Origin of the sequence: Kibdelosporangium persicum (assembly GCF_013280595.1) — a bacterium.
In the GTDB taxonomy this organism is placed as follows: Bacteria; Actinomycetota; Actinomycetes; order Mycobacteriales; family Pseudonocardiaceae; genus Kibdelosporangium; species Kibdelosporangium persicum.
The window spans coordinates 1-114,696 of the sequence record NZ_JAAATY010000005.1; the positions used below are offsets into that span (position 1 = coordinate 1).

The 114,696-nt window shown below is 68.8% G+C and carries 107 protein-coding genes and 1 pseudogene (1 of these 108 only partly in view); 37 read left to right on the plus strand and 71 right to left on the minus strand.

The features are described from left to right. Positions 1 to 159 precede the first annotated feature (159 nt). From GC106_RS10880 to GC106_RS10910, 7 genes are all read right to left on the minus strand, one after another. Positions 160 to 987 carry a tRNA (adenine-N1)-methyltransferase gene (locus GC106_RS10880; protein ID WP_173127877.1) on the minus strand — a complete coding sequence of 276 codons (828 nt, stop codon included), beginning with the start codon at positions 985 to 987 and terminating at the stop codon, positions 160 to 162. A 66-nt stretch (positions 988 to 1,053) separates the two neighbouring features. Then, a complete protein-coding gene (locus GC106_RS10885) occupies positions 1,054 to 2,181 on the minus strand; it encodes a site-2 protease family protein (RefSeq protein ID WP_173127880.1) in 1,128 nt (375 codons plus the stop codon). A 53-nt stretch (positions 2,182 to 2,234) separates the two neighbouring features. After that, complete coding sequence (locus GC106_RS10890) at positions 2,235 to 2,801, minus strand: TIGR03086 family metal-binding protein (protein ID WP_173127883.1); 567 nt, start codon at positions 2,799 to 2,801, stop codon at positions 2,235 to 2,237. 111 nt (positions 2,802 to 2,912) lie between these two features. Then, positions 2,913 to 3,770, minus strand: coding sequence for a RecB family exonuclease (locus GC106_RS10895; RefSeq protein ID WP_312872589.1), 858 nt, complete (start codon positions 3,768 to 3,770; stop codon positions 2,913 to 2,915). 237 nt (positions 3,771 to 4,007) lie between these two features. Further along, positions 4,008 to 4,853, minus strand: a complete 846-nt coding sequence (hisG, locus tag GC106_RS10900; protein WP_173127889.1) for an ATP phosphoribosyltransferase — start codon at positions 4,851 to 4,853, stop codon at positions 4,008 to 4,010. A gap of 12 nt (positions 4,854 to 4,865) precedes the next feature. Continuing rightward, positions 4,866 to 5,129, minus strand: a complete 264-nt coding sequence (locus GC106_RS10905; RefSeq protein WP_173127891.1) for a phosphoribosyl-ATP diphosphatase — start codon at positions 5,127 to 5,129, stop codon at positions 4,866 to 4,868. Positions 5,130 to 5,141: 12 nt separating this feature from the next. Then, positions 5,142 to 5,819 (minus strand): HAD family hydrolase, encoded by a 678-nt coding sequence (locus tag GC106_RS10910; RefSeq protein WP_281368442.1) that lies wholly within the window; start codon positions 5,817 to 5,819, stop codon positions 5,142 to 5,144. 44 nt (positions 5,820 to 5,863) lie between these two features. Here GC106_RS10910 and GC106_RS10915 point away from each other — a divergent pair, with 44 nt between their 5' ends. Together GC106_RS10915 and GC106_RS10920 are read left to right on the plus strand one after the other, a co-directional pair. Further along, positions 5,864 to 6,118 (plus strand): hypothetical protein, encoded by a 255-nt coding sequence (locus GC106_RS10915; RefSeq protein ID WP_173127893.1) that lies wholly within the window; start codon positions 5,864 to 5,866, stop codon positions 6,116 to 6,118. 195 nt (positions 6,119 to 6,313) lie between these two features. Next, on the plus strand, positions 6,314 to 7,216 hold the full coding sequence (locus GC106_RS10920; RefSeq protein ID WP_173127895.1) for a PAC2 family protein: 903 nt from the start codon (positions 6,314 to 6,316) through the stop codon (positions 7,214 to 7,216). A 45-nt stretch (positions 7,217 to 7,261) separates the two neighbouring features. Here the strand turns inward: GC106_RS10920 and GC106_RS10925 are convergent, their stop codons facing one another. Beyond that, positions 7,262 to 8,281, minus strand: coding sequence for an aldo/keto reductase (locus GC106_RS10925; RefSeq protein WP_173127897.1), 1,020 nt, complete (start codon positions 8,279 to 8,281; stop codon positions 7,262 to 7,264). 87 nt (positions 8,282 to 8,368) lie between these two features. Between GC106_RS10925 and GC106_RS10930 the strand changes: the two genes are divergently transcribed. Next, the gene (locus GC106_RS10930; RefSeq protein ID WP_173127899.1) at positions 8,369 to 9,244 is read left to right on the plus strand and encodes a helix-turn-helix transcriptional regulator; all 876 of its coding nucleotides are present in this window, start codon (positions 8,369 to 8,371) and stop codon (positions 9,242 to 9,244) included. On the opposite strand, the gene mshC is transcribed toward GC106_RS10930, so the two are convergent. The 4 genes from mshC to GC106_RS10950 form a co-directional block, all read right to left on the minus strand. Beyond that, entirely contained in the window at positions 9,188 to 10,426 is a 1,239-nt protein-coding gene (gene mshC, locus GC106_RS10935) for a cysteine--1-D-myo-inosityl 2-amino-2-deoxy-alpha-D-glucopyranoside ligase (RefSeq protein WP_173127901.1), read from the minus strand. The two genes, GC106_RS10930 and mshC, sit on opposite strands and share 57 nt — an antisense overlap. A 72-nt stretch (positions 10,427 to 10,498) precedes the next feature. Next, positions 10,499 to 11,731: a glycosyltransferase gene (locus tag GC106_RS10940; RefSeq protein WP_173127903.1), complete on the minus strand. Its 1,233-nt coding sequence runs from the start codon at positions 11,729 to 11,731 to the stop codon at positions 10,499 to 10,501. Continuing rightward, positions 11,728 to 12,918 (minus strand): cytochrome P450, encoded by a 1,191-nt coding sequence (locus GC106_RS10945; RefSeq protein ID WP_173127906.1) that lies wholly within the window; start codon positions 12,916 to 12,918, stop codon positions 11,728 to 11,730. The genes GC106_RS10940 and GC106_RS10945 overlap by 4 nt, the downstream gene beginning before the upstream one ends. A 56-nt stretch (positions 12,919 to 12,974) precedes the next feature. Then, positions 12,975 to 13,664: a TetR/AcrR family transcriptional regulator gene (locus GC106_RS10950; RefSeq protein WP_217280369.1), complete on the minus strand. Its 690-nt coding sequence runs from the start codon at positions 13,662 to 13,664 to the stop codon at positions 12,975 to 12,977. A gap of 108 nt (positions 13,665 to 13,772) precedes the next feature. Between GC106_RS10950 and GC106_RS47015 the strand changes: the two genes are divergently transcribed. Then, a complete protein-coding gene (locus GC106_RS47015; protein ID WP_312872590.1) occupies positions 13,773 to 14,207 on the plus strand; it encodes a nitroreductase family deazaflavin-dependent oxidoreductase in 435 nt (144 codons plus the stop codon). Here GC106_RS47015 and GC106_RS10960 read toward each other — a convergent pair. Beyond that, the gene (locus tag GC106_RS10960) at positions 14,163 to 14,777 is read right to left on the minus strand and encodes a TetR/AcrR family transcriptional regulator (protein ID WP_173127915.1); all 615 of its coding nucleotides are present in this window, start codon (positions 14,775 to 14,777) and stop codon (positions 14,163 to 14,165) included. The two genes, GC106_RS47015 and GC106_RS10960, sit on opposite strands and share 45 nt — an antisense overlap. Before the next feature lie 68 nt (positions 14,778 to 14,845). Between GC106_RS10960 and GC106_RS10965 the strand changes: the two genes are divergently transcribed. Continuing rightward, on the plus strand, positions 14,846 to 15,736 hold the full coding sequence (locus tag GC106_RS10965; RefSeq protein WP_173127918.1) for an SDR family NAD(P)-dependent oxidoreductase: 891 nt from the start codon (positions 14,846 to 14,848) through the stop codon (positions 15,734 to 15,736). 43 nt (positions 15,737 to 15,779) lie between these two features. Here the strand turns inward: GC106_RS10965 and GC106_RS10970 are convergent, their stop codons facing one another. From GC106_RS10970 to GC106_RS11005, 7 genes are all read right to left on the minus strand, one after another. After that, positions 15,780 to 17,588 (minus strand): Xaa-Pro dipeptidyl-peptidase, encoded by a 1,809-nt coding sequence (locus GC106_RS10970; protein WP_173127921.1) that lies wholly within the window; start codon positions 17,586 to 17,588, stop codon positions 15,780 to 15,782. 123 nt (positions 17,589 to 17,711) lie between these two features. Further along, positions 17,712 to 18,662: a DUF4352 domain-containing protein gene (locus tag GC106_RS10975; protein WP_173127924.1), complete on the minus strand. Its 951-nt coding sequence runs from the start codon at positions 18,660 to 18,662 to the stop codon at positions 17,712 to 17,714. A gap of 122 nt (positions 18,663 to 18,784) precedes the next feature. Then, positions 18,785 to 20,314 (minus strand): ABC transporter permease, encoded by a 1,530-nt coding sequence (locus tag GC106_RS47655; protein ID WP_312872591.1) that lies wholly within the window; start codon positions 20,312 to 20,314, stop codon positions 18,785 to 18,787. Then, positions 20,315 to 21,331: an ABC transporter substrate-binding protein gene (locus GC106_RS10990; RefSeq protein WP_173127927.1), complete on the minus strand. Its 1,017-nt coding sequence runs from the start codon at positions 21,329 to 21,331 to the stop codon at positions 20,315 to 20,317. It lies immediately after the preceding gene. 652 nt (positions 21,332 to 21,983) lie between these two features. Next, positions 21,984 to 23,930 carry a vWA domain-containing protein gene (locus GC106_RS10995; RefSeq protein WP_173127930.1) on the minus strand — a complete coding sequence of 649 codons (1,947 nt, stop codon included), beginning with the start codon at positions 23,928 to 23,930 and terminating at the stop codon, positions 21,984 to 21,986. 73 nt (positions 23,931 to 24,003) lie between these two features. Beyond that, positions 24,004 to 25,395, minus strand: coding sequence for an ATP-binding protein (locus GC106_RS11000; protein WP_173127934.1), 1,392 nt, complete (start codon positions 25,393 to 25,395; stop codon positions 24,004 to 24,006). 10 nt (positions 25,396 to 25,405) lie between these two features. Beyond that, positions 25,406 to 26,041: a TetR/AcrR family transcriptional regulator gene (locus GC106_RS11005; RefSeq protein ID WP_173128725.1), complete on the minus strand. Its 636-nt coding sequence runs from the start codon at positions 26,039 to 26,041 to the stop codon at positions 25,406 to 25,408. Between the two features lie 81 nt (positions 26,042 to 26,122). Here GC106_RS11005 and GC106_RS11010 point away from each other — a divergent pair, with 81 nt between their 5' ends. Beyond that, a complete protein-coding gene (locus tag GC106_RS11010) occupies positions 26,123 to 26,917 on the plus strand; it encodes an Rv1486c family protein (protein ID WP_173127937.1) in 795 nt (264 codons plus the stop codon). Here GC106_RS11010 and GC106_RS11015 read toward each other — a convergent pair. The 10 genes from GC106_RS11015 to fabG form a co-directional block, all read right to left on the minus strand. Then, positions 26,807 to 27,910 (minus strand): N-acetylglucosamine kinase, encoded by a 1,104-nt coding sequence (locus GC106_RS11015; protein ID WP_173127940.1) that lies wholly within the window; start codon positions 27,908 to 27,910, stop codon positions 26,807 to 26,809. The two genes, GC106_RS11010 and GC106_RS11015, sit on opposite strands and share 111 nt — an antisense overlap. Continuing rightward, positions 27,907 to 29,184, minus strand: coding sequence for a 6-phospho-beta-glucosidase (locus GC106_RS11020; protein ID WP_173127943.1), 1,278 nt, complete (start codon positions 29,182 to 29,184; stop codon positions 27,907 to 27,909). The genes GC106_RS11015 and GC106_RS11020 overlap by 4 nt, the downstream gene beginning before the upstream one ends. 6 nt (positions 29,185 to 29,190) lie before the next feature. Further along, positions 29,191 to 30,084: a carbohydrate ABC transporter permease gene (locus GC106_RS11025; RefSeq protein ID WP_246365488.1), complete on the minus strand. Its 894-nt coding sequence runs from the start codon at positions 30,082 to 30,084 to the stop codon at positions 29,191 to 29,193. Then, positions 30,081 to 30,968 carry a carbohydrate ABC transporter permease gene (locus tag GC106_RS11030; protein WP_376777728.1) on the minus strand — a complete coding sequence of 296 codons (888 nt, stop codon included), beginning with the start codon at positions 30,966 to 30,968 and terminating at the stop codon, positions 30,081 to 30,083. Before GC106_RS11030 ends, GC106_RS11025 begins: the two co-directional genes overlap by 4 nt. A 106-nt stretch (positions 30,969 to 31,074) precedes the next feature. Next, entirely contained in the window at positions 31,075 to 32,406 is a 1,332-nt protein-coding gene (locus tag GC106_RS11035; protein WP_173127949.1) for an extracellular solute-binding protein, read from the minus strand. Between the two features lie 18 nt (positions 32,407 to 32,424). Then, a complete protein-coding gene (locus tag GC106_RS11040) occupies positions 32,425 to 33,696 on the minus strand; it encodes an ROK family transcriptional regulator (protein WP_246365490.1) in 1,272 nt (423 codons plus the stop codon). A gap of 149 nt (positions 33,697 to 33,845) precedes the next feature. Then, positions 33,846 to 34,889, minus strand: coding sequence for a ferrochelatase (locus GC106_RS11045; protein ID WP_173127952.1), 1,044 nt, complete (start codon positions 34,887 to 34,889; stop codon positions 33,846 to 33,848). Between the two features lie 19 nt (positions 34,890 to 34,908). Further along, on the minus strand, positions 34,909 to 36,480 hold the full coding sequence (locus GC106_RS11050) for a Na+/H+ antiporter (protein WP_173127954.1): 1,572 nt from the start codon (positions 36,478 to 36,480) through the stop codon (positions 34,909 to 34,911). Positions 36,481 to 36,501: 21 nt separating this feature from the next. Further along, positions 36,502 to 37,269, minus strand: coding sequence for an enoyl-ACP reductase FabI (fabI, locus tag GC106_RS11055; protein WP_173127957.1), 768 nt, complete (start codon positions 37,267 to 37,269; stop codon positions 36,502 to 36,504). A gap of 35 nt (positions 37,270 to 37,304) precedes the next feature. After that, positions 37,305 to 38,009 carry a 3-oxoacyl-[acyl-carrier-protein] reductase gene (fabG, locus tag GC106_RS11060; protein ID WP_173127960.1) on the minus strand — a complete coding sequence of 235 codons (705 nt, stop codon included), beginning with the start codon at positions 38,007 to 38,009 and terminating at the stop codon, positions 37,305 to 37,307. 201 nt (positions 38,010 to 38,210) lie between these two features. Between fabG and GC106_RS11065 the strand changes: the two genes are divergently transcribed. The 5 genes from GC106_RS11065 (at position 38,211) to GC106_RS11085 (ending at position 44,132) form a co-directional block, all read left to right on the plus strand. Continuing rightward, complete coding sequence (locus tag GC106_RS11065) at positions 38,211 to 40,670, plus strand: FtsX-like permease family protein (RefSeq protein ID WP_173127963.1); 2,460 nt, start codon at positions 38,211 to 38,213, stop codon at positions 40,668 to 40,670. 134 nt (positions 40,671 to 40,804) lie between these two features. Continuing rightward, entirely contained in the window at positions 40,805 to 41,464 is a 660-nt protein-coding gene (locus GC106_RS11070; RefSeq protein WP_173127966.1) for a response regulator transcription factor, read from the plus strand. 1 nt (position 41,465) lies between these two features. Further along, positions 41,466 to 42,830: a sensor histidine kinase gene (locus tag GC106_RS11075; RefSeq protein WP_173127969.1), complete on the plus strand. Its 1,365-nt coding sequence runs from the start codon at positions 41,466 to 41,468 to the stop codon at positions 42,828 to 42,830. Beyond that, positions 42,821 to 43,768: a TAXI family TRAP transporter solute-binding subunit gene (locus GC106_RS11080; protein WP_173127972.1), complete on the plus strand. Its 948-nt coding sequence runs from the start codon at positions 42,821 to 42,823 to the stop codon at positions 43,766 to 43,768. Before GC106_RS11075 ends, GC106_RS11080 begins: the two co-directional genes overlap by 10 nt. An 88-nt stretch (positions 43,769 to 43,856) precedes the next feature. Beyond that, positions 43,857 to 44,132: a GlsB/YeaQ/YmgE family stress response membrane protein gene (locus GC106_RS11085; RefSeq protein ID WP_173127974.1), complete on the plus strand. Its 276-nt coding sequence runs from the start codon at positions 43,857 to 43,859 to the stop codon at positions 44,130 to 44,132. Between the two features lie 69 nt (positions 44,133 to 44,201). On the opposite strand, the gene GC106_RS11090 is transcribed toward GC106_RS11085, so the two are convergent. The 5 genes from GC106_RS11090 to GC106_RS11110 form a co-directional block, all read right to left on the minus strand. Beyond that, on the minus strand, positions 44,202 to 44,798 hold the full coding sequence (locus GC106_RS11090; RefSeq protein WP_173127977.1) for a DUF5655 domain-containing protein: 597 nt from the start codon (positions 44,796 to 44,798) through the stop codon (positions 44,202 to 44,204). Positions 44,799 to 44,824: 26 nt separating this feature from the next. After that, positions 44,825 to 45,820 carry a VWA domain-containing protein gene (locus GC106_RS11095; protein WP_376777722.1) on the minus strand — a complete coding sequence of 332 codons (996 nt, stop codon included), beginning with the start codon at positions 45,818 to 45,820 and terminating at the stop codon, positions 44,825 to 44,827. Then, positions 45,820 to 46,704 carry a DUF58 domain-containing protein gene (locus GC106_RS11100; protein WP_173128737.1) on the minus strand — a complete coding sequence of 295 codons (885 nt, stop codon included), beginning with the start codon at positions 46,702 to 46,704 and terminating at the stop codon, positions 45,820 to 45,822. Before GC106_RS11100 ends, GC106_RS11095 begins: the two co-directional genes overlap by 1 nt. 59 nt (positions 46,705 to 46,763) lie before the next feature. After that, positions 46,764 to 47,819 carry an AAA family ATPase gene (locus GC106_RS11105; protein ID WP_173127980.1) on the minus strand — a complete coding sequence of 352 codons (1,056 nt, stop codon included), beginning with the start codon at positions 47,817 to 47,819 and terminating at the stop codon, positions 46,764 to 46,766. A gap of 191 nt (positions 47,820 to 48,010) precedes the next feature. Then, positions 48,011 to 49,333, minus strand: coding sequence for an NlpC/P60 family protein (locus tag GC106_RS11110; protein ID WP_312872593.1), 1,323 nt, complete (start codon positions 49,331 to 49,333; stop codon positions 48,011 to 48,013). Positions 49,334 to 49,489: 156 nt separating this feature from the next. On the opposite strand from GC106_RS11110, the gene GC106_RS11115 reads away from it, so the two are divergent. Both GC106_RS11115 and GC106_RS11120 read left to right on the plus strand, forming a co-directional pair. Continuing rightward, positions 49,490 to 49,963 (plus strand): hypothetical protein, encoded by a 474-nt coding sequence (locus GC106_RS11115; protein ID WP_173127983.1) that lies wholly within the window; start codon positions 49,490 to 49,492, stop codon positions 49,961 to 49,963. Next, entirely contained in the window at positions 49,960 to 51,411 is a 1,452-nt protein-coding gene (locus tag GC106_RS11120) for a DUF3824 domain-containing protein (protein WP_173127986.1), read from the plus strand. The genes GC106_RS11115 and GC106_RS11120 overlap by 4 nt, the downstream gene beginning before the upstream one ends. Before the next feature lie 68 nt (positions 51,412 to 51,479). On the opposite strand, the gene GC106_RS11125 is transcribed toward GC106_RS11120, so the two are convergent. Then, positions 51,480 to 52,133: a TetR/AcrR family transcriptional regulator gene (locus tag GC106_RS11125; RefSeq protein WP_217280372.1), complete on the minus strand. Its 654-nt coding sequence runs from the start codon at positions 52,131 to 52,133 to the stop codon at positions 51,480 to 51,482. 84 nt (positions 52,134 to 52,217) lie between these two features. Between GC106_RS11125 and GC106_RS11130 the strand changes: the two genes are divergently transcribed. After that, positions 52,218 to 52,898 carry an NAD(P)-dependent oxidoreductase gene (locus GC106_RS11130; protein WP_173127989.1) on the plus strand — a complete coding sequence of 227 codons (681 nt, stop codon included), beginning with the start codon at positions 52,218 to 52,220 and terminating at the stop codon, positions 52,896 to 52,898. Positions 52,899 to 53,322: 424 nt separating this feature from the next. After that, positions 53,323 to 56,178 (plus strand): aconitate hydratase, encoded by a 2,856-nt coding sequence (locus GC106_RS11135; RefSeq protein ID WP_312872594.1) that lies wholly within the window; start codon positions 53,323 to 53,325, stop codon positions 56,176 to 56,178. Positions 56,179 to 56,235: 57 nt separating this feature from the next. On the opposite strand, the gene GC106_RS11140 is transcribed toward GC106_RS11135, so the two are convergent. Continuing rightward, positions 56,236 to 56,868 carry an O-methyltransferase gene (locus tag GC106_RS11140; protein WP_173127995.1) on the minus strand — a complete coding sequence of 211 codons (633 nt, stop codon included), beginning with the start codon at positions 56,866 to 56,868 and terminating at the stop codon, positions 56,236 to 56,238. Positions 56,869 to 56,950: 82 nt separating this feature from the next. Here GC106_RS11140 and GC106_RS11145 point away from each other — a divergent pair, with 82 nt between their 5' ends. Both GC106_RS11145 and GC106_RS11150 read left to right on the plus strand, forming a co-directional pair. After that, positions 56,951 to 57,532, plus strand: coding sequence for a TetR/AcrR family transcriptional regulator (locus GC106_RS11145; protein ID WP_173127999.1), 582 nt, complete (start codon positions 56,951 to 56,953; stop codon positions 57,530 to 57,532). A gap of 253 nt (positions 57,533 to 57,785) precedes the next feature. Beyond that, on the plus strand, positions 57,786 to 58,223 hold the full coding sequence (locus GC106_RS11150; RefSeq protein ID WP_173128002.1) for a hypothetical protein: 438 nt from the start codon (positions 57,786 to 57,788) through the stop codon (positions 58,221 to 58,223). Positions 58,224 to 58,266: 43 nt separating this feature from the next. Here GC106_RS11150 and GC106_RS11155 read toward each other — a convergent pair whose 3' ends face one another. Further along, positions 58,267 to 59,085, minus strand: a complete 819-nt coding sequence (locus GC106_RS11155; protein WP_173128005.1) for an endonuclease/exonuclease/phosphatase family protein — start codon at positions 59,083 to 59,085, stop codon at positions 58,267 to 58,269. A 61-nt stretch (positions 59,086 to 59,146) separates the two neighbouring features. After that, the gene (locus GC106_RS11160) at positions 59,147 to 60,721 is read right to left on the minus strand and encodes an MFS transporter (protein ID WP_173128008.1); all 1,575 of its coding nucleotides are present in this window, start codon (positions 60,719 to 60,721) and stop codon (positions 59,147 to 59,149) included. 49 nt (positions 60,722 to 60,770) lie between these two features. Between GC106_RS11160 and GC106_RS11165 the strand changes: the two genes are divergently transcribed. The 3 genes from GC106_RS11165 (at position 60,771) to GC106_RS47020 (ending at position 63,026) form a co-directional block, all read left to right on the plus strand. Next, complete coding sequence (locus GC106_RS11165; RefSeq protein WP_173128011.1) at positions 60,771 to 61,352, plus strand: helix-turn-helix domain-containing protein; 582 nt, start codon at positions 60,771 to 60,773, stop codon at positions 61,350 to 61,352. Between the two features lie 95 nt (positions 61,353 to 61,447). Next, positions 61,448 to 62,290: a class I SAM-dependent methyltransferase gene (locus GC106_RS11170; protein WP_173128014.1), complete on the plus strand. Its 843-nt coding sequence runs from the start codon at positions 61,448 to 61,450 to the stop codon at positions 62,288 to 62,290. Next, on the plus strand, positions 62,196 to 63,026 hold the full coding sequence (locus GC106_RS47020; protein WP_217280373.1) for a nuclear transport factor 2 family protein: 831 nt from the start codon (positions 62,196 to 62,198) through the stop codon (positions 63,024 to 63,026). Before GC106_RS11170 ends, GC106_RS47020 begins: the two co-directional genes overlap by 95 nt. Before the next feature lies 1 nt (position 63,027). Here the strand turns inward: GC106_RS47020 and GC106_RS11180 are convergent, their stop codons facing one another. From GC106_RS11180 to GC106_RS11220, 9 genes are all read right to left on the minus strand, one after another. Beyond that, entirely contained in the window at positions 63,028 to 63,939 is a 912-nt protein-coding gene (locus tag GC106_RS11180) for a DNA-3-methyladenine glycosylase family protein (RefSeq protein ID WP_173128017.1), read from the minus strand. A gap of 1,066 nt (positions 63,940 to 65,005) precedes the next feature. Beyond that, complete coding sequence (locus tag GC106_RS11185; protein WP_173128020.1) at positions 65,006 to 66,583, minus strand: alpha/beta hydrolase; 1,578 nt, start codon at positions 66,581 to 66,583, stop codon at positions 65,006 to 65,008. Positions 66,584 to 67,157: 574 nt separating this feature from the next. Next, positions 67,158 to 67,787, minus strand: a complete 630-nt coding sequence (locus GC106_RS11190; protein ID WP_217280374.1) for a hypothetical protein — start codon at positions 67,785 to 67,787, stop codon at positions 67,158 to 67,160. Continuing rightward, the gene (locus tag GC106_RS11195; RefSeq protein WP_173128023.1) at positions 67,784 to 68,110 is read right to left on the minus strand and encodes a hypothetical protein; all 327 of its coding nucleotides are present in this window, start codon (positions 68,108 to 68,110) and stop codon (positions 67,784 to 67,786) included. Before GC106_RS11195 ends, GC106_RS11190 begins: the two co-directional genes overlap by 4 nt. Positions 68,111 to 68,369: 259 nt before the next feature. Continuing rightward, entirely contained in the window at positions 68,370 to 69,341 is a 972-nt protein-coding gene (gene egtD / locus GC106_RS11200; RefSeq protein WP_173128026.1) for an L-histidine N(alpha)-methyltransferase, read from the minus strand. Beyond that, on the minus strand, positions 69,334 to 70,107 hold the full coding sequence (gene egtC / locus GC106_RS11205; RefSeq protein ID WP_173128029.1) for an ergothioneine biosynthesis protein EgtC: 774 nt from the start codon (positions 70,105 to 70,107) through the stop codon (positions 69,334 to 69,336). Before egtC ends, egtD begins: the two co-directional genes overlap by 8 nt. Before the next feature lie 2 nt (positions 70,108 to 70,109). Beyond that, entirely contained in the window at positions 70,110 to 71,441 is a 1,332-nt protein-coding gene (egtB, locus tag GC106_RS11210; RefSeq protein ID WP_173128031.1) for an ergothioneine biosynthesis protein EgtB, read from the minus strand. Further along, positions 71,438 to 72,667 (minus strand): ergothioneine biosynthesis glutamate--cysteine ligase EgtA, encoded by a 1,230-nt coding sequence (egtA, locus tag GC106_RS11215; protein WP_312872595.1) that lies wholly within the window; start codon positions 72,665 to 72,667, stop codon positions 71,438 to 71,440. The genes egtB and egtA overlap by 4 nt, the downstream gene beginning before the upstream one ends. A 100-nt stretch (positions 72,668 to 72,767) precedes the next feature. Then, positions 72,768 to 73,799, minus strand: coding sequence for an FAD-dependent monooxygenase (locus GC106_RS11220; RefSeq protein WP_217280375.1), 1,032 nt, complete (start codon positions 73,797 to 73,799; stop codon positions 72,768 to 72,770). A gap of 48 nt (positions 73,800 to 73,847) precedes the next feature. Here GC106_RS11220 and GC106_RS11225 point away from each other — a divergent pair, with 48 nt between their 5' ends. Further along, positions 73,848 to 74,813, plus strand: a complete 966-nt coding sequence (locus tag GC106_RS11225; protein WP_173128034.1) for a helix-turn-helix transcriptional regulator — start codon at positions 73,848 to 73,850, stop codon at positions 74,811 to 74,813. On the opposite strand, the gene GC106_RS11230 is transcribed toward GC106_RS11225, so the two are convergent. After that, positions 74,804 to 75,718: an SDR family oxidoreductase gene (locus GC106_RS11230; protein WP_173128036.1), complete on the minus strand. Its 915-nt coding sequence runs from the start codon at positions 75,716 to 75,718 to the stop codon at positions 74,804 to 74,806. The genes GC106_RS11225 and GC106_RS11230 overlap by 10 nt on opposite strands. A gap of 76 nt (positions 75,719 to 75,794) precedes the next feature. Between GC106_RS11230 and GC106_RS49255 the strand changes: the two genes are divergently transcribed. The 7 genes from GC106_RS49255 (at position 75,795) to GC106_RS11265 (ending at position 83,803) form a co-directional block, all read left to right on the plus strand. Next, on the plus strand, positions 75,795 to 76,361 hold the full coding sequence (locus GC106_RS49255) for a TetR/AcrR family transcriptional regulator (RefSeq protein WP_173128038.1): 567 nt from the start codon (positions 75,795 to 75,797) through the stop codon (positions 76,359 to 76,361). A 360-nt stretch (positions 76,362 to 76,721) separates the two neighbouring features. Next, positions 76,722 to 78,500, plus strand: a complete 1,779-nt coding sequence (locus tag GC106_RS11240; protein WP_173128041.1) for a serine/threonine-protein kinase — start codon at positions 76,722 to 76,724, stop codon at positions 78,498 to 78,500. Between the two features lie 11 nt (positions 78,501 to 78,511). Next, positions 78,512 to 80,377: a serine/threonine-protein kinase gene (locus GC106_RS11245; RefSeq protein ID WP_173128044.1), complete on the plus strand. Its 1,866-nt coding sequence runs from the start codon at positions 78,512 to 78,514 to the stop codon at positions 80,375 to 80,377. 328 nt (positions 80,378 to 80,705) lie between these two features. Continuing rightward, positions 80,706 to 81,305 (plus strand): TetR/AcrR family transcriptional regulator, encoded by a 600-nt coding sequence (locus GC106_RS11250; protein ID WP_173128047.1) that lies wholly within the window; start codon positions 80,706 to 80,708, stop codon positions 81,303 to 81,305. An 11-nt stretch (positions 81,306 to 81,316) separates the two neighbouring features. Next, positions 81,317 to 82,252 carry an aminoglycoside phosphotransferase/kinase family protein gene (locus tag GC106_RS11255; RefSeq protein ID WP_246365492.1) on the plus strand — a complete coding sequence of 312 codons (936 nt, stop codon included), beginning with the start codon at positions 81,317 to 81,319 and terminating at the stop codon, positions 82,250 to 82,252. Positions 82,253 to 82,355: 103 nt separating this feature from the next. Further along, a complete protein-coding gene (locus GC106_RS11260; RefSeq protein ID WP_173128050.1) occupies positions 82,356 to 82,577 on the plus strand; it encodes a hypothetical protein in 222 nt (73 codons plus the stop codon). A gap of 86 nt (positions 82,578 to 82,663) precedes the next feature. Beyond that, positions 82,664 to 83,803 (plus strand): MFS transporter, encoded by a 1,140-nt coding sequence (locus tag GC106_RS11265; RefSeq protein WP_173128053.1) that lies wholly within the window; start codon positions 82,664 to 82,666, stop codon positions 83,801 to 83,803. On the opposite strand, the gene GC106_RS49260 is transcribed toward GC106_RS11265, so the two are convergent. Next, complete coding sequence (locus GC106_RS49260) at positions 83,784 to 85,007, minus strand: cytochrome P450 (RefSeq protein WP_312872596.1); 1,224 nt, start codon at positions 85,005 to 85,007, stop codon at positions 83,784 to 83,786. The genes GC106_RS11265 and GC106_RS49260 overlap by 20 nt on opposite strands. A 59-nt stretch (positions 85,008 to 85,066) precedes the next feature. Here GC106_RS49260 and GC106_RS11275 point away from each other — a divergent pair, with 59 nt between their 5' ends. Further along, on the plus strand, positions 85,067 to 85,690 hold the full coding sequence (locus tag GC106_RS11275) for a TetR/AcrR family transcriptional regulator (protein WP_173128056.1): 624 nt from the start codon (positions 85,067 to 85,069) through the stop codon (positions 85,688 to 85,690). A 117-nt stretch (positions 85,691 to 85,807) separates the two neighbouring features. Then, positions 85,808 to 86,341 (plus strand): annotated as a pseudogene (locus GC106_RS11280) (response regulator); the annotation flags it as partial. 31 nt (positions 86,342 to 86,372) lie between these two features. Here GC106_RS11280 and GC106_RS47665 read toward each other — a convergent pair. From GC106_RS47665 to GC106_RS11330, 10 genes are all read right to left on the minus strand, one after another. Continuing rightward, positions 86,373 to 86,843, minus strand: a complete 471-nt coding sequence (locus GC106_RS47665; RefSeq protein ID WP_173128059.1) for a DnaJ family domain-containing protein — start codon at positions 86,841 to 86,843, stop codon at positions 86,373 to 86,375. A gap of 91 nt (positions 86,844 to 86,934) precedes the next feature. Beyond that, positions 86,935 to 88,146: a sensor histidine kinase gene (locus tag GC106_RS11290; RefSeq protein WP_173128062.1), complete on the minus strand. Its 1,212-nt coding sequence runs from the start codon at positions 88,144 to 88,146 to the stop codon at positions 86,935 to 86,937. Beyond that, positions 88,146 to 88,829 (minus strand): response regulator transcription factor, encoded by a 684-nt coding sequence (locus GC106_RS11295; RefSeq protein ID WP_173128065.1) that lies wholly within the window; start codon positions 88,827 to 88,829, stop codon positions 88,146 to 88,148. Before GC106_RS11295 ends, GC106_RS11290 begins: the two co-directional genes overlap by 1 nt. Positions 88,830 to 88,833: 4 nt before the next feature. After that, complete coding sequence (locus tag GC106_RS11300) at positions 88,834 to 89,709, minus strand: S1C family serine protease (RefSeq protein ID WP_173128068.1); 876 nt, start codon at positions 89,707 to 89,709, stop codon at positions 88,834 to 88,836. A 10-nt stretch (positions 89,710 to 89,719) separates the two neighbouring features. Continuing rightward, positions 89,720 to 90,679: a VWA domain-containing protein gene (locus tag GC106_RS11305; protein WP_173128071.1), complete on the minus strand. Its 960-nt coding sequence runs from the start codon at positions 90,677 to 90,679 to the stop codon at positions 89,720 to 89,722. After that, positions 90,676 to 91,587 (minus strand): DUF58 domain-containing protein, encoded by a 912-nt coding sequence (locus GC106_RS11310; RefSeq protein ID WP_173128074.1) that lies wholly within the window; start codon positions 91,585 to 91,587, stop codon positions 90,676 to 90,678. Before GC106_RS11310 ends, GC106_RS11305 begins: the two co-directional genes overlap by 4 nt. After that, positions 91,584 to 92,552, minus strand: a complete 969-nt coding sequence (locus GC106_RS11315) for an AAA family ATPase (protein WP_312872597.1) — start codon at positions 92,550 to 92,552, stop codon at positions 91,584 to 91,586. Before GC106_RS11315 ends, GC106_RS11310 begins: the two co-directional genes overlap by 4 nt. Continuing rightward, the gene (locus GC106_RS11320) at positions 92,549 to 92,776 is read right to left on the minus strand and encodes a hypothetical protein (protein ID WP_173128077.1); all 228 of its coding nucleotides are present in this window, start codon (positions 92,774 to 92,776) and stop codon (positions 92,549 to 92,551) included. Before GC106_RS11320 ends, GC106_RS11315 begins: the two co-directional genes overlap by 4 nt. Positions 92,777 to 92,892: 116 nt before the next feature. Then, the gene (gene rpmF, locus GC106_RS11325) at positions 92,893 to 93,057 is read right to left on the minus strand and encodes a 50S ribosomal protein L32 (protein ID WP_173128080.1); all 165 of its coding nucleotides are present in this window, start codon (positions 93,055 to 93,057) and stop codon (positions 92,893 to 92,895) included. Further along, positions 93,057 to 93,308, minus strand: coding sequence for a type B 50S ribosomal protein L31 (locus GC106_RS11330; protein WP_173128083.1), 252 nt, complete (start codon positions 93,306 to 93,308; stop codon positions 93,057 to 93,059). The genes rpmF and GC106_RS11330 overlap by 1 nt, the downstream gene beginning before the upstream one ends. Positions 93,309 to 93,360: 52 nt before the next feature. Here GC106_RS11330 and rpsN point away from each other — a divergent pair, with 52 nt between their 5' ends. Beyond that, complete coding sequence (gene rpsN, locus GC106_RS11335) at positions 93,361 to 93,666, plus strand: 30S ribosomal protein S14 (protein ID WP_173128086.1); 306 nt, start codon at positions 93,361 to 93,363, stop codon at positions 93,664 to 93,666. A 25-nt stretch (positions 93,667 to 93,691) separates the two neighbouring features. On the opposite strand, the gene GC106_RS11340 is transcribed toward rpsN, so the two are convergent. Both GC106_RS11340 and GC106_RS11345 read right to left on the minus strand, forming a co-directional pair. Then, positions 93,692 to 96,049: an InlB B-repeat-containing protein gene (locus GC106_RS11340; protein WP_173128089.1), complete on the minus strand. Its 2,358-nt coding sequence runs from the start codon at positions 96,047 to 96,049 to the stop codon at positions 93,692 to 93,694. Positions 96,050 to 96,328: 279 nt separating this feature from the next. Continuing rightward, positions 96,329 to 97,576, minus strand: coding sequence for a Gfo/Idh/MocA family protein (locus GC106_RS11345; RefSeq protein ID WP_217280378.1), 1,248 nt, complete (start codon positions 97,574 to 97,576; stop codon positions 96,329 to 96,331). A gap of 195 nt (positions 97,577 to 97,771) precedes the next feature. Between GC106_RS11345 and GC106_RS11350 the strand changes: the two genes are divergently transcribed. Then, positions 97,772 to 98,191, plus strand: a complete 420-nt coding sequence (locus GC106_RS11350) for a YciI family protein (RefSeq protein WP_217280420.1) — start codon at positions 97,772 to 97,774, stop codon at positions 98,189 to 98,191. Continuing rightward, complete coding sequence (locus GC106_RS11355; protein ID WP_173128095.1) at positions 98,191 to 99,426, plus strand: RNA polymerase sigma factor; 1,236 nt, start codon at positions 98,191 to 98,193, stop codon at positions 99,424 to 99,426. Before GC106_RS11350 ends, GC106_RS11355 begins: the two co-directional genes overlap by 1 nt. A gap of 9 nt (positions 99,427 to 99,435) precedes the next feature. Here GC106_RS11355 and GC106_RS11360 read toward each other — a convergent pair whose 3' ends face one another. Beyond that, positions 99,436 to 99,876 (minus strand): hypothetical protein, encoded by a 441-nt coding sequence (locus GC106_RS11360; protein WP_173128098.1) that lies wholly within the window; start codon positions 99,874 to 99,876, stop codon positions 99,436 to 99,438. A 75-nt stretch (positions 99,877 to 99,951) separates the two neighbouring features. Continuing rightward, the gene (locus tag GC106_RS11365) at positions 99,952 to 100,533 is read right to left on the minus strand and encodes a TetR/AcrR family transcriptional regulator (protein WP_217280379.1); all 582 of its coding nucleotides are present in this window, start codon (positions 100,531 to 100,533) and stop codon (positions 99,952 to 99,954) included. A gap of 76 nt (positions 100,534 to 100,609) precedes the next feature. Here GC106_RS11365 and GC106_RS11370 point away from each other — a divergent pair, with 76 nt between their 5' ends. The 4 genes from GC106_RS11370 to GC106_RS11385 all read left to right on the plus strand — a co-directional run bounded on the left by GC106_RS11370 (position 100,610) and on the right by GC106_RS11385 (position 105,453). Next, complete coding sequence (locus GC106_RS11370) at positions 100,610 to 101,794, plus strand: cytochrome P450 (RefSeq protein ID WP_173128104.1); 1,185 nt, start codon at positions 100,610 to 100,612, stop codon at positions 101,792 to 101,794. A 298-nt stretch (positions 101,795 to 102,092) separates the two neighbouring features. Then, a complete protein-coding gene (locus GC106_RS11375) occupies positions 102,093 to 103,262 on the plus strand; it encodes an FAD-dependent monooxygenase (protein ID WP_173128107.1) in 1,170 nt (389 codons plus the stop codon). Continuing rightward, positions 103,262 to 104,821 (plus strand): hypothetical protein, encoded by a 1,560-nt coding sequence (locus GC106_RS11380; RefSeq protein ID WP_173128110.1) that lies wholly within the window; start codon positions 103,262 to 103,264, stop codon positions 104,819 to 104,821. Before GC106_RS11375 ends, GC106_RS11380 begins: the two co-directional genes overlap by 1 nt. A gap of 5 nt (positions 104,822 to 104,826) precedes the next feature. Then, entirely contained in the window at positions 104,827 to 105,453 is a 627-nt protein-coding gene (locus GC106_RS11385; protein ID WP_173128113.1) for a TetR/AcrR family transcriptional regulator, read from the plus strand. A 51-nt stretch (positions 105,454 to 105,504) separates the two neighbouring features. Here the strand turns inward: GC106_RS11385 and GC106_RS11390 are convergent, their stop codons facing one another. The 7 genes from GC106_RS11390 to GC106_RS11420 all read right to left on the minus strand — a co-directional run. Continuing rightward, entirely contained in the window at positions 105,505 to 106,341 is an 837-nt protein-coding gene (locus GC106_RS11390) for an amidohydrolase family protein (RefSeq protein ID WP_173128116.1), read from the minus strand. Next, positions 106,331 to 107,944, minus strand: coding sequence for a benzoate-CoA ligase family protein (locus GC106_RS11395; RefSeq protein ID WP_246365494.1), 1,614 nt, complete (start codon positions 107,942 to 107,944; stop codon positions 106,331 to 106,333). The genes GC106_RS11390 and GC106_RS11395 overlap by 11 nt, the downstream gene beginning before the upstream one ends. A 14-nt stretch (positions 107,945 to 107,958) precedes the next feature. Beyond that, on the minus strand, positions 107,959 to 109,380 hold the full coding sequence (gene boxB / locus GC106_RS11400) for a benzoyl-CoA 2,3-epoxidase subunit BoxB (protein ID WP_173128118.1): 1,422 nt from the start codon (positions 109,378 to 109,380) through the stop codon (positions 107,959 to 107,961). Between the two features lie 2 nt (positions 109,381 to 109,382). Then, positions 109,383 to 111,023: a 2,3-epoxybenzoyl-CoA dihydrolase gene (gene boxC / locus GC106_RS11405; protein WP_173128121.1), complete on the minus strand. Its 1,641-nt coding sequence runs from the start codon at positions 111,021 to 111,023 to the stop codon at positions 109,383 to 109,385. 204 nt (positions 111,024 to 111,227) lie between these two features. Next, complete coding sequence (locus GC106_RS11410; RefSeq protein ID WP_173128124.1) at positions 111,228 to 113,051, minus strand: YehQ family protein; 1,824 nt, start codon at positions 113,049 to 113,051, stop codon at positions 111,228 to 111,230. Continuing rightward, entirely contained in the window at positions 113,048 to 114,151 is a 1,104-nt protein-coding gene (locus GC106_RS11415; RefSeq protein ID WP_173128127.1) for a VWA domain-containing protein, read from the minus strand. The genes GC106_RS11410 and GC106_RS11415 overlap by 4 nt, the downstream gene beginning before the upstream one ends. Further along, a protein-coding gene (locus GC106_RS11420) for a DUF5682 family protein (RefSeq protein WP_217280380.1) crosses the window boundary here: on the minus strand, positions 114,148 to 114,696 show its final stretch. The gene runs 1,728 nt beyond the window's last position; 549 of the gene's 2,277 nt are visible here — the last part of the coding sequence; its start codon lies off the right edge, out of view; the stop codon is at positions 114,148 to 114,150. The genes GC106_RS11415 and GC106_RS11420 overlap by 4 nt, the downstream gene beginning before the upstream one ends.

The following is a 114,696-nucleotide window of genomic DNA, read 5'->3' on the forward strand; positions in this document are numbered from 1 at the left end:
TCGTGTTTCGAATGTCCCGGTCGATGAGAGTCGGGATCGGGGCGGTTCCTGGCGTCGCCGCGGGATCGCCGCGAATACTGGTTGTCTTTGGGCGGTCCCGCGGTGGCGTCAGGGGCCGCATCCGGCCCGGCTATCGCGATCGGGCATTTGAAACACGGCCTAGTGCTTGCCTGAGCGGCGCTGGACCCTGGGCGCCACAACACCATCCGCCAACCGCCTCGCGGTGAGCAGGAACGCCGTGTGCGCGATCATCCGGTGGTCCGGGCGGACGGCGAGGCCGACGACGTGCCACGGCCGGTGCAGCGTCTCCCACGACTGCGGCTCGGTCCAGCATTGCTGTTCCCGCAACGCTTCGGTCACCCGGGACAACTGTGTGACGGTCGCGACGTAGACCACCAGGACGCCGCCGGGGATCAGGTTCTCCTTGACGACGTCGAGCATTTCCCACGGTGCCAACATGTCCAGCACGACGCGGTCCACCTCGCCGGTGTGCGTGGCCAGATCCGCGACGTTCAGCGTCCAGTTCCCGGGCTGCTCACCGAAGAACTGGACCACGTTGCGCCTGGCGTGGTCGGCGTGGTCGTCGCGGACCTCGTACGAGGTCACGCTGCCGGTCTCGCCGACCGCACGCAGCAACGAGCACGTGAGCGCACCCGAACCGGCGCCCGCCTCCAGGACACGCGCGCCGGGGAAGATGTCGCCCCACATGATGATCTGCGCGGCGTCCTTGGGGTAGATCACCTGTGCGCCTCGTGGCATGGACAGCACGTAGTCGGGCAGCAACGGCCGCAGCGCCAGGAACGACGTGCCGCCGACGGACGTGACCACGCTGCCTTCCGGGGAGCCGATCAGGTCGTCGTGCGCCAGCGCGCCGCGATGTGTGTGGTACTGGCCGCCTTCTTCGAGCACCAGCGTGTAGTGCCGGCCTTTCGGGTCGGTCAGTTGTACCCGGTCACCCTTACGGAACGGGCCGCTCGCCCTGCTCACCGACACGTACGCTCGACTCTCCCCGCTGTCCTCGTCCTGGCCACATATCGTGGCATCCCGCCTGGATCAGGCGTTACGCAGGGCCGCTTTGAGGTCCTCACGCCGCAGCACGCCGGACGGACGGCCCTCCTCGTCGACGACGAGGAACTGCCACGCGGCGGTCTCGTGGACCCGTTCGATGATCTCCTCGCCCGGCTCGGAGTCGAGCAGCACCGTCTCCGGCCGGATCGGTTCGGCGGCCTGTTCGGCCGGGGACAACGGGGAATGGCCGGCCAGCCGCTCCGCGGTGTCCCGGTCGAGCAGTCCGGCCGCGACACCGTCGGCCCGGACCAGCACGACGCCCCGGCCAGCCGAGGCGCCGAGCGCGTCCGCCACCGGGCTCTCGGCGGGAAGTTGCAGCACGGGCTGGACGAGGTCGGCGAGCCGGAGCCCGTCCGGCCAGGTCCGGCGCTGTTCGGCGGAGAACTCCCCCGCCGCGCCCGCGATGACGAACCACGCGGTCAGCACGCAGACACCCAGCCTGAGCCACTTGTCCGGGCTGTCCTCGGCGATCCCGAACAGTGCCCACACCAGCAGCGCTCCGGCGACCAGCCCACCGCCCGCGGCCGCGGCGAACGTGCCCTTCGAGCGGCGTCCGGTCAGCGCCCAGATCCCCGCCCGCAGCATCCGGCCGCCGTCCAGCGGCAGCCCGGGCAGCAGGTTGAACACGCCGACCACGAGGTTCGCAGCCATGCACTCCAGCAGCAGCACCCAGATCGCGCCCTCGCCAGGACCGACGAGCAACGCCATCCCGAACAACGCCGCCAGCACGATGGACACCGCCGGGCCCGCGGCGGCCACCAGACCCTCGTGCGCGGGCTTTCTCGGGGTTCTCGCGACTTCCGAGATCCCGCCGAGCAGGAAGAGCCGCACCCGCCGCACCGGCAGGCCGAACCGCAGGGCGACCACACAGTGCCCGAGCTCGTGCGCGAGCACAGACGCGCCAAGCAGGACCGCGAACGCCGACGCGAGCAGCAAGGCCGTGCCGTCACTGACGCCCGGCATCAACCGATCGACAAGCGGCGTGTAGAGGAAGACGACCGCCAGCGACCCCAACCACCACGACGGCGCGAGCAGAACAGGGACGCCGGCGATCCGGAACAGCAGCAGCCCGCTGTCGCCCCTGGCGACACGGCCGCTCCGGATCGTCGTCATAGGTTGAGAGTAGGGGTCCGGATGTTGAACTGCCGTGTGCCGGGCCCCTGTTTTCAGGGGATACGGCCCAGGAACGCGACCAGTCGGTCCCCGGGCTGCGCGGACGGGCTCATCGGCACCGGCGCCGCGAACCGCTCCGGCCGGTCGTGGCCGGTCACGAACAGGTCCGCGAGCTGCAGCAACTCCGCGGCAAGGTGGTCGGGGACCGGCCGGTCGACGCCACACGCCCTGGCCACGTCCCACCCGTGCACGGTGATCTCGACGGCGCCCGCGCAGCTGACGATCGCCCCGGTGAGCTGCTGGTCGGCGATGGAGACTGTGGACCGTTCGGTCGTCGTCCACGCCCCGACCAGACGGCAGGCACGGTCCTTGAGTTGCGCGACGAGATCGTTGGCCGGGTCACCCGTGATGGTGGCTTCGAGGGTGACGTGTCCACTGTCGACGGCCTCGTGCAGGGCGACGAGGGAATCGTTCATGTGCCGCAACAGGGCCTCGAGGTCCCAGCCCGCGCACGGCGTCGGGCGATCGAGCACTTCGGGCCTGACGAGTACCAGGCTGCCCAGGGTGTACCCGACGGCCCGCTCCAGCAGCTCAGCCCCGCCGATCAGTGGTGAAGTCACACATGGTGAGACTCACTTCGAGGCGCGAAATCATCGGTTCCCGGGGCGATCGGTCCGCGATTCCGCTCGAATGGACCAGCCCGACGCGCGGCAGGCTTCCGTTGGCCTGGCTCAGTCGGCCCGGTCCAGCACGGTCTCGGTGCCCGCGTCCGGCTCCGGCCAGCCGGGGTACTCCGGCGGGGTGCCGCCGAACTCCGGGCAGAAGGCCTTGTGGTCGCAGTAGTCGCACAGCCTGCTCTTGTTCGGGCGGAAGTCGCCGGTCCTGGCCGAGCGCATGACCGCCTGCCAGATCGCTTCGAGGGTGCGTTCGAAACGCTTCAGTTCCGCCTCGTCCGGGGCGTAGGCCAGGGACTGGCGGTCCGAGAGGTACATCAGCCGCAACTGCCGGGGCACCACGCCCCTCAGCCGCCAGAGCACCAGCGCGTAGAACTTCATCTGGAACAGGGCTTTGGCCTCGCCGACCTCCCTGGGTGCCGCGCCGGTCTTGTAGTCGACCACGCGGATCTCGCCGGTCGGCGCCACGTCCAGCCGGTCGATGTAGCCCCTGAGCAGCACGCCGGACGGCAGTTCGGATTCGACGAGCAGCTCGCACGCCTCCGGTTCGAGCCTGCGCGGGTCCTCCAGCGTGAAGTAGCCGTCGATCAGTGTGCCGGCCGAAGCGAGCCAGTCGTCCAGGCTCGAGCCGTCCCGGAAAAGCTGCTCCACGAGCTCGGGCGCCTCCTCGCTGAGCTTCGCCCAGGTCGGCCGCAGCAGCTTGTGCGCGGTTTCGGGGAGGCGTTCGGCCGCGGGCAGGCTGTAGAGCCGCTCGAGCACCGCGTGCACGACCGTGCCGCGGACCTGGGCCTTGCTGGGGGTTTCGGGCAGGCGGTCGACGGCCCGGAATCTGTAGAGCAACGGGCACTGCTTGAAGTCGCTGGCACGAGAGGGAGACAGAGCGGGGCGCCGCCGTACTTCTTCAGTCACCGTCACGCCCAGAACAGTAAGCCAGGGGTCCGACACTTCCGCGAAGGCTGTGGCAACAACTCGTCACCGCGGGTCGAAGGGATCGAGTGCACGACGGGACCGTGCCGATCTGCCTGGGCTTGCGGTCGGGTCCAAGAATTCCGCAAGACCGGCCCGGCATAGTCCCGTAGGTCAGCAGGCCCCCACCTGTGTCCCGCCGGCAGTGGCGTGCGGTGCCCCCGCGCGCCACTGCCGCGACGGACATCAGAGCCGGCAGGATCGGATGTCGGAGGCCAGGATGGCCTTGGCGCCGATCGCCGCCAGCTCGTCCATGATCGGATTGGCCCGCCTGCGCGGCACCATGGCCCGCACCGCCACCCAGTCCGGGTTGGCCAACGGCGCGACCGTCGGCGACTCCAGTCCGGGCGTCACTTCGAGTGCGTTGTCCAGCAACGACTTCGGGCAGTCGTAGTCCAGCATCATGTACTGCTGGGCGAACACGACGCCTTGCAGCCGCGCGGTCAGCTGCTCGGCCTCCGCCGACGGCGTCGCGCCCGCACGCGTCACGAGCACGGCCTCCGACACGCAGATCGGCTCACCGAAGGCGATCAGGTTGTGCTGCCGCAGGGTCCGGCCGGAGCCGACGACATCCGCGATCGCGTCCGCCAGGCCGAGCTGCACGGAGATCTCCACGGCACCGTCCAGCCGGATCACGTCCGCCTTGATGCCGTGCTTGCCCAGGTCGTCGCGCACCAGCCGCGGGTATGCCGTGGCCAGGCGCTTGCCGTCCAGGTCCGCCAGCGTCCACTCCCGGCCGGCCGGGGCGGCGTACCGGAACGTCGACGAGCCGAAGCCCAGGCTGAGCCGCTCCCGCACGGGCGCGCCGGACTCCTGGGCCAGATCCCGGCCGGTGATGCCCAGATCCAGGTCACCGGAGCCCACGTACGCGGCGATGTCCTTGGGCCGCAGGAAGAAGAATTCGACCTCGTTGGCCGAGTCGAGCACCGTGAGGTCCCGCTGCTCGCCCCGCTGCCGGTAGCCGGCCTCGGCCAGCATCTCGGACGCGGACGCGGCCAGCGATCCCTTGTTGGGCACGGCGACACGCAACATGGCAAGGACTCCTCAGAGGTAGCGGTAGACGTCTTCGAGGGTCAGGCCGCGCCCGATCATGAGCACCTGGACCCGGTAGAGCAGCTGGGAGACCTCCTCGGCCAGATGCTCGTCGTCCTCATGCTCGGCGGCCAGCCACACCTCGCCCGCCTCTTCCAACACCTTCTTGCCCTGCGCGTGCACACCCGCATCCAGCGCCGCCACGGTGCCCGACCCGGCGGGCCGGGTCCGCGCGCGCTCACTGAGCTCGGCGAACAGTTCGTCGAACGTCTTCACGCCCCGATCCTTTCATCCCAGGTCGGCCGCCCTCAAAGCACCGAGCGTGAACGCGTCCACACCAACGAGCGAATTCCGCACGGTCCAGCCCGCCCCCGGCTCGATCGGCACCTCCGCGGGCACCACCAGAACCGTGCAGCCCGCGGCCACCGCGGAGCGCATGCCCAGCGGCGAGTCCTCGACCGCGACGCACCGACCTGGGGGAACGCCCAGCATGTCGGCGGCGATCAGGTACGGCGCCGGGTCCGGCTTGTTGCGGCCGCCGACCTCGTCGCCGCAGACCGTGGCGGCGAAAAAAGACCGCCCGATCGAGTCGAGCGCGATCTCGGTGAGGGCCCGTTCGGTCGATGTGACCAACGCCATCGGCACGTCGTGCTCGCGCAGCGACTCCAGCGCCTCCCTGGCGCCGGGCCGCCAGGGCAGGGAGATCCGGAACAGCGCCGCGGTGCGCTCGTTGAGCCACATCGCCGCCTTCTCCAGTGCGGCGGGCTCGAGTTCGAGGCCCAGCGACGTGAAGATCACCCGCATCGTGCTGTCCATGTTGGACCCGACGACCGCGTCCCTGGTCTGCTGGGTCAGCTCACCGCCGAGCTGTTCGGCCAGCTCGCGCAGGCCGATGTCCCAGATCTTCTCCGAGTCGATCAACGTCCCGTCCATGTCCCACAACACGGCCTCGGGCACCGGTGTCAACGAATCCCCCTCTTGGGTCAGGTGGTGAAGTACTCGGCCCGCGGGTGGTGCACACGATCGCGTCGGCCGGCTGCTCCGGATGCGGCTGGAACTCCGCGGAGGGCGGGACGCCGATCCGCTCCGGTTCGGGCAGCCCGGCGATCGGCCAGCGCCTCGGTGAGCTGGACGCCGAGCCCATGGACCTCCCCATAATCGCGGCCCGGGTCGGCCGTGACCAAATCCCCGGCCCCGCCCGCACCCGAAGAACCCGCCCTGACCTGCGAAAACGTCACGACGTCGATCTCGCCACACCCTCGTGAGTGGTTATCAGGGTTAGAACACTGATAACCACTCACGAGGGGGGTGGGCCGACACGCCAGGGCGGCCCGGAACAAGATCACGATCTGGCGTCCGTGACGGCAGAAGCAGCGGAAACAGCGCCTGGACGGCCAGGTGGGCCTGAACCGTTCCAACGCTGTAGTCAAACAGGGCGCCCGGGGTCGTAGGCTTGGCAAGTGACCGATCACGACCCGCAGAGCACCGCCGGCACGCCAGCGCTCGTCGAGCCAGTCATAGTCTGTGCCTTCGAAGGCTGGAATGACGCCGGGGACGCGGCGAGTACGGCGATCGAGCATCTTCAACTGACCTGGGACGCCACCCCGCTGGCGGACGTGGACCCGGACGACTACTACGACTTCCAGGTGACCCGGCCGACCGTGAAACTGGTGGACGGCGTCACCCGGCGCGTGGAGTGGCCGACGACGCGGCTGTCGGCGTGCCGCCCGCCCGGCTCGTCCAGGGACATCGTGCTCGTGCACGGCATCGAGCCGAACATGCGCTGGCGGAAGTTCTGCGCCGAGCTGCTCGAACACATCGAGCGGCTGGGGGTGACCACCGTGGTCACCCTCGGCTCGATGCTGGCCGACACGCCGCACACCCGCCCTGTCCCGGTGACCGGAACGGCCTACGACGCGGCCTCCGCCGCGCGCTTCGGCCTGGAACGCTCCCGCTACCAGGGGCCGACCGGGATCGTCGGCGTGCTGCAGGACGTGTGCGTGCAAGCCGGTATCCCGGCGATCTCGCTGTGGGCCGCGGTGCCGCACTACGTGTCCCAGCCGCCGTCGCCCAAGGCCACGCTGGCGCTGCTGCACCGCGTCGAGGAGGTTCTCGACGTCGAGGTGCCGCTGGGCGCCCTGCCGGAGCAGGCCGACGAGTGGCAGCGGACCGTGAGCGAGATGGCCGAGGAGGACGAGGACGTCAGCAACTACGTCCGGGCCCTGGAGGAACGCGGCGACGCGGCGATCACCCTCAACGAGACCAGCGGTGACGTGATCGCCGCGGAGTTCGAGCGGTACCTGCGGCGCCGGCGCCACGGCGGTCCCGGCCCCGGACCGGGCCGGGGACCTCGTCAGTCCTGACCCAAGGCTTGTCAACGAGGGCCGATGACGCCGAGAAGCCGCGTTTCAGGACAACCTTCGGAGGCGCTTGTCGGCAATGGCGGGCGGGGGGTAGTAGGTGTCGCGCTGCCGGACCGTCACGCCCGGCGGGACGATCTCGTCGATCTTGTCCAGCACGTCGTCGCCGAGCCGGACGTCCACCCCGGCCAGCAGGTCCGCCAGGTGCTGCGGCCTGCTCGCGCCGATGATCACCGAGGACACCGCGGGATGCGCGAGGACGAACGCGACCGCCAGGTGCGGCAGGGACATTCCGGCATCGGCTGCCAGCTTGGTCAGCTTCTCCACCGCCGCCAGCTTCGTCTGGTTCGCCGGGTCGGCCAGGTCGAACACGTCACCGACGATCTCGGCGCGGCCTCCGGTGGCCTGCGCCGGAGCGGCACGGCCGGACAACCACCCCGCAGCCAACGGGCTCCACGTGAGCACGCCCATGCCGTAGCGCTGTGCGGTCGGCAGCACGTCCGCTTCGACCCCTCGCATCAGGATCGAGTACGGCGGCTGCTCGGTGCGGAACCTGTGCAGGCCACGCTTTTCGGCCACCCACTGGGCTTCGACGATCTGCTCGGCCGGGAACGTCGACGTGCCGATCACCCTGACCTTGCCGTCGCGCACCAGGTCGGACAAGGCCGCCAACGTCTCCTCGATGTCCGTGGCCGGGTCCGGCCGGTGCATCTGGTAGACGTCGATGTAGTCGGTGTCCAGGCGCCGCAGGCTTTCCTCGACCGCGCGCTTGATCCACCGCGGTGAACCGCCGCGCCGGTTGACGTCGTCGCCCATCGGGTTCCAGAACTTCGTCGCGAGCACCACGTTGTCGCGACGGCCTTTCAGCGCCTTGCCGACGATCTGCTCGGACTCGCCCTGTGAGTAGGTGTCCGCCGTGTCGATCGTGTTGATGCCCGCGTCCAGCGCGGTGTGGATCATCCGGACCGACTCGTCGTGGTCGGCGTTGGCGAACGACCCGAACGTCATGGCACCGAGCGCGAACTCGCTGACCGAGATCCCGGTGCCGCCAAGGACTCTGTACTTCATGCCGTCAAGGCAACCCCGGCCGGGCAGGCGCGTGACAGGGTCTGTCAGTACCCCGCACGGCCGCCGAGAGGGCCCTAGGCTGGCAGGATGAACACCGAGCTCCGGGAGTTCCTGCGGTCACGGCGGGCCAAGATCACGCCCGAGGAGGCGGGACTGCCGACCCTGCCGGGCACGCGCCGGGTGCCGGGCCTGCGGCGTGAGGAGGTCGCGCAGCTCGCCGGGGTGAGCGTGGACTACTACGTCCGTCTTGAGCGCGGCAAGAGCGTGAACGTCTCCGAGTCAGTGCTCGACGCGCTCGCACGAGCGTTGCGGCTCAACGACGTGGAGCGCGCCCATCTGTTCACTGTGGCCAGACCGACGCGCAGGGCCCGGCCGTTGCCGCCGCAGCGGGTCCGGCCAGGACTGCGGCTGGTGTTGGAGTCGCTGCCGGACGTCCCGGTGATGCTGGTCGGCCGCCGGATGGACGTGCTCGGCGTCAACAAGCTCGCTGCGGCGCTGTACAAGGACTTCGACGCCGCGCCGCCGCACGAGCGCAACGTCGTCAGGTACATGTTCCTCGACCCGGCCGCCCGGGAGCTCTACGTCGACTGGGCGGACGGCGCGCGCAGCGCCGTCGCGAGCCTGCAGTTCTACGCCGGGCAGCACCCGCACGACCCCCAGCTCGCCGCATTGGTCGGCGAGCTGTCGGTCCGGGACAAGGATTTCCGGCGCTGGTGGGCCGACCATGACGTGTTCCGGCACGGGCACGGCTCGAAGAAACTGCACCACCCGGTCGTCGGCGAGCTCACGGTGTTCTACGAGTCGCTGATCCCGCGCGAAGACCCGGACGTGATGCTGTCGATGCACACGGTCGAGCCGGGCTCGCCATCAGCGCAGAAACTGCGTCTGCTGGCGAGCTGGGCGGCGTCAGATGTCGATGCCGAGCAGGGCGTCGACAGCGTCCCGGAACTGCGCGGGAGCTGACGGGTCGCTGCCGCGGCCGGCGAGCGCGTCGTCGGCCCACGCGTCCACGGCGCGCAGCGCGTTCGGCGTGTCCAGGTCGTTCGACAGGTGGTCACGCAGGCGGGCGATCGTGTCCGTGGCGTCCGGCCCGGACTCCAGCAGCGCGGCGTCGCGCCAGCGGCCCAGCCGGCGCTCACTTTCGGTCAGCAGCCCGGCCGTCCACGGCCGGTCCTCGCGGTAGTGCCCGGAGAGCAGGGCGAGCCGCACGGCCATCGGGTCCACCTTGTCGGCCCGAAGCCGCGACACGAACACGAGGTTGCCACGCGACTTGGACATCTTCTCGCCGTCCAGGCCGATCATCCCGGCGTGCACGTAGTGCCGGGCGAAGGGGAACTCGCCGGTCAGCGCCTCGGCGTGGGCGGCGCTGTTCTCGTGGTGCGGGAAGATCAGGTCCGAGCCGCCGCCCTGGACGTCGAAGCCGGACCCGAGCCGGTTCAGCGCGATGACGGAACACTCGACGTGCCAGCCAGGCCGGCCTGCGCCGATCTCGCTCTCCCACGACGGCTCGTCCGGGCGCGCCATCCGCCACAACAGGGCGTCCAACGGGTGCCGCTTGCCAGGCCGATCCGGGTCGCCGCCGCGCTCGGCGAACAACTCCAGCATGGTCTGCTCGGAGTAGCCGGACTCGTAGCCGAACTGGCCGGTCGCCGCGTGGTCGAAGTAGACGTCCGGGTACTCGGAGTCCTCCACCCGGTACGCGTGCCCGGCGGCGAGCAGCTTGCCGATCGCCTCGACGATCTCCGGAATGGCCTCGACCGCCCCGATGTACGACCTCGGCGGCAGGACACGCAACGACACCATGTCCTCACGGAAGAGAGCGGTTTCCCGCATACCGAGCACGACCCAGTCGTCCTGGTCGCGCTCGGCGCGCTCCAACAGCGGGTCGTCGATGTCGGTGACGTTCTGCACGTAGTTGACGTCGTGCCCGTTGTCCAGCCAGACCCGGTGGATCAGGTCGAACGCGAGATACGTCGCCGCATGCCCCAGGTGGGTCGCGTCGTAAGGAGTGATGCCGCAGACATACAGGCCGGCCGTCTTTCCCGGCGCTGTCGGCCGCACCTCACCGGCAGCGGAGTCGTGGAGCCGCAGTGGCCGTGGCGTCCCTGCCACGCGTGGAACCGGTGTCGATGCCCATGTCTGCATGTCAGTCAGGTTAATCGGCGACCATTCGGATGAGACGACCGCTCATGGGTTGGAAGGATCACAGGCACCGCGTCACGCCATCGACCGGACGAACTCCACGATCTTGCCGGCGCCGTCCTCGGCGCGGACCTGTTCGCCGATCACCTGGGCGCGATCGGCATGGCGGGGAGCCTTCGTCAGCAGCCCGGCCAACGGTTCCACCGCGAGCTCGCGCATCAGGACGGACCCGGGGCTGACACCGATCGCGGCGAGCCGGGCCGCCCAGAAGGGCTGGTCGGCCAGCACGGGGACGGGGACGACGGGCACGCCCGCGCGCAGCCCGGCTCCGGTGGTGCCCGCACCGCAGTGGTGGACGACGGCGCTGGTCTGGGGGAACAGCCAGTCGTGCGGCACGCTGTCGATCGTCAGGACGTCGTCGCCGGTCGCCGCCAGGCCTGCCCAGCCTGCCTGCACCACCGCACGGATTCCGGTGCGGCGCACCACTTCCGTCACGATGGCGGACAGCCGGTCGGATTCGCCGGGTGCCATGCTGCCGAAGCCGATGAACACCGGCGGCGGGCCTGCGGCCAGGAAGTCCACCAGGTCCGCGGCCGGTTTCCAGTCCTGCGGCGGCAGCGGCCACCAGTAGCCGTCGGTCTCGATGCCGGGCCGCCAGTCGTGCGGCCGGGGCAGCAGGGCCGGGCTGTAGCCGTGGCGGATCGGGAAGTCCGAGTCGAACATCTCCCTGCGCAGGCCGCCCAGGCTGGTCCGGGGCAGGCCCAGGTCCGCGCAGAAGCTCTTGATGTGTCGTTCCATCGGTGTCGGCAGGTGCGTCAATGCCCGTGGCAGTGCGTGGTTCAGCCAGCCGCCCAACGATTTCCCGCCGAGCGACGGCAGCATGAACTCGCGGCTCGGTGCGCCGGGGAAAAGTTCGAGCGCGACGCTCCTGATCCCCATGGCCTTGGCCACGAGGTAGCCGTGGATGAGCGCACCTCGTTGCAGCATCAGCAGTTCCGCGCCGTCGGCCACCTGGCGCACGCCACGGCCGACCTCGTCCATCAGCCGGATGCCCATCTCGATGCTGGTCCTGATGCCCTTCAGGCCCGTGCCTTGGCGCTGCCACGCCAGGCCTGTCTCGCTTTGCAGGTCCGCGCGCATGTCGCCGGGCATCAGGCGGAACTCGGCGCCGCAGTCCTTGACCACGTCTCCGAACGCGGCCTGGGTCGCGATGGCGACGTCGTGCCCGTCGGCGAGCAGCCGCGCGGCGAGCCCCGTGTACGGCACGACGTCGCCGCGCGACCCGATGGTGATGATGACGATCTTCATGCGTCCCACGTCACCGGCAGGTTGAACAGCCCGTAGATGCTCATCTTGTCGCGGAAGCGCACGTCACCGGCCAGTTTGAGGGTCGGCAGCCTGCTCAGCAACGCGGTGAACGCGATCCGCATCTCCACCCGCGCCAGCTGCTGGCCGAGGCACTGGTGGATGCCGTGGCCGAAGGCCAGGTGACCTTGGGCGTGCCTGGTCAGGTCGAGGTCGTCCGGGTTGGTGAACTTCGCCGGGTCACGGTTCGCGCCCGGCACCGACATGGCCACCGCCTCACCGGCCTTGACCAGGTGCCCGTCGATCTCCACGTCCTCGAGCGCGGTCCGCACCGGTCCGAAGTGGATGATCGAGAGGTAGCGCAGCAGCTCCTCCACGGCCGTGGCGGGATCGGCCAGGAACGCTTCCCGCCGTCCCGGCTGCCGCAGGATCGTGTACGTGCCGAGCGCCAGCATGTTCGCGGTCGTCTCGTGCCCCGCGATCAGCAGCACCAGGCCGATCGTGCACAGTTCCTCGTCGGTCAGTTCGCCTTCCGCGATGAGCCCGCTCAGCAGGTCGTCGGCGGGCCGCTCCCGCTTCGCGGCGATGACGTCGCCGAGCAGCGAGTACATCGACGCCCATGCGGCCATCGCCTCGTCGGCGCCGGACTCCAGGTTGAGCAGCGTGGACGCGTCGCCCTGGAACTGGTCCCTGCGCTCGTACGGCACGCCGAGCAGTTCGCAGATCACGAGCGACGGGATCGGCAGCGTGTACGTCGGCACGAGGTCGACCGGCGGCCCGCTGGCCACGATCGCGCCGAGGTGCTCCCGCACGATTTGCTCGATCCGGGGTTCGAGCAGGTTCATCCGGCGGACGGTGAACTGGCCGGTCAGCGTCCGCCGGATCCGGCTGTGCTCGGGGTCGTCCATCCGGTTGAACATGCCCGGCGGGACCTTGAAGTCGGCAATTGACTGTGCCTGCAGCCGTTTCACCGGGATGACCGGATGGGTCAGCTCGATGCGGTTGCTGAACGCCGGACTGGCGAGCACCGCGCGCACGGCGTGGTGCGCGGTCGCCAGCCAGCCGAGATGGCCGTCGGGAAACGTCATCCGCACCATCGAGCCGGTCGCCCGCAGCTCGCCGATCTCGACCGGTGGATCAAGCGGATTCGGGCGCTGGGTCGGCAGGCCCGGAATGCTCTGAGTGGTCATGGTTCAACAACTACACGTGCTTCACAAGGTTGTGAAGTTAAGGAAACGTCAAGAAGTCACCTGTCGCCGACTTCTCCGGCCAATCCGACAAAGTCCGCCATCTGCCCGACGGCGTGCGCGAAGAACTCGTCCGCGGGGTCGACACTGCCCACGAACTGGCCGAACAGCTCGAAGCTGAGCATCCCGAAGAGCTGGCTCCACACCATGAGCGCCCGGTTGAGCGTCTCCGGCGCCGGTTTCGGCTCGACATCGAGACGTTCCAACTGGTCCGCCAGCCCGTCGGTGAGCGGCGGCGCCTCGAACGCGGGTCGCGGCTCGGCCTCGGTCAAGGTTTTCAACAGCAACAAGGGCACTCGCGCCGCCGCGGCGACGGTGTCCTGCGGCGCCCGATAGCCAGGGATCGGCGAACCGTAGATCAGGGCGTACTCATGCGGATTCGCCCGCGCCCACGCCCGGATCGCATGACATGCCGACAGCCACCGCTCCCGCGGGCTCTCCCCGACCGCGGCTTCGTCCGCCGCGTCGCCCATCGCGTTGTAGGCGTCGATGATCAACGCGGTCAGCAGGTCGTCACGACTGGGGAAATACCGGTAGAGCGCCGACGACACCATGCCCAGCGCCCGGGCGACCGACCGCAGCGAGAGCTTCTGCGCGCCGTCGACGGCCAACTGGCGGCGAGCCTCGTCCTTGATCTCGCGCGTGAGCTCAGCCCTCGCCCGGTCCCGCGCCGTCCTGCCTGCGTTCATGACCTCAGTGTAGAGCACCGAACGCAAAAGAGAGCAGTGCTCTTGACTCAACGCCTTCCAACGTGTTCACTGATCTCAACAGAGAGCACTGCTCACACAAGGAGTCCCGTGACCCACAACATCAAGGCGACCTCGACGGACCGGATCTTCAACTCGATCGCCAAGTTCCTGACGCGAATCGGCATCAGCCTCGCGGGCAGCCGGATCCTGGCCGTCCGCGGCCGCAAGAGCGGCGAATGGCGGACGACTCCGGTGAACCCGTTGACGCACAACGGTGAGCGTTACCTCGTCGCTCCACGCGGACACACGCAGTGGGTGCGCAACATGCGCGTTGCCGGCGGTGGCGAGTTGCGCCTCGGCCGCAAGGTCGAGCCGTTCACGGCCGTCGAGGTGGCCGACGAGGAGAAGCCCGAGATCCTGCGGCTCTACCTGAAGAAGTGGGGCTGGGAGGTCGGCCGCTTCTTCGAGGGCGTCACCGCCGAGTCGAGCGACGAGCGGCTACGGCAGATCGCCCCGGACTTCCCGGTGTTCCGGATCCAGTAGGCCGGTCAGCACCAGATCCACTGTGCCGGCAAGGAATTCGTCGGTCACCGGCCGTCCGGTGACCAGCGCACGGAAGTAGGGCGGCCCCAGCACCGCCTCGATCACACCACCCGGATCGACCGGCGGGATCTCCCCTCGCCGGATCGCCCGTTCCACCACCACCCCGTCGACGGCGAGCCGCTCTGTCCAGAACGAACTGACCATTGTGGCCACCGCGTTCTCGTGTGGGGACAACGCGATCCCCACCCGCACCATCGCCTGCACCTCCGGCGTGAGCAGGTTGGCGATCGCCGCGCGGACCAGCGTCACCAAGTCTTCGCGCAGGCTGCCGGTGTCCGGAATGGGCACCTTCGCCGAGGCCCGTTCCCGGATCGCGTCGAGCATGAGCGCTTCCTTGGTCCCCCAACGCCGGTAGAGCGTCGTCTTGTTCACTCCGGCGCGCCTGGCGATCCCTTCGAGGCTCAGCGCGTGGAACCCGACGTCGACGAGTTCGGCGAGCCCGGCGTTCAGGACGGTCGCCCGCACCTGCGCGCTCCGGCCACCCGGCCGCCTGACAGGACTCTCAGCCACGAGTTGACCTTAGCCGGGTCGATCCGGAAGGCTAAAAGCAACAAAAAGTTGCTTTTAGGGAGATGCTGATGGGCACACCGACTCGTCGAGCCGTACTGGGTGGCGTCGCCGCGGCGGCGGGACTCGGCGCACTGGCCACGCCCGCGGCCGCCGGGCCGCAGCGCGGCCGCTTCGCCGGCAAAGTCGTGCTGATCACCGGCGCGACCTCGGGTATCGGCGAAGCCACTGCCCGGGCCTTCGCCGCGGCCGGAGCCAGAGTGGCGTTCTGCGGGCGCCGCGCGAACCTGGGCCGGGCGGTCGAGCACGCCATCCGGAGCTCAGGCGGCGAGGCCACCTACATCCAGGCAGACGTCCGCGAACCGTCGTCCGTCCAGCACTTCGTGGACAGCGCGGTGCGCCGGTACGGACGCCTGGACATCGCGTTCAACAACGCGGGTGTGCAGATCAGCGCACCGCTGCACAAGGTCACGGTCGAGCAGTGGGACGACGTCACCGACACCAACGCACGCGGCGTCTTCCTGTCGATGAAGTACCAGATCCCGCACATGCTCGCCACCGGCGGGCACATCATCGTGAACTCGTCGGTGGGCGCGGTCGTCGGGCGCCCCGGCCTGTCCACGTACCAGGCCACGAAGCAGGCCGTCCAGGCACTGGTCAAATCGGCCGCGCTGGAGTACGGCGGCCAAGGCATCCGTGTGAACGCCATCCTGCCCGGCATCACCGACACCGCGATGATCCGGCCAGCCGGCCTCGACGACGCCACCTGGCAGAGCGCACTCGTCTTCCTCGGCCAGGAGAACGTCGACGGACTCAAACGGACAGCCACGCCCGCCATGATCGCGTCCGCCGTGCTCGGCCTCGCGGGCGACGAGTTCGCTTACCTGACAGGCGCTTCGGTGCCCGTCGACGGCGGGATCGCGGCCGGCCGCCGGATGATCGTCCCGCCCATGCCCGCGTGAGCAGGTGGCTGTGCCGGGCGACCGGCACAGCCACCTGTCGTGGTCAGCTGATCCTGCCGCCCACCACGGGGATGTCGAGGCTGCTGCCGTCCAGCGAGACGGTCAGCGCACCGGCGGCCTGGTCGACCGAGATGTACGTCCTGTTGTTGGCCATGAGCACAAGGCCGATCCGGTGCCCGGCCGGGACGACGTAGTCCTTGCCGTGCAGTTCCCACGAGGCCGTGTAGGTCTCGCCGGGAACGAGCGGCGTTCCGGAAGTCAGCGACGAACGGTTCTTCAGGTCGATCGCGCCACGCGTGATCACCTTCGCCGTGACGGCCTCCGCGCGGGAGACGAACGGCGCCGCGCAACCGGTCTTCCGCTCGATGTCGGCCAGCGAGCACTCCTGGTTGACCAGTTCCTCAGGCGACATGTCCTGCACGCTGAACGCCGTGCCCGGGCCGTAGTCCACCAGCAACGCCGTCAGCGGGGCACTCGCGGTGTTCGACCGCACGGTCACGTTCACCTTGGGAGTACCGGACATCCGTGCCGCCTGGGTCAACTCCGGGGTGACGTAGACCAGGCGGTTCGGCGCGGCGACGGCGTAGTCGGCCATCGCCGTGGTCTCGGACTGCGTGCGGTTGTCGGTGAAGGTCTGGCTCGACGCGGCGGGTCGCGCTGCCTGCAGGGTGCCCGCGACGCCGGGGGCCGCCGGGCCGAAGTTCAGGCGCACGGTGCGCGCCCCGGCGTCCGGCCAGCTGCGGTGTGCCTCCCAGGAACCGTCGGGCCGCTGGATGTCGGCCATCGGCTCGTCCATGATCCCGTTGTTCATCCCGAACAGCCAGTGGTCCATCCACCGGTGCATCACGCGCTTCCACTCGTCCGGCCGGGCGCTGACCGGGTCGATGTGCGCGCTGCGGTGCAGCCAGATCTTGCGCGGGACGTCGCGCTGCTGCAACAGGTTCCACCACGCGACGCCGTGGCGCAGTTTGACGTTCCAGTCCTCCATGCCGTGCACGAGCAGCACCGACGCCTTCACCTTGTCGACGCTCGGCTTGTAGTCGCGCTCGGCCCAGAACGGCGTGTAGTCCCAGGAGTCGTCGCCCGCGTTGTCGCCCAACGACTTGATGAAGTCGGCGCACCTGGTCTTCGCGGCCGCGCTCGCGACGTAGTTGGCCAGGTACTCCGGATATCTGCTGCCCCACCCGCCCTGGTAGGCGATGCCCGCGTCGCGGGTGTAGTCGTACCAGCTGGAGATCGCGGCGATGGGCACGATCGTCTTCAGCCCGTCGACACCGGTCGCGGCGACGGCGTTGGGCAGTGTCCCGTTGTACGAGACACCGACCATGCCGACGGCTCCGGTGCTCCACGACGCCACAGCCTCGGAACCGCCGGCGTAGAAGCCCTTCGCCCGCCCGTTGAGCCAGTCGACGACAGCCTTGATCGACGTGGTGTCCTCGGCGTCCCCGGTCGTCGGGCAGCCGGCCGAACGGCTGGTGCCCTGCATCTCGGCTTCGATGACGGTGTAGCCGCGCGGCACGAAGAACTCGTCGTACCAGCGCGCGAATCCGTAGGGCGCTTCGCCCTGGGTGCCCGGCGCGCGGTAGTACGGACTCGGTTCCATGACCACCGGCGTCTTCAGCCCGCTGTCGGTCTCCTTCGGCCGCATGATCTGGATCGCGATCCGGTCGGACTGGCCGTCCTTGTCGCTGTCCATCGGTGCCTCGACGAACACATCCTCACGGATGGCGTCCGCGTACGAGTAGATCGGCGTTGTCTCTTCGATGTCCTGTGCCGCGGCGGGCGCAGGCGTCACTATCGTGGCCAGCACCGTACCCAAGGCAGCAGTGACCGCGATTCGTAGTCGTCGCATGACTTTCAGCGAAGCGATCTCGGCCGTGCCCGCGGCACGGCCGAAAGGACCATTTCGTTCACACTTCGTTCACGGTGTACCGGTCATCGCCACATGTCCCGAGCGCCCTGGACGCCTGGCGAGTCACAGCGGCCATTCGCCGACGACCTTGTCCGAGTAGTCCTCGATCACCAGCTTCGTGCCGGGCTGGAGCTTGGCGTCGAACGCCACCTTGCCCGCGGCGGTCTTGCCCGGGCCGAGGTCGACCGTCGGAAGTTCCTCCTCGTCGACGGCGACGCCGTGCGAGCCGTTCCCGTCGTGCGGGTCGATGCTCTGACCGTCCGGTGTCTTCAGCTTCAAGCGCAGCATGTTGACCGAGTACTCGCCGGTCTTGCCCTCGAACTTCATGTCGGCGATGACGATGCCGCCGTTCTCGGGTGCGACGGTGTCCTTCAACGGGCCCTTGGACTCGGTGATCGAGACCAGGGTGACCAGCGCCGACGCGTCCCGCTGCTTGACCGTCACCGACTTGTTGACGTCCTTGCGCGGACTGCCGTCGCCCAGAATCGGTTCACCGCCGGAAACCGGGAACTGCCCGAGGACGTGGCCCATGACCGAGGTCACGAGGACCACCGCGCCCGGGTCGTACGCCATGTCGAAGGCGACCAGCCCTTCGACGGACTTGCCGGGACGCAGGTCCATGTCGTCGCTGCGGATCTTCTGCTCCAGCCGCACGGCGTCGTCGTTGTCCCCGTCGTCGGACCTGGCGACGGTGCCGTCGGCCTTCTTGAGCATCACGTAGAGCGGATTGGCGGAGTACTCGCCTTCCTGCCCTTCGAACCGCAGCTTCACGGCGACGAAGTTCCCGCTGGTGGCCTTGGCGTCCTCGTCCGGCTTGAAGGACTCGGTGACCGACACCAGGGTGACCTTCGCCGATCCGTCGTTCTGCTTGACCGTGAGCGTCTTGTTGACCTCCCGCTCGGGAGCACCGGCGGAACCGGCGGAGTTCTGGTCCGGGCTGCCCGGCTGGCCGGACGAGCAGCCCACGGTCAGCGCCGCGGTGGCGAGCAGCACGAAGCTGGCGGCAGTACGCACGATGTTCTTCCATTCACGTTGACTCTGCCCATACCTGGGCGTGATGTGCTTGGAAATTAACCATCGCCACTACACGCTCCGAACACAATCGCCGGAGCACGCACCACGTGCTACGCCCTGTCCTAAGCGAACTGTCCGCCGTGCCAGGCGAGACTGCGCCTTTGCACGACAAGCAGCAAGCGGTTCAACACATACCCGAGAGCACCGATCAGCACGATCCACGCCCACATCCCGGCGAGGTCGGAGTATCCCTGGGAATTGTTCAACTGGTAGCCGATCCCGTTGCTCGTCCCGACGAGTTCGGACAGCACCATCAGGATCAGCGCGATCGACAGGCTCAGCCGCAGGCCCGCGAAGATCTTCGGAGCGGCGGCGGGCAGCACGACACCGAGGATCCACGCCGCCTTCGACAGCCGGAACGCCCGCGCGGTCTCGGTTTTCGTCGCGTCGACGGACCGGGCGCCGTCCACGGCGTTGAGCAGGACCGGCCAGATCGCGCCGGTCACGATGGTGACCAGCTCGGTCTGCGGTCCGAGCGAGAACATCACCATGAACACCGGGACCAGCAGCGGCGGCGGGACCGAGCGGGCGAACGCCAGCAGCGCGCCGACGTAGTCCATCGCCGTGCCCGCCCGGCCGAGCGCGACGCCCAGGACGATGCCGAGCACCGAGGCGATCAGCCAGCCGCCCAGCAACATTCCCAGGCTGGGCAGGATGTCCCCGGTCAGCATCGCCGACGAGAACCACAGATCACCGGCACGACCGGCGATCTGCGACGGCGGCGGGAAGTACGGATCCGCGACGGCACTGGCGATCGCCTGCCACGCCAGGAGAATCGCGGCGACGGCGACGCAACTGACCGCCAGTTGCCAGCGCCGCTTCGAGCCGCTGTCGTCGCCCGAAGCGCTCGACGCGGGCCAGCCCAGCCACCGGTTCTGCACACCGGCGAGCGAAGCGTTGATCAGCAGACCGAACAGCCCGGCGAGCACGGTGACCGCGAGCACGGTGTCCATCCGGCCCGCGCTCAGGCCGTGCACGTAGACGAACTGGCCGACGCCGATGCTGCCACCGAACAGGAACTCCGTCGCGACAATGGCGATCAGCGCGATCGACGCGGACAGCCGGACACCGGTCAGGATGAACGGCGCCGCGCTCGGCAGGACCACCGCGGAGATCATCCGGCGCCGCGAGGTGCGGAACGCCCGTGCGGTCTCGACCATGTGACGGTCCACTTCGGCCACGGCGTAACTGGTGTTGAACAGGATCGGCCACACCGCGGCGAACGTCGCCAACGTGATCTTGGTCTGCGCGCCGACGCCGAGCAGCACGGTGATCAACGGGATCAGCGCGACACCGGGCAACGGCCGCAGGAACTCGATCAGCGGCATGGTCGCGGCGCGGACGAACGGGATCCGGCCGATGGTCAGTCCGATCGGGACGGCGATGACGATCGCCAGGCTCACCGCGATCAACCACGACAGCACGGTCGAGGCCACGTCGCCGGCGAACCTGTCTTCGCCGAACACAGTCAGACACCTGACCAGCACCTGTGACGGTGGCGGGATCAGGCCGGCGTCGAGGACGAACCGGCTGGCGGCTTCCCACAGCAGCAGGAAGCCCGCCAGGCCGATCAGCGAACGCAGCAGCCGCACTCAGCTTCCCGGTGGGTTGTAGATGAAGGAGGAAGCCTGGATCCTCTCGGTCAGCTTGGACAGGTCGGGGTAGCTCTCCATCAGCGAGATGACCCGCTGCAACCGGGTGGCGTCCAGGGACGTCGGGAAGACACCGAGGTTGAGCAGCGGCACCGTGGCCTCGTCGACACCGGTCAGCTCGGGCATCACCTGCGCGAGCTTGGCGCGGTCACCGGCGGCCTGCTGCGCCTTGGTCATCGCCCGCTGGAAGGCCGCGACGGTCTTGGGGTTCTCCTGGGCGAACTTCGACGGCGAGACGTACCCGCTCAGCGGCATGTCCTGGGTCGGCCCGGAGATCACCTTCAGCACGCGCTGCGCGCCGCTGTTCTTCTGCGCGGTCGTCATGAACGGCTCGATCGCGATGCCCGCGTCGATCTGGCCGGTCTCGAGTGCCTTCGGGATGTTCGGGAACGCGACCGGGACATAGTTCACCTTGCTCGGGTCGGCGCCGTTGTCGCGCAACGTGGCGCGGAACAACAGGTCCGCGATGTTGCCCGCCGGCTGGTGAACACTGACCTTCTTGCCTTCGAAGTCCTTGGCTGACGCGATCGTCAGGCCGGGACGGGCCAGCATCACCAGTGCTTCGGGGCTGCCCTGGTAGGCGTCCGCGACGATCTTGGCGTCCAGCGTTTTCGCGGAGGCGGCCTGGAAGTACGTCACGTAGTTCATCAGGCTGAAGTCGAGGTCGCCGTTGCTGAGCGCGGGCATGGTCTGCGAGGCCGACTGGAAGAGCTTGACCTCCGCGTTGAGCCCCTCCTCCTTGAAGAAGCCCAGTTTCTCGGCGACCTTGACCGGCGCGTCGTCGACCGACGCGATGATCCCGATGCGCACGTTGGGTTTCTCGACCTGCCCGTTTCCGCCGGACTCGTCACCTGACGAGCCGTCAAGGATGCCGCATCCGGCGGCGAGCAGGGTGGTGGCCACAGCGACTGCGGCGACTCTGAGCACTCCGCCGGCAGGCTTACGAGCCGTAAACATTCGATCCTCCGAAGATCCGACCTGTGAAGGCGGCTCAATATAGGCCGAACGAGGTGGATCTTGGCCACTCGCGAACCCCAACCTCAAGAAAAAAACATGCAAATAGACTGAACGGACCAGCAGGTCAGCGAGCACTGTTGATCCATTCAGGTGTCTCATGCCACGAATGTCACAATTAGGCATCACCCAGCGTGAGCCCCATTGTGGTGATCGTCACCCACGGAAGGTGACGAACCGGAGAATCACCCACCAACAGCGCATGATGCGGTATAGAACGGCACCCGCGTTGATCACTCACCGGCACCGCATGTATGCCCCGAATTCGGCCCGGCCAAACCGCACGAACGGTCCGTTCGCGAATCCGGTTGTCCACAACCGCCCAGTAACCCTTTGACCAGGGCTTATCCCGGCTAGAATGGAAGCGGGGCCGGCCCCCGGGACGGGTGGGGGGTGTCTCCCTACCGGTGAGGTGGCTCCCGGGCGGGGGATTCGCTGGGGCGGTTCCCCGGGCCGGGGGCCGTATTTCGGGATCACCTGCGGGTTCGTTCGCATGCCAGGCGCGCTATGTTGCCACGGCGTTTGCCGAATTCGGCTGCCGGTGAAAACCACGGCGATGCGGCGCCAGAGGCCTCTGGCGCCGCATCGCCGTACGTCAGCGCTGCCGGTTGCGCAGGTAGTCGCTGACCACGGCGGCACCGAGGCCGTCGAGGTCCGGCGCCACCACCCGGCCGCCGCTGCGGCGGGCCATGATGTCGACGAAGGCCTTCAGGCGCTCGTCCTCGCCCAGCATGAACACCGAGACCGACGCACCAAGCCGGGCCAGTCTGTCCACTTCGGCCAGGGTGAGGCGCAGCGTCCGGGGCAGCGGCGGGTAGTTGAACTCCGCTTCCCCGTCCGTTTCCAGGTGGGCCGTCGGTTCTCCGTCGGTCACCACGATCACCACGGGCTGCGCGTCCGGGTGCCTGCGGATGTGCCTGCCCGCCAGCAGCAGCGCGTGGTGCAGGTTGGTTCCCTGCTCCCACACGCCTTCCAGTGCCGTCAGCTCCGCGATGTCCACTTTGGACGCATGTCGGCCGAACGTGATCAGCTCGAGGGCGTCGCCGCGGAACCTGGTCTTCACCAGGTGGTGCAGGGCCAGAGCCGTTCGCTTCATCGGCAGCCAGCGGCCGTCCTGGACCATCGACCACGAGGTGTCCACGCACAACGCGACCGCGGCACGGGCGCGTTGCTCGGTCTCGATCACCTCGACGTCCTTGACGTCCAAAGTGACCGTTCCGCCGGAGGAAGAAGCCGTGCGCAACACGGCATTGCGCACAGTCCGGGAGACCTCCCACGGCTCGGTGTCGCCGAACTGCCACGGGCGTGACGAGCCCGTGGGTTCTCCCGCGGCACCGGCACGGGCGGTGTCACGTTCGCCACGCCGCGACGACAGCGACTTCACGACGTCCTTCAAGGCTGTCTCGCCCAAACGCCGCATCGCCTTGGGGGACAACCGCAAACTGCCGTCCGCGGCACGCTCCAGCAGGCCTTGGTCCCGCAACGCCCGCTCCAGCTCGGACAGGCGGCGGGCATCCACCGCCGCCTCCGGGCCCAGCTGGCGTTCCAGGGCCTCCAGGTCGATGTCCTCCAGGCGCGCACCGGGATACGCCTGGCCCAGCTGCTCGGCCAACGCGTCCATCTCGGCCAGGTCCTGCATGGCCTGCACGCCTTCGCCCATGCCGTACGGGTTCTGGCCACGGAAACGGCCGCTGGAGGTCCAGTCCTCCCCCGGCCGCAACGCCTGCAGGTGCGCGTCCAGCTTGCTGACCTCGTTGGCCAGCCGGGGATCGCCGAACGCCTGCTGGATCAGCGAACTGAGCTCGGCCCGCTGTTCGGCCGACATCGAGTTCATCATCCGCTGGGCCGCCGCGGCACGCGCCGCCAGCGCGTCGATGAGTTCCTCGACGTTGCGCGGGTTCTCCGGGAAGAACTCGCCGTGCTTGCGCATGAACTCCTCGAACCGCTGGTGAGTGTCCGCGTCACCGCGCGCGTGCGACGCCAGCAGGTCGTTGAGGTCCGACATCATCTCCCGGACCCGCTCGACGTCCTGCGGCGTGGCGTTCTGCAACGCCTGCTTCATGCCGCGGAACCGGGACTCCATCAGCTCCTGGCCGAGCAGGTCCTGGATCTTCTGGTACGCCTCCCTCGCCTGTGTGGACTGCCAGTCGTAGTTCGCCAGTTCCCGTACGGCCGCCGCGGTTCCCGACGGCAACGCGTCCAGTTGCGCCTCCCGGAACCGCGCGTCGTCCGACGGATCCGGGAACAGGTGCCTGCGCTCGGCCTCCAGCGCCTCGTCCAGCAGGCGCCGGACTTCCTGCAACGTCCCGTCAAGGCGGTGACGGCGTTGCATCCGGGCGCGTTGCTGCCACAGCCGGCGCGTCATGTCGTCGAGGCCACGGGTGCCTCGGACTCCTTGGCGCAGCAGCTCTTCCAGTGCGGCCCGGGGCGACGAGCCGTCCATCACGTCCCGGCCGATCTGGTCAAGCGCGGCCCGCAGGTCCACTGGTGGCGCCAGCGGATCAGGCCCGTCATGCCAAGGGCGGTACGCGAAGTTGCTCATGTCTGCTTCCCGCCGTGCCCATTTCGCGTGACATGAGCAGAGCACTGTGCCGATGATTCGCTCGCGAGCTCGCTCATGCGCCGTACACCGCCGTGCCGTCCTCAGCGTCCTTGGCCAGTCTGCGCGACAGGTACAACTGCTCCAACGCCAGCTCCACGGCCGACGCGATGCGGCCCGCGGAGTCCGTGGGCTTCACGCCGGCACGTTCGGCGACCTCGTGCAGAACAGGCAGTTCCGGCAACGCGTTCAGCACCTCGGACGCCGGTACGCGCTCGCCTGTGGTGACGATCCGGCCTTCGCCGATCGCGTCCTCCAACGGAGTCAGGTCCAGCCCGGCGAAGAGGGACCGGGTCGTCTCGGCGATCGACATCCGCAGCAGGTGCGTCAGGTGCTCGCTCTCGCGCCCTTCCTCGCCCGCCTCGAACTCCAGCTTGCCCCGCAGCACGTCCGGGATCGCGTCGAGGTCGACGGGCCGGGCGACGGCCGGGTCCTCGTTGGTCAGCGCGGCCCGCCTGAGCGCGGCCGCGGCCAGCGTTTCCGCCGCCGCGACGGCGAACCGCGCGGACACGCCGGAACGCTGGTCGATCGCCGCCGACTCACGCAGGTTGCGCACGAACCGGGCGACGACCTCGATCAACGCGTCGGGCACCTCGGCCACCAGGCCGGACTCCTGGCGGACCAGGTTGATCTCGTCCTCGACGTCCAGCGGGTAGTGCGTGCGCACCTCGGCGCCGAACCGGTCCTTCAGCGGCGTGATGATGCGGCCACGGTTGGTGTAGTCCTCGGGGTTCGCGGTCGCGACGAGCAGCACGTCCAGCGGCAGCCGCATGGTGTAGCCGCGGATCTGGATGTCCCGCTCCTCCATCACGTTGAGCAGGCCGACCTGGATGCGTTCGGCCAGGTCCGGCAGCTCGTTGACCGCGATGATGCCGCGGTGGGCGCGCGGCACGAGTCCGAAGTGGATGGTCTCGGGATCGCCCAGGCTGCGGCCCTGCGCGACCTTCACCGGGTCGACGTCGCCGATCAGGTCACCGACGGACGTGTCCGGCGTGGCCAGCTTCTCGGCGTACCGCTCGGACCGGTGCCGCCAGGCGACCGGCAGGTCGTCGCCGAGCTCGGCGGCCCGGCGCCGGGACTCGGAGGTGATCGGCTCGTACGGGTGCTCACCCAGTTCGGAGCCTTCGATCACCGGGGTCCACTCGTCGAGCAGGCCCACGATCGTGCGCAGCAGGCGGGTCTTGCCCTGGCCGCGCTCCCCCAGCAGAACGATGTCGTGCCCGGCCAGCAGCGCCCGCTCCAGCTGCGGCAGGACAGTACGGTCAAAACCGACAATTCCCGGCCAGGGATCGCCACCCGCTCGCAGAATCGCCAGCAAGTTGTCCCTGATCTCGGCTTTCACGCCACGCTGCTGATGGCCGGCGGCCTTCAGCTCGCCGACCGTGCGTGGCTGGTTTCCACGATTCACCTCATTGACGCTACGTCGGATCTCCGGATGCGCCAACGTGGAGTAGCTCCGGGGTGCGGCGGCCGGAGGACTTCAGCAGGTCCAGTGTCGTGTCCAGGGCCGCTTCCAGGTGGTCGGCCCGGCCCGTGGACAGCAGCACCGCCACGCCGCCCTGGACGGCGGCGATCAGCGAGGCCGCGGTCCGGTCGGCGTCGAGCCCGGGATCGATCTCGCCGATCCGCTGCATCGCGGCCACACCCGCCCGCAGGCGTTCCTGCCACCGCTCAAGCAGCTGCGCGGTCAACGCCTGTGCCGCCGGGGTCTTGCGGCCCAGTTCGGTGATCAGCACGCCGAGCGGGCAGTGCACGCCCAGTGTGCGGTACCGCTCGACCACCCGATCACGCCAGTTGTGCCACGCCTCCCACGAGGTCAGCGCGCTCAGGAACGGCTCCTGGTCGCTCAGCACCCGCTCCGCCTCGTAGGCCGCGACGGCGAGCAGCAGTTCCTCTTTCCCGCCGGGGAAGTAGTGGAAGATCTGGCTCTTGCTGGTCGAGGTCCGCGCGCGGACGTCGTCGAGGGTGGTCGCGGCGGCGCCGCGCTCGCGTACCTCCGCCGAGGTGCCCTCGATGATCCGCTGCCGGGTCGCCGCTCCCTTGGCCGTCAGCATGGCACCCACTTCCTTCTGGACCTTGCGGTCCACTTTACCTCCGTGGGATCGCCGATACTTGCCGGCAGTACGCTTCCAAGCGTGCCATTCCCAAGTGCCACGTTCGCTGTGTGGGGCTCCGCCTGGTTGCACGGGGTCGCAGCGCCCGACGACGCGCTCGACGCACTCGCTGTCTGGGCCGAGATGCACGAGGTCGTCGCGGACGACGAAGGAACCGCCACAGCGCTGGAGTTGCCCGCCCGGGACGAGCGCGCCGGGCAACTGGCCGCATTGCTCGCCGCCCTGCGCAAAGCGGGCGCCACGACGGCACGGCTGGTGATCCCTGTGCCGGGTGACGTCCGTGGCCTTGGCGGGTCGACCACGCTGGCCACGGCGGCGCTGAGAACCAGCCAAGCGGTGGTGCTGCCGGAGGCCGGCGTCGGCATCGTGCCCGAGACGGTCGCCGACCAGGTGATCCGGTGGACGGTGTTCGACCTGCCGACCGTCACGCCGGCCGAGCACACGCCGTTGGGCGAGGCCGACCACAACCTGTCGACCGCGATGCGGGAGGCGGCCGGGACGTTGGCGTCGCTGGATCTCACGAGCAACAGGCCGGGAGTGCGGCACGAGATCAAGGAACGCGTCGCGGTCAGCGCACGCGCACGGTGGCCGATCGGCATGCCGCAGAAGGCACTGCGCGTGTTGCAGCGCGCCGCCGAGGTCGCCGCGATCCTGGAAGTGGCCGCTGAGGACGATCCCGGCGGCGCGCTGTCGTCCTCCGCCGCGCTACGACGCTCCGAAGCTCTCCGCCCGCTTGCCGACGCCGTCCGCTTCGCTCGGTGCGCCGCCGTTGACGAGGCCGTCCGGGTTCTCTCCGACCACGCCGGCCGGCACTGAGCCCATCACCGAGCTCATCCGCAGGCGCGCCTTGGCATGAGCCGAGGCGCCGATGGCGTCGAGCCCGAGCAGTGCCGCACCGACCACCGGAGCGATGTCGACGACCCTGACCTGCGCGCGAGGTGCCACGGCGACGCACCGCTGCTCGATGACATCGATGACATCACGGCCGACGCCCGTCATCACGCCTCCACCGAGCACGATCGTCGGCGCCTCACCGGTCATGTCGAGCTTGCGCACGGTGGTCGCGACCAGAGTGCCGATCTCGTCGACAAGTTGCTTGACCACGCCCGCGGCGACCGCGTCCCCGGCCGCCGCGACCTGGAACAGCAACGGGCACAGCTCGTGGATCGCTTCCCTCGGCAGGCTGTTGAAGTGCAGCCGCTCCACCACTTCGAAGATGTCCTTGGCGCCGAAGTGGTTCACCACCGCGGGCAGCAGCTCGGTGTGCGGGCCACGGCCGTCCGCCGCGCGCACCGCCCACCACAGCGCCTCCGAGCCGAGCTGGAATCCGCCGCCCCAGTCCCCGGAGATCTTTCCCAGCGCGGGAAACCGGTGTACCCGCCCATCCGCGGCGACGCCGACGCAGTTGATGCCGGCACCACACACCACCGCGACGCCGACCCCGTCCGTCGTTCCCGCGCGCAGCAAGGCGAACGTGTCGTTGCCGACCACAATGGACGGTGACCAGCCGCGTCCGGTCAGCGCACTGGCCAGCTCCTGCTCCTCGGCCGGCAAGTCGGCCCCGGCCAGGTAGGCCGCGGTGAACGTGCCGAACGGCTTCGTGGCAGGCAGGCCCGCGGCGGAGCAGGCCTCGGTGATCAGCTGCTCGAACACGTCGAGGCCCTGCTTGATGCCGACCACCTGCGGCGACGCCCCCGGCCCGCGGCTGCTGCCGAGGACCGAGCCGGACGCGTCGACCAGGAGGACATCGGTTTTGCTGCCGCCGCCGTCGATCGCGATGACCACGGCGTCCGGTGCGGGTTGGGTCATGCGTTGGCCCACGGCAGATCGGCGCGGTTGGCCGCGATCAGGTCGTCGGCCAGCCGGTCGGCGGCCGTGTACTGACCGATCAGCGGGTGCGCCAGCAACGCGTCGGCTACCCGGTCACGGCCGCCGTACAGCGCCGCGTCGAGCGCCAGGTACTCGTACGCGGTGACGTGCGAGATCAGGCCGGAGAACCTCGGTTCGACCGGCTCGATCGGCAACGGCACGGGACCTTCATCGTCCACAATGGCCGGAACCTCGATCACGGCGTCGTCCGGCAGGAACGGCATCGCGCCGTCGTTGCGGACGTTCACCACGTGCTCCTCGGCCAGTCCGCCACCGGTCAGCGCGTGCACCAGCTGCACCGCCGCCTCCGAGTAGTAGGCGCCGCCGCGTTTGGCCAGGTTCTCCGGCTTGGTCACCACGGCCGGATCGGCGTACTGGCTCAGCAACTCGTTCTCCACCTCCATGACCACGTCGGCCCGCGGCGGGCTCTGCAGCTGGCCGGCCAGCACCTCGTCGTGCGCGTAGTAGTACTTCAGGTAGTAGGACGGGATGGCGTTCATCCGGCGCATCCAGCCGACCGGAGCGCCGATCTCGGCGGCGATCCGCTCGCCGAACTCGCCGAGCAGATCGGGCAGCCGGTCCACCATGCCGTCCGGAGTGGACACCTGGACGCCGCGTTCCCAGGTGAGGTGGTTCAGTCCGATGTGGTCGAGCCGGACCGCGTTCGTGTCCACATCCAACAGCCGGGCGAACTTGCGCTGCAGGCCGATCGCCACGTTGCACAGCCCGACAGCGCGATGACCGGCCTGCAGTAGCGCCCGGGTGACGATGCCGACCGGGTTGGTGAAGTTGACGATCCAGGTGTCCGCACCGGCCACCCGCCGGACACGCTCGGCGATGTCCAGCACGACCGGGACGGTGCGCAGCGCCTTGGCCAGGCCACCGGCCCCGGTCGTCTCCTGACCGATACACCCGCAGGCATGCGGAAAGGTCTCGTCGGACCGCCTGGCCTTCTGCCCGCCGACGCGCAGTTGCAGCAGCACCGCCGAGGCGCCTTCGGCGCCCTCTTCGAGGCTGGCGGTGGTCAGCACCCTCGCCGGGTGCCCGGCGTGCCGCAGCAGTCGCCGGCAGAAGTCGCCGACGATCCGCGACCGGTGGGTGTCCGGGTCGACGAGCACGATCTCGTCGACGTCCAGACTCGCCCGCCGCCCGGCTATGCCGTCGACCAGCTCCGGCGTGTAGGTGGACCCACCACCCACCACGGTCAGTCTCATCGCCCGCTAACCCTTCACTCCCGTGAACGTGATCCCCTTGACGAACGACTTCTGCGCGAACACGAACAGCACGATGGCCGGCAGCATCGTCAGGACGGTCGCGGCCATCGTGAGGTTCCACTCCACGTGGTGCATCCCCCGGAAGGACGCGATGGCCAGCGACAGCGTCCAGTGATCACGCGCCTCGCCGGTGTACAGCAACGGTCCGAAGTAGTCGTTCCAGGTGAACAGGAAACAGAACATCGCCGCGGCGGCGATGCCTGGTCTGGCCATCGGCACCAGCACCCTGGTGAGCACCTGCCATTCCGAGCAGCCGTCGATCCGGGCCGCGTCCAGGTAGTCCTTCGGGATGGTCAGGAAGAACTGGCGCAGCAGGAAGATGCTGAACGCGTCGAACAGGAAGTACGGCGCGATCAACGGCACCAGCGTACCCGTCAGGCCCATCCGGACCCACATGTCGAACAACGGGACGATGACCACCTGCGGCGGCAGCATCATCGCGGCCACGACCGCCATGAACGCCCAGGTCTGCCCGCGCCACTTCAGTTTCGCCAAGGCGTACGCCGCCGGGATGGCCGACACCAGGATGCCGAGGGTGGCCAGCAGCGAGTACGTCAGGCTGTTGATCAGGTAGGTGACCATCGGCGCGCGGTCGAACACCTCGACGAAGTTCTCGAAGTGCCATTCCCTGGGCCACCAGCTCGCCGTCATCGCCTGGTCGCTGCGCATGAACGCGGTCAGCAACACGAAGATCACCGGCAGGGTGAACATCAGCCCCAGCGCGACGCCGAGGCTGTGCGTGGCGACCCAGTACAGGATCCGGTTCCAGTTGGTCTTGCGGCGCACGACGACCGGTGAACCGCCCGAGGTCCGTCGTGGCGTGGCAGTCGCGGTCGTCAAGCCGCCTCCTCCACATGCGACGCCCGGCGCAACTGCCGGACCAGGATCGCGGTGAACGCGAACGACACGATGAACAGCAGCACCGCCATCGCCGCCGCGTACCCCATGTTGGAGTAGCGGAAGCCCTGCACGTACAGCCAGACCGGGTAGGTCAGCGTGGAGTTCTGCGGATTGCCGATGTACTTGGTGTTCCCGGCCACGTCCGCGGTCCCGGCCGCGGCCGCGCCCGCCACCACCGCCTGGGTGAAGAACTGCAGCGCGAAGATCATCGAGTTGACGACACCGAACAGCAGCACCGGGGAGATGGACGGCAGCGTGATGTGCCAGAACCGGCGCGCCGGGCCGGCACCGTCCAAAGAGGCCGATTCGTACTGTTCCTGTGGCACGTCGAGCAACGCGGCCAGGATGATGATCATCAGCTCGCCCGATCCCCACAGCACCAGCAGGGTCAGCGACGGCTTGGACATCGCCGGGTCGTTGAACCACAGCCCGCCGTCGATCCCGATCGCCCGCAGGAACCGGTTCACCGGACCGAACTCCGGGTTGAACACGAAGACGAACACCAGCGTCGCCGCGGCGGGCGGCGCCAGTGCGGGCAGGTAGCACAGTGTGCGGATCAGGCCGAGGCCACGGCGCAGCCGGGAGATCACCGACGCGACACCGAGCGCGAAGACCACCCGGCACACCGTCAGCACGATCACCAGCCACAGCGTGTTGTACGCCGCCGTGCCCACCAGTGGTTCGGTGGTGAACATCCGGACGTAGTTGCCGAACCCGATCCAGACGGGCGCGTTGATCAGGTCGTACTTCGTGAACGAGAAGTAGACCGTGGCGACCAGCGGATAGCCGAAGAAGACCAGGAAACCGACGATCGCGGGGGCCATGAAGCCCAGGACGACCCACCGCCGGCGGGACCGGACCCGCGCCAGCCCCGTGGCGGGGGCGGGCGACGGGTCCGTCCCGGTTGGACGCAGCGTGGCGGTCATGAAGCTACTTCTGCGCCAGCGCGTCGTTGATCTGGTCGTCGACCTTCTTCAGCCCGGCCCGCAGATCGGTCTCGGTGCCCGCGATCCACTTCTCGGCGAAGTCGTTGACCGCCTTGAGGTGCGCGTCACCGATGGCCGTCGACGGCTTGGCCACCAGCTTGCCGCTGGAGTAGATGTCCAGGAACGTCCTGAACTGCTCGTTCACCTGGAGGTTCGGCGATGTGATCGAATCGGCCGTGGTCGGCATGTTCTTGATGCCGTTGGACAGCTGCACGATCGCGTCGGTGTCCAGCGTCATGTGCTTGATCAGCTCCCATGAGGCACCGGGATTCTTGACGCCCTTGGGGATGGCAATGATCGTGCCGGTGACCAGGCCGCCGCCGTACATCGAGGCGTTGGACGGCGACATCGGCGCGGGCGCCGTGCCGTAGTTGACGCTGGGGGCCTGGTCGGCGAGGAAAGCGGTGCGGAACTCACCGTCGAACATCATCGCGATCTTGCCCTTGTGGAAGGCGTTGTCCGGCGAGTACTCGTCACCGAGGCCCGCCTTGAACCGCTCCAGCTTCTCCTTGCCGTAGAAGTCGACCAGTTTCTTCTGGAACTCGAACAGCTCCTGCCACTGCTTGCTGCCCGCCAGGCCCGACTTGCCTTCCGCGTTCAGGTACTTCGCCCCGAACGACGGCGCCCAGACCTCGGCGAGGTTGCCGTAGAACGGCATCGACGGGAGGAAACCCGCGACCTCGATCGAGCCGTCGGGCGCGAACCTGGTCAGTTTCCTGCTGTACTCGATGATGTCGTCGGTGGTCTTCGGCGGACCGGGCAGGCCCGCCGCTGCGAACATGTCCTTGTTGTAGTAGAAGCCGAAGATGTCGGCCAGCAGCGGCATCGCGCACCGCTTGCCCTGGTACGAGGTGTAGTCCCGGACCGCCTGCGGGATGACGTTAACGTCGGTTCTGTCCCGGTCGATGTAGGGCTGCAGGTCCTGGAAAGCCCCGTTGTGGCACCAGTTTCCGAGGTTGTCGGTGTAGAACGAGATCGCCACGTCCGGCGGGTTGCCCGCCTGGATGGACTGGGTCAGCTTGTCGTCGTCCTGGTTGCCCTGGTGGTTGATCTTGATGTTCGGGAACTTCTTCCTGATCGTCTCCAGCGTCGCGGTGACCTCGCGGTACTCACGGTCGGCGAACTTGCTGTAGACGGTCAGCGTCAGGTCCGCGTCCTTCGCCGGCGCGGCGCCGATGTCACCGCTCGTACCGCCACCGCCGCCTGCCGCACCGGAACACGACGCGACGAGTAACGCCACCGAAACCAGCAGCACTCGCATGGAGGCCTTGCGCATGTGCCCTCCCTGGGGGACCTAGGAACTTGTTCGGACGCCGTCGCCGTCGCCACTGGCGTCCAGCCGGCGAGAGGGTTCGGTCATGTCGCCCGTCAGGCCGAAGACCTGCTCCCGGACGACCGCGAGGGCGGAGTGCAGAGCGCCTGCCCGTACGGCATTGCCGGCAACCGCGCTGAACGCCACCGGAGTGCGGGGCACGACCATCTCCCGCAACTCCGCACTGATCGACCGGCACAGCGTCTCCCCGCCGGCCAGGCCGGTCTTTCCGCACAGCAGCACCAGTTCCGGGTCCACCACACTGACGACGCCGGCGACTCCGGTGGCGACCCGGCGCGCCAGGTCGGTCAGGAACTGCTCAGCTTGCCGCTGCTCGGAACTCTCCTCGGCCGTCGCTTCCGCTGTCATGGCGACGGCCTTGCTCACGGCTGTCCAGCCGTTGCGTGCGGCGATGCCGTACGCCTTGGCCAGCTTCACCACGTTCGGCGAACTGACCAGGTCGCCGAACCTGGTTCCCGTCGCGGGAATCCCGGTGTCGGCGGCGGCCCGGTCGGGCACCCGCATCCAGTCGATCTCACCCGCACCACCGGTGGCGCCCCGCAACAGCTTGCGGTCGACCACGATCGCGCCACCGATGCCGTGGTCCAGCCACACCATCACAAAACTGCGCGCGGCGGTCGCCTGCCCGGCGATCATCTCCTCCAGCGCCACCAGGTTGACGTCGTTCTCGATGGTGACGGGGACGCCCAGTTCCTCGCCGATCCGGCCGGGCATGTCGAAACCCTCCCAGCCGGGCAGGTGCGGGGCGAACCACAGGTGCCCGGTCTTGGGGTTGATCGCGCCGGGCGTGCCGACCACGACGTGCCGCAGGTCCTTGAGCGTCAGGTCCGCGGCCTCGCACGCGGCGGCTGTGGCGTCGCGGAAGTTGCGCACCACTTCGTCGGCCGTGCCTCTGGGCGGGACGGCCTGCCGGTGTTCGGTCAGCACGGCGCCGGAGATGTCGGCGATCGCGATGTCCACGCCGCGGGGCGTCAGGTCGATCGCGGCGACGTGCGCGACCGCGCCCTTGACGGCCCACAGCTGGGCGCGTGGCCCCCTTCCGCCGCCACGCAGGCCTTCCCGCACCACGACGCCCTCTTCCTCAAGGCGCGCCAGCAGTTGCGCGGTGGCCGGTTTCGACAGGCCGATCGCGTACTCCAGCTCGGATCGCGTCAGCGGGCCATCGCGCAGCAAGGCGTCGATGGCCGCGCGATCGTTGATCTCGCGCAGCAGCCGCGGACTCCCGGCTCTCAACTCGGCTCCCGGTCTAGGCTCTCATTAATCTGGTAACTTTCCAGACGATTTAGAGCTGACGGTAACCACCAGCCAGGTGATGGTCAAGACCGGCCCGTCCCCCAGCCCCCCTCGTGAGTGTTTATCCGTGTTCTAACCCTGATAACCACTCACGAGGGTTTACCAGGGCGTTTGGTGGGTTCGCAGCAGAGCGGGGCGCAGGGGGCGCCGTTGACGGTGCAGCCCGCGGCCGTGAACTCCGACAGCTTGCGGGGCGCGATGCCTTCGACGTGCTCACGCACCAGCTCGACGACGAGCTGGGCGAAGCGGGGGTCGCCGTTGGGCGTGGTGACGCGCGCGAAGGCCATGCCCAGCTCCGCCGCCTTCTCGGCGGCCTCGTTGTCCAGGTCCCAGATCACCTCGAGGTGGTCGCTGACGAACCCGATCGGGCACACCGCGACCGCCGTCACGCCCTGCTCGTGCAATGCCTCGATGTGGTCGACGATGTCGGGGTCGAGCCACGGGATCTGCGGCGGGCCGGAGCGCGACTGCCACACCACGTCGTACTCGGCCACCCCGACCGCCTCAGCGACCAGCCTGGACGCCTCCGCGACCTGCTTGGAGTAACGGCCGCCGCCCTCGGACGGCGGGCCCGCGGCCTGGTCTGCCGAAATGGGGACGGAGTGCGCCGTGAACACGAGCCGAGCACCCTCAGGCAGAGAGGCCAGCGCCTGACGGCTGGCGTCGGCGAAGGACTCGACGAACAGCGGGTGGTCGAAGAACTGCCGCAGTTTCACCAGCTCCGGCGTCTGCGGGCCGACGGCCGCACGGGCGCGCAGAATGTCCTCATCGTACTGACGGCACGCCGAGTAACCGCCGTACGCGCTGGTCGGGAACACGAGGGCGCGTCGCACGCCGTCCGCGGCCATCTTGCCGACGGTGTCCTCCACCATCGGGTGCCAGTTGCGGTTGCCGAAGTACACCGGCAGCTGTACGCCCTGCGCGGCCAGCTCGGCCTCGACCGCGGCGATCGCCTCGCGGTTGAGCCTGTTGATCGGCGAGACCCCGCCGAAGTGCTGGTAGTGCTGCTCGACCTCGTCGAGCCGCTCGGGCGGCACGCCTCGGCCCCGCGTCACGTTCTCCAGGAATGGCCGGACGTCGGCCGGGCCCTCTGGCCCGCCGAACGACAGCCACAGCAGCGCGTCGAAACTCACTCCCCCATCCTGCCCAACGTCAGTCCGCCGCCGCACGCCGGGACAGCCTGATCTCCTCCAGATCGAGCTGGGTCTGGATGTCGCGCAGCACGGAGTCGTCGATCCGCCGCTCGTCACGCAGCCGCACGATGGTCGACCGCTTGTGCGCGATCATCGCCAGCCGCAGCGCCTGGTAGTCGTTCTCCAGCCGCCGGTACGGGTGGTCCTCGTCGTCCTGCGTGTCGCCTTGGCGCAGCAGCGTCAGCCGCTTCTCGTACTCCCGCCGGGTCCGTTCGATGATCAACGGGTCGGTGCCGAGCTCGGCGGCGAGCTTGGGCATGGCCTCGAAGGCGGCTTCGGCGGACGTCAGGATCGCCATCGCACGCTCCTCGTCGAACTGGGTGTCCGGCGGCAGGTGCGCCCAGCGCACCACCGGCGGCAGCAGCAGGCTCTGCACGACGAGCGTGACCGTGATGACGCCTGCCGTGACGAAGACGATCAGGTCACGCCCCGGCATCGTCTCCGGCACCGCCAGCGCGGCCGCCATCGACACCGCGCCCCGGAACCCGCACAGCGAGTTGACCAGCCGGCTCCGCGCGCCGGCTCTCAGCTCCCGTTGCTGTGGCCGCCGGTCGAGAGCCCGGATCACGTACGGCGTCGTGAACATCCAGAGCAACCGCACACCGATCACGGCGACGGAGATCAGACCGACCAGCGCCAGGCCGCGCAACGCGTTGGTCGAGCTGAGGTCACGCACCGCCATGTTGGCCTGCAGACCGACGAGCACGAACAGCGAACCGTTCAGCAGGAACGTCGAAAGGCTCCAGAAAGCCGAACTCTGCGTCCGGGTGTCCGCGTGGATCAGTCGCGGCCCGACCTGGCTGAGGATCAGTCCACACACGACCACGGCGAGCACGCCGGACGCGTGCACCACTTCGGCGAGCAGGAACGCCGCGAACGGCGTCAGCACGCTCAAAGTGTTCTCGTGCAACGGGTTGTCCAACAGCTTGCGGCCCTGGACGGCCAGCCACGCGGTGATCACCCCGGCCAGCGCGCCGCCGCCGAACGAGAGCACGAAAAGCCAGGACACGTTGCCGAGACTGAAGGTTTCGCCGCCGGCCGTGACGCTCACCGCCACGCCGAAGATCACCAGCGCCGTGCCGTCGTTGATCAGGCTCTCCGCGCGCAGCAAAGTCATGCTGCGGTTGGGCAGGCCGCGCGCGAACACACCGACCACAGTGGCGTCCGTCGGCGCGAGCGCCGCGCCCAGGACCCAAGCCGGGCCCCAGTCTATGCCCATGGCGTGCGCGACGGCGGCGACACCGGCGGCCGTCGCGACCACGAGCAGCGTGCTCGTCAGCGTCACCACGCGGATGTAGCGCCGGATCTCCCGCAGCGACGTCGTCAGGCTCTCCCAGTACAGCAAGGCAGGCAGGAACAGCAGCAACATCACTTCGGACGGCAGCTCCGCCTCGCGCAGCAGCGGGATGAAGCCCAGCGCGGCGCCCAGGCCCAGAAGCAGCACCGGCGCGGCGACCCGAAGCCGCCGCGCCGCGACACTGCACGTCAGAACCGTGATGCCCAGGATGACGACGAGTTCCAGACCTAACATCGCGTCCTCCCAGGCGCGCGATCACATACCGACTGCGTGGAATCCTCCGTCAACCCAGACCATCGAGCCAGTCGTGGCGGGCAGCCAGTCCGACAGCAGCGCGCAGACCGACTTGCCGACCGGCTCCGGGTCGTCGACCTTCCAGCCCAGCGGCGCGCGGGGACCCCACTGCTCCTCGATGTCCTTGAAGCCGGGGATCGACTTGGCCGCCATCGTGCGGACCGGGCCGGCGGCGACCAGGTTCACCCGGATCTGCCGAGGGCCCAGTTCCTTGGCCAGGTACCGGGTCACGGACTCCAGGCCGGCCTTGGCCACGCCCATCCAGTTGTACGCGGGCCACGCCTGACGGGCGTCGAAGTCCATGCCGACGACCGAGGAACCCTCGCTGAGCAACGGCAGCAGCGCCTTGGTCAGCGACATGAACGAGTACGCCGAGACCTGGACGGTGGTGGCCACGTCCTCCCACGGCGCATCGAGGAACGGGTTGCCCAGGCAGGACGGGGGCGCGAAGCCGATCGAGTGCACGACGCCGTCGAGACCGTCCACGTGCTCGGAAACCTTGCCCGCCAACGCGTCCAGGTGCTCCTGGTTGGTCACGTCCAGCTCGATCACCGGCGCGGGCTTGGGCAGCCGCTGGGCGATCCGCTCGACCAGGCTCATCCGGCCGAACCCGGTGAGCACCACCTCGGCGCCCTGCTCCTGCGCGATACGGGCCACGTGGAACGCGATGGAGGCGTCCGTGATCACGCCCGTGATCAGCAGCCGCTTGCCTTCGAGCAGTCCAGACACTTCGTTGTTCTCCCTTACGTTTTCGGCGCCGATTCTCAGTGGCCCATGCCGAGGCCGCCGTCGACCGGCAGCACGGCGCCGGTGATGTACGCGGCCGCGTCCGAGGCGAGGAACGTGACGGCCGCCGCGATCTCCGCGGTGTCGCCGTAGCGGCCGAGCGGGACCTGGCCGAGGATCTCCTGCTTGCGCTCGTCCGGCAGCACGGCGGTCATCTCGGTGGCGATGAACCCGGGCGTGATCACGTTCGAGGTGATGTTGCGGCTGCCCAGTTCCCGCGCGAGCGAGCGGGCGAAGCCGACCAGACCGGCCTTGCTGGCCGCGTAGTTCGCCTGGCCCGCGCTGCCGGTCAGGCCGACGACCGAGGAGATGAAGACCAGCCGTCCCCAGCGCTTGCGCAGCATGCCCCGGCTCGCGCGCTTGGCCACCCGGAACGCGCCGGTCAGGTTCGCGTCCAGCACCCGGGTGAACTGCTCCTCGGTCATCCGCAGCAGCAGGGTGTCGTCGGTGATGCCGGCGTTGGACACCAGGATCTCGACCGGCCCCTGCTTCTGTTCGATCTCGGCGAACGCGGCGTCGACCTGTTCGGCGTCGGTCACGTCGCACTTGACGCCGAGCAGCCCCTCCGGCGTCTCCGAGCCGCGGTGCGTGACCGCGACCTTGTCGCCCTGGTCCGCGAACGCCCTGGCGATCGCCAGGCCGATGCCGCGGTTACCGCCCGTGACCAATACCGACCGTGCCACCCTCAACTCCTCGCGCTGCCCCGACGTCTGCTCGCGCCACAGGCTAGCGGCCTACCACCTGGTCCGAAGCATCCGGTCGGGACTTGTGGTGGGGCTAACCCCACCATGAATCAGCGGTTCTGCACCATGGGTCGGGCACCGTCCGCAGCAATAGCGTCATGCCACAAACAATCGGCCGAGGGATTGGAACGGACCGCGATCATGCTGCGCCTGACGCTACGAACACTGCGCTACCGCAAGGGGGGTTTCGTCGCCACGTTCATCGCGCTGTTCTTCGGTGCGGCGATCGTGATGGCCTGCGGTGGCCTGATGGAGACCGGGATCCGCACCGCGATCCCGCCGCAGCGGCTGGCCGGCGCGGACGCCGTGATCACCGCCGACCGGTCGGTCAGGATGGCCACCGACGCGGAGCCGGACGAGGACGGTTACATCGAGTACCAGTACTCCACGCTCACGGAGGACGTGCCGCTCGACGCAGGCGTCGCCGCCAAGGCCGCGGCTGTGCCCGGGGTGGCGCGAGTGGTCCAGGACATCGCCTTCCCCGTGGCCCTCGCGGGCACGACGACAACCGGCCACAACTGGGCTTCGGCCACCCTGGCCGGTCTGAACCAAGCCGCGCCGCAGCCGGGCCAGGTGGTCGTGCCGCGGAGTTCCGGCAAGCAGGCCGGCGAGCGGGTGGACATCTCGGTACGCGGCCAGGTCGCGCAGTACACCGTGGCCGGGACGTCCACGCAGTCGGTCGTGTACTTCGCGGACTCGGACGCGCAGCGCCTCGGCCGGCTGCTGGCGCTCGGCGTCGTCGCGCAGCCTGGCACGGATTCGTCGGCCTTGGCCAAGCGCCTGGCGGATTCGCTCGGGACGTCGGCGACGGTGTTGTCCGGTGACGACCGTGGCGTCGCCGAGCACCCGGAGGCCGGACAGCAGAGCGAAATCCTGATCACGTTGGCCGGGGTGTTCGGCGGCTTCGCCGTGATGGTCTCGATGATGGTCGTGGCCAGCACGTTCGGGGTGTCCCTGCAGCAGCGCAAGCGGGAGATCGCCCTGCTGCGGGCGATCGGCACGACGCCTGGCCAGATCCGCCGGATGATCTTCACCGAGTCGCTGGTGATCGCGGTGCTGGCCACGGCGGCGGCGTGGGTGCCGGGCTCACTGCTCGGCGGGTTCCTGTTCGAGCGGCTCGCCGAGTACGGCGTGGCGAGCCCGGTCGTGCAGTTCCACCAGGGCTGGATCCCGTCGATCGTCGGCGTGGGCACGGCACTGCTCGCCGGGGTGATCGCCGCCCTCGCCGGCGCCCGCCGTGCCTCCCGGACCCGCCCGACCGAGGCGCTCGCCGAGGCCGCCGTGCAGCGCAAGTGGCTCACCCCCACGCGGATGATCTTCGGGATCATCTCCTGCGCGGGCGGTCTGGCGCTGGGGATCATCTCGGTGACCGTGATGTCCGGCCCGATCGCCGCGTCCACCGCGGGACCCGCCGTGCTGTGCTGGGCAATGGCGTTCACGCTCTTCGCGCCCGGCGCCACCAAGGCCGTGATGGCGTTGCTGCGCGTGCCGATCCGGGCGTTCACCAAGGTCCCGGGTTCGTTGGCGGCCAACAACACCAAGGTGCGTGCGGTGAAGCTCGCGTCCGTCGTGGCGCCGGTGATGCTGGCCTCCGGGTTCGCGTTCGCCCAGATCTACACGCAGACGACATCCGCCGAGTCGGCCCAGCGGGCGTACACCGAGAGCCTGCGGGCGGACGCGGTGCTGATCTCCGGCACCGGCGGCTTCTCCCCCGACGTGGTCGACACCGTCCGGTCGGTGCCCGGCATCACGGCCGCCTCGGAATGGGTCACCAGCGCGGGTTTCGTCGAGAGCCCGTACGACAGCGAGATCGGTGACGAGGGCCTGACGCTGCAGGGGATCACCGCGTCCGGTGCCTCGCTGACCGCGGTCCCGGTCGCGTCCGGTTCCCTGACGGACCTGTCCGGCGACACCGTGGCCCTGCCTGTCAACCACGCGTCGGCGATGGGCGTGACGATCGGCGACAAGATCACGATGCGCTTCGGCGACGGCCAGACCAGCCCGGTTCGCATCGTCGCCCTGCTCGAACCCAACGACGTGTACGACAGCGCCTTGCTGCCCGCGCGGCTGCTGGCCAAGCACACCTCGGAGGGCGTCGCGAGCCAGATCATGGTCTCCGGCGACACGTCCCAGCTGGCGGCCCGCTTCCCCACCGCCCAGCTCGCCGACCGCTCGGCGCTGACCGAGGCCTACGCGGACGGCCTGGAGACCCAGGCGATGATCAACTATCTGATCGCCGGGATGATCATCCTCTACACGGCGATCTCGGTGATCAACACGCTGGTGGTGGAGACCGCCGACCGCCGCAGGGAGTTCGGCCTGCTGCAGCTGTCCGGCGCGCACCGCGGCCAGGTGCTGCGGATGATGGGCGTGGAAGGCGCGGCCATCACCCTGGCCGGGCTGATCCTCGGCACCATCGTGTCGCTGGGCACCCTGGTCCCGTTCAGCCTGGCGGCACTGGACACCGTGGTGCCGTACGGTCCAATTTGGATCTACCTGGGTGTGTCGGCCGCCGCGGCCCTGCTGACCATGGCGGCGACGATGATCCCGACCGTGATCGCCCTGCGCACCCGCCCGGCCGACACGGTCTCCGCACCCTAGCCCCCGCCCACCCCTCGTGAGTGTTTATCGGTGTTCTAACCCTGATAAACACTCACGAGGGGGTTGTGTGCTGGACAATGCGGGTGACCTCCAAGTCACCCGGGTTGGAGAAGACCACGTGAAGGAAGACTGCCGTGCGGGTGTTGCTCGTCGAGGACGACGACGGTGTCGGTGACGCACTGACCGAGGCGCTGGCCGCCCGTGGCCATGTGCCGACGCGGGTTCGCCGCGGGGCCGACGCGCTCACCCGCCACCACGAGGCCGATCTGGTCCTGCTCGACCTTGGCCTGCCGGACACCGATGGCCTCGAGGTGCTGCGCATGCTCCGCAAGGTCGCGGACGTGCCGGTCCTCGTGCTCACCGCACGCGGCGACGAACGTTCTGTCGTCCGGGGCCTGCGGCTCGGTGCGGACGACTACGTGGTCAAACCGGTCCGGCTGGCCGAGCTGCTCGCCCGGATGGACACCATCACCCACCGGGCGGCCCGGTCGGCCGCGGCACTCACCAACGTCGTGCGGGTGTCCGATGTGGAGATCGACATGTCCGCCCGTCGCGTGCGGGTCGGCGGCGAGGAGACCTCCCTGACGACCAAGGAGTTCGAACTGCTGGCGGTGCTGGCGAGGCGGCTGGGCACCGCGGTCAGCCGCCAGCAGCTGATGGACGAGGTCTGGGGGGACGCCTACCTGGCCATCTCCCGGTCGCTCGACGTGCACATGACCCAGTTGCGGGGCAAGCTCAAGCGCCCTGGCCTGCTCACCACGATCAGGGGTTTCGGTTATCGGCTGGGTGAATGACATGCGGACGCGGCTGCTGGTGGTGCTGCTCCTGATTTCCGCCACGGCGGTCGCCGGGTTCGCGTGGCCGCTGCTCGGCAGCACGGCCGCGGCCCGCACGCAGCAGTTGCTGATCTCGCGGACCGCGGAACTGGACCGGTTCGCCGCGTTGGCACAGCAAGCCGACGACACCGGGGACATCAGCCAGTTGGCCATCGAAGTCCGCGCGTACACGGATCTCTACGGTGAAGCCGTCCTGGTGGTGGACACGCGCAAGCGTCAAGTCCTTGCCACGGGCGGACTTCGGGCCGACGATGTCGGGTCCCTCATCGACGGGGCGTTGCGCAACCAACCCGGGCCGCGGCCGGCGGAGTTACGGCCCTGGTCTTCGGGCGACCTGCTGCTGGCTCGTCCTGTCGGCGCGGGCACACGGGTCGCGGGCGCGGTCGTGCTCAAGGCGTCCGTGACGGCCGCGGCGTCGGACGTCGCGCACGACTGGCTGCTGATCGCTGTGGGAGCCTTGGCCGCCGCGTTGTTGTTCGTACTGCTGGCAGTGGTTGTCTCGCGTTGGGTGTTGCGTCCGCTGGCCCAGCTCGAACGAGGCGTGCTCGCTTTGGCCGCCGGTGAGCAGCGTACGCACGTGCCCGCCAGCGCCGGACCGCGCGAACTGCGGGCGCTCGGAGCGTCGTTCAACAAGATGTCCGACGCGGTCGCCGAAGCCGCGGACCAGCAACGCAGGCTCGTCGCGGACGCGTCACACCAGATGCGCAATCCGATGGCCGCGCTCCGGCTGCGCGTGGATTCCCTTGCCGGACAGGTGAAACCCGACGGCCTGCGGACGTACAACGGGTGTGTCGCGGAGGTCGAGCGGATGGAGTCACTGCTCGACGGCCTGCTCGCGCTGGCGACCGCGGAGAACGTCGACCACCGGCAGACCGAAGAGGACACTTGCGACGCCGCGACCGTCCTGGTGGAACGGTACGACGCCTGGCACGCCTCAGCGGACCAGGCCGGCGTGGAGCTTGAGCTCGGTACGGTGGAGCACTTCATCGTCGCGATGCCCGACTCCGAGCTCGGCCAGGTGCTGGATGTGTTGCTGGACAACGCCGTCAAGTACGCGGGCACAGGCGCGCGGGTCGACCTCAGCTGCACCGGCGGAACGATCACGGTGTCGGACAACGGTCCCGGCCTGCCCGCCGAGGACCTCGCCCGCGCGACTCAGCGGTTCTGGCGGTCCAGTCAGGCCGGACCCGGCGGCACCGGGCTGGGCCTGGCCATCGCCGAACGCCTGGTCACCGCGCGCCACGGCACAATGTCCGTCGAGGCCGCCGAGCCGCACGGGCTCGCAGTCCGCGTCACCCTGCCGATGGAGTCCCCATGCCCCTGACCCGGCGATCAGTGTTGCTCGCCAGCCTCACCGGCCTCGCCGCCCTCGCGGGCTGCGGTGGCGGCTACTCCGGTCCACCCAGGACACTGTCCATCGCCGCGGGCGAGGAAGGCGGTTTCTACCTGGCGTTCGCCCGGCTGCTGGCCGGCCGGATCACCGCCGCCGAGCCGCGGCTGACCTGCACGGCACTGACCACAAAGGCCAGTCAGGCCAACCTGGAGATGGTGGTGACCGGCAAAGCAGACCTTGCTCTTGTCCTGGCTGACACCGCACAGACCGCGATGGCGGGCCGGAGTCCGTTCACGACACCGCTACCGGTGCGGGCGCTGGGCCGCGTGTACGAGAACTACATGCAGCTCGTGGTTCGCGCGAACGGGCCGATCCGCGGGATCGCCGACCTGACGGGACGAGCGGTGTCGCTGGGCGCGTCCGGATCGGGCGCCGCGTTGTTCGGCGACCGGCTGATCAGGACGGCGGGCGTACACCCGCGCGTGGAACGCCTGCCGCTGGCCGAAGCCGTCGCTCAACTGACCGACGGCCGGATCGAGGCGCTGCTGTGGTCCGGCGGCGTGCCCACACCCGCGCTGGCCGAACTGGACAGCAAGGTCGGCATCCTGCTGCTGTCGCTCGACGTCGTCGCGCCGAGGCTCCGAGCGGAGTACGGCCCGGTTTACGAGACTGTGACCGTTCCGTCCGGCGCGTACCAGCACGTTCGGGATGTCCGGACGATCGGCGTGGCGAACCTGCTCGTCTGCTCGCCCACACTGCCCGACGACGTGGCCGGCGCGGTGGTGTCCGTGCTGGTCAGGCAGGCCGCGGAGCTCGTGCCCCAGCAGGCGTTGGGCACCCAGTTCCTCGACTCCCGGACGCTGATCGCGACCGCGGGCGTCCCGCTGCACCCCGGTGCCGCGGAAACGTACCGCGACCTGCACGGATAACGGTTCCGCGTTTCAAGATGCCGATCTGGGGGACCCCTGAGACCGTAGGAGCAAGTGGTTCACCCTCTGCACTCAAAAGGAGTGTGCGATGACCATCGAATCGATCCTCGGTGCGATCGTGATCGGTCTGATCATCGGAGCGCTGGCCCGGTTGATCATGCCCGGCAAGCAGAACATCCCCATCTGGCTGACCATTGTGGTCGGTATCATCGCCGCCTTCCTCGGCAGTCTGGTGGCGAGGTGGGTCGGTGTGCAGGACACCCCAGGGATCGACTGGATCGAACTACTGTTCCAGCTCGGCGCCGCGATCCTGCTGGTGGGCATCGTCTCCGGAGCGATGGGTTCACGAAACGTCCATCGATAACACTTGACCAGGTCCCCCTCGTGAGTGTTTGTCAGGGTTAGAACACTGACAAACACTCACGAGGTCTGTTCAGGTGTTTTGCTCGTACGCCACCGCCAGCCAGTAGCAGACCTCGTCGTCCACGTCCTCGACGTTCACCAACGGGATCCGGTGCGTCATGGCGTCGTCGCGCAGTACCTTCGCGGACTGCAGACGCGCGGCGAACCGTTCGTGGCCGCCCGACAGGTCCACGATCCGCAGACCCAGGTCCACCCGGGTCTTCGTGGTCGGTTTGACCATCGCGAACTTGCGGCGCCTGGTCCGCAGGGTCACGTACGTCTTGCGTGCCTGCACTTCGACAAGGCCCTGGTGGGCGATGCCCACCCCGGCCTCGATCACCTCGTTGAACACCGGGCGCAGGTGTTCCCGGTCGGCGAACTGGTCGTCGACCAGTTCCTCGGCCGTCTTGAGCAGGAACTCCGGGTAGCCGAACCGCTCCATGATCAGCAGCTGCTGGGCGTAGCCGTTGATGTTGCGGGTCTTGAGCCACTGTTGCAGCTCGTCGCGCGACGTGATGCCGGTTTCCCTGATCCTGACGTTCCAGTCGTCAACGCCATGACCGGTCTGACGCTTGAGCAACTGGGCAGACCACTCGTGCATCTGCCGCCAGTCCTTGGCGTCGACCATGCCGCCTCCCCGGACACCGGGCCCTGCTACGGCAGCCGCTGCCCGATGAACAGCGCACTGGCCGCGGCGCTTATCGCCGCGATGGTGCCCAGTATCAACCATGGCCGGCTGGCGTCGGCGTCTTTGATCTCATATCCGATTTGTTCGCCGAGCGTGTCGTAGACCTTGCGCAGCTCATCGGCGGTCGCGGCCTTGTAGAACTCGCCGCCGGACAGCTTGGCGACCTGCTCGAGCGAATCGTCGTCGACCGGCACGGCGGTGCGCCTGCCGTCGATGTCCACAGTGCCCTCGGTCGTGCCGAACGAGATCGTGGAGACCGGGATCTTCACGTCGGCCGCGGCGCGGGCGGCGGTGAACATGCCGCGCGGATCGTCCTGGTTGTCGGTCGGAATGGTCTGCTTGCCGTCGCTCATCAGCACGATCCGGGCCGGCGGCGGGCCTTCCTGGCCGCCGACGACCTGCGAGAAGCTTTCGATCGACTGCAACGCGGAGAAGATCGCCTCGCCGGTCGCGGTGGACTGGGCCAGCCGGAGCGTCTCGATCGCCTTGACCACGCCCTGCCGGGACGTCGTCGGCGAGACCAGCACGGTCGCGGTCCCGGCGAACGAGATCAGGCCGAGGTTGATGCCCGGTGTGAGGCCGTCGGCGAACGACTTGGCCGCCGCCTGGGCCGCCTCCAGCCGGTTCGGTTTGACGTCCGTCGCCTCCATCGACAGCGACACGTCGATCACCAGCATCACGGTCGCACGGTTGCGCGGCACCTTCGCCTCGGCGGTCGGCCCGGCCAGCGCGATCGTGAACAACGTGAGCGCCACCAGCAGCAGTGCGATCGGGACGTGCCGCGTTCTGCGTGCCCGCTTGGGCGCGACCTTCTCCAGCAAAGCGAGATTCGTGAACCGCATCGTGTTACGGCGTCGCCTGCGCTGCAGCAGGACGTACCCGGCCACCAGCGCGGCGACCGCGATCAGGAGCAGGAACCACCACGCGTCGGCGAACCTGCCGAAACTCAGTCCCAGGAACATCAGGCCGCACCTCCTCCGGACCAGCCACGTTTGCGGGCCACGACGAACCGCACCGTGTCAGCCACCCAGTCGGAATCCGTACGCAGAACCAGGTGCCCCGCGCCGGCCCGGCGGATCGCCGCCGCGACCTCGGCACGGTGCTGCGCGGCCGCGGCCGCGAACTCCCGGCGCAGCAGCGGCGTGGCGTGCACTTCACGCTGTCGGCCGGTCTCCGGGTCGGACAACACGACTGTGCCGACGTCCGGCAGGTCGACGTCCCGGGGGTCGAGGACCTCGATGGCGATCAGGTCGTGCCGGGCCGACAGGCCACGCAGCGCCCGCTGCCAGTTCACGTCCCCGAGGAAGTCCGAGATCACCACGACCAGCCCGCGCCGGCGTGGCGGCCGACGCAACTGCTCGATCAGCGTGGCCAGATCCCCGGCCGTGCCTTCGGGTGCGCTCGGCGTCTCCGCGACCTTGCGGATCAGACCGCGCGCGTACGCCAGGCCGCCACGCGCCGGCACACGTGTCGTCTCTTTGCCCGTCGAGATGACCGCGCCGATCCGGTTACCGCCGCCTCTGGTGAGATGCGCGACGGCAGCCGTCGCCGCGACGACCAGATCGCGCTTCTCGCACGCGGCCGTGCCGAAGTCCAGGCTCGGCGACAGGTCGATCGCGAGCCAGGTCTCCAGCTCACGGTCGGCGACCGTCTCGCGGATGTGCGGCGTCGTGGTACGCGCGGTGACCGCCCAGTCCATCCGGCGCACGTCGTCGCCGGGCTGGTACGGCCGGGCCTCCCCCGGTTCGGTGCCCGGGCCGGGCACCAGGCCGAGGTGGTTGCCCTGCAACAGACCGTCGAGCCTGCGCCGGACGTCCAGTTCGAGCAGGCGCAGCCCGGCTTCCATCCGGTCGCCGCGCAGGATCGGCGGCGTCCACGAGGGACGCTCGGTGGTCTTCTTCTCGCTCACGGCTGGGTTGCCGCGCCCGCAGGTGCGTAGTGACCCTGCGGCGGGGCCTGCTGGGGCCGCGCCGACACCTGCGGCAACGGCACGGTCTGCAGGACACGCGTGATGATGTGGTCCAACGGGACACCGTCGGCCAACGCGTCGTACGACAGCACGAGCCGGTGCCTCAGCACGTCCGGCACGACGTCCACGACGTCCTGCGGCAGCACGTAGTCACGTCCGCGCACCAACGCGAGCGCACGCGCGGCGGCCACGATGCCCAGGCTCGCACGCGGCGACGCACCGTACGCGACCCAGCCGGCCACATCCGTCAGGCCGTGCTCAGCGGGCGTACGCGTCGCGAGGACGAGGCGGACGACGTAGTCGACGAGCGCGTGGTGCACGAACACCTTCGAGGCCACGCCCTGCAGGCGCGTCAGCTCGGCGGGTGAGAGCACCTGGTGCGGCTCCGGCGGCGTGACGCCCATCCGGTAGACGATCTCGCGCTCTTCCTCGGCCGTCGGGTACTCGACGATGATCTTGAAGAGGAACCGGTCGCGCTGCGCCTCCGGCAGCGGGTACACGCCCTCGTTCTCGATCGGGTTCTGGGTGGCCAGCACCAGGAACGGGTCGGGCATCGGGAAGGTCCTGCCGCCGATGGACACGTGCCGCTCGGCCATCACCTCCAGCATCGCCGACTGCACCTTGGCGGGCGCGCGGTTGATCTCGTCGGCCAGCACGAAGTTGGCGACGACCGGGCCGAGCTCGACGTCGAACGACTCCGAGCCCTGCCGGTAGATCCGGGTGCCGAGAATGTCGGCGGGCACCAGGTCGGGGGTGAACTGCACACGGGAGAACGACCCGCCGACCACCCGCGCGAACGTCTCGACCGCCAGCGTCTTGGCCACACCGGGGACACCTTCGAGCAGCAGGTGCCCCTTGGCCAGCAGGCCGACCAGCATCCGCTCGACCAGCCGGTCCTGCCCGACGATCACCCGTTTGACCTCGAACACCGTACGTTCGAGCAACTGCGCGTCACTGGCCGGGGTGTTCGTCCCAGCCTCGGGTTCCGTCACGGGCCAACCTCCAACAAGACACGGTTATCCACCGGGTCCCATCGAAACCGATCAGCGGTGTGACCTCTGTGAAGACGCCCCAAAACCCTCGTGAGTGTTTATCGGTGTTCTAACCCTGATAAACGCTCACGAGGGGTGACGCACGTCGAACGGTACGAGGAGGCCGACAGCACCGCTGCTGTATCCCGAAGTCAGAGCAGGCGCGTCACGTATGGGACCAGACCGCCGTAACGCACGGGCGTGATCCGCACCCGCGAACCCGAGTACGGCGCCTCGACCATCTGTCCGTTGCCGATGTACAACGCGACATGGTGGATCCGGCCGCTGGTGGACCAGAACAACATGTCGCCCGGCGCCATCTGCGACAGCGGCAGTTGCCTGCCCGCCTTGGCCTGGTAGCCGCTGTAGTGCGGCAGCTCGATGCCCACACCGGCGAAGGCGTAGATCATCAGGCCGGAGCAGTCGAAGCCGATTTTCGCGTAGTCGCCGAACGAATCCGCGACACCGCCGTCACGGATGCCGCGTGTCGGGCCGTTCGCGTTGCCGCCGCCCCACGCGTAGGGCACGCCTAGTTGGGAAATGGCTCGCGCGATCACGGTCGCGACCGCGCCGCCGGTGACCGGCGGACGGCCGGGCGCCGGGCGGCTGGGTTTTGCTCCAGGACGGTGTTTCTGCGCCGCTGCCGCCGCGGCGGCGGCCTTGGCGCGTTCCTCGTCCTCGCGCTGCTTCGCCGCTTGCCACTCGCGATAGCGCTGCAACTGCGATTCGAGGCCGCCGACTTTCGCCTGTGCCTCAGCCAGTTCCTGCTCGGTCCGGGCGCGGAACGATTCGAGCTGGACGGCTTCGGCCGCCTGGGAACGGCGTGCCTGCTCCGCTACGGCGGTGGCCTGGTCGGCGACGCGTTTGGCGCCTTCCGCCTCGGCCTGCTTCTCGTTGGCCAGGTCCAGCGCGGCGCGGGCGCGTGAGTCCTTATTGGCCTGATCGACCCGGGCGCGCTGCATGCGGTCGAGTGCGTCGAGTTGTCTACTGCTCACCGCGTTCAGCAAGGCGGCACGGTCCAGCAGATCCCGAGGGCTCTTGGCGCCGAAGAACGCCGTCATGGAACCGACTGTGCTGCCCTGGCGGAAGCTCGCCGCGGCGAACTCGTCGACGTCCTCGTGCACCTGCTCGATCGCGGTGCTCGCGGCGTCGGCCTCCTGCTTGGCGGCGGTCGCGTCGGCGCGGGCTTTCGCCGCGATGTCACGGGCGTTCTCCAGGTCGACGAGCGCCTTGTTGGCGTCCTCCATCTTCAGTTCGACCGCCGCCTGAAGATCGACCAGTTTGGACTCCGCCTCGGCGAGCCTGTTGGTCAGCTCGCCGACCTTGCCCGCCTTGGCGTCCCGGTCCGCCTTGCTGTCCTGGATCTCCTGGTCGCTGGGCTTGGGCGGTGGCGGGGGAACGGCCATGGCCGAGGGGGCGGCGGTGAACGCCAGCAGTGCGGCCAGGATCTGCACGACGGTTCGACGGACCCGCACGGCACCTCCTCCTCGACCACCACTTACGTCACAGCGAACACCGTTCGTAACAGTGACAACTTAGCCACCGTGCATCACAGAATCCTCTGTGGACAGCCCGGACGTGCCAATTCGACCCGAACGGGGGACGCCGGGCCGGCCTGGGACGATCATCGGGTGCGGACTTCACTGCCACGGATCGCGGCCTTCGGGGCGGCCGCGGGCCTCGCCATCGTCGTGCTGGGCACGTTCCTGTCCTGGGTCCGGTCGGGCACCGTGTACTACTCGAGCTACGAGTCACTGGGAATCCTGCGGCACCTCGGCTTCACGGACGTCTTCCCGGCGCTGCGGGTGTTCCTCGACGTCTGGCTGGGCGTAATACCGGCGGTGGCTGTCGCGATTGCCATGTACGCTCTGCGCCTACGCCGGACGGCCGCGGCACTCGCGGTCATTTTGGCGTTGATGATGGGAACGATCGCGGGGGCAGCCGCCGTCCAAGGGGACGACGGGGACGGCGTCATCGGCATCGCAAGCACCGGACCAGTGGTCACACTGACGGGGTCCGTGCTCGCGCTGATCGGGGCAGTGCTCGTCCTCGTCACGGAGCGCAACCGGGTGAAGCAGCAGTATCAAACTGGAGGGAACCTGTGACCTACCCGCCTTCCGGCGGCCAGTGGCAGCCGAACGATCCGAACCAGCCACCGCAGCAGCCGGGCGTGCCGAGCGGCGGGTTCCCCGCACAGCCGGGCGACTACCCGCAGCAGCCGGGCTACTCCCAGCAGCCCGGGTATCCGCAGCAGGACTTAGGCCAGCAGCAGGGTTACCCCCAGCAGGGCGGCTACCCGCAGCAGGACTACGGCCAGCCGCAGTACGGCCAGTACCCGCAGCAGCCGCAGCCGAAGAAGAAGACCGGCCTGATCGTCGGTGTGCTGGTCGCGGTCGTCGCGCTGGTCGCCGGTGGCCTGGTGTACTTCCTGGCGATCCGGCAGAGCGACAGCGTCGCCGAGGGCGCGCCGTCGCCGACCGCGGCCGCGCAGAACCTGGTCGACAAGATCAACGCCGGTGACGTCGTCGGCCTGTTCACCGTGTTGCCGCCCGCCGAGTCCGCTCTGCTGCGCGACGCCAACACGCAGATGACCAACGAGCTGAAGCGGCTGGGCATCTACAAGCCGGACGCCGACCCGAACAAGATGACCGGGCTGAAGGCGACCGGGCTGAAGTTCGACGAGAGCAAAAAACAGAAGGTCAACGACCACCTCGAGATCAACATGCTGGTCGAGGGGCAGTTGGAGGTCAACTCCGACATGCGGGACCTGCCGTTCAACGAGAAGTTCCTCGACGAGGCCTTCCCCAACGGCATCGACCAGGGCGCGCAGACGCAGAAGATCGACATCACCAAAGAGGTGCAGCGCTCGAAGGAGCCGATCCGGATCGCCACGGTCAAGGTCGGGGACGAGTGGTACCCGAGCCTCTTCTACACGATCGCCGACTACGCCCTGCTGGCCGGCAAGCAGCAGTGGCCGTCCAGCCCGGTGCCGGCCAACGGCGCGGGCAACGCGGGTGACGCGGTCAAGCAGTTCGTCGGCGCGGCGGTCGACGCCGACATCAAGCGCCTGATCGAGCTCACGCCGCCGGACGAGATGGGTGCGCTGCACGACGCGGGCCCCGCGCTGCTGGAGGCGATCGGCAGCCCCGAGCCGTCCGGCGTGAAGATCGACAAGCTGGAGGTCGACACCAAGGACACCACCGGCGGCACCAAGGTCACGCTCAAGGAGCTCGAGGTCTCCGCGGAGGGCGAGACGTTCCGGATCGTGCGCCAGGGCGACTGCTACGAGGCCACCGCCGAGGGCGAGACCCGCAAGATGTGCGCGGCCGACATCGCCAAGGAGATGGGCGACAGCAAGATGCCCGCCGCGGCCAAGAACGCGCTGACCCACGTCATGGAGGGCGTGTTCAAGGACGGTGTCGGCGTGGTGGCGACCGAGGTCGACGGCAAGTGGTACGTCAGCCCGGGCCGCAGCTTCTTCGAGGTCTTCCTGCAGATCATGCGCGGTTTGCAGCCGGGTGACATCGAGGCGCTGCTCAAGAGCATGAAGTAAGGCCCGCTGGCACAGGTTCCTCCGCGTGTCCACCTTTCCGGCACCCCGTGCCGGAAAGGTGGACACGGCTATGTCGAGTCCGGGTGCAGGGCGTCGAGGATCAGGGCCAGGCCGAATTCGAACTCGTCGGCGTAGTCGTAGCCCGGTTGGCTGGCGTGCTCGGTCATCAGCTCGGTGAGGTGGGGGTACGCGTCGGCCGGCAGGTCACGCAGGATGCCGTCGGCCACCTCGTCGAGTTCGGCACGGCTGGCGAACGGCAGGCTCAGCTCCTGGATGACGAACCCGTACACGTAGCTGTCGATCAGCGAGAAGGCGTGCGCGGCCATCGCGACGGAGAAGCCGCCCGCTCGCAGAACGCCTAGGACGGCGTCGTGGTGGCGCAAGGTCGCGGGGCCAGGCCGGCTGCGGGAGTCCATCAGACCGACGGCCCAGCGGTGACGCCGTAGCACCGAGCGCGACGACGCGGCACGGTCGCGCATCGCCTGCTTCCAGCCCGAATCCGCCGTCGGCAGGTCGATCTCCCCGAACACCGCGTCGATCATCCCGTCGAGCAGGTCCTCCCGGCCGGCCACGTGGTTGTACAGCGACATCGCCTCGACGCCCAGCTGGGCGGCGACCGCGCGCATCGTGACCCCTGCTTCGCCCTTCTCGTCGGCGAGCGCCATCGCGGCGCCGACCACCCGCTCCCGGCTGAGCGGCACCCGCTTCGCTTTCGCGCTCATCACCCCGTCCTCCCGATTGACGGACTTACGTTGTAAGTCTACCGTGACTTACAACGTAAGTTAGCCACGGACGGGAGATGACCCATGCGAAAGGTCTGCATCGTCGGCGCCTCGGGAAAACTCGGGCAGTACATGGTTCAGCACGCGCTGGACCGCGGTTACGAAGTCGTCGGCGTGTGCCGGGAACGCAGCGTCCCCAAGCTCGCCGCGTTCGCCGACCGCATCACGATCGTTCCCGGGCACACGAACGACCGAGAGGTGATCCGCGAGGCGGTCGCCGGATGCGACGGCGTACTGACGGTGTTAGCGCCGTGGGGAGTGCAGCAGTACTCGTCGGGCACGGCACAGGCCGTACTCGACTACGCCGACCCCGACGCGCGCCTGGTCTTCTCGTGCGGCTGGCACATCAGCCGCGACGGCCAGGACCAGTACTCCTGGTGGTTCAAGGCGGGCGTCCGAGTCACCACCTGGCTGGCCCGGCTCGTCCGCGCCGTCGAAGTCGACGATCAGGTCGAGGCGTGCCGCCGGATCTTCGCCAGCGATCGGCGGTGGACGGTCGTCCGCGGCAGCGACCTGGAGGAGGGCGAAAGCCAGGGCCTGCCGGTGTGGAGCCGGCACGTCGGTGACCCGATCCTGGCGAGCAACCGGACGCGGCGCGTGGACTTCGCCCTGTTCATGGTCGAGGCACTGACCGACGACACGCTCATCCACGAGGCGCCGGCGATCGTCGGGCGCCTCTCCCCCAGCCCCCTGGCCCACGCCTAGGTCGTGTATCAAAGCCCCGTTCGCGATAGCCGGGCCGGATGCGGCCCCTGGCGCCACTGCGGAAACGCCCAAAGACAACCAGTATTCGCGGCGTTCCCGCAGCGACGCCAGGAACCACCCCACCGAGCCGACTCCGGCCTCCGGCCGGGGCAGACTCTCATCGAACGGGGACATCGATACACGGCCTAGTTCCACCTCGTGATAGAACGCCGGAGTCGATCTTCACTCCCCGCCGGGCACGCCACCCGACCGTGATGAACCATGTCACTCCACCCCGCCTTGTCGCCGAATACAGGACAAGCGTACTGTTAACGGCGAGGGTGGGGCCCGGGGTCTGCGAGTCCAGCGGGGATGCGCGAGACTCGGCCTGACCCGAACTGACTTTTGCTGCCACCGCACACCGGCGCGCGAGATGGAGTTGGACGTGACTGGTTCTCACCAGCCCCCTACGGGGGCTCCCACCCCCACCGGACCTGCGAGCAAGGACAGCTTCGGTGCCCGCGGCACGCTGACTGTCGGCGACACCTCCTACGAGGTGTTCCGGCTGAACGCGGTCGAGGGCGCCGAGCGCCTGCCGTACAGCCTGAAAATCCTGCTGGAGAACCTGCTGCGGACCGAGGACGGTGTGAACATCACCGCCGACCACGTCCGGGCACTCGCCGGCTGGGACCCGAGCGCCGAACCCGCCACCGAGATCCAGTTCACCCCGGCCCGCGTGGTCATGCAGGACTTCACCGGCGTGCCCTGCATCGTCGACCTGGCGACCATGCGCGAGGCCGTGACGCAGCTGGGCGGCGACCCGGACAAGGTCAACCCGCTCGCGCCGGCCGAGCTGGTCATCGACCACTCGGTGATCGCCGACGTCTTCGGCCGCCCGGACGCGTTCGAGAAGAACGTCGACCTGGAGTACGAGCGCAACAAGGAGCGCTACCAGTTCCTGCGCTGGGGCCAGACCGCGTTCTCCGAGTTCAAGGTCGTCCCGCCGGGCACCGGCATCGTGCACCAGGTGAACATCGAGCACCTGGCCCGCGTCGTGATGACCCGCAACGGCCAGGCCTACCCGGACACCCTGGTCGGCACCGACAGCCACACCACGATGGTCAACGGCATCGGCGTGCTGGGCTGGGGCGTCGGCGGGATCGAGGCCGAGGCGGCCATGCTGGGCCAGCCGGTGTCGATGCTGATCCCGCGGGTGGTCGGCTTCAAGCTGCACGGTGAGCTGCCCGCCGGCGCCACCGCGACCGACCTCGTGCTGACCATCACCGAGATGCTGCGCAAGCACGGCGTGGTCGGCAAGTTCGTCGAGTTCTACGGCACCGGCGTCGGCGCCGTGCCGCTGGCCAACCGCGCCACCATCGGCAACATGAGCCCGGAGTTCGGCTCGACCTGCGCGATCTTCCCGGTCGACGGCGAGACCATCGACTACCTGCGGCTGACCGGCCGCTCCGAGGAGCAGCTGGCGCTGGTCGAGGCGTACGCCAAGGAGCAGGGCCTGTGGCACGACGCGTCGGTCGAGGCCGCGTACTCCGAGACGCTCGAGCTCGACCTGTCCACTGTGGTCCCGTCGATCGCCGGCCCGAAGCGCCCGCAGGACCGGATCGTGCTCGCCGAGGCCAAGCCCGCCTTCCGCGGCGCGCTGGGCGACTACGTCTCGCACACCGAGGCGACGTCGAACTCCGCTGTGGACGAAGCGATCGACGACACTTTCCCGGCCAGTGACCCGATCGCGGTGCACGAGGGCGAGAACGGCGACGGCAAGCCGCGCGTCGCGCACTCCGCGGCTGAGGGCAGTCAGGGCCGTCCGTCCACGCCGACCACGGTCACCGTCGACGGCAACACCTTCGAACTGGACCACGGCGCCGTCGCGATCGCCGCGATCACGTCGTGCACCAACACCTCGAACCCGTCGGTGATGATCGGCGCCGCGCTGCTGGCCAAGAAGGCCGTGGAGAAGGGCCTCGAGCGCAAGCCGTGGGTGAAGACCACGCTGGCGCCGGGCTCCAAGGTCGTCATGGACTACTACGAGCGCGCCGGTCTGCTGCCGTACCTGGAGAAGCTGGGCTTCCACCTGGTCGGCTACGGCTGCACCACGTGCATCGGCAACTCCGGCCCGCTGCAGGACGAGATCTCGCAGGCCGCGCAGGACAACGACCTCGCGCTGGTGTCGGTGCTGTCGGGCAACCGGAACTTCGAGGGCCGGATCAACCCGGACATCAAGATGAACTACCTGGCCAGCCCGCCGCTGGTGGTGGCGTACGCCCTGGCCGGGTCGATGGACCTGGACATCGTGGGCGAGCCGATCGGCACCGGCTCGGACGGCAAGCCGGTGTACCTGGCCGACATCTGGCCGTCGCCGCAGGAGATCCAGGACGTGATCGCCTCGTCGATCTCGTCGGAGATGTTCACCAACGACTACGCGGACGTGTTCGCCGGTGACGAGCGCTGGCGTTCGCTGCCGACGCCGACCGGCAACACCTTCGAGTGGGACGCCGACTCGACGTACGTGCGCAAGCCCCCGTACTTCGAGGGCATGCAGAACGAGCCGTCGCCGGTCACCGACATCACCGGTGCCCGTGTGCTCGCGCTGCTGGGCGACTCGGTCACCACCGACCACATCTCGCCCGCCGGTGCGATCAAGACGGACTCCCCCGCGGGCAAGTACCTGACCGAGCACGGCGTGCAGCGCAAGGACTTCAACTCGTACGGTTCCCGCCGTGGCAACCACGAGGTGATGATCCGCGGCACCTTCGCCAACATCCGGCTGCGCAACCTGCTGCTGGACGACGTGCAGGGCGGCTTCACCCGCAACTTCCTCGAGGACGGCGCGCCGCAGACGACGATCTACGACGCCTCGGTCGCGTACGCCGAAGCCGGTGTCCCGCTGGTCGTGTTGGCGGGCAAGGAGTACGGCTCGGGTTCGTCGCGTGACTGGGCCGCGAAGGGCACGTCGCTGCTCGGTGTCCGCGCGGTGATCGCGGAGTCCTTCGAGCGCATCCACCGGTCGAACCTGATCGGCATGGGCGTGCTGCCGCTGCAGTTCCCGGCTGGCGAGACGGTGTCGTCGCTGGGCCTGGACGGCACGGAGACGTTCGACTTCAGCGGGATCACCAAGCTGAACGACGGCGAGACCCCGCGCACCGTCAAGGTCAAGGCCACCAAGAGCGACGGTTCGACGGTCGAGTTCGACGCGGTCGTCCGCATCGACACGCCGGGCGAGGCGGACTACTACCGCAACGGCGGCATCATGCAGTACGTGCTGCGCAAGATGGTCCGTTCCTGACAGCTGTGCTGTGAACACCGCCGGGGCCTTTCGCGGCCCCGGCGGTGTTCTTTGTGTTCAGGCGCCGGTGTAGCAGCTGACTTCCATCCCGTCCTCCACCGGGAACTCCACGCTCACGTAACCGTTCGCGGGGTCACGGACGTAGCCGAGGTAGTCGCTCATCGTGGCGAACGAGACGTCGTCCGCGACGACCAGCGCACCGGGTTCGAGCTTGGGCTCCAACGACTGCAGCACGGGCAGGCACAGGTCCTTCCAGCCGTCCAGCAGGACCAGCCCGATCGGCCCCCGGATGTCCGCGAAAGACTCACGGGCGTCGCCTGGCAGGACGGTGACCTGGCCCGCCAGCCCTGCTTCGTTGAGATTCGCTTGCGCCGCTTCACGTTTCGCGGCGTTCATCTCGCTGCCGTAGACGTGTCCCTTGCCGTTGTCGGCGACCGCGGCAGCGAGGTGGATCGTGGATATCCCGAACGACGTCCCGAATTCCACCACGGTCTCCGGCCGGGCCGACCGGACCAGCGAGTAGAGCAGCTTGCCGCCGTCGGCCGAGATCGGCATGTAGACCTCCGCCAGCGCGTCGGCATGCGCCTGGGGATCGGTGGGGTACGACTGCGGCCAGGCATCCTCCGCTGCGGCGGAGAACAACCGGTCGAGCACAGCACGCACCTGGGCCTTGGCCAGAGAGTTCGTCATGAAATCAGCTTAGACGCAACGTTGCGTCTAGTCTAGGTTGACTGGAACCGGACTTGTCCTTGAGCGGCACTAGTCTGACGGCGTGACGAAGACGCGGCATCACGGCAACCGGCACGGCCGGAGCGAAGAGGCCCGCCAAGCCGTCCTGGACGCCGCGGACGACCTGTTGGTGGAGCGCGGCTTCGCGGGCGTGACGATCGAGGGCGTCGCCGCGCGGGCGGGCGTGGCCAAGCAGACGATCTACCGCTGGTGGCCGTCCAAAGTCGACATCCTGCTGGACGCCTTCGTCGGCGACATGAACGAGGAACTGACGCCGCCCGACCTCGGCTCGCTGGCCGACGACCTCACCACGTACCTGCCCATGCTCGCCGCTTTCCTGACCGAAACCGACCAGGGCGCGGTCTTCCGTGCCCTCGCGGGCCAGGCGCAGCACGACCCGGCGGTGGCCGTGCGCTTTCGCGACGAATGCGTGGTCCCGTTGCGGGCCCGGGACAGGCTGCTGCTCGAACGCGCCGTCGAGCGTGGTGAACTTGACGGCGACCTGGACGTCGAGGTGGCGATCGACCGGCTCCTGGGGCCGTTGTACTACCGGGTGCTGGTCACCGGCGAGCCGATCACGAGAACGTTCACGGACGAACTCGTGCGGGACTTCCTCGGCACGTAGGCGGAAGATCACCCGTTCGTGCCCCCTGGGCGTGCGGCTACCTGACACCGCCTCCACTTCCCCCTCGTGAGTGTTTATCCGTGTTCTAACCCTGATAAACACTCACGAGAAGGTGCCTTGGGCGCCGTCGGCGCCATTCGCGGCCCCGGCGGTCTTGTGTCACCCGGCCAACGAGGTATGTGGCCTGCCCTTGCGGGACCGGTGGTCGCGCGGCAGGGTGGTTGCGTCGCGGCCTGGTTGGAGGTGCCTCGTGGTGGCGAACATCCCCGAGCCCGTGCCGGTGACCGAGTTGATCGCGAAGCGGCGACGTGGACGCCACTACGCCGGTGACGGTTGCCTGAACTACGCCGAAGTCGCGGATGCCTGGCCGGTCGTCTGGAACATCGAGGAAGTCGTCCGGGCCAACGGCGTCCGGACCAGGCAGGAGCATGCGACCGGCACGTATGGCACCAACAGCTGGACCGTGTACGACGCCGACGACGTGCAGCGGGTCGCCGACGCGATCGCCGATGGCTCGGCCGTGCTGCAGCCACATTGGTGCAGGAACACGGAAGAAGGCCGCGAGGCACAACGCGAGCGGTCCGAGCACTGGCGTCGGCAGGTCGTGCGCGTGCGGTGGGTCCAGAGCGTGATCGTGCTGGGTCTGCTGCTGTGTGTCGGGGTGGTGTGGTTCCTGGTGGCTCGCGCCTAAGAGAGTTCCTGTGCCGCAAGTGAGCTCGTACGGCTGTTGCCTGCTACGCGGTACCGCCGAGTCTGATCCTCGGCGCGAGGTGATCGGACAAGAAGCTGGTGCCGCTGTCCAGGTGCACCGGTTCGGTGAGGATCAGGTCGGCGCTCGTCACCGGCTGGCCGGACACCAGCAGGTAGTCGATGCGGCGGGCCGTTCGTCCGGCGGGCAGGTATTCGGCTCGGTAGGTGGGGTGATCGGCGGGCGCGAAGGCGTCGTGCCAGGCGCCGTGGTCGACGATGAGCGGGTAGAGCGGGCTGGTGCTGGCGATGTTGAAGTCGCCACCGAGGACCGACAACGGCGCGGCGTGGGCGCCTGCGGTGCGCATCGCGTGATGGACGATGCGCACCTGCTGACGGTGTATGCGGTGGTGACGGTTGGCCTGCGACCAGTCACCGTCGCGGTTGGCGGTCAGTTGGGTGTTGCCCAGCAGGAGTTCGCCGTCAGCCGTCCGCACTGTGAGGACGCCCTGCAGTCGGCAGCTCACGGCGGACTTCCCACGAAAGACCGGGTTTCCGCCGCCGGGACGTACCGTGGTGAAGGCGGTGTACGTCGGCGCGCACAGCGGTCGACGGGAGAACACCGCGAGCCCGCCCGCGGGTTGACCGGCCAGGCCCGGCCGCCAAGCGACGTAGCGCAGTGACGGCAAACGGGCGCCGATGAACCGTAGTAGCGAACGTGTCCACACCTCTTGCAGCAACAGGACGTCCACGTCCAGGTCCGTCAGGCGGCGGCAGAACTCGGCCGCCCGGGTACGGGCCGGTGCGCCTCGGGACCGCAAACCGACAAAGACGTTGAGCGACACCACATCCAGCTTCGTCGCCATCGATCCTCCGGACGGGATGCGGGTGGCGCCACTCGGCGAAGAACCCGGGCACTATAGCGCTTCAGCCCATCGCCTTGACGTCGTCCGATCGGACAGACCCAGCGTCGTCCCCGGAGGGCGTGGCGTCGTTCTCGGGGCCGCGGACCAGGACGTAGACCAGGAGGACTGCCATGATGGTCACTCCGGCCCACATGGCGGTCTGCCAGCCGTCGACGAACGATTCCCGTGCGGCTCGCACAAGCACTTGCCCCTGGTCGCCGTCGGCGGCGTCGAGGGCGTTGGCGATGCCTTCCCGTGCGGCTGCTGCGGCGGTGTCGTCGGGCAGGCCGTCGAGCCTGGCGTCGATCGCGCTGCGGTAGCCGGCCGACAGCAGCGATCCGAGCAGCGCGATACCGAGTGCGGTCCCGAACTCACGGGTGACGTCGTTGAGCGCGGACGCGACGCCTTGGCGTTCTCGCGGCAGGGCACTGGTGATGGCCTCGGTGGACGGCGTCATCGACAAGCCCATGCCGAGTCCGATGGCGAGCATGCCGGGCAGCACCGCGAGGTAGCCGCCTTCGACGGAAACGAAAGTCGCCATGAGACCCAAGCCCGCGCCCGCGAGCAGGATGCCCGTCGCCATGGTCGTGCGAGCCCCGATTCGCTCGGCCAGCCGTGGTGCCAGTCCGGACGTGATCATCATCAGCACCGCCATGGGCATGAGCGCCGCGGTGGACAGCAGGCCGGACCAGCCGAGGACAGCCTGGAAGAACGGGTAGAGCACCACGAAGATCCCTGCCTGGACACCGAAGACCGCCAGGAGCACCACGGAACCGCTTGCCAGTCCTCGCTTCCGGAAGAGACGCACCTGCAGCAACGGGGAGCGGTGGCGAAGCTCCCATGCCACGAACCCGACGGCGGCACCTGCACCGACCAGCAGGCTGACCAGGGTCACGGGCGTGGCCCAGCCTCGCTCAGGGCCTTCCTGGAGGAAGAAGATGAGCCCGACCACGGCGACGATGGACGCCAGCGAGCCGACGGTGTCGAAGGAGTGCCGCGCTTCCTCGCGCGAGTTGGGCACGGAGCGCTGCGTCATGACGAACGCGACGATGACCAGCACCACGGGAAGAACGAACAGGTACCGCCAGTTCGCCACGTCGACCAGTGCCGCCGAGAGGAACATGCCCAGAATGCCGCCGCCTCCGGCGACGCCCGTCCACACACCGATCGCCCGGCCGCGCTCCTGCTCCGGGAAGGTGGACGTGATGACGGCGAGCGTGACAGGCATGATCATCGCCGCGCCCACGCCGCTCAGCACGCGTGCCGCGAGCATCACCTCGGCCGACGGGGCGAAACCCGCGGCCGCACTCGCCACGCCGAAAACGGTCAGACCCGCGATGAGCACGGGTTTACGGCCCCATCGGTCACCGATCGCGCCGAGCGGCAGCAGGAGCGCGGCCATGGTGAGGGTGTAGCTGTTGATGATCCACAGGATCATGCTCTGCGAGGCGCCGAAGGCGACCGCGAGGTCCGGCTGGGCGACGTTCAGCCCGGTCACCGACGCGATGACGGCCATCAAGGCGATGCAGACCGCGACCAGGATCGAGCGGCGCTCGCGCGCGTCCGAGACCGTCGCGTTGGTTGAATCAGTGTGCATGTTCGGCGAGGTTAGGGACGGCTTGCCCTAAAGGCATAGGATCTTGCCCATGACGCAAGACGATGGCGATCTGGACAGCCTGGTACGCAAACGAATCCGTGCTCTGCGGCTGGCGCAGGGCTGGTCGTTGGAGGAACTGGCCACGCGGGCGCGGCTCAGCCCGTCTTCGCTCAGCCGGATCGAGAACGGTCAGCGCCGCCTGGCCCTTGATCAGCTCGTCACGCTCGCCCGTGCCCTGGACACCTCGCTCGACCAGCTGGTCGAGACGGCCACTGACGACGTGATCGCCGGTCCGGTGATCGACGGAATCCACGGACGGCTGCGGTGGCGGATCAAGGCCGATCCCGGAATGACCGTGATGCGACAGCGCCTGACGAACCCCGCACCGGACAATCCGGCGAGCATGCGCGCCCACTCAGGCCACGAATGGATCGTCGTCCTGTCCGGTACCGCCGTGCTGATGCTGGGCAACCGCCGGTTCCGCGTGGAGACCAACCAGTCCGCCGAGTTCCCCACCATGCTTCCGCATGCGATCGGCGCCGAAGGAGGGCCGTGCGAGATCCTGGGCATCTTCGACCGCGACGCGCGCCGCGGCCACCTGTCCGACAAGGGACCCGCCGCCCCACGATGACGAGCTCTTGCGTGTTCGGCAGCCCGGGATTCCATCTTTTTGCTCGGCAGGCAAGACAATGTGCGCCTGACGCATGGCCGACTTAACCTGACGCCATGACCCACACAGGCCACGACCACCATCCCCACGTCGACACCCATGCGGAAATCCTCGACCTCGACGCGGAAGTGCTCGCCGACCACACCGCGGCCATCACCGCCTGGCTGCCGGTCGAGACGAGCCCGCACGAGATTGTGGATCTGGGCTGCGGCACCGGCGCCGGCACCTTCGCCCTGCTCACCCGCTTCCCCGAGGCGCACGTGACCGCCGTCGACTCCTCCGCCGGCCACCTGCACCGCCTGCGGGAGAAGGCCCGCGAGAAGGGAGTGGCCGACCGAGTGCGCACCGTCCAGGCCGATCTCGACGCGGCGACGTGGCCGGACCTCGGCACGCCCGACCTGGTGTGGGCATCCGCCGCCATGCATCACATGGCCGATCCCATGCGGACATTGCGCCGGGTCCACGACATGCTCGCACCCGGCGGCCTGTTCGCCGTCGTCGAACTCGCCGGGTTCCCCCGGTTCCTGCCCGCCGACGCCCCGGAGAACCGCCCCGGCCTGGAAGAACGCTGCCACGAGGCGAGCGACCGCCACCACGCCGAGCACGTGCCCCACCGCGGTGCCGACTGGGGTCCGAAGCTGACCGCCGCCGGGTTCAGGCTCGAAGGCGAACGCACGATCACTGTCAACCTCGAACGTTCCGACACCATCGGCCGCTACGCCCTCACCAGCCTGCGGCGCCTGCGTAGCGGCATCGCCGACGCGCTCGCCGCCGACGACCTCGCCGCGCTGGACCAACTGCTCGATGTCGACAGCCCGCACAGCATCCTGCGTCGCGACGACCTCACCGTACGCACCGAACGCACTGTGTGGGCCGCCCGACGCACTGCCCCCCGCTGACTACGAGGCGTGGCGCAAGAGCAGGTGGGAGGAGATCGCCGGTCCGAACGGCAAGGCGAAGGTCGTCGCGAACGGCAAGGTGAGCGGCCCGGACGCGCACGTCATCCCGGGTGTTCCCGGGCGGTGGAGCACCACCGAGGCAGGTGCCCTGACCGTGACCGCCGCCGCCGGAGATGGCGTGAAAGTCAACGGCGAGACAGCGGACGGGACGGTCGAGGTGCCGTCCGGCAGCACTCTTGAGTTCCCGGGAGGCCAAGTGGGCTTCGCGGGAGGAACGGGCGGGGCCTACGGCGTCCCCAGCTGTCTTCACCTGCCCCCCGCGCCTCCTGGCAACCACCTGCCCATGCGGATCGAGGCGGGCGAGCGTGCGCTCGTCCACACCGCCCTTCAGGACAAGGCGATCACGTACCTGCGCTACCTGGAGAACAGGGACTGGGCGAGCGCGCGGACGATGTGCTCGGACACGGCGACCGTCTGGCACAACGACGGCAAGGGCGACGAGACGATCGACCAGAACATCTCCGGGATGCGCGGCCAGATCGACGCCATCGAGTCGATGCGCTACGAGATCGTCCGGCAGTTCACGAAGGCCGACGAAGTCCTCCAGCAGCACGTCGTGCACGTGGCCACAAAGGACGGAACGCGCGGCCAGGTCCACGCGGCCGTGTACTTCCGCTTCGAAGACGGCCTGATCAGCCGCATCGAGGAGTACGCCAACTTCGTGCCCAGCGCCTGAGTCACAACCGTGCGAGTTCGGCCTGGGCGCGGAACAACACCGACACCCAGGTCCGATACGGCCGCCATCTGTCGGCCACCCGCTCAAGATCCCTGACGTCCGGTTCTCGCAGGCCGTAAGCAGCCGTGATCGCCTTGTGCAGCCTCGGCTCGGCCGTGGCGAACACGTCCGGGTGTCCCGCTCCCCGCAACAGGACGAGCTGCGCGGAGAACGTGCCGATGCCCGGCAGCTTCGCCAGGAACCGCAAGGCGTCTTCGGCGGGCATGGCACGTAACCGCGTCGCGTCCAGGTCACCGGCCAGTGCCGCCTCGGCGGTCGCCCGCAGGCGGCTGCTCTTGACCTCAGGTAAGAGCGGAACCCGGGCAAGTTCAAGGAGTCGCCGTGGGGCCGGGAACGTGTCGAGCTGTATCCCCGACAGCTCGGTCGCCCCGGCCGGCACGGCAACCGCACTACCGACCCTACGCGCGATCTGGTCCTTGAGCGCGGCCGCCTGGCCCATCCGCACCCGTTGGCTGATGATCGACCAGCAGGCCGCCTCGTACGGCGAGTGGAACAGCACTGGTCGCAGGCCCGGCAGTGCCTTTTGTAACCGTCGGACAACAGGATCACGCTCGGCCAGGGCCGGGAAGCCGACGCCGTCGACGTCCAGCGACAGGATCCGCCGGACGTGCCCGACCGCGGCGGGCACATCCTCCTCGGCGGCGTTGAGCCGGACCTGCACCGGCCCATCCGCCCCCTGTTGCCGAACCAACGCGCCGACCGGCTCCCAGGACGGAGCCGCCGGGAACGCCAACCGCAACCGGCCATGCTCGTCGACAAAGGACCGACTCGGCGTGAACCCCTCGATGAACCGCGCCGAGGCGGCCAGGTCGAACGGACCGGTGAACGGCAGGTCGAACCATTCGGTGATCATGTGCTATCCCTCCCACCGACACCATCGCAGAGGGGTACGACAATTCCGGGTCGGCACGGGGTGCGGGCCCCGGTTCGATCCCGCCGCCGCCTCCCGGGCCCCGGCTCGACCCCGGCGCCGCGCGGGCCCCCGGCTCGACCCCGCCGCCCCCGGCCCCCGGCTCGCCCCCGCCGCCCCCGGGCCCCGGCTCGATCCGCCACCTCCCGGGCCCGGCTCGATCCCGCCGCCTCCGGTGAGGCGCCCACCCACGATCTCGGCCCGGTCCGTACCGATGGGATCGTCGGCGAATCCCGTTGTCCACAACCCGCCGGTAACCCTTCTACCAGGCATTACCCGCCGGTAGACTGGGTCCGGGGTCGCCCCCCGGGAGTGGCGGGGGCTGCCTGGGGGCATTTTGGGGCAGCACAAATGGGGGTGTGCTGGATGTCTGTGTTGGTCAGGAGGAGGTGCGCGCGGGTCGGCTGACTCGTGCGATGTTCTTGACGGGCTCAGTCCGAGACGTCGAGGAGGTACGCGCGCAACACGCGCTTGAGCCGCTCGTTCTCTGCCTGTGGCGGCGAGGACCGTGAGGAGCAACGCGCCGAGGATCTTGACGGTTACGGTGGCGATCAGGCGGCGTCGGCTGGGGGCGAGTTCAGGGACTCGGGTGCCGATGGTGCGGTCGACCTGTTCGGGGACGGCGGTCCGCAGCGCGTCGCGCGGTTCGGCCCAGAACATCGCCTCGAAGGCGCTGTGTTCCTCCGCTGTCTGGATTGGCGGGTCGGCCATGCGGTTGACGACGTCGTCCAGGAGCACGCCGACCACTTGCGCCGATGGGTCGTGCACGTCGGCGAGGACGGCCACGTACCGGTCGGCCAAGGCCGCGGCCATGGATTCCTTGTTCGGGAAGAGCCCGGTGAGACGCCTGCCGCTGTCGCGATCGCGTTGTCGAAGCCGTCGGCGGCGAAGACCTGCTCGGCGGCGTCCAGCAGTTGCGCCATTCGCCGCTCGCCGCCTGCGTGGTTTCCACTGTCGAGCAGCCTGACGATCGGCGGCCACCACGCCAGGCGTGGTGGCCGCCGATCCGCTAGAACGGCTGCACGTTCGGCTGGTAGACCTGCCCAGGCTTCGGCGTCTCCAGGTTGATCAGGTAGTTCGCCGCCGCCTTGTCGACGCCGAGCGAGTCACCCAGGATGCAGTGCCCGAACGAGTCCACGCTCAGCAGCACGGCGTTGTCGAGCTGCTGGACCATCCGCTTGGAGAACTCGTACTGGGTGGCCGGGTCGTAGTAGTTGCCCACGACGAGCACCGGGTTCTCGGTCTTGCGGTCCCATGGCCCGCGGTACGGGTCGGGGTGCTTGACCGGCCACGTCGCACAACCCAGCGGGTCGGAGAAGATCTGGAACCGGCCGAAGGTCGGCGACTCGCGCTCCCACTGGTGCGCCAGCAGCGGGATCAGGGCGGGAATCCGCGGGAACGGCTTGTCGGTGCAGTTCACAGCCTGATACGAGTCGTCGCTCGTGTACGGTGTGTCCGCGGGCATGTCGTACTTACCGGTCTTGTTGATCGTCGTGAAGACCGACAGGTCGGACTGCGCCAGCTGCGCCGAGACAGGCGGGTGCAGCACGTTGTACACGCCCTGCAAGGCGTCCGCGAGCGGCTTGAGCGCGGCCGGGTTGTACAGGTTGCTCGCGACGGCGCCGGTGAACGAGTCCAGCGTGACCGTGTCGCCGGTGGGCAGGGTGATCGGTTCCTTGCGGAGGTGGTCACGGATCTCGTCGAACTTCGCGCGCGGGTTGCCGTCGCTGAAGCCGCACTTGGCGCCTTCGGCGTCGCAGCGCTTGAGGTACGCGTCGAGCGCAATTTCGAAGCCCCGTGCGCGTTCGCGGTCGTACTGCAGGCCGTTGCTCAGGCGCAGCGCGGGGTCGACGTTGCCGTCGAGGATGATCGCCCTGCTGTTGCGCGGGAACATGTTGACGTACGTCGCGCCGAGCAGCGTGCCGTACGAGAACCCGACGTAGGTCAGCTTCTTGTCGCCGACGGCCTGGCGCAGCAGGTCCAGGTCCTGGGCGACGTCCTTGGTGGTCATGTGCTTGAGCAGGTCACCGGCGTTGCGCGCGCAGTACTGCGAGTAGTCCGCGTACGCGTCGACGGTGTCGTTGATCTGCTGCTTGGTCACCGGGACCAAGGCCATCCGGCCGAAGACCTCGTTGGCCTCCTCGTTGGTCGTGAAGCAGCGCAGCGGCGTGCTCTGGGCGACGCCGCGCGGGTCGAACCCAACCAGGTCGAACCGGTCGAGCACCTCGGGCTGGAAGATCGCCCGGCCGGACCGCGGCATGCCCCATCCGCTGCCGCCCGGACCGCCGGGGTTGAGGAACAGCGACCCGATGCGCTGTGCCTGGTTGCTCGCGGCGCGACGCATCAGCGCCAGCGAGATCGTCTCCTTGCGTGGTTTGTCGTGGTCCAGCGGGACGGTGTACGTGGCACAGCTGAACAGCGGCTTGTCAGCTGGCGGAACGTTGTTGAGCGAACCTTCCGGACATGCACCCCATTGGACGGCTGGAACAGCCGACTGTTGTTGTTGCGCCACGGCCGCCGGTGCCGCGAGGACGGATCCCGCGGCCAGAATGCCCGCGAGTACCGCTGAGCGCGCCCTGATGACCACCCTCACCCCTCCTAGGTCTCTGGTCCCTGTCGCGTGGGGTAGTCAGCCTCACACGCGCCGAAGCCCACGGATAGCGACCATCGGAGGGACGTCGGGCCATTGCTCCGCCCAGCGTGGGGGTTGGCCTCATAAGTGCTGCGCGGAGCGCGAACGGGGTTGGGCTGGTGGGCTTCGGGCGTGTCGTGGGCTCAGCGGCATGCCCGGTTGGATTGTGGTTTGGTGCACCGCGAGTGACCGCACGGCTTCGAGTTTCCGGGCGCGGCGATCATGGTGGTCTCGATCGTCCTCCTGGAGCCGATCGAGAAGATCGGCATGGATGCAGCTGCGGCATTTTGGCTGGGGTCAACCCGGAGTAGTGGGCAACTGACGCAGGCGTTTCGTGCGCACAAGGGGTTCCGTGGTCGCGGCCGCATGTTCCGGGAGCCACTTTCCTCAGCTCGAAGTGGGCGAGGAAGTCGTCCCATTCCTGGGCGGTGCGGTCGCGGTATTCCTCGCTGGGCCGTTCGGCTCGGCGGCGGGCGATGAACGCCCGGTGGTGTGCGATCACGTCCTCGGGGTGGTTCGCGGCGTGTCCTCACCCTCCCGGTTGATCGTTTGGGTGTCCCCGAGTTGCTTCCGTGTCGACGCATCCTGGGAGTTCGGTGAAGGTGCACTTGGTGGGCCCGTGCTCCCGCAGGCTGGCGAGAGTGATCGTTTTCTGTTCTCCGACCGCGGCGTTGAGCCGGTTCGTGGACATGACGTAGAAGTCCCACTGGTCCAGGTTGAGCGGGTCAGCGGTGGCTTTGTCGACCGGTGTGAAGACGCAGAAGACGTAGACGTCGGCTTGGCGTTTGCGTTCGGCGGCGTAGGTGTTCGTTGTCGCGTCCCATCCGGTGGTGGGCTTGATGGTGAAGGCGATCGTCGAAAGCCGCTGCTGCTTCCAGCTTTGCAGGTAGGCCGAGGACTTCACCTCCACCCGCACCCCGTGCCGGGTGCGCAGGTCGGCGGCGTCCCACTCCAGACGCGTGCGACCATCGAGGCACCCCAGAGCCAGCCCGACGATGTACTCGGCGAGCACCCCGCGCATCGCGTTGCTGATCAGGTCGGAGCAGGCCCACGTCCAGAACTCGCCAAGCTGCGTGCCGATGCTCTGGCCCCGGTGCGTGAACGGCTCGTCACCGGTCTTCGGAATTGGGACGAGCGCGTCCAGATTGATGTGGGTCACGGAAATCCTTTCTTCCGATCGGTTCCTGTCCGAGGGCTCCCGTCGCTGCTGGCGCGTTGCCAGGCGACCGCGACGCTGATGTGGATGCCGAGCATGCGGGCGAGGACGGCGGCGGGCAGTTCGGCGGCAAGCTGGAACAGGGAGATGGAGCGTACTTGGCCGGAGTGGAGGCCGAGTCGGCAGAGTCGTTCGGCGAGTTGGTAGGCGCTGATGCAGCCGCCGGAAAGCAGCCAGGGCGAAGCGCTGTCATCGCCGATGACGGCTTTGCCGTGGCGGCGGGCGACGACGTGCCGGGCGAGCGCGGCGAGTGGTTCGGGTAGCACGACGGGGGCATCGCTCCTTGTCAGCGTTGCCGGTGCTTTTGGCCGTGATGGCGCCGTCGGAGCATCGAACTGCCGGTGGCGGGGCGGCCGTGGCCTTGCTGAGCGGAGCGTTGACCTCGACGGCAGGGACCACCGCGATGTTGGTGGTCCCTGCCCGTGACACTGGTCCCCGCCGGGCCGTGGGTGGCGTTCGCCGCGGCGGCCGCAGCGATGACGGCGGTCGGCACGATCGTGCGTGCCGCCCGCCGCCTGGTCGCGATCAGACCGCTTGGGACAGCGAAAGGCCGAAGCGGTGTAACGAGTCCGTCCACCAGCGAGTCAGGTCGAAGCCCGCGTCCGCGAGTTCGGCCGTGATGCCTTCGCGGCGGAACTTGGCGGATATCTCGGTGTGCAGTTCTTCTCCTTCCGCGAAGGACACCGTCATGTCGAGGACCGGGATGCTCACCCGCATCGCCCGTTGGGCACGCAGGCGCATCTCGATCCACTCGTTGTCGGCATCCCAGAGCGCGACGTGATCGAACGCGGACACGTCGAAGTCCGCGCCGAGTTCGCGGTTCAGCACGTGCAGCACGTTGCGGTTGAACTCGGCCGTCACCCCCGCCGAATCGTCGTAGGCGACGCGGACGGTCTCGACGTCCTTCACCAGGTCCGTGCCGAGCAGCAGCCACTCCCCCGGTTCGAGGACGTCGCGCAGCGAGGCGAGGAACTTGGCGCGTTCGGCGGGCAGCAGGTTGCCGATCGTGCCGCCGAGGAACGCGACAACACGCGGTGCTTCGCCTGGCAGTAACGCCAAGTGCTCGGTGAAGTCGCCGACGACTCCGTGTACCACCAGTGACGGATAGTCGACAGCCAGCGCCGCTGCCGCGTCGTGCAGCGCGGTGCGGGAGACGTCGAGCGGGACGAACTGGCGCAGGGTTCCGCCCGCCCTCAGTGCGTCCAGCAGCAGGCGGGTCTTCTCCGACGAGCCCGAGCCGAGCTCGACCAGCGTGTGCGCCTGGCTGGCCGAGGCGATCTCGCCGGCGCGGTCACCGAGGATCTCGCGTTCGGCGCGGGTCGGGTAGTACTCCGGCAGACGGGTGATCTGCTCGAACAGCTCGCTGCCCCGCGCGTCGTAGAACCACTTGGGCGGCAGCGTTTTCGGGTCCGCGGACAAGCCCGTGCGCGCGTCCGCGGCCAGTGCGCGGGCGGCGTGGTCCTCCGCCAGGTGGACGTCGACCACCGGTTCAGTCATGGGTTCCCTTTTCTCGGGCGCCGAGCGGTCGCACGGCGAGCGAAGGCGGCCCCGGGGTAACCGTGGCCGTCACGATGTGGTGATCCGGGACGGGTGTCCATCGCGGATCGGCGTCCCACGGCTCGGAGCTGATCACCACGGAATCGTCGGTGACCAGGGTGGTGAGCGAGTGGGTCCAGGCGGTCGCCACCAGCGTCCGCCCGTCGGTGAGCATCAGGTTCAGTCGCGAGCCCGGAGCCAGCTCCGAGACCTCCAGCACGGTTTCGGCCACGGCGTCGCACGGTGCTTGCCCGTCCCGCAGGCGGGCACGGACAAGCGCCCACAGCAAAGCCGCGTCGGTCGGCGCGTCCAGCGTCATCAGGTCGGTCACGGGCAGGCCCGCCGCCAACGAGGCGATCGACGACGGCCAGCCACGGACGACCCCGTTGTGGCTGAACAGCCACTGGCCGTCGGTGAAGGGCGCGGCCGCGGTCTCGACAACCGGCATGCCGACGGTCGCCGATCGCACAGCCGCCAGCACGCCCGTGGCCTGGACCGGTTTGAGCAGTCCCGGCAACGCCGTGTCGGTCCACATAGGACTGGCACGGCGGTACACGACGGCCCGGTCGCCGGCGAACCACCCCACGCCGAAGCCGTCGGCGTTGATGGTGCCGCCGCCGCGCATGTCCGCGGGGGCCCAGCTCTGCCGCAGCAGCGAATGCTGCGGCTCGAGCACCAGGCCCGCCACGGACACGGCGGGGCCGAGGTAACCCAGATGGCGGCACACGTCTACCGCGGCTCATCCAGGCCGGCATCCCGGGCGAGCCGGAATCCGCTGAAGATCTGCCTGCGGATCGGGTAGTCCCAGTTGCGGAACGTGCCACGGCAGGCCGCCGCGTCCGCGCCGAACGACCCGCCGCGCAGCATCTTGTAGTCCGGGCCGAAGAACACCTCGGAGTACTCGCGGTACGGGAACGCCACGAAGCCCGGGTAGGCGTGGAAGTCACTGGACGTCCACTCCCACACGTCACCGATCAGCTGGGCCACCCCGAGCGGCGACTCACCGGCCGGGTACGCGCCGATCCGCGCCGGACGCAGGTGCGCCTGGCCCAGGTTGGCGTGCTCGGGCCCGGGATCCTCGTCGCCCCACGGGTATCTGCGCGAGCGGCCGGTCGCCGGGTCGAACCGGGCGGCCTTCTCCCACTCCACCTCGGTGGGCAGCCGTTTGCCCGCCCACGCGGCGAACGCCTCGGCTTCGTAGTAGCACACGTGCACAACGGGTTCGTCGAGCACGAGCGGTTCCACCACACCGAAACAGTCGCGCAGCCAACGATCGCCGTCACGTACCCAGAACCGCGGTGCGGTCAGATTCGCCTTGTGCCGGTAGGCCCAGCCTTCCGCACTCCACCACTGCTGCTGGTCGTAGCCACCCGACGAGATGAACTCGAGGTACATCCCGTTGGTCACCGGGTACTTGTCGATGACAAACGCGTCCACGTGCACCTGGTGCGCCGGGCGTTCGTTGTCCAGGGCCCACGGCTCGACCGAGGTGCCCATGGTGAACGGTCCCGCGGGCACCAGGATCTCCCGGTTGAGCACCGGGCCCCGCGGCGCGGGCGGTAACGGCGCGTGCAGCACCGGGTCGCCGGTCCGCAACTGGTGCGTGGCCAGCATGGTCTCGTTGTGCTGCTGCTCGTGCTGGACGATCATGCCGAACGCGAAGGCGTTCTCCACCAGCTTGCGTCCTTCCAGCGGCGTGCTCGCCAGCACGTCCATCACCTTGTCCCGGACCTCGCGGACGTACGTGCGCGTCTCGATCGGCGAGAGCAACGGCAACGCCGGACGGTCCGCACGCGGGTGCTGGAAGGCGTCGTACATGTTGTCGATGTCCTCGCGCACCGGCTCCCGGCCGCCGACGTCACGGACGAGCCAGAGCTCCTCCTGGTTGCCGATGTGCGCGAAGTCCCACACCAGCGGCGACATCAGCTTCGAATGCTGGCGGACCAGGTCGTCCTCGTCGACGGCGTCGGTCAGTGCGGTGCTGCGGGCACGCGACCGGGCCAGCTGCAGCGCGACCCGATCGCGCAATGTCTCCGTGTCCAGCTCGCTGAACGCCGTCATCCCCGGTTCCTCCCATCGTGCAGCCTGTGTTCGACGTCGCTGGTCACCGTTCGCGCCAGATCGGGCGTCAGTCCGGTGACGCCGAGTTCGGCGATGCCGAGCTCGGCGAGCTTGGCGGCGGTGCGGGCGAGCGCGGGGTCGCGCAGCCCGTCGCGTGCCGCCGTCAGCCAGTGGTCCGCGACCGGCATGCAGATGTCGATCACCTCGTCGGCCTTGCCGAGCAGGGCCACGAGCAATGCCGCGGGCGAGAGCCAGCGGTCGCCCGGCTGGGCGTCGATGTACCGGACCTCCAGGTAGCCCTGCGCCCGCACCGGCGGGAACAGGGTGGTCAGGTGGTACTTGAGGTCGGCCACGGTGGGTGGCCTGCCGAGATCGGCCGTTCCGTCGATCCAGTCGGCGAACGTGACGCCCGGTGGCGCGTCCCAGCAGTCATCGTCGCGGCGAACGCACAGCAGCGGCGTTTCCAGCGCACGACGCGCCCAGCTGGTCGCCGGGTCGTCGGTGAACTCACTCGGGAAGGTCCGGACGGGGTCGGTGCCCAGCACCGCGCGCAGCCGGTTCGACACCCACCCGGTGCTCCTGCCGAGCACCCAGGGCGAGTTGGCGAACAACGCACTCAACGGCGGACCCAGCACGTGCGCGGCCCTCCACCGTGCGGCGTGGTCCTTGCGCTCACCGGCGTCCACACACAACTGGAAGCCGGCCGTGCTGCACATCATGGTGATGCCGTCGGTGCCCAGGGGCGCGAATGCCTTCTCCATCGCCTTGTAGCGCGGAGTGTCCAGCACGCGCCTGGGTGTCCGGAATGGATCGACCGCCGAGGTGCCCAGCGTGAGACCGCGGGCAGCGAGCAGTCCGGTGACGTAGTCGGTGTCTGCGCGAACGGTGGCGTACAGGCCGGTCAGGGAATCCTCCGGCTGAGCCGAGATCTCGACCTGACCGCCGGGCTCGGCGGTGAGCGGTGAGCCACCTGGCAAGGGAATCTGAGGGCTGTCTTGGTGCAGTGTGCGGGGCGCGTGGTCGCCGAGTGCCTCCCGGAGCACTTCGGCGGTCAGCGGGCGCCGCGGGTCATCGTCGTGGTGGACTGTCCATTCGAGCTCGACACCGGTCAGTTTCGGTGGGCCGTGTTTGAAACACACGGACGCGACGTACGCCTCGGCTTCCACACGCTGGCGCAGCGTGCGGAACTCGGGCCCGTCGACGGGCGTGTCCCGCAGGATGGTCACGGTTGCACTCCTTCGTCTCGACCGCCATCGACGCTACCCCCGGGGTCCGACAAAATCATTGCGCGGAGCTTACGGCGACCTCTGGACCAGGAGCGATTACTCAGCGCATCAGCAGTCCACCGGTACGGAGCAACGCGTTACGCGCCAACGCCATCCGGGGTCGCATGGTCAACAGGCCGACCTGTCGTGCGGTGGCCGCGGTTCGCTGGGAAGGCTTGCGACGCAAGGAGTCGTAGCGTCGAAGCGCTTCTTCTGTGTCAGACATTGTCGCCAGGCAACGGCCGAGCACCGCCCCGTCCAGTAAGGCCTGACAAGCTCCCTGCCCCAGGTCGGGCGTCATCGCGTGCGCCGCATCCCCCACCAGGGCAACACGGTCCCGCACGTACGAGCGCAATCGTGGCGCCACATAACAGAGGTCATGGCGGAGGATGTCCGATTCGTCCGCCAGCGACAGGATTCGCGGAACCGGCTCGCACCATTCGCCGAATATCCGGTGAAGTTCCGGCAAACCCTCGCCGGCGTACCGCACACCGGCGGGCGCCCAGACCGGCGCGAACCAGTTCGTGCGACCGCCTTCCACGCCCGTGACGCCGAACTTGGCGCCATGGCCCATGATCTCTCCAGGCGGCCCGTACTCCCCCTTGACGATGCCGCGCCACGCCGAGTATCCCGCGTAGCGGAGTCCATAGGCGTCGCCGAAGCACGCCTTGCGCACCACGCTGTGGATGCCATCGGCGCCGACGACCGCTCGGCTACCGGCGGCCAACTCATCCACATCGGACACTTCGACGCCGGTTTCGACCACACCGTCCGGCAACGCCGCACGCAGCAGCCGGGTGAGCGCGCCCCGGGAAATCAGAACCACCGCTTCCGGTGGCCGAATTCGGGCAAGAAATCGGCCGTCCGACCGCCGGAACACCGCTTCCGCCTGCGCCACACCGATGTGACGGACTTTGTCGCCGAGACCGAGCCGATCCAGGGCACGTAAGGCGTTCGGCCACATGCCCAGCGCAGTCCCCGCATCCGCCAACCCATCACGCTTTTCCACCACGCGCACCGGATGTCCCGCGTTGACCAACGCGACCGCGCAGGCGAGCCCGCCGATCCCGCCACCCACCACCGTGATGTCCATGCCGCGAGGCTACTACAGACATAGTTCGGCTCGTAGTATCATTCCGGCATGCGAGCCGAACGCCTGGTGGCGCTGCTGTTCACGCTGCAGAGCAGGCGCAGCGCGACGATTCCCGAACTGGCCGAGGCGCTCGGCGTGTCCGAACGGACCATGCACCGGGACATCGCCGCGTTGCAGGCCACCGGAGTTCCGTTGTGGACGGAACCTGGCCGCAATGGAGGCGTCCGGCTGGTCGACGGCTGGCGCACCCGGCTCGACGGCCTGACATCGCGGGAAGCCGTGGCGATCTTCGCGATGGGCGTGCCGCGGGCACTCGCCGAACTCGGCCTCGGCACAGCCGTGTCGGCCGCGCACGCCAAGGTCTCCGCGACTCTGCCTGCCCCGCTGCGTGACCAGGCGCAGCACGTGGCGCAGCGTTTCCACCTCGACGCCCCGGGTTGGTTCAAGCGCGAGGACGAAGCCGAGCACCTCGCCGACGTCGCACGCGCGGTATGGGAGCAACAGCGGATACGTATCGGCTACAGCAGTGGCGAACGGACGGTCGAGCGTGTACTCGACCCACTGGGGCTCGTACTCAAGGCAGGCGTTTGGTACCTCGTCGCGCGCGTCAACGGCAGCATCCGTACGTACCGCGTCAGCCGGATCACCGCGGTGTCAGAGCTCGACGAACACTTCGACCGGCCGACGGACTTCGACCTGGCGAGCTGGTGGCAGCAGTCGTCGGCGCAGTTCGAGCGGTCCCTGCAGCAGGTGAAGGTCCGGGTACGGCTCAGCCCGGTCGGCGTGCGCGCACTGCCGGTCGTGCTCGACCCGGACCTGGCGTCCCAGGCGCTCGCGCAGGCCCAGCCGCCCGGGCCGGACGGCTGGACCGAGGTCGAACTGGGCCTCGAACGCCCCGACATCGCCGCCGGGCAGCTGCTCGCGTTGGGTGTCGAGGTGGAGATCGTGGAGCCGGAGGCCGTGCGGGCCGCGTTCGCGGACGCCGCACGGCGGATGTGGGACCGTCACCGGTAACCGGTCGGGTCCGGGTCCTTGCCCGGCTCCTGGACCTCGTCGACGTACCGCCAGCCGTCCGGCCTGCTGCCGTCGACGTCGTCGATCTCGTAGATCTTGGCCAGCTGGCCGCTGTTGAGCGTCTGGCCGGAGAAGCGCGCCTTGTCCGGGTCCGCCGCCAGCGCCGCGACGGTCCGCCCGGTGAAGGTCGGCGTCTCCGAGATCGCGAAGTACGGCTGCTCCTTCAGCGCGTCACGCCAGTTCTCCTCGGTCACGCCGAACGCCTCCAGCATCGCCTCGGAGCGCAACCAGCCCGGCGTCATGGCGACCACCGTCGTGCCGTACTCCTTGGTCTGGAACGCCTCCCCGATGGCCAGCGGGTGCGCCGCGGCCTTGGCGAGGAAGAACCCCAACGACGTGCCCTTGCGGTACTTCGAGTTGTACTCGGCGGTGCCGTCGGTCATCTCCACGACCAGGCCGCCCGGGTTGCGGATGATCAGCGGGAACAGGAAATGGCTGGTGATGAGGTGCGCGTCGATGCCCAGCCGGATCATCCGCAGGCTCTCGTCCAGCGACTGCTCCCAGACCGGCTTGCCCCAGCCGATGTAGGCGTCACCACCCCAGATGCCGTCGACCAGGATGTCCAGCCGCCCCTGCTCGCGGTCCACCCGCTGGGCCAGGCCGGCGACCTGGTCGCGTTCCAGGTGATCCACCCGGACGGCCACCCCCTTGCCCCCGGCCCGCTCGATCAGCTCGACGGTCTGCTCGATCGTCTCCGGACGGTCCACTTCGGAACGCCGGGTGCCCGAGCTGCGGCCTGTGACGTACACGAACGCCCCCGCACGACCGAGTTCCACCGCGATCGCCCTGCTCGCACCGCGGGTCCCGCCCGCGACCACCGCCACCTTGCCACTCAGATCTGTCATGCGGACAACGATGACGGCGAACCCTGACAGGTGCTGACATGGTTTACCGAAACTACATTTGCAGTACTATTCGCTTGTGCCGACTCGTCGTAACGAGATCCTCATCGGGGCCGTGTCCGTACTGGCCAGGGGCGGGCCACGGGCCCTGACCCACCTGTCCGTGGACGCCGCCGCCGAACTGCCGAAGGGCAGCACGTCCAACCACTTCCGCACCAGGGACGCACTCATCCAGGGCGTGCTCGGGCACCTGGTGAAGACCGAGCAGTCCCTGCTGGCCGACTTGCTGGGCAAGGTCGAGGGGGTGGTCGACCGTGAGGCCTTCGTCCGCAAGTTGACCGACATGGTGCTGTACATGACCGAACCCGCGCGCGAGCTGACGCTGGCGCGGCGCGCGATCTTCCTGGAGGCGGCCTGGCGTCCGGAGATCGCCGACCAGATTCTCGGGTGGACTGTCCGGTACTGGCAGCTCGGCGGCCGGTGGCTGGATCGGCTGGGCTCCCCGGACCCCGAGGGGCACGCCCGGATTCTGCTGGCATGCCTGGACGGGTTGATCACGGAGGTGCTGACTCGCCCGCTGCCCGCTTTGGACATTCAGCGGGCCTGCCGGATCATCGTCGCCGGTTTGCTCGACGAGTCAGTTTGACGGTGTCGGCCTAGGCCGCCTCGGCGGATCCGGCCCGCCGTGAACCGAGACAGCCTTCAGCCGAGGGTGACGAGCAGCCGCTGAGAGTCGCGCCGATCCTGTCCGCCGAGCCGCGCGAGGACATGGTCCCCGGATCAAGGCGCTCAAGCATGGTCACACCCTCGCGCGGCAACGAGGCGGGCAGCGATCCCGGATGACACCGTGGTGGGCCGTGTCACCAGGCCTCGGTCGTGCAGCGCGTGGATCACCTTGGTCATCGCCCGTGGTGACACGTGGGCATCGCGCGCCAATTCGGCAGGCCACGGCGGCCGAACGGCCGATACAAGGTTTGTCCAAGGCGCGGTTGCTTGACTTCGGCAAGTGGGAACAGACGAACATGGTGATTCCCGGCAGATCGGCCGCTACCGGCTGCTGGCCCAGTTGGGCTCGGGCGGAATGGGCCGGGTGTACCTGGGACGGGCGCCGGACGGACAGCTGGTCGCGATCAAGCGAATGCATGCCCGGTTCGCGGACGACCCGGAATTCCGGGCGCGGTTCCGTCGTGAGGTTGAGATGTCCATGCGGGTGCCAGGGGCCTACACCGCGGCAGTCCTGGATGCCGATCCGGACGCGGCAATCCCGTGGTCGGCATCGGTTTTCATCGCCGGGCCGTCGTTGCGCACAGCGCTGGAGCTCTCCGGGCCGTTGCCGGAGCAGGCGGTCGGCAGGCTGGCCGTGGGCCTGGCCGCGGCGCTGGCGGAGATCCACCACGCCGGCCTGGCGCACCGGGACCTCAAACCGGGCAACGTGATCCTCGCCGAAGACGGGCCCAGGGTGATCGATTTCGGCATCGCGCGGGCGACCGACGGCACGACCGAGCTGACCCACGCCGGGGACGTGCTCGGATCGCCGGCGTTCATGTCTCCGGAGCAGGCCGAAGGCAGGCAGGCGGGCCAGGACAGCGACATCTTCTCGTGGGCCGCGCTGGTGGTGACGGCCGCTACGGGGAGAAGTCCCTGCCCGGGCAACTCGGCCGCCCAGATCCTGTACAACGTCGTTCACCACGAGCCGGATCTGCGCATGCTGCCACCGGGATTGCGGCGGGTGGTGGAGATGTGCCTGGCGAAAGATCCGGCTCTGCGCCCCACGGCTCATCAGGTACTGCGGGAGTTGCCGTCGGCGGATCCCGATCCGCAGCCGTGGCCGCCGCCGGTCCACGCGGCCATCGCGCAGCGCAAAGCCATGGCACGAGAAGCTCTCAGCGCCGGACGACCGCGTTACGGGTGGAAAATCGGCATAGCGGTGGGCGCGGTGGCGTTACTCGCCGTCGGAGCGATCGCGGTTGGTATGAGTGGTGGCACCGCCTCGCCCGCTCCGCTCCCAGCAACGACAAGCAGCGGTTCGCCTCCACCGAATCAGCTGACCAAGCAGATTGTGCTGGACGTCGACCCGTGCGCCCTGCTAGACGGTGCACCAGCGCCGGGAGGCGGGGTTCTGCGACCCGAAAAGGTGAACGGTTTCGACGTCTGCGACTACCGCACGGCCGGTTATGAGGTCAGCCTGTTCCTCGGGCGGTTGAACACGGGCACCAGGACTTCGATCGTGGTGGAAGGACTCCAAGGCTTCACCGAGCCGCCACACAGCTCGAACAGATGCACGGCATACGTCCTGCTCCAGGACACACCGGGGTTGACCGTCGCGGTGCGGGTCGAGTCAGATCCGTCCTGTGACGGCGGCAAAGCCGTTCTCGGCGAGGCGGTCAGGCGGATCAAGGCGGGCCATGGCCGCTGGACCCAACCGGAATCACTGGGGCCGCTCGATCCGTGCGCAGCGGCCGACACGGCCGTGGCCGATCGGCTGGTCGGTGGCACGGCCAAGGTCAGACAGACCGGATTGCACCACTGCACTTGGCAGGCGTCGGCGGCGTTGTTGCTGATGTTCCGGCACGGTGCCGAGCCATCCGGAACACCGGTCCAAGCCAACGGGATCACCCTTCATCAGCGACAGATCTCCAGCTCCGAGTGCGCACTGGAGTGGGCTCATCGCCCGCTGACCCCGCCGTTCTCCGAAGTCGTGCACATCCAATACGCGGGCTCTGACGCGGATCCGTGTGCCAAGGCCAGGGATTTCGCCGCGGCCGTCATCGTGAAGCTGCCTTAGGAGCTACAGCCATGCAGCCGTTGCGTTCTGGAGATCCGGAGCGAATCGGGCCTTATCGCCTGGTGGCGTCGCTCGGTCAAGGCGGCATGGGCCGGGTTTTTCTTGGCGCGGCGCCTGACGGACGGCTCGTCGCGGTGAAACAGGTTCATCCCGAACTGGCCCGTGACGACGAGTTCCGTGCGCGCTTCCGGCAGGAGGTGGAGGTTTCCCGCCGGGTGTCGGGCGCGTACACCGCCGCGATCGTGGGCGCCGACCCGGAGGCGGATGAGCCTTGGCTCGCCTCGGTCTTCATGACCGGCCCGTCGCTGCGGCAGGCGATCGACGAGACAGGGCCGTTACCGGAGCACGCCGTGCTGCTTCTCGCCGCCGGGCTCGCGTCGGCGTTGCGGGCCATCCACGGGTCGGGGCTCGTGCACCGCGATCTCAAACCCGGGAACGTGCTGCTCACCGCCGACGGCCCGAAGGTGATCGACTTCGGGATCGCCAGGGCCCTGGCGGGCGGTCCCGACCTGACGAGCACCGGCTCCGTGGTCGGGTCGCCCGCGTTCATGTCGCCCGAGCAGGCCGAGGGAAGGGAACTGGGACCGGCAAGCGACATCTTCTCCTTCGGGTCAATGCTTGTCGCCGCCGCTGCGGGACACGGGCCGTTCAGCGGCGACTCCACTCCCCAGACGCTTTACAACGTCGTGCACACCGCGCCGAACCTCGCACTCGTCCCGCCCCGTATCCACCAACTGGTCGAGCCATGCCTGAGCAAGGATCCCCGGCAGCGCCCCACGGCGGCGCAAGTGCTCGACCAACTCGACACATCTGGCGCCGTCACCTGGTCAGCACCGGTGAACGGTCTGATCACGCGGCAACATGAACAGGTACGCACCGCTCTGGCATGGCCTGCCCGTACTCCTCCAGCGCCGCAGCCCAAGCCACGTCGCCGGCGGTGGACGGCGGTTCTGGCGTCGGCCATGGTGATCGTGACGGCGTTGCTCGCCGTCACCGCGGTTCACCTCTCGGACCAAGGGGATGGTGATCGATCCGTTCCGGTGGCGGCCCAGCCGGTTTTGACCGTCGCGGAAGCGCTGACCACGGACACGTTGCGCCGGGTCGACCCTTGTGCGTTGGTCAACGACATCACGGGTGTGGCCACGGGCAGTACCCGAGACCTGATCTCCGGTCCTCAACGGCCCGGCGATTCCACCGCAACCGCCCAGGGCACCATGTGCGCGGCCCGGAACGCGGACCAGGTCACGGTCTTCCTGTTCGTCGGCAGGGAAATGATGTACTCCGCTGAGACCACCGTCGCATCCGACGGTATCGTGACCTTCAACCCCACCCCTTCCTACTGCGTGGCCATGATGCCGTTGACGAACCGGCCGGCACTCGGCCTGAGCGCCGAGATCCGCGAACCCGCCGAGGGTTCCTGCGAAGTGGCGCGGACAGCGTTGCGGGAGGCCATCACTCGAATCCGTACTGGTGGATTCCGCTACAACCTGAAGCCCGGCTCCCTGCTGACGAAGGACGCCTGCACGTTCCTCGACTCCGCCACCGTGGAGCGGACCGCTGGGCCGATCACGTGGAGCGGCCTCGCCGAACTGCGCATCTGCGGGTGGCTGGCCACCGACACCGTCAAGGTCCAGATCGGTCCTGGCGTACCCGCGCAGGACGTCACCACGAACCTCGGCGAGCAGATCGAACTCGATGGCCGTACCGTCTACCGCAAAGCCGAGCCGGCATCACCCGGCGAGGATCTGTGTACCGTCACTTTTCGCCATCACACCGGAGAGGAGGTCGCGGTCGCTTACCGGCGGGTTTCCCCTCGCTCCGCCGACACGTGCGACCGTGCGACCGACCTGGCGCGCGTCGCGTTCAGCCGCACGTAGTGGTGCTTTCTGAGGCGTCGGGTCCGAGGTCCGGCTTGCCTCCGCTGTGGACGGGCAGTTCGCTCGATCGGATGACCAGGCTCGGGTGAGTTGTCCACGACCGGGCAACGGAGCCCACGTGAGCGATTACCGCTGCCAGCGAACTCGCTGACGCGGTGTTGATGGCGCCTGCGCCCCCACGAGCCGCACGGGACGTGCTGGATGTTCGCGCGGTGCCGCCTTCCTTGGTGGCCTCTGTGTCAAGACCTGTTACTCTGTGTACGCCCCAGCGCTCGCAATCCGTACGTACGGATTGCAATAGTCGCCCAGTACGTGGGACGATTCTTCGATGCCACGGGTCAGCCAGGACCATCTCGACGCCCGGCGCCGCCAAATTCTGGACGGTGCCCGGACTTGTTTCGCACGCTTCGGTTACGAAGGCGCCACCGTACGCAGGCTCGAGGAGGCCACCGGCCTGTCGCGAGGCGCGATCTTCCACCACTTCCGGGACAAGGAGTCGCTGTTCCTGGCGCTGGCCGAGGACGAGGCGCGCCGGATGGCCGACGTGGTGGCCGAGCAGGGTCTCGTTCAGGTGATGCGTAACCTGCTGGCCGCGCCCGCAGGCCAGGATCACCCGGCCGACTGGCTCGGTACCCGGCTGGAGGTGTCCCGGCGGCTGCGCACCGACCCGGAGTTCCGCGGCCGGTGGGCCGAGCGGTCCGAGGCGCTGACCGAGGCGACGCGTCAGCGTCTGCAGCGCCAGCGGGAGGCCGGCAACCTGCGTGACGACGTGGATGTCAAGGTGCTGACGGCGTTCCTGGAGCTGGTGCTCGAAGGGCTCGTCTCGCACCTCGCGATGGGGCTGCCGGCCGACGACCTGGAGCCGGTGCTCGACCTGGTCGAGGAGAGCGTGCGGCGGCACCGGCGCGGCGCCGAGATCAGCGACTGACCATCGAGGACATGACACATACCATGCTGACCGACGAACAAGTAGCTGCCCGCACGGACCGTGCGCGGGAGGCCGCAGCCGCCGCGGGGCGCGATCTCGGGCTCACGGTCACCGAGCCGCACGTCCTCTACAGCGTTTTCTCCGTCATCGTGCACCTGGCGCCGTCACCGGTGGTCGCCCGCGTGCCGACGGTACTTCCGCCGTGGTCGACGCCGGAGATCCAGGCAGCAGACCAGAAGCGGGAGCTGGCTGTCGCGGGTTGGCTGGCCGACCAAGGACATCCCGTCGTCGCGCCGAGCCCGCTCGTGCCGCGTGAACCCGTCCGTCGTGACGGGTTCTCCATGACGTTCTGGCAGTACGTCGAACAGGTCGAAGGTGCCCAGACGAGCCCGGAGCGAGCCGCGGGGCTCGCTGCCGGCCTGCACAGGGCGCTCCGGGACTATCCCGGCGAGCTGCCGTTCCTGGGCTCGTTCGACCCGTTCTTCGACAAGTCGTTCGAGTTCCTCGCCGACCGCCCGGATCTGGTCTCCCCCGCGGACGTCGACCGCGCGGTGCGCGAGTGGCAGGCGGTGCGGCCCCTGGTGGCGAGCGAAACCGCGTTCACCACGGCGTTCCCCCATGTCGGCGTCCAGGCCATCCACGGCGACTCGCCGCTCTACAACCTGATCGCCACACCGCGGGGCGAACTGTGCTCGGACTTCGAACTGGTCACGCGCGGCCCGGTCGAGTGGGACCTGTCGTTCGCGGGTCCTGAAGGCGAGAAGGCGTACGACGAGGTCGCGCCGAAGCCGCTGAACGAGCGCGTCCTGCGGCTGATGGAGGGCATCCGCATGCTGCAAGTGGTCGCCTGTCACGCGCAGGTGCCGGACATGCCGTCGCTCGGCGAGGGCATGAAACCGGCGATCGAGGCCTGGCGCGCGATGCCGCCGCTCACCGACCTGCTCTGAGGTGCCCGTCATCGGCGGATGACGGAACTGAGACGCGTCACGAGTCATCGTCGAGCTTGCCCGCGAACGAATCCGGCAGATTCTCGGCGGCGGAGGAGACGCGATGAACGAGATGACGAAGCGGTTCTACCAGCACCCTGAGCCCGGCGCACCGGACGAGGCAGTCGCCGAGTGGTACCGGGCGAAAGGCCGGATGCACGAACGGCTCGCCGAATGCGACGGTCACGACGCAGCACAAGAACGCGCGTATGCCGCTGCGAGCTATGAGCATGCGCGCACACTGGAGCTGCGCGCCGCCTCGTACGACACCGGCCAAGCAGCGTGAGCCCGTCGGGCCGGGAATCCACGCGGAAAAGAGATCTCGGTCCCAACCGCGGCGGCAATCGATTGCCTGTGACGTAGCGTCGGCGTATGCGGGCGATCAGGCTGTTGCAGCTCACAACGTTTGTGAGCACGCTCGACCGGTTCGTGATGCCGCCGATGCTGATCTCCATCGCCGCCGATCTGGCTGCCCCACTGTCCGAAGTGGTCCGTGCGGCCAGCGTCTACTTCCTGGTCTACGGGTTGATGCAACTGGTGTGGGGCACGGTGTCGGACGCGCTGGGCCTGGTCAGGACGATGCGGCTGACGTTGCTCGCCGCGGCGGTCGCCACGATCGCCGCGGCTTTTGCCGGCGACCCGCTTTGGCTGGCCATCACCCGAGGACTGGCGGGCGGGTTCTTCGGCGCCGCCTATCCGGCGAGCCTGGTCTACGTCGGCGACACGGTTCCCGCGAAGGAACGGCAACCCGAGATCACCCGCCTGATGGTCGGTACAGCGATGGGCATCGGGTTGGCGTCCATCGGCGCCGGCGTGACCGCTCAGCTGCTGTCATGGCGTGCGGCCTTCATCGCGACGGGCGTCGTATCGATCGTTCTGGCCGTATATCTGCGTAACCTGCCGCAGCCGCCGATGACGCGTAAAGGCAGCAACGTCGTCAAGGCCATCGCGTCCGTGGGCCGGACCAAGGCCGCCCTTTTTGTCCTTCTCATGGCATTCACCGAAGGCGTTGTGCTGCTGGGTGTTCTGACGTTGCTGCCGCCCGCGGTCGAGCAATCCGGGGCGACGCCGACAACCGCCGGGGCTGTCACAGCGGTCTACGGGCTCGCCGTGTTCCTGATGACGCGAGTGGTGCTGACGCTGACCAAGCGGCTGCACCCGTCCAGGCTCATCGCGATCGGCGCGGGCGCCGCCGTCATCGCGAGCGCTCTGCTCGCCATCGGCCAGACTCCCCTGATCACCATCGGCGCCGCCGTCATGCTGGGCCTCGCGTGGACCGCGATGCACTCGTCGATCCAGACGTGGGCGACCGAGGTGGTCCCGGACGCCCGCGCCACCATGATCTCGCTGTTCGCCACCGCACTGTTCGCGGGCAGTGCGGTGGCGGCCGCGGCGGTCGCCGGGCTGGCCGAAGCGGGCGCCTACGGCACGATCTTCTTCATCGCCGGCACGCTCACCATCCCCTTGGGACTGTTCGCGACGGTGGGCCGCGCTAGGTGGCGCGAACCTTGACCGGCAGCGTGGTCAGGCCACGCAGGTTGATCCGGTTGTTCCACCGCACGTCCCCGTCCAGCGTCAGCTCGGGGAACCGTCGCACCAGGCGGCCGATCGCGATCTGACCTTCCAGCCGCGCGAGCGCCGCGCCGAGGCAGTGGTGCGGTCCGCCGCCGAACGACAGGTGGTGCCGTGCTTCCTTGCGGTCCAGCCGCAACTTGTGCGCGTCCGGGCCGAACACGCGCTCGTCCCGGTTGGCCGATGCCAAGCAGGCGAGCACGAACGAGCCCACCGGGATCTCGGCGTCTCCGACGGTGTACGGCGTGATCGTGATCCTTCTTGTCTGCTGCACCGGGGAGTCGTAGCGCAGGAACTCCTCCACCGCGTTCGCGGCCAGGTCCGGTTGCTCGTGCAGCAGCGCGAGCTGGTCAGGGTTATGCAACAGGGCCAGAGTCCCGTTGGCGATCAGGTTGACCGTCGTCTCGTGGCCCGCCACGTACAGCAGGATCACCTGGGCGACCAGTTCGTCCTCGTTGAGGACCTGGCCCTCGTGCTCGGCCGTGATCAACGCGGTCAGCAGGTCGTCCGCCGGATTCGCCCGCTTCCACGCCACCAGTTCCTTGGTCAGCACGGTCAGCTCGGCATTGGCGTCCGCGATCGCCCGTGCGGTCTCCTCATCGGTGACCACTTCGAGCGATCGCACCAGAGTGCCCGAGAGATCACGAATCCGGGTGCTGTCGACCGTCGGCAGCCCCAGCATCTCCGAGATCACCGCGAACGGCAGCGGGAACGCCAGCTGCTCGACCAGGTTCGTGCTGCCCTGTTCGGCCATCTCGTCGAGCGCCGCGTCGACCAACGCGGTGATCCGCGGTGCCAGCGCCGAGATCGCGCGTCGGGTGAACACCTTCGTCACCAGCGCACGCAGCCTGGTGTGGTCCGGTGGGTCACGGTCGAGCATGGAGGCGGTCAGCACGCTGACCTGGTCGCCCGCCGTGACCGCGTCGACCTGCTGTCGCACCGGGCCGTCGGCCATGTTGCGGATCTCCACCGACTGCCCGGCCCGCAGCAGGGCGAGCACGTCGTCGTACCGGCTCAGGAACCAGAACCCCAAGGGGTGATCCTGCACCGGGTGTTCCTCGGCCAGCTGCTTGTAATGCGGGTACGGGTCGTCGAAAAACCCAGGTGAGAACGGGTTGAACCACACCCTCTCCGGCTCGGACACATCCCCTCCCACATACGCTGTGTCTGTCACATACACAATGTATGTCCTATGCTGTGAGTATGTCCACGGTTGCGAGCCGGCGCGAGCAGTACTCACAGGCCACCAGGGCGGCACTGCTGGCCGCGGCCACCCGCCGGTTCGCCGAACAGGGATTCGCCGGAACCGCGCTCGAGGACATCGCCGCGGACATCCAGGCCACGCGCGGCGCCATCTACCACCACTTCGCCAACAAGACCGCCTTGTTCCAGGCGGTCTTCGAGGAGTTGGAGCACGACGCGCTCGAGCAGTCCGCGGCGGCCGCGGCACGGGGGAAAGACCCGTGGGAGGCGGCGTTCCTCGCACTGGACGTGTTTCTGGAGCGGTGCTGCGACCCGGTCTACGGCAAGATCGTCTGGCAGGAAGGGCCGATCGCGTTCGGCTGGCCGCAGTGGCTCGCGGCCGAGGAAGCGTTGGCGTACGGCTTCATCCAGCGGCTGCTGAGCGATCTGATGGAGACGGGCCAGTTGGAGCGGCAGCCGTTGCAGACCACGACCCGGCTGGTCTTCGGCATGCTCAACGCGGCCGGGATGACACTGGCCGACGCGCCGGAACCGGCGAAACCACAGCTGAAGACCGAGTACCTGACCATGATCGGGCGGATGGCGTCGGCGTTGAGACCGCAGCCGAGCCCGGCATTCGAGTGAACCGGCACTCCTGACGGCAGGCGGCTCCGAATAGCCGTCATGACGGTTCATCACCCCGAATGCGCCCGGCACACGCACTGCGCGGAAACCGCGACGGGACGGGCCACAATCCCGGCCATGCGCGGCGACCGATTACCGACCCGCCCGGTGACGGTGGTGCTCGCCGACCAAGAGCCCATCCTGTCCACTCTGCCCGCTCTGTCCACTTCGGACGGGATTGCGGTGGTCGGCAGCGCCGCGACCGGTCCGCAGGCGCTCGACGCCGTCCTGCGGCACCGCCCCGACGTGCTGGTCCTCGAACCGCATGACGCGGGCATGAACACCATTCGCGACGTGGTCCGTGCCGCACCGCAGACCGCTGTCCTGGTCGTCTCCAGGCTCGACGACGACGCCTCGATCCGCACCGCCGTACAGGCAGGCGCCCGTGGTTATCTGGTCAAAGGCGCTGAGAAGGCGAGTATCGCGCCGGCTATCCGTGGCGTGGCCGCAGGCGAGGTGATCTTCGGTGCCGGGATCGCCTCACGGATCGGCAGGTTGCTCAGTACGGACGACGAGCTGACCGCCAGGGAACACCAGATCCTGAACATGTTGCGCGACGGGCTGTCCACCTCGGCGATCGCCCACCGACTGCGTCTCGCGCCCAAGACCGTGCGCAACAACCTGTCGTCGATCTACGCCAAACTCAGGGTTTCCGGCCGCGCCGAAGCCATCGGCGCTTCTCAGGCCGCCGCTCGACCGGCTCCGGCTTCGGCCGGTTCGCCCGCCACTGTGCGACGACCTCGTCCGCGTCCACTCGTCCGACCCTGAGGATGAACGGGCCGGACGGCGCCCGCAGCCACGCGACGATCTCCGCGTTCAGGTCGGCCACCAGTTCACGGACTTCCCGTTCCGACCGCAGATCGCGCACGGTCTCCGGCAGCCGCTCGATCTGTCTGCGCAGCCGCAACGGCGTGGGCAGCATCGTCTCGGCGGTGAGCCCCTCACGTTTCAGGTAACTCTTGATCCACCAGTCCTCTTCGTACGGTTTCCCCGCGCCCGGCAACGGTTTCCCCATACCGGGCAGGTTGTCGAAGTCGCCTCGTTCCCGCGCCGCCCGGACCTGCCGGTCGACCCACGTCTCGAAGGAGATGCCGGACGGCTTGCGTTCGGTCATACCCCCATGTTACGGACGGAACTTGTCGTCGATGTCCGGCAGCCAGAACGCCGTTTCCAACGTGCGCAGACAGGTCCAGCCTCGTGAGTGTTTATCCGGGTTCTAACCCCGATAAACACTCACGAGGGGGTTTGGGGGGTGGGGTGGTGGGCGGGGACGCGCCGGGCTCGGGGAACCACAGCACGAAGGTGCTTCCGCGCCCCAGCCGGGAGAACACGGCGGCCTTGCCGCCGTGGGACTCCACGATCTGCCGGACGATGGCCAGGCCGAGGCCGGTGTGCCGGTCGCTTCCCCGGCGCCAGAACCGGTCGAAGACCCGGCTCTGGTCCTCGCTTGCGATTCCTGGGCCGTTGTCGGCGACCGCGACCCACAGCCATCCCTCGCCACGCCCGGCGCCGACCGTGATCACCTCGCCCGGAGGCGACAGCCGGACCGCGTTGGACAGCAGGTTGCCGACCGCGCGCCGCAGGCCGTCGTGGTCACCGATCATGCGGAGGGAATCGCTGACCCGATAGGCCAGCCGGAGCCGCTTCTCCGCTGCCAGCAACGCGAACTCCTCCCCCGCTTCCCTGGCGATCGCACCGAGGTCCACGTCCGCGTCCACCAGGGCCGCCGAGTTCCGGCGGGCGGTCGCCAGCAGGTCCTCCACCAGCCGGGACATCCGGTCGGTCGCCCGGTCGATCACCTCGACGGCCCGCGTCCGCTCGGCTTCGCCCGCCTGGGTGGACTTCAGCGAAGCGTCGAGGTGCGCACGGATCACCGCCAGCGGTGTGCGCAGTTCGTGGGAGGCGTCGTCGATGAGCCGGCGTTGCGCGCGGAACGCGTCGTCCAGACGGTCGAGCATGGCGTCGATGGTGTCGGCCAGTTCCCGTAGTTCGTCCTTGGTCCCGCCGAGGTTGATTCGCCGGGACAGGTCCGTCGCCTGGATTTCCCGTGCGGCACGGGCAATGGACCGTGCGGGCCGCAGCGCCCGGCCGGACAGGATCCAGCCGATGCCGAGGCTGGTGACGAACAGGCCGCCGATCGCGTATCCCGAATACGTCCGCATCGCGTTCAGCGTGCGCAGTGTGACCTCGGATTCGATCTCCTGCACCGACGCCACCGTCATCGTGCCGACCGGGATCTCGGTCCCGTCGGCCCGTCGTTTCACCAGTTCGGCCTCGTACTGTTTGGTGATCGCCTGCGGGTCCGTGGTGCGCTCGACCGCGAAGTACGTGACCAGCAACCCGCCACCGGCGAGCACGAACAACAGCGTCGAGTACAACACCGTCAGCCGGAACCGGATCGAGCGCACGAACCGCATCACACCTCCTTCAACCGATATCCCTTGCCCACCACGGTCTCGATCACCGACGGCTCACCGCCGAGCTTGCGCCGCAACGTCCCCACGGTCACCCGCACGGTCTGCGTGAACGGGTCGATGTTCTCGTCCCACACGTGCTCAAGCAGGTCCTCAGTGGACACCACGTGCCCTGGCCGGGTCATCAGGTACTCCAGCACCGCGAACTCCTTCGGCGACAGGGAGACCTTCCGGTCTTCGTGCCAGATCTCATGCCGTGCCGAGTCCAGACGCAACGAGCCGTGCGTGAGGATCGCTGTGCTGCCCCGGGTTTCCCGTCGCAGCACCGCCCGCACCCGTGCCAGCAACTCGTCCAGTGCGAACGGTTTGACGAGATAGTCGTCCGCGCCGTCATCCAGGCCGCGTACGCGATCGGGCAGTCCGCCGCGAGCGGTGAGCATCACCACGCGGAGTTCCGAACCGCCGACAACAGGCATCGAACCGTCACGGATCGCGTTGCACAGCGCGAAACCGTCACCATCCGGCAGCATCAGGTCCAGCAGGAGCAAGTCGTACGCGTTCACCGTGAGCCGTTCGTACGCGGTGGCCACGGTTGTGGCGTGGTCCACCGCGTACCCGGCCCGCCGAAGTCCGATTCGCACGGCCTCGGCGAGATCTTCCTCGTCCTCGACGAGCAGCAGTCGCATCGTCTTACCTGCTCGTCGAGATGATGCGCTCGGCCACGCTCGCGGCCCGGTCGATCGGGATGGCGAAGCCGATCCCGATCGACCCGCCGCCCTCGTACGTGGCGATCGCGGTGTTCACGCCGATCACCTCGGCACGGGAGTTGACCAGCGGCCCGCCGGAGTTGCCGGGGTTGATGGACGCGTCGGTCTGCACGGCGGTCTGCTGGCCACCGCCGATCCGGGCCTGCCGGTCGACCGCGCTGACGATGCCGGACGTGACCGTGCCCGCCAGGCCGAGCGGCGAACCGATCGCCAGCACCTGCTCGCCGACTCGCACGTCGGCCGACCGGCCGAGCACGAGCGCGTGCAGATCGGGGCTGGGCTCGACGCGCAGCACGGCGACGTCGTTGCTGGGATCGGTGCCGACGACGGTGGCAGTACGCCTGCGGCCGTCCGCACCGGTCACGGTCACCGACGACGCCCCGGCGACGATGTGGTTGTTGGTGATGATGTGCACCCGGTCGTCGATCACGAAGCCGGACCCGGTGGCGGTCCGGCCGCCGCGTGGCGCCTGGACGGACACCACGCCCGCCCGGACCCGGTCGGCGACGCCGACCAGGCTGCCGGCCGGGGCGTCGGGTGCCGGTGCCGCCCGCGTGATGGTCGACGTTCCGGCCTGCTCGCCGGAGCCGCCCGCGTACCAGCCCGCCAGGCCGCCGGTCCCCGCCGAGACACCGGCGATCAGCAGCCCGGCGCCCAGTACCCGGCCCCACCGGCCGGGCGCCTGGGGCCCGGCCAGTGCGGGTGGCACCTGCCGCGGCGGAGGCGACGGCGTGAGTCCTGCGGCGGACTGGAAATCGGGCCCACGGGGTTCGCCCAGTCCAGTGTGGGTGGTGGTCATCTCCTGCCTCCTACGGGATCCGCGAGAACCAGAACATCGACGCGGCGGTCGTGCCCAGCGCGAGCAGCAGGCCGATGCCGATGAACCGGCTGGAGATGTCGCGCTGTTCGGTGTCGTAACCGACCGAAGAACCGATGTCGGAGTAGACGTCCCGCAACTCGGTCGCGGTCGCGGCCTCGTGGTACGTCCCGCCGGTCCGTTCGGCGACCGCGCGCAACGTCTCACCGTCGACCGGCACCTGTTGCCGCGTGCCACCGATCTCGACCGACCCGTTCTCGGTGCCGACCGAGACCGTGTCCACCGGGATGTTCGCCTGCGCGGCCTCGGCGGCCGCTTCGTCCGGATCGCGTCCGGTCGTGTTGGCGCCGTCGGACAACACGACCGCACGGGCCGGTGGCGGCTCCTGCGCCGCGCTGTCGTCGAGCGAACGCACGGCCTGCAGCGACGCGGTGATCGCCTCGCCGATGGCCGTACCGGTCGCTCCGGCCGAGCCCAACGTCAGCCGGTCGATGCCCGTCCGCAGCACCTCCCGGTCGGTGACCGGAGCGACGACCACGGACGCGTTGCCCGCGAAGGCGACGAGACCGACGTTGAAGCCGCCGGGCAACAGGTCGACGAACTCGTGTGCCGCCGCACGGGCGGCCGCGAGACGGTCGGGTGCCACATCCGTCGCACCCATCGACCGCGACACGTCCACGGCGACGATCACGGTCGCGCGTTCCTTGGGAACCTGGACGGCGGCGGTCGGCTGGGCGAACCCGACGACCAGGACCGCCAGCATGGCGAGGAACAGCCCGGCCGGAATGTGCCTGCGCCACCCGGGTTTCTTCGGCGCGACCCTGTCCAGCAAGGGCAGGTTGGTGAACCGCACCGCGTACTTGCTGCGTCGCCGTTGCAGCACAAGGTAAGCGACGAGCAGGGCGGCGACGGCGGCCAGCAGCCAGAGCCGGCCTGCCGACAGGAACGTCATCTCTTGCCTCCCAGGGCCAGTCGGCGTTGGGCGTGCACGTGCCGCACGATGTCGGCGACCCAGTCCCGGCCGGTGCTCAGCGGCACGTGCGCGGCACCGGCCGAACGCAATCCGCGTCGCACCGCAAGGCGTTGCTCGGACGCGGCGGCGGCGTACCGTTCCCGCAGCCGACGGCTACCGGTCGCGATCTCGCGTTTCCTGCCGGTCTCGGGATCGACCACGGTCAGCAGCCCGACGTCCGGCAACTCCAGTTCGCGAGGATCGGTCACCTCGATCGCGATCACCTGGTGCCGGGTAGCAAGCCTGCGTATCTCGCGTGGCCAGTCGCTGTCGTCGAGGAAGTCCGAGACGATCACGACAAGCGCACGCCGCCGCAACGCGGTGTGCAGAGCACGGATCGCATCGGCCAAAGCGGCCTGTTGCCCCTCCTGCCCGCGCGGTTGCGCGAGCAGCTTGCGCAGCAGGCCGATGAGGTGCGCGCGACCCGCCCTCGCCGGGTAACGGCGGACGCCGTCGCCGGTGAGAATGCCGGCGCCGAGCCGATTCCCGGCGCCCGCGGTGAGGAACCCGACCGCGGCCACCGCGGCCACGGCCAGTTCCCGCTTCTCCAGCTCGACGGTGCCGAAATCCATGCTCGGCGTGGCATCCACGAGCAACTGCGTCGTCAACTCGTGCTCCGCCACCGTTTCCCGGACGTGCGGCATGTCGGTGCGTGCCGTGACCGCCCAGTCGATCCTGCGTACTTCGTCCTCACCCGGCCGGTACTCGCGGCTTCCGGCGAGTTCACTGCCCTGCCCGGGCAGCAGTCCCGCGTACTCACCGCGGAGCAAGCCGTCGAGCCTGCGGGTGATGGTCAGCTCCAGCTGCCGGATCCGGCGATCCGGCACCAGATCACTGACGCTGGTCATGCCACGCTCGCCTGTGTCGGCGTGATCTGCGGGACCGGCACGCTCGCGACGATGTGCCGGACCACGGACTCCGCCGAGACACCATCGGCCAACGCGTCGAACGTCAGCACAAGACGATGTGCCAGAACGTCCACAGTCAACTCCTGGATGTCCGTGGGAAGCACGTAGTCACGGCCGCGCAACAACGCGAGCGCTCGCGCGGCCGCCGCCAGCCCCAAGGTCGCCCTTGGGCTGGCTCCGAAAGCGATCTTGTCGGCGAGGCCGACTCGTTCCGGCTGACGCGAGGTGAGCACGAGCCGGACGATGTACTCGGCGAGGGCGTGATGGACGTAGACGTCCTTTGCCTGCTCCTGCAACGCGAGCAGCGTCTGCGGGTCGAGCACGCGGCGCGGGACCGGCCTGCGGACGCCCATCCGGTACAGGATCGCCAGCTCGTCCGACTCGGTCGGGTAGTCGACGACCACCTTCATCAGGAACCGGTCGCGCTGGGCCTCCGGCAGCGCGTAAACCCCTTCCGACTCAATGGGGTTCTGCGTGGCGAGCACCAGGAACGGTTTCGGCACCTGGTACGAGTGGTCACCGATGGAGACCTGGCGCTCGGCCATGGCCTCCAGCAGCGCCGACTGGACGCGCGCGGGCGCCCGGTTGATCTCGTCGGCGACCACGACGTTCGCCATGATCGGGCCGAGTTCGACGTCGAACGTCTCCTTCGACGACCGGTAGATCCTGGTGCCCACGATGTCCGAGGGCACCAGGTCCGGGGTGAACTGGATCCGGGCGAACGATCCGCCCGCGGCGGTGGCGAGCGTCTGCGCGGCAAGGGTTTTCGCGACCCCGGGCATGCCCTCCAGCAGGCAGTGCCCGTCCGCGAGCAGCGCGACCACCAGCCGTTCGACCAGCCGGTCCTGCCCGACGATCATCCGCTTGACCTCGAACAGGGTCTGCTCAAGGGCTTCCGTCGTCACAGGGTCTCCGCGGACGGAGCCGGGGCCGCGCCGCCCGCGCCGCCGCCGCCGTTCTTCTCCGGGCAGTCCCGTTGCGGCTGCTGGTCCGGCTGTTCCTGCTGGACGATCCGCACGCTGGGCGTGGGCTCGTCAGCCCCACCGCCGCTCGCCCAGGCGACGCCGCCCGCGGCTCCCGCGACCACGGCGGCGCCGGCGATGACCAATCCAACGGTCTTGATCCTCATCTGCTGATCCCTTCCGTGATTTCACGATCAGGACCAATAGTGCAGCAGGAAAGGGCGAAAAACCGGCGAAGCAAAAACCGTGTTAAGCGCGACGGTGAATCGACAGCTGCGCAGCGTCAATGGACCAGGCCACGGCGATAAGCCTGGACGAATCGACGGGGAACCGACAGTTTCCGGCCGTCCGGTGTGGTGACCACGACCAGGTCGGGGGCACTTGCCTTCCACTGCGCCCGGCGGTGCCGGGTGTTGCTGCGCGACTTCTTGCGTTTCGGGACGGCCATCAGCGCCTCCTGTCGCCGTAGCGCTGACGGAACTTCTCGACCCGGCCCGCGCTGTCGACGAGCCGCTGCTTGCCGGTCCAGAACGGATGGGAGTCGGCGGTCACGTCGACCACGATCAGCGGGTACGTGTTGCCGTCCTCCCACTCGACGGTCCGGCTCGACGTGGCCGTCGACCTGGTCAGGAAGGCCTTGCCGGTGGAGCCGTCCTTGAAGACGACGGGATGGTAGTCGGGGTGGATGCCTGGCTTCATGGCCTGAAGGATACTCTCATTGACAACGGTTGTCGTTTTCAGGAGGTCGTCCGTGGCCAAGAAGTCCAAGATCGCGCGGGATGCCCAGCGCCGGGAGGTGGTCGCCCGGTACGCCGAGCGGCGGGCCGAGGTGAAGGAGATCCTGCGGTCCCCGTCGGCCTCGGACGAGGCACGAGCCGCCGCCAGGGCGGAGCTTCAGCGTCAGCCGCGTGACGCCAGTGCCACCCGGCTCCGGAATCGGGATGTCGTCGACGGCAGGCCACGGGGATACTTCCGGGCTTTCGGTTTGTCCCGGATCCGGTTGCGGGAGATGGCGCACAATGGCGAGTTGCCCGGGGTTCGCAAATCCAGCTGGTGATTCGGTCATCCCGGGAAATACAGGTTCAACTCCCCGTCTCGCAGCTGGAACCACCTTTGGCGGTATCACTTCCCCGCGCGTTCGACACGGTGACTTCGACGGTGGCCCGATTGTCCGAACCGCAGACGCTGGTCATGTATTTGTTGTCGTTCTCGTCCGTGATGGGGACACCGTCGACGATCCACCGGATCTGCAGCTTCGCCGGAGTGGCGGTCAAGGTGCAGGAGAATGTCCCCTTGCCCTGCGATCCGCACTCCAGGCTGGTGATCTGAGGTTTCTCGATCAGGGTGAAGGTGACGGAGACGCTTTGCTGCCCGGTCATGGTGAGCGAGCACGTCGCGCCTTGACCGGCGCAGGCGCCACCCCAGGCGCCGAAGACCCGGTCGTCGGCCGGCTCCGCGGTCAACTTCACGGCGGTGCCGGTATTCCTCGTGACCGAGCACGTCGACGGACACGTTCCGCCGCCGCCGACCAGCACCCGCCCGCCGGTCGGCGCGGCGATCGTGAGCGTGGCCTGGGGAACGGGCTTGGCCTCGAACGTGTGGCTGACGCTCTTCGCCTCATCCACGGTCACATCACAGGAAGCCCCGGATTTCCCGGCACAGGCGCCGCCCCACGAGCCCGCCTGGTGGGTGGCGTCCGGCTGGGCTGTCAACGTGATCTGGGTGTTGGGCTGCACGTCGACCGAACACGTGCCCGGACAGTTGATCCCGCCACCGGTGACGCTGCCACCGCCGCCGGGAACGCTGACCGTGAGCCGGACATGCGGCACCGCGGAAACAGTGACGTTGGCTGACGCCATCGCTTGCCGCCCGTCCGGCATCGTCGCAGTCACTGCGACGAGGTACGGCGTGGCCCGAGCCGCCGCCCACCGGTGCGTGGTCGTCGTGCCACTCCCGGTGGCACCGTCACCGAACGTCCACTGTGCACTGACGGGTGCTTCGCCGTTGAGGTTGTTGACCCGCAACGTCACCGTCTGGTTCTCGGTCGGCGTTGTGGTGCTCATCGAGATTTCGAGCCTCGGCTCCGCCGGCGGGGGATGCTGCGTCGTGGTCGTGGGTGTACTGCTGACCGACGGCGAATCGCTGGCTGTGGGCGACGCACCGGCAGGTTCGGAAGAGGGCTCGACAGGTTGCTGGTGCCCGGAAACCGGCGGACTGCCGACGCTTGTCCGCTGGGCGGCCTGACTCGGCACACCACCCCGCGGCGGCTGGGCCGGCGCGACCGCCTGACCGGCCGGCGAGGTTCGTTGCGGCGGCGCGGAGGGCGCGACGGAACCGCTCAGTCCTTTCCCCGGATTCCCGGCGTCGTACTTGGCGGCGTTGATCACCTTTCCGTCGAGCTGGATCACTCCGGCGCGTTCGGAGTTCGTGTCGTTGTAGAACACAACACCGTCACGGACCAGCAACTCGAACCGGACGTCCGGCGCGAGCACGGTCGGCTTGGCGATCACGCGCGAGTTCTCGACGTCGATGATCCAGACCTGCCCGGTCGTGTAGTCGGGCACGAATACCTGGTCGCCTGCCTCGACCGGCGGCCCGTAGGTGTTGCCCTCGCGCAGTCCGATGACTTTGCCGCAGTCGTTCGCCGCCAGGTCACACACGTTCAGCACGCCGCGGCCGACCACCAGGTACAGCCGATCAGCCCGGCGGGAACCGGAAACCTGGACGGTGTCCGTTGTGCGTAGGTCGAGTTCGACGGGATCGCCGGGCCGTCCGGTGTCGCTGTCGACGCTGACGGCCTTGCGGCCCGCGATGTCCACCACGACCGGACGGCCGCCGACCATGGTCAGTTCGGCGCCGCCGGGCTGGGCCACTTGGCGGCGGATGTTCAGCTTCCCGTCGCGCACGTGGGTCAGGTCGCCGGTGCGCGCGTCGATCGCCCAGAGCGTTCCGTTGTCGTCGATCATGGCTGTCCCCGCCGCGAACGTAACGGCGTTTCCTTGGGGCGCCAGGCTTTTGGGGTCGGTGTAGGCGAGCATGCCGCGTCGCTTGTCCACTGTGTACACAGTGTCGCGGCCGGGTATGACCGCGAGACCGTTCGTGGCGTCGGGAATCGGCGCCTGCGGGTCGGACAGTTCGTAGGTTCCGCCCTCCACCCGCCGTACGGTTCCGGCGCTTCTGTCGACGGCGTAGGCGGTCGAACCCTGTTGCGCCACTTCGAGACTGTGACCGGCGGGGGCGACCTGCACCTGCGCCGCGACTTCGACGTTGTTGCCGTCCAGCAGCGTCACCTGGCCGACCTTCGACGAGCTCAGCCAGGCCGCGCCGGACAGCAGTCGCACGTCGCGCACGGGCTCGCCCTTGTCCGAACCGATCACCACGATCACACCGAGCAGCAGTGCCGCCACAACGGCGAGCCCTGCCCGCGACCAAACACTCAATGCCCCTCCTCCGCCTGTGCCATAGCGGATTCGGTGCACAGTACCGTGCGGTTTGGTGCGAGTTCTCTTTCACCTTCGCGTGTCCACCACTCCGGCACCCCGTGTCCACCACTGCGGCACCTCGAAATGCCCGTTCCGGCACCATGAGTCGCACGCACCGGCGGCCGCGAACCAACCTGGGACTGGATCCGATCGATCCCGGGCGGTCAGCGTGTCCGGCGAGAATTAGGTGATAGCCAGCCCGCGGCCGCCAGTCAATCGCGCGCAGTGCGCGGATTTTCACTCGACAGTGACCACGGTGCCGGTGCGGCGGGCGCGTTCGGCTGCCCAGACAAGCCGGTGCGAATCCAGGCTTTCCCGGCCGTCGGTCAGGATCAGGCCGCGGTCACCGGTGCGCACGGCCTCGACGAACGCGTCGACGATCCCCTGATCACCACCGCCGTGCCCGTCGGCCGCGGTCGACCCGCCCACCTCCCCCACGTCCACGACGTCCGGGCCGGTCAGGAAGTCGTGGACGGCGATGGTCTCCCCGTCGCCCTCGATCGAGCCGCGGGTGCCGAAGATCCTGGTCTTGCGATGCGTGCCCGGCGCGAACGCGGTCATCGTGAACGACGCTGTCACGCCGCCGGAATACTCGATGTTGACCACCTGATGGTCGACCACGTCGTTGTCACAGGAGTACACGCAACGGCCGTAAGGCCCTTCCCGCAACGCCTTCATCACGCCGTCCACCGTGCGGTCGGTGGTGACGACGGACAGCGGCCAGTTCTTCTCAGGCCGGTCGAGGAACGGCAGGTAGATCCGCAGTGCCGAGTAGGGGCACGTCGCCTCGACGCCGCAGTCGAGGCAGCGGTCGGCCGCGCCTTCGGGTTGCCGCTCCTTCCGGAACTCGTAGAGGCTGCCGAAGGACGAGACGCGCCGCGCGGGCCTGCCGATGATGTACGCCAGCCAGTCCAGGTCGTGGCAGGACTTGGTCATCAACATGAAGCTGGACTCGTCCTCACGCCGCCAGTTGCCGCGCACGTACGAGTGCGCCTGGTGCCACCAGCCCACAGGCTCAAGGTGTTCCACGCTGACGATGTCGCCGATCCGCCCACTGTCGACGATCTGCTTGAGCACCCGCGAGTACGGCGTGTAGCGCAGCACGTGACACACCGCCAGCATCACGTCGGCTTCCTCAGCGGCCTGCACGATCCGCTCGCAGTCGGTCTCGGACGTGGCCATCGGCTTCTCCAGCAGCAGGTGGTAACCACGGCGAGCCAGCGCGACGGCCGGTTCCACGTGGTCACGGTCCTGCGTGGAGATCACGGCGATGTCCGCGATCCTGGGCCGGTCCAGCAGCTCACGCCAGTCGTCGAAGACCGCGTCCGCGGGAACCTCGTACTTCTCCGCGAACAGTTTCCGCCGCACGAGCCGCGGTTCGGCGACGGCGACGACTCTCGCCTTGCCTGTCCGGACCGCGCCGGACGCGTAGTTGTTGCCGCGGCTGCCCGCGCCCACGATGGCCATGGTCACCGGATTCGACAAGCGAGACCTCCTGGAGAAGGGGTGCCGATGCCCATTCTCGCAGCCTGCACCGGCCGATCGGCGCGTCCGCTGGCCCTGCGTACGGCCGGTGCGGCACCGTTGAGAAGATTTTTCGGCGGCGATGTCCGGGTCGGGCACCCCTGCTTCGACGTCTCTGGCGTAACACCACCGGAGAGGAGCAAGACCGTGAAGTACATGATCATGCTGATGGGCTCGCAGCACGACTACGACCTGCTCACCGGCAACACCCCCGCCGACCGGCAGCCGTGGACCGTCGAAGAGATCCGGAAGATGCACGAGTTCCTGGCGGACTGGAACAACGCGCTGGTCGAGTCCGGTGAGTTCGTCGAGGCCCGGGGCCTGAGTGCACCCGCGCACGCTCGCCGGGTGAGCACGAAGGACGGTGTGCCTGTGGTGACCGATGGGCCGTACCCGGAGACGCAGGAAGTGCTCGCCGGGTACACGATCGTCGAGTGCGAGAGCCTCGACCGGGCGACTGAGATCGCGGCCCGGCTCGCCAACACCCCGCACCCGGAAGACAACCAGCCCGACGACGCCCCCTGGTACGTCGACATCCGGCCGATCGCCGAGCACCGGCCGGAACCGGAGGTCTGATGCCGCTCACCGAGGTCGAGGGCCTGCTGCGGACGCTCGCGCCGCAGGTCCTCGGCGCGGTCGTGCGCCGCTACGGCCACTTCGACACCGCGGAGGACGCTGTCCAGGAAGCACTGCTGGCGGCGGCCACGCAGTGGCCCACCGAGCTGCCCGGCAACCCGCTGGCGTGGTTGATCACCGTGGCGTCCCGGCGGCTGACCGACCTGCTGCGCAACGAACAAGCACGCCAACGTCGGGAGAACAGGATCGCGCGGTGGGCCCTGCCGGAGGACTGGCTGTCCCCCGCGGCCGACCGGCCCGAGTCGGACTCCGACGACACGCTGATCCTGCTGTTCCTGTGTTGTCATCCCTCGCTGTCCGTGGCCTCGCAGATCGCGCTGACGCTCCGGGCGGTCGGCGGTCTGACGACCGCCGAGATCGCCAGGGCCTTCCTGGTTCCCGAGGCGACCATGGCCCGGCGGATCAGCCGGGCCAAGCAGACCATCAAGGACAGCGGGGTGCCGTTCGCGGTTCCCCAGGGAGAGGCTCGACGGGAGCGGCTCGGGGCCGTGCTGCACACGCTGTACCTGATCTTCAACGAGGGGTACGCGAGCACGTACGGGCCTGACCTGCAGCGAACCGACCTCGCCGCCGAGGCGATCCGGCTGACCAGGCTGGTGCACCGGCTGCTGCGGGACGACTGCGAGGTCACCGGGCTGCTGGCGCTGATGCTGCTGACGGACGCCCGCCGGCCCGCTCGCAGCGCGGCCGACGGCGGCCTGGTGCTGCTGGCCGAACAGGACCGCCGGTTGTGGGACTCCGCCCTGATCTCCGAGGGCGTCGCACTGATCAGCTCGGTCCTGCCGCGCGGCCAAGCCGGGCCGTACCAGATCCAGGCGGCCATCGCGGCCGTCCACGACGAGGCTCCGTCCTATGAGGAGACTGACTGGGCGCAGATCGCCGCTCTCTACGACGTCCTTCTCGGGTTCTCCGACAACCCGGTGACCGCTCTCAACCGCGTCGTCGCGGTCGCCATGGCCCGGGGAGCCGCCGTGGCACTCCCGCTGCTGGACGACCTCTCGGCACAGCTCGGCGAGCACTACCGGTACTTCGCCGTGCGCGGGCACCTGCTGGAGATGGTCGGGAATGCCACGGAAGCGCGGGCGGCGTACCAGTCCGCGGGCGAGCGGGCCACCAGCATGCCCATGCAGCGCTACCTGTTCGGCAAGGCCGCCTCGCTCGCCCCGCGGTCGTGAGCAGCCGCCTCACTTCGGGGCAAGCCGTTTGGCCTCACCGATCTCGCAGGTGACCTCGCCCTTCAGCGGCGTGTCGCCGGGGATGTCCTGGGTGACGGTCTGGCCGGGCTCCATCCGGTTCTTGGCGAACCGCGCCTCGCTCGTGCCACCGTTGGCGTCCTTGATGTTCACGCCGACCACATAGCGCTGCGGCAGCGGGGTGCTGTTGGTGACCTCAAGGGTGACGTCCTGGCCGTACGTCTTGTTCACGCACTTGGTGATCTTCACGTCCGACGCGGCCGACGTGTCCTCCTGAGCGGCGGTGTTGCCTGGCGCACCCGTCGGCTGGGAGCTGCTGCCGGGCTGGTTCTGGACGGGCGGCGGCGTCGCGCCGTCCTGCTTGCTGCCGCAGCCGCTCAGCCCAAGCGCGAGAAGCGCTGCCGGCACAGCCAGAGCTGCCAGTCGGTTCATCGGTGTGCTCCTGAAATAGCCCGAATGGATCTTGCGCCGGGGATTCTCACACATCCCGGACGCCCGTAGGGGCCATCACAAGAGTTCCGCAAGCCGACTGAAAGCCTGGTCAAGCGCCTCGGCCGGATCGCCGTGCGGATCTCGCGCCCAGTCGAGCAGCACGCCGAGCCCGACGCCGACGACCGCGTCCGTGATGATCTTGGCGTCCGGGCGCCGCGTCAGCGCCGCCATCCCGTCCGCCAGCGCACGCCGGCTTCTCGCGATCAGGCCGAGGTTCGCCGCCCACACCTCGGGGATGGTCAACATGGCCAGGTCACGTTCGTAGCGCGCCGCGCGCTCATCCGGTGCGAGGCCTGCGAAGACCGCGTGGAAGGCGCCGCGCAGGATCTCGACGGGCGTCGCGCCGGACGGTTGCGCCGCGATCGCAGAGCTCATCGCATCGGCGAGCGAGTAGTAGTCGTCGAGGACGGCCAGGTCCTCCTTGGTCGGGAAGTAGCGGAAGACCGTGCTGGGCGCGACCTCCGCGGCCTCGGCGATCTGCTCGACGGTCGTCGCCTGGTAGCCCTGCTCCTTGAACAGGCGCAGCGCGTGCTGCTGGATGGCGGTCTTCGTTCTGGCCTTCTTGCGTTCCCGCAGCCCGGTCGCTGGTTGATCCACGCGAAGAGGATAACCGGACACCGGAGTGTTCTCTTCTTTGACAGGTGACTGCCAAATCGGAGTAGACTCCGAAAATATGACCGACGTAGTGACGATCCCGACCGAACGCGATCACGACCGCCCGTTCGACCCGCCGCCCGACCTGGTCCGGCTCCCGCCGATCAACCGGCTGGAACTGCCCGGCGGCCATCTCGGCTGGCTGGTCACGACCCATGCCGCGGCCCGGACGGTGCTGGTCGATCCCCGGTTCAGCACCCGTCCCGATCTCAAACGCCCCGTGTTCGCCTCGGTCGCCCGGCCGGGCGGCGCCACGAATCCGGCCGCGCCCGGCTGGTTCGCCAGCATGGACGCGCCGGAGCACACGCGTTACCGCCGTGTGCTGATGCGCCAGTTCACCGTGCGACGGATCAACCAGCTCGAACCGTGGATCACCCGGATCACCGACGAACACCTCGACGCGATGGCGGACGCCGGGCCACCGGCCGATCTGGTGCGGGCGTTCGCCCTGCCGATCCCGTCGCTGGTGATCTGCGAACTGCTCGGGGTGCCCTACGACGATCACGAGTTCTTCCAGCACCAGACCTCGATCTTGGCCAGCTTCGACCGGACGCAGGACGAAGTCATGGCCGCGCTCGGCCGACTCGCGGGTTATCTGCGTGACCTGATCGTCGGCAAGCGGTCGCGCCCCGGCGAGGATCTGCTCGGCGGGCTGATCAGCGAAGGGGAACTGACCGACGAGGAGCTGACCAACATCGCGTTGCTGCTGCTCGTCGCCGGCCACGAGACGACCGCGAACATGTTGGCACTGGGGACTTTCGCGCTGCTGCGGCACCCGGACCAGATCGCCGCCCTCGGCCACCCCAACGCGATCGAGGAGTTGCTGCGCTACCTCACGATCATCCACCTGGGTACGCCGAACCGGGTCGCACTCGAGGACGTCGAGCTGGAAGGGCAGGTGATCCGGAAGGGCGAGACCGTCGCGATCGGACTACCAGCGGCCAATCGCGACCCGCGGGTGTTCGGCAACCCGGATGTCCTTCACCTGCAACGGGAAGAGGCACGCCGGCACCTCACGTTCGGCGGTGGCATACACCAATGCCTAGGTCAGCAACTGGCCAGAGTGGAGATGCGGATCGGCTACACGCGACTGTTCGAACGATTCCCGACGCTGCGGCTCGCGGTGCCCGACAAGGAGATCCGGATGCGGGAGAAGTCGGCGGCGTACGGCGTATGGGAACTTCCCGTCGCCTGGGACGTCTGAGCCCCCGCTCGCTGTCGCATGGCGAACTCGAACAGCTCGAAACCGCTGTGCGGCCCGGGTCAGTCGTTGGGACGGGCGACCGCCGGTGGGCTACAACGGATCGTTTTGGCCTGCGGACAGACGTTACGCTCCGTCATGAACGCGCCACTCGTGACGTGAGTGGTTCGCGGCGGAAGAGGACGCGTCACCCATTGATCAGGATGTCGACTCTGCGAGGTGATACACCTCCAACCGGTTGAGCAGTCGCTCAAACCCGCCTATCCTCTGCTTTGAGCAGTCGCTCAACAGGGGAGGGTCGATGGCTGAGCGCATCGTGGTCGTGGTGGGCGGTGGGATCGGCGGTCTGGCCGCGGCGGTGGCTCTGCATCGGCGCGGCTGGCGGGTGGCGGTGCTGGAACGGGCCGGCGAGTTCACCGAGGTCGGTGCGGGTCTTTCGCTGTGGCCGAACGCGATGAGCGCACTCGCGGCGCTCGGCCTGGCGGAACGAGTGCGTGCGCTCGGTGCGGTGGAAATGGCGGGCGGCGTACGTGGTCGCAGGGGTCGCTGGCTGTCCAGGGTGGACAACGCCGAGATCGCGAGGCGTCATGGCCAGCCGCTCCTGGTGGTGCACCGGGCGGACCTGGTGCGGGCGCTGGTCGAGGCGTTGCCGGCGGAGTCGCTGCGGCCAGGCAGCGAGGTGCACACCGTGCGCCCGGATGGCGAGGCTGTGGTGGTCGAGCACCGGGGTGGGACCCTGCGAGCGGATCTGGTGGTTGGCGCGGACGGTGTGCGTAGCCAGTTGCGACGGCTGTTGTGGCCGAGTGCGATAGGGCCCCGATATGCCGGCTGCACGGCTTGGCGCATGATCACTGAGCCGCTTGCCGGCATTCGGACCGAAGGCGCGGTGTTCTGGGGTCGCGGCGAACGGATCGGGTTCACAACACTGCCCGCTGGGCGGTTCTACTGTTTCGCGGCCGCCACGGTGCCCGCCGACGGCGCCAGCATCGATGGTGAACATGCCGCGATGCGGCGCCGATTCGGTGACTGGCCCGATCCGATCCCGGCGCTGCTGGCGGCGGTGCCCGAAGACGGTGTACTCCGTCATGACGTGTACGACCTGCCGCCGCTGTCGACCTACGTGTGCGGCAGGACGGTGCTGTTGGGGGACGCGGCGCACGCGATGGATCCGATTCTGGGGCAGGGCGCCTGCCAGGCCTTGGAGGACGCGGTCACGCTCGCCGCCTGTCTGGGCGCGACGCCGAACGTCGGCGCGGCACTGGCTCACTATGACCGCCTGCGCCGACCACGGACTCAGGGGATTGTCCGCCGGTCCTCCCGTCTCGGGACGGTCGCCCAATGGTCCTGGCCGCCGGCGGTGATGGTTCGTGATCTGGCCGCGAGGCTGACCCCTGCCGCCGCGACCCTGCGCGCCATGGCGCCCGTCCTCGGCTGGACGCCGCCCATGCCGACGGAAGGGGCTGGGCGCTAGTGCCCGACTGGACCTATCACCCGCTGCGCGGGATCGCGGCCGCGCTGTGGGGAACGCGCCGATCGCAGCGGGCCGCACTGCGGACCCTGGCCGCGATCGGATCGTTGCCCGGCGCCGGTGGGCTGATCGCCCGAGGGCTCGGACACCGCCACCCGCCGCCGCACCTGGCCGGTTCGGTCGCCGGCGTCCCAGTGCGGAACAGGCTCGGCGCGGTGGTGCCGCCCAGCGTGGCATGGGATGCGCTGCGCGCGTTGCCCCCGCTGGGGGCCGGACTGATCGAGGTGGCACCGGTTGGCCTTGCCGACGTCCCAGTGGTGCGTGAGGCCGCTGCGGGCCGGCGTGTCCCAGTGGTGGTGCACGCGGCCGGGCCGGACGCGGCGGCTGTGGTGACCGCCTTGGCGCCGCACGTCGACGCGGTCAGAACCGAAGCCGACCCGAGCGTGGTCCATGTGACGTCCCCGTCGGTGGCGCTGGCCGCCCATGCGCTGAACGAGCGGGCCAAGGCGGTCCTGGTCACGCCCTCGGTGCTGGTGCAGGCCGGCCCGGGCTGGTTCGCCCGGGTGACCGAGGCAGCGACTCCTACCCATCCGGCGCCCTCGGTGCGCGACGTCGGCTGGGATCCCCGGCGGTGGCCGGCGTGGTGGTGGGGTCTGCTGGTCGGCCTGGGCATGATCGGCGCGGGCCTGGGAGCCGCGGCGATCACGCTCGGACCGGTGCTGCTGTGGTACGACCGCGAGTTCCTGGGCATGGGGGTGGATCGGCTCCACGCGATCAACCACCACCTGGTGCATTTCCTGCAACACGACCGGATCACCATGGCCGGCACGATGGTGGCGATCGGCGTGCTCTACGCCGGCCTCGCGGTCGGCGGCATCCGGCGAGGATGGCCCTGGGCCCGCGAGGCATACCTCGTCTCCGGGTGGATCGGGTTTCCCACGTTGCTCTACTTCCTGGGTTTCGGGTTCGTGGAGCCGCTGCACACCGCGGTCGCCCTCGTGCTCTTCCCGATGTTCCTGATCGGCACCCGGCGCCAGCCAGAGCGGCCACAGTGGACAGTGCGGCCGGCAGGGCCGGAACACCAGCGGCGCAGGGCACTGGTCGGCCAACTTCTGCTGGTGTGCACTGGGATCGGCCTGTTCATCGGCGGTGTAGTGGTGTCGGCGGTCGGCCTGACCGAGGTGTTCGTGCCCAGCGACCTGGAATTCCTGCGGACCGAGCCGGACGCGTTGCGGGCGGCCAATCCCCGGCTGCTGTCGTTCGTCGCGCACGACAGGGCCGGCTTCGGCGGGGCGCTGATGGCAGCCGCCACCGCGATCACACTGCTCACCGCGTGGGGATGGCGCCGCGGCGAGTCCTGGGTCTGGTGGTCACTCACACTGGCCGCGATCGCGGGATTCCTCCCGGCCGTCGCCGTGCACAGCATCATCCGGTACACCGACTTCGGGCATCTGGCACCGGTCCTCGCCGGGATCGGTCTCACCCTGACCGCCCTGATCCTTGCCCGCCCCTACCTGTGCGCGTGCCCGGAGAAGGTTCGCGGGCCCCAGGACCTACCGTAATGGACATGGCCGACACCCGACAGCGACTGATCGACGGCGCGATCCAGACGATCCGGCAGCACGGCATCACCGGAACGTCCGCGCGGACGATCGCCAACACCGCCGGCGTCAACCAGGCCCTGGTTTTCTACCACTTCGGCAGTGTGCACGAACTGCTCGAGGTGGCGTGCCTGGCGGCCACCGAGGCCAGGGTCGCACCGTTCCTGGCGCGGGTGGACGCGGTCACCAGTCTCCGGCAGTTGCTGGACCTGGGACGTCAGCTGCACGCCGAGGAACGCTCATTGGGCAACGTCATGGTGCTCGCCCAGATGCTGGCGGGCTCCCAGGCGGACCCGAAGCTCGCCAAGGCGACATCAGCCGCGCTGCACCTGTGGATCGGCCCGATCGAGCAGGCTCTGAACCGGCTGCTGGCCGACTCCCCACTGGCCACGCTCGTCGACACCGCCGGACTGGCCCGCGCCGTGTGCGCCGGATTCATCGGCCTGGAACTGTTCGAGGGCGTCGACCCCACCGGCGCACACGCCGCACTGGACGCCCTGGACCGCCTGGCGTCTCTCGTCGAAGTGATCGACGACCTCGGCCCAGTCGCCCGTCGCGCACTACGCGGCAAACTCCGCAAGTCACCGGCATAAAGACCAACCAGGTTGTGGCGCGACGCGCTGAGGGCACGTGAACAAGCCCGCTCAGAGGCCTGGGAAGACTTTCATGGCGTTGCCGGACAGGACGCCGTCGAGAATGTTCCCCGGCAAGCCGAGAGCGGCGACCGCCTGGGCGTTGCGGGCGACGCCGGGGACGCCGGGCCAGTCCGTGCCGAAGATCCACTTGGTGGCGAGGCGATGGAGGTCGAAGCGGGCGTAGTACTCGGGCAGTTTCCGGGGTGGCAGGCCCGCGAGGTCGAGCCAGACGTTGGGTTTGGCCAACGCCAGGAATGCCGCGGTGTCGTACCACCAGCCGCGCCCGCCGTGCGCGAACACGAAGTCCAGGCCGGGGAACTCCTCCACGACGTCCAGCATCAGCTCCGGGTTTCCGTACTTCGACTGCGATCCCGGGAAGCTGGACACGCCGGAGTGGATGATCACCGGCACGCCGCGTTCGACGCAGAGGGCGTACGCCGCGCGCAGTTGCGGGTCGCCGGGTGAGAAACCGCCGTGCACGGGGTGGATCTTCAACGCGACCGCGCCGAGGTCGAGCTGACGCTCCACTTCGGACGCCACGGGATAGTGCAGATGCGGGTTGACGTTGGCGACCAGCCGGAACCGATCGGGGTTGAAGTCCCTGAGCGGCAACAGGTCCTCGATCACCTGCGACCCGGTGGCGCGTGGACTGTACTCGCAGAACAACAAGGCACGGTCGACGCCCTCGGATTCCAGCAGCGCGACGACCCTTGCCGGGATCGGGTCGCCGAAAGCGTCGTACGCGTCGCGCCACGGATAGCCGCGCGAGAACTCGGCCGCCCACTCCAACCACGCCGGCTTCACCGTGGACAGCCGGGGCATGTGCATGTGCGCGTCAACCAGCATGAGCCGCAGCCGCCGTCAGAGTGCCGTACACGTGCTCCCGCAACACATTCCGGCGGACCTTGCCGGTCGCGGTCTTCGGCAGTTCGCTCACGACGACCACCGCGCGAGGCCGTTTGAACGCCGCCAGGCCCTCGCGGCACCAGGTGATCAGCTCGTCGGCGTCGACCGGCACCCCGGAAACCGGGACAACACAGGCGACCGGCTTGTCCAGGCCGTCGGCGTCGGGGGCGGCGACCACGGCGACCTCGGCCACGCCCGGGTGTTCGAGCAGCCGCTCCTCCACCTCGGCGGGCGAGACCCAGATGCCGCCGGCCTTGAGCATGTCGTTGGAGCGCCCCAGGCAGCTGTACGTGCCGTCTTCGTTGCGCATGTACGTGTCGCCCGTGCGCAGCCATTCCCCTTGGAACACTTGTCGTGTGGTCTCCGCACGGCACCAATAGCCTGTCGCGACCGAAGAACCGCGTAAGTACAGGTCGCCGGGCTGCCCGGCCGCGGTGATCACGCCGCCCTGCTCGTCTCGCAGTTCGACGTCGTACCCCGGCACCGGGACACCGGACGATCCCGGGTGCACGGCACCGGGACGGTTCGACAGGAAGATGTGCAACGCCTCGGTGGAGCCGATCCCGTCGAGCACCTCCAGCCCGAACCGGTCACGGATGCGTTGGTACAGCACGGGAGGCAGCGCCTCACCGGCCGAGATCCCCTGCCGGACACCGGTGAAGGTGTCGTCCGGGATGTCGCTGTGCAGCAACGCCGAGTAGAACGTCGGCACGGCGAAGAACAACGTCGGCTGATCCGAGCGGACCTTCTCGGCGACGAGCCGCGGGGTCGGGCGTGTCCGTTCCAGGATCGCGCTGGCCCCGACCGCGAACGGGAAGAAGCACGAGTTGCCGATCCCGTAGGCGAAGAACAGTTTCGCCACGGACAGGCACCGGTCGTCCGGGCCCATGTCGAGCACGCCCTTGCCGTACGCCTCGGCGACCATCCGGATGCTGGAGTGCCGGTGCATGGCGGCCTTCGGCAAGCCGGTCGTGCCGGACGTGTACAACCAGAGCGCGGGCGAGTCCTGCCAGGTCTCGTAGGGCCGCCTGGGAACGTCGCCTTCGAGCTCCAGCCACTGCCGGACCCGGACACCTCGCCGGGGCGTGAACCGCACCTCGCCGTCCAGCAGGACATCGGTCACCTCGGGCGCCGCCGCCACCGCCGCCTGCGCGACCTCGGCGAACTCGGCCGACACCGACAGCACCCTGGCCCGTGAGTCGGCCAGGACCTTGCCCAGCTCGGGGCCGGTGACCATGGTGGACGTGGGGACCGGGACGGCGCCGATGTACATCGCGCCGAGGATGCCCGCCAGCAACTGGATGTCGTCGGCCATGCAGAACATGACCCGCTCCTCCGGCCGGACGCCGATCGAACGGAAGGCGGCGGCGCTGCGCCGCATCTCCTCGCCGAGTTCGCGGTAGGTCAGGCTGCCCGACTCCGCCACGACCGCCAGTCGTTCGCCGCGCCCGGCCTTGACGTGCCGGTCCACCAGGTACTCCGCGGCGTTGAACGGCATGCTGCCTGGCTTCACCGAAGGCGCAGTTGACGGCAAAGCAGACATGATCGCCCGTCCTCCTAGTGGAAGTACACGTACTCGTAGTCGAACGGCTTGCCGTTGATCCCGTTGGCCGGTGGCGCGACCCAGCTGGCGATCTTGCCGCGTTGGTGGACAGGGTGCATCAGCGACCGGACGAACGCCAGGTCCTCGCTGGTCGGCAGCCAGTTCCTGCTGCCCTTGCGCCAGGTCTCCTCGTCGACGATCGAGCCGTCCGGCGTGATGTGGAACCCGGCGTGCAGGCCGACCTGCCGGTTGAACCCGACGTGCGGCAGGGCGAACCGGTACTCCAGATCCGCGTCGGCGAGGATCTTGTTCCACCGTTTGATGCCGCTCTGGCAGTCGGCGATGTACTCGCTGCGCAGGTCGAGGTTCAGCGCGAGCAGCGCGGAGAGCTCCTCGGTGGTCCACGTGCCGTCGGCGTTCGGGCGTTCCAGCTCGATGCCGTGCTCGGTGAGCCGGTGGTCGTCCTTGCGGCGCTCCTCCATCCAGCGGCCCTTGAGCCCCGCGGTGAAGTAGTTCGCCGCGTTGGTGGACGTCTCGCTGCCGAACAGGTCCAGCGACACCGTGTAGTGGAAGTTGATGTACTTCTGGATGACGTCCAGCGGGATGCCGCCGTGCTTGCCGATGTCCAGCGTGTCGTGCTCACGGATCAGCTGGGCGCTGCGCGTCACCACGCGGTCGACACCGGTGGTGCCGACGAACATGTGGTGCGCCTCCTCCTTGAGCATGAACTCGCAGGTGCGCGACAGCGGGTCGAAGGCGCTCTCCTTGAGCGTGCCGAGCTGGTACTTGCCGTCCCGGTCGGTGAAGTAGGTGAACATGTAGAACGCCAGCCAGTCCGCGGTCTCCTCGTTGAACGCACCGAGGATACGCGGCGAATCCGGGCTGCCGGAGTTGCGGACCAGCAGCGCCTCCGCCTCTTCGCGGCCCTCCCGGCCGAAGTAGGCGTGCAGCAGGTAGACCATTGCCCAGAGATGCCTGCCTTCCTCCACGTTCACCTGGAAGAGGTTGCGCAGGTCGTACAGGCTCGGCGCGGTCAGGCCGAGCAGTTTCTGCTGTTCCACCGACGCGGGTTCGGTGTCGCCCTGGATCACGATCAGCCGCTGCAGGTCGGCCCGGTACTCGCCGGGCACCTGCTGCCAGACCGGTTGTCCTTTGTGCTCGCCGAACGCGATCCGCCGGTCCGGCTTGGGTTCGGCCAGGAAGATGCCCCACCGGTAGTCCGGCACGTCGACGTGGTCGAAGTGCGCCCAGCCGTCCCGGCCGACGCTGACGGCGGTGCGCAGGTAGACGCCGTGCGTCTCCAGCGCCGGGCCCATCTCGCCCCACCAGTTCATGAACTTCGGCTGCCAGCCCTCCAGCGCGCGCTGCAGCCTGCGGTCGGACGACAGGTCGACGTTGTTGGGGATCTTGTCCTCGTAGTCGATCGAGGTCGTCATGCTCACACCCGCTTCCTGTCGAAGATCGCCTTCTGACCGGTGCCGTACCGGCGTAGCGCGCCTTCGTCCCCGGCCGCGCCGGGCCGGGTGAAGATCCAGTTCTGCCAGGCCGACAACCTGCCGAAGATCTTGGTCTCGATCGTCTCGGGGCCGGTGAACCGCAGGTTCGCCTCCAGACCGGTGCACGCGTCGGGCGAGAGCGAGGCCCGGCTCTCGATCGCGATCCGGATCTCGTCCGCCCAGTCGATGTCGTCCGGGATGTCGGTGACCAGGCCCAGCTCGTTCGCCTCGGCCGGGCTCAGCGGCCGGCCGGTCTCCTTGCGCAGCCAGTCGACGTGGTCCGGATGGCCGTGGAACCGGGACTCCAGCCGGGAGATCCCGTTGCCCATCGGGAACAGCCCGAAGTTCGCGTCGGTCAGCGTGAGCGCCGCGCGTTCCTCGCTGTCCTCGTCCTCGACCGGCGGGCCGTCCAGCATGTACTGCCGGTCGGCGGCGAACGCCAGTTCGGCCAGCATCCCGGCGAAGCAGCTGCCGGGCTCGACCAGGGCGATCAGGCTGCGGCTGGTGACGTCGAGCCGCTTGAGGGTGCGTTTGTAGTACCGCAGGATCTCGTCGGCCAGCCAGTGGTCCTGGTTGCCGGCCAGCAGGTTCTCGTAGGCCCCGACGGTCTCGGCGTCGCCTTCGGTTCTGATGATCCAGGTGCCGAGCGTGGTCTCGTTGGTGCGCAGCCGCAGGATCAGGTCGTCCAGCTCGCGGGTGACCGCGAGCGGCCAGAACGACGCGTCCAGTTCGGACACCGCGGGTGGCGCTGGTACCCGCGGTGCCCGGACGGTGATGGTCACCGCGGAGGTGGACCTGTCGAACTCCGCCGTGACGTGCTCGTAGCGAATCCCGTCCGCGCTGATTTCCCGGTTGAGCGGCGTCAGCTCCACGCCACGCGCGTCCCGTGGCCGGGCGGAACGGGCCGCGAGTTCGGCGGCACGGGCGCGGACCGCGTCCTCGAACCGGCGTGGCGGAGCGAGTTCGTCCACCAGGCGCCAGTCCAGCGCGGTCCTGCCTTTCACCCCGTCCGGCCGGGTGGCGAACACGTCGGCCAGGTCCTTGCGGACTTTGCGCTTGTCCACCACGCGGGTGAGCCCGCCGGTGCCCGGCAGCACGCCGAGCAGCGGCACCTCAGGTAAGGACACCGCGGCGGAGTTGTCGTCGACGAGCAGGATGTGCTCGCAGGCCAACGCCAGTTCGTACCCGCCGCCCGCGCAGGAGCCGTTGACGGCGGCCAGATACGTCTGCCCGGCGGAGTCCTCCATGGCGTTGCGGGTCTCGTTGGTGAACTTGCAGAAGTTGACCTTCCACTCGTGCGACGACGCGGCCAGCATCCGGATGTTCGCGCCCGCGCAGAACACCTTGTCCTTGCCGCTGGTCACGACGACGGTGCGCACCTCGGGATGCTCGAACCGCAGCCGTTGCGTGGCGTCGTAGAGCTCGATGTCCACACCGAGGTCGTAGGAGTTCAGTTTCAGCTCGTAGCCGGGGACGATCCCGCCCGCCTCGTCGACGTCGAGGACCAGCCAGGCGACCTCCCCGTCGGTCCGCAGCTGCCAGTGCCGATAGGTGCTCGGGTGCGCGTCGAAGGACACGTCCATGGGGCCTCCTCGGCTATGAAGGTACCGCACCATCATCTACAGAACCAAGCGCTAACGTCAACGTTATGTAGACAGTTTGCCGGCGTGCTCGCCCCGGAATCACGCGGGCGATGATGGCTTCGACCGCCAAGCAGCCATGGGATCGTTCGAGCCAATTGGACCGCTCGCCGACACCGGCCACCCCTCGCCGTCGTCACGCACTGGTCAAGTGCGCGCCTCCGAGGTGATCAGCACTCGGAGGTGGGCGGCCAGCCAGGTTGCCGGGGCAGGATCTCCGATGAAGTCCTTCAGCAGGCGTGACGGCGTGCGTAAGCCGATGCGGTGCATGTCCTCGGCGATCTCGGTCAGGCGGGATCGCAGGCTGGGTGGCACGTCCCGCAGGCCGCGGTGGGCGGCTTCGGCGAGAACCAGCAGCGCACTGTCCAGTGTGGAGGTTATTCGGTCCGGTGTGGACATGGAGCTCGGCAGGCCGGCCGCGGAGGCGGTCGCGAGATCGGGCACGACGACGCCGGACGGCGTGAGTACGGCCAAGGGGTCGATCACGATCGTGCCGCGCGTGCGGCGCAGCGTGCCACTGATGTGTGTGGGTGACGAGCGCAGCGCTTCGACCAGTGCGTCCAGGGACTGCGGGCAGACGCCCCGGTACGTCGCGGACACGACGGCTGTGCCGCCCGCCGCGTCGGCGACGACAGCCTCAAGGGTTTGGGCTGCGGGGTCGTAGCCGATGGCACGGAGTTCGGCGACCTCGACGACCCGCACGAGTTCGGCGGCGACACGGGCGCGCACGACGCGCGGCCGCAGGGCGTTCAGCTCTTCGGCGCACGCCGCCAAGTCGCGGACCAGCAGCGAGTCCGGCAACTCCTGCCAAGCCGTGCCGACGGGAGTGACCGACGTCTGAGCGACCCGGCCGGCGCGTAGGCGGAGCACACGGCTCGCGCTGCGCGAAACCGACTCAGACACGACGTTGGCCGCCGCCGTCCGGGTCGCGGTGCGCATCGGCGCGTCGCGGTGCACCAGGACCATGTCGCCAGAAGCGAAGTACACGTCGGCAGTGCGCTCGTCGGGAACGCCGTTCACCCGGCAACCCAGTGCTGTCAGGCGAACGCGGCGTAGCGGCGTCTCCGCGGGCTCGTCCGTGCCGAGGACCTCTGAGCGCGGGCCCGTGGCGCGGCTGCGGGCGTGCAGTTCGGTGACCAGCTCGGCGAATCGCTCCGCGCGGTACCTCGCACTGCGTTTGCGGTACGCGCCAAGCTGGTCGAGCAGATCCTCGACCGCGGCGGCAGGCCAGTGCATATGCCGCGCACTGAGATCACGCTGGACTCGACGCCACGCGGCGTCCAGCACCGGGCCCGCGTGCGCGGCGCCATCCGTCAACAGCTGGGCCAGCAAGTCCTCCAGCGAACTCAGATCACCGGCCTCGACCGCACCTCCGCCCACGTCAAGCTTCGTGACGCCCGCCGCGTCAGCCTCACGGAACGCCCACACAGCAAGCACAATCGCCTCGTCCCGGCGTGCGGCTTCCACGTCGGTATGGACGTACCCCAAGTCTCCCGGCACCAGGAAACGGACTGTGCACGTGGGCAGCTCCGCTGTCGCAACCGGGTCGGCCGCCGTCGGCCTACGCACGGTCGCCGAATACCCTGACCGCAACGTCCGGCGAGCCTGCTGCACCAGGCGCTGGCCGAACCGCGCCACCAGTTCCTCGTCTGTCACCGAACCCGGCGACCACGGCGGCACTTCGGTGACGGGGTTCTCGACCGCACGCTGATAGGCCAGGACAAGCGCGATGCGGTGTCGGCACACGCCGAGCGCGCCGCAACTGCACGCCGCCGCGTCGAGCGGTGTGCCTGGTGGCAGGGACGAGGCGACGCCATCGGCGAACTTGCCGTGCACCGTGCCGTCCGCGGCGACCTCGACGGCAGGGCCCGCACCGGCGTCGAGTTCTTTCGTGGCCCGCTTGACCAGGCCACGGTTCGCGAGCGCCGCCAGCCCGTCGGGGGTGAGCGCGAGCAGGTCGGGTCTCGTCATGTCAGCTTCTCCGCCACGAACTCAGCCAGCTGGCCCGGCGTCATCGCACCTACGTGAGCACCCACGTTCGCCAGCCGCTGAGCGAGCATGCGGTCGTACGACGGCACCGCCTCGTCATCGAGCGCCGCGAGCCCCAGCACGTGCGTGCCTTGCTCGACGAGCTTGCGGACAGTACGGATCAGGTCCTGTTCGTCGCCGCCTTCGTAGAAGTCGGTGATGACGGCGACGATCGCACGGCGCGGGTTGTCGACCAGGCCCGCGCCGTACGCCACCGCACGGGCGATGTCCGTGCCGCCGCCGAGCTGGACCTTCATCAGCAGCTCCACCGGGTCGGTCACGTCCGACGTCAGGTCCACGACGCTCGTGTCGAACGCGATCAGGTGCGTACGCAGCCCTGGCAGGCTCCACAGGCACGCCGCCGTCACCGCCGAGTGGATCACCGAGCTCACCATCGACCCCGACTGGTCCACGATCAGGATCAGCTGCCACTGTTCGACATTACGGCGGGTCCGGGAGACGAACTTCGGTTTCTCGATCGCGATCCGCCGCTGATCCGGTTGGTAGTGCGCGAGGTTCGCGCGGATCGTGGCCTTGAAGTCGAAGTTGCGCGAGTTCTTGTGGTTCGACGGGCGGCGCGACCGCGCGCCGGTGAACGACTGCCGGACCTCCGTGGCCAGTTTCTCCATCAGTTGCCGCACAACGGCTTCCACGATCCGGCGGGCCATCGCGAGCACCGCAGGGTTCATCAGGTGCTTGGTGCGCAGCACCGCCCGCAACAGCGCGGGGTTCGGCTCGATCCGTTCCAGGACACTCGGGTCGGTGACGACGTCGGCGATCTCGTACCGCTCGACGGCGTCGCGCTCCAGCCGTTCGATCGTCTCCCGCGGGAAGAGCTGGTGGACCTCGTCCAGCCAGTCGACGGTCCGCACCACGGACTCACCGCTCCCGCCCCGCCGCACGTCCCGGTCGGCGAGGTCATCGTCACGTCCGTACAACCAGTCCAGCGCGGCGTCGCGGCGGGCGGCACCCCCGCTGAGCGCTCCGGTGCAGCGCTCGGCGGGCGGTCCCAGGATCAGCCGCCAGCGTTCCAGGTCGGTCATGCCAGTCCCTCCCGTACCAGCAGCTCGTCCACGCGCCGGTCGAGTGCCATCGCCTCGGCGACCACGAGCGGGTCGACGGTGGTGCGCAACAACGATCGGGCCGAACCCGGCGCGCCGCGGTGCGCGAGCACCCGTTCGGCGATCGTTTCCCGTTCCAGCGGCGGGAAGTAGGCGAACGCGAGGCGCAACGCGGGCAGCGCGACCAGGAACTCGTCCTCGGTCATCGCGTGCACCAGCTCGTCCAGCACCCCGACGACATGACCGCTGGTCAGCACTTCTTCGCGGGCCACCGCGAACAAACCCGACAACCAGTCGCCCAGCGTGTCCGGGGCGGCCATGCCGCGCACGGCTCGCTCGACGTCGGGCAGTTCGCCCAACGCCCAGCCCAGGCCGAGGGCTCCACCCCGCAGATCGGGCGGGGCTTCGGGATCGCCCGCGATCCGGCGAGCCACTCCCCTGACGTCACCGCGTTCCACCGACAGCACGGAATCCGCGTGCAGCACCGCGTCCCGGACCGCGACCAGCGCCCGTAGCCGCTCGGTGTC

Excerpts from the sequence above, each read along its gene's own strand:
- GC106_RS10885 (WP_173127880.1), bottom strand. The coding sequence starts at position 2,181 with ATGACGACGATCCGGAGCGGCCGTGTCGCCAGGGGCGACAGCGGGCTG.
- hisG (WP_173127889.1), bottom strand. The coding sequence starts at position 4,853 with ATGTTGCGTGTCGCCGTGCCCAACAAGGGATCGCTGGCCGCGTCCGCG.
- GC106_RS10925 (WP_173127897.1), bottom strand. The coding sequence starts at position 8,281 with ATGAAGTACAGAGTCCTTGGCGGCACCGGGATCTCGGTCAGCGAGTTC.
- GC106_RS10930 (WP_173127899.1), top strand. The coding sequence starts at position 8,369 with ATGAACACCGAGCTCCGGGAGTTCCTGCGGTCACGGCGGGCCAAGATC.
- mshC (WP_173127901.1), bottom strand. The coding sequence starts at position 10,426 with ATGCAGACATGGGCATCGACACCGGTTCCACGCGTGGCAGGGACGCCA.
- GC106_RS10940 (WP_173127903.1), bottom strand. The coding sequence starts at position 11,731 with ATGAAGATCGTCATCATCACCATCGGGTCGCGCGGCGACGTCGTGCCG.
- GC106_RS10945 (WP_173127906.1), bottom strand. The coding sequence starts at position 12,918 with ATGACCACTCAGAGCATTCCGGGCCTGCCGACCCAGCGCCCGAATCCG.
- GC106_RS10950 (WP_217280369.1), bottom strand. The coding sequence starts at position 13,664 with ATGAACGCAGGCAGGACGGCGCGGGACCGGGCGAGGGCTGAGCTCACG.
- GC106_RS10965 (WP_173127918.1), top strand. The coding sequence starts at position 14,846 with ATGGGCACACCGACTCGTCGAGCCGTACTGGGTGGCGTCGCCGCGGCG.
- GC106_RS10970 (WP_173127921.1), bottom strand. The coding sequence starts at position 17,588 with ATGCGACGACTACGAATCGCGGTCACTGCTGCCTTGGGTACGGTGCTG.
- GC106_RS10990 (WP_173127927.1), bottom strand. The coding sequence starts at position 21,331 with ATGTTTACGGCTCGTAAGCCTGCCGGCGGAGTGCTCAGAGTCGCCGCA.
- GC106_RS10995 (WP_173127930.1), bottom strand. The coding sequence starts at position 23,930 with ATGAGCAACTTCGCGTACCGCCCTTGGCATGACGGGCCTGATCCGCTG.
- GC106_RS11005 (WP_173128725.1), bottom strand. The coding sequence starts at position 26,041 with ATGCTGACGGCCAAGGGAGCGGCGACCCGGCAGCGGATCATCGAGGGC.
- GC106_RS11015 (WP_173127940.1), bottom strand. The coding sequence starts at position 27,910 with ATGACCCAACCCGCACCGGACGCCGTGGTCATCGCGATCGACGGCGGC.
- GC106_RS11020 (WP_173127943.1), bottom strand. The coding sequence starts at position 29,184 with ATGAGACTGACCGTGGTGGGTGGTGGGTCCACCTACACGCCGGAGCTG.
- GC106_RS11030 (WP_376777728.1), bottom strand. The coding sequence starts at position 30,968 with ATGGCCCCCGCGATCGTCGGTTTCCTGGTCTTCTTCGGCTATCCGCTG.
- GC106_RS11035 (WP_173127949.1), bottom strand. The coding sequence starts at position 32,406 with ATGCGCAAGGCCTCCATGCGAGTGCTGCTGGTTTCGGTGGCGTTACTC.
- GC106_RS11050 (WP_173127954.1), bottom strand. The coding sequence starts at position 36,480 with ATGTTAGGTCTGGAACTCGTCGTCATCCTGGGCATCACGGTTCTGACG.
- GC106_RS11065 (WP_173127963.1), top strand. The coding sequence starts at position 38,211 with ATGCTGCGCCTGACGCTACGAACACTGCGCTACCGCAAGGGGGGTTTC.
- GC106_RS11075 (WP_173127969.1), top strand. The coding sequence starts at position 41,466 with ATGCGGACGCGGCTGCTGGTGGTGCTGCTCCTGATTTCCGCCACGGCG.
- GC106_RS11080 (WP_173127972.1), top strand. The coding sequence starts at position 42,821 with ATGCCCCTGACCCGGCGATCAGTGTTGCTCGCCAGCCTCACCGGCCTC.
- GC106_RS11085 (WP_173127974.1), top strand. The coding sequence starts at position 43,857 with ATGACCATCGAATCGATCCTCGGTGCGATCGTGATCGGTCTGATCATC.
- GC106_RS11090 (WP_173127977.1), bottom strand. The coding sequence starts at position 44,798 with ATGGTCGACGCCAAGGACTGGCGGCAGATGCACGAGTGGTCTGCCCAG.
- GC106_RS11095 (WP_376777722.1), bottom strand. The coding sequence starts at position 45,820 with ATGTTCCTGGGACTGAGTTTCGGCAGGTTCGCCGACGCGTGGTGGTTC.
- GC106_RS11100 (WP_173128737.1), bottom strand. The coding sequence starts at position 46,704 with ATGGAAGCCGGGCTGCGCCTGCTCGAACTGGACGTCCGGCGCAGGCTC.
- GC106_RS11125 (WP_217280372.1), bottom strand. The coding sequence starts at position 52,133 with ATGAGCGCGAAAGCGAAGCGGGTGCCGCTCAGCCGGGAGCGGGTGGTC.
- GC106_RS11130 (WP_173127989.1), top strand. The coding sequence starts at position 52,218 with ATGCGAAAGGTCTGCATCGTCGGCGCCTCGGGAAAACTCGGGCAGTAC.
- GC106_RS11140 (WP_173127995.1), bottom strand. The coding sequence starts at position 56,868 with ATGACGAACTCTCTGGCCAAGGCCCAGGTGCGTGCTGTGCTCGACCGG.
- GC106_RS11155 (WP_173128005.1), bottom strand. The coding sequence starts at position 59,085 with ATGGCGACGAAGCTGGATGTGGTGTCGCTCAACGTCTTTGTCGGTTTG.
- GC106_RS11160 (WP_173128008.1), bottom strand. The coding sequence starts at position 60,721 with ATGCACACTGATTCAACCAACGCGACGGTCTCGGACGCGCGCGAGCGC.
- GC106_RS11165 (WP_173128011.1), top strand. The coding sequence starts at position 60,771 with ATGACGCAAGACGATGGCGATCTGGACAGCCTGGTACGCAAACGAATC.
- GC106_RS11170 (WP_173128014.1), top strand. The coding sequence starts at position 61,448 with ATGACCCACACAGGCCACGACCACCATCCCCACGTCGACACCCATGCG.
- GC106_RS47020 (WP_217280373.1), top strand. The coding sequence starts at position 62,196 with ATGTCGACAGCCCGCACAGCATCCTGCGTCGCGACGACCTCACCGTAC.
- GC106_RS11180 (WP_173128017.1), bottom strand. The coding sequence starts at position 63,939 with ATGATCACCGAATGGTTCGACCTGCCGTTCACCGGTCCGTTCGACCTG.
- egtD (WP_173128026.1), bottom strand. The coding sequence starts at position 69,341 with ATGACTGAACCGGTGGTCGACGTCCACCTGGCGGAGGACCACGCCGCC.
- egtB (WP_173128031.1), bottom strand. The coding sequence starts at position 71,441 with ATGACGGCGTTCAGCGAGCTGGACACGGAGACATTGCGCGATCGGGTC.
- GC106_RS11220 (WP_217280375.1), bottom strand. The coding sequence starts at position 73,799 with ATGGACATCACGGTGGTGGGTGGCGGGATCGGCGGGCTCGCCTGCGCG.
- GC106_RS11225 (WP_173128034.1), top strand. The coding sequence starts at position 73,848 with ATGCGAGCCGAACGCCTGGTGGCGCTGCTGTTCACGCTGCAGAGCAGG.
- GC106_RS11230 (WP_173128036.1), bottom strand. The coding sequence starts at position 75,718 with ATGACAGATCTGAGTGGCAAGGTGGCGGTGGTCGCGGGCGGGACCCGC.
- GC106_RS11245 (WP_173128044.1), top strand. The coding sequence starts at position 78,512 with ATGCAGCCGTTGCGTTCTGGAGATCCGGAGCGAATCGGGCCTTATCGC.
- GC106_RS11250 (WP_173128047.1), top strand. The coding sequence starts at position 80,706 with ATGCCACGGGTCAGCCAGGACCATCTCGACGCCCGGCGCCGCCAAATT.
- GC106_RS11255 (WP_246365492.1), top strand. The coding sequence starts at position 81,317 with ATGACACATACCATGCTGACCGACGAACAAGTAGCTGCCCGCACGGAC.
- GC106_RS11260 (WP_173128050.1), top strand. The coding sequence starts at position 82,356 with ATGAACGAGATGACGAAGCGGTTCTACCAGCACCCTGAGCCCGGCGCA.
- GC106_RS11265 (WP_173128053.1), top strand. The coding sequence starts at position 82,664 with ATGCGGGCGATCAGGCTGTTGCAGCTCACAACGTTTGTGAGCACGCTC.
- GC106_RS11275 (WP_173128056.1), top strand. The coding sequence starts at position 85,067 with ATGTCCACGGTTGCGAGCCGGCGCGAGCAGTACTCACAGGCCACCAGG.
- GC106_RS47665 (WP_173128059.1), bottom strand. The coding sequence starts at position 86,843 with ATGACCGAACGCAAGCCGTCCGGCATCTCCTTCGAGACGTGGGTCGAC.
- GC106_RS11290 (WP_173128062.1), bottom strand. The coding sequence starts at position 88,146 with ATGCGGTTCGTGCGCTCGATCCGGTTCCGGCTGACGGTGTTGTACTCG.
- GC106_RS11295 (WP_173128065.1), bottom strand. The coding sequence starts at position 88,829 with ATGCGACTGCTGCTCGTCGAGGACGAGGAAGATCTCGCCGAGGCCGTG.
- GC106_RS11300 (WP_173128068.1), bottom strand. The coding sequence starts at position 89,709 with ATGACCACCACCCACACTGGACTGGGCGAACCCCGTGGGCCCGATTTC.
- GC106_RS11305 (WP_173128071.1), bottom strand. The coding sequence starts at position 90,679 with ATGACGTTCCTGTCGGCAGGCCGGCTCTGGCTGCTGGCCGCCGTCGCC.
- GC106_RS11310 (WP_173128074.1), bottom strand. The coding sequence starts at position 91,587 with ATGACCAGCGTCAGTGATCTGGTGCCGGATCGCCGGATCCGGCAGCTG.
- GC106_RS11320 (WP_173128077.1), bottom strand. The coding sequence starts at position 92,776 with ATGAGGATCAAGACCGTTGGATTGGTCATCGCCGGCGCCGCCGTGGTC.
- rpmF (WP_173128080.1), bottom strand. The coding sequence starts at position 93,057 with ATGGCCGTCCCGAAACGCAAGAAGTCGCGCAGCAACACCCGGCACCGC.
- GC106_RS11330 (WP_173128083.1), bottom strand. The coding sequence starts at position 93,308 with ATGAAGCCAGGCATCCACCCCGACTACCATCCCGTCGTCTTCAAGGAC.
- GC106_RS11350 (WP_217280420.1), top strand. The coding sequence starts at position 97,772 with ATGATCATGCTGATGGGCTCGCAGCACGACTACGACCTGCTCACCGGC.
- GC106_RS11355 (WP_173128095.1), top strand. The coding sequence starts at position 98,191 with ATGCCGCTCACCGAGGTCGAGGGCCTGCTGCGGACGCTCGCGCCGCAG.
- GC106_RS11360 (WP_173128098.1), bottom strand. The coding sequence starts at position 99,876 with ATGAACCGACTGGCAGCTCTGGCTGTGCCGGCAGCGCTTCTCGCGCTT.
- GC106_RS11370 (WP_173128104.1), top strand. The coding sequence starts at position 100,610 with ATGACCGACGTAGTGACGATCCCGACCGAACGCGATCACGACCGCCCG.
- GC106_RS11375 (WP_173128107.1), top strand. The coding sequence starts at position 102,093 with ATGGCTGAGCGCATCGTGGTCGTGGTGGGCGGTGGGATCGGCGGTCTG.
- GC106_RS11385 (WP_173128113.1), top strand. The coding sequence starts at position 104,827 with ATGGCCGACACCCGACAGCGACTGATCGACGGCGCGATCCAGACGATC.
- GC106_RS11390 (WP_173128116.1), bottom strand. The coding sequence starts at position 106,341 with ATGCTGGTTGACGCGCACATGCACATGCCCCGGCTGTCCACGGTGAAG.
- GC106_RS11395 (WP_246365494.1), bottom strand. The coding sequence starts at position 107,944 with ATGTCTGCTTTGCCGTCAACTGCGCCTTCGGTGAAGCCAGGCAGCATG.
- boxB (WP_173128118.1), bottom strand. The coding sequence starts at position 109,380 with ATGACGACCTCGATCGACTACGAGGACAAGATCCCCAACAACGTCGAC.
- boxC (WP_173128121.1), bottom strand. The coding sequence starts at position 111,023 with ATGGACGTGTCCTTCGACGCGCACCCGAGCACCTATCGGCACTGGCAG.
- GC106_RS11410 (WP_173128124.1), bottom strand. The coding sequence starts at position 113,051 with ATGACGAGACCCGACCTGCTCGCGCTCACCCCCGACGGGCTGGCGGCG.
- GC106_RS11415 (WP_173128127.1), bottom strand. The coding sequence starts at position 114,151 with ATGACCGACCTGGAACGCTGGCGGCTGATCCTGGGACCGCCCGCCGAG.